We start from the raw sequence: 115343 nt of genomic DNA, 5'->3' as shown, positions 1-115343 counted from the left end.
GGACAGACCATGCGCCCAGGCTCAGGCCTTTGTACTCAGCCAGTGCTTCCGCGGTAAAGATGCCGCCTTCAGGAAGTTCGTTCCGGCCGTTTTCGACATATTTTGATTCCCATGTCGTCGTGACCTCATAAGTCCAGCTCTCTCCCATCGCGCCCTGGGTGAGAAGAAAATTTATCAAGCCCGGAATCAGGAGTCCTTTTCTTGGTATTTTGTCAAACATGGCAGCCTGTTTAGAGGCTAATTTTGTATGTTCAAGAAGTTTATTTTGATTAATCAAAATAAACCTTGGCTTGAGCCTGTGCCCCACCTGATTAGAGCTAACTTTCATGATCGAAGACGAAAAACGCACCAAGGCCTGGATCGGCGACGCCGTGCTGGCACTCTTCGCCCGTGGGTGGATCCTCAAGGCCCCGCAAATCAAAAAGGAGGACCGTCACGACGCCTTCATTCGGATGACCTCGAACAAGTTTCTCTCCGCCATCGGGGAACCCACGGCAATGGAAGCGGAGATCGGAGTGATCTATGAGAGCGACGGCCTACAGGCCGCCTTTGACCACATCGAGGAAACCTTCGTGCCACTCTTCAAAAAGCAGCTGGCCAAGCGACGCCAACCTGGCAGCTACCGGAGAAAAGGCTAGAAGGTCGACGCCCCGCTCCACTCCTGGAAACGGTAGAGCCATTTTTTCCAGGTCAGCGAAAAACCGCTTTCCGCCAGATCCTCGTAAGGCAGGCTTTCTGCGTAACCACGTTCATTGCCCCAGACCGATTCGAAGTATGCATCGAAGCTTTGATTGGCTGTCGCTACATTAGTCAGGAGCAGATTCGACTCCAGGTTGAGGTTGCCGATGTTGCGCCGCGTCCAGTTGGCCGACCCGAGGAAAAGGACCTCCTGCTGTGGGCCGCTGATACGCAGAACTTTACTGTGGAACTGCTCGCCATGAGTGGCGGCCCAGCGAACCTGTAGCTCGTGATCCTCGGTCAGCTCCATGAGCTCAGCGGCAATAATACGGTTGGGAATTCCGTTCTTTTCCCGACCGAAGGCGTCACGATTGGCATCGAGCAAAACCCTTAGCTTCGCGCCACGTTTGATCGCACTCTTGAGCGCTTGGATGACCTTGCGATCGGAAAAATAGAACATGCCGATATCGATACGTGTGCCGGCAACTGCCTTTTGAAGCTGGAGAATAATTTCATCCCGTATGGCGCCTTCACTACGATATGCGACGGCAGGTTCTCCAAGCCGGGCAAAGTCCGGACCAGGCATCACACTAAGATAATTCTGTATGCCGGAAATGGCTTCAGCTGCTTTCATCGTGAGACCGCCCTGAATATGATCCGCCTCGGCTCCGGACCAAGCGGCCACCTCGAGTTCGGACTCGGCGGCAAAGCGGGCAACCGGCCCGTCGACAAGCACACCTATATTGGAATGGTTCGCGCTGCCATCGGCTGGATTAAAGCTCGGCACCAAGAGGCGTGTCTCGCCGCCACTGCGCCCTGTTACGAGCACTTTGCGATGGTTGGCCTTAAAATAGAGCAAGCGTCCGAGCTGGGCGAGAGTCAGCTTCTTCCCCTCGGGATTAAAGGGATTCGGCACCCAACGAGCGTCGTCCTTTTTCTCGGATGGCAGAAAGCGGGACCAAAACCAGGCCTGCGGCGCGTACAGCCGACTTGAATCGGGCAGTTGGTCCAGTGCCGTAAAAACAATCGGGATACCGGCATCGGCAATTCGCTGGTAAAAGTCGGGCGCAAGTTCACCGTAGATCCGGTTAATCGGATCGGTAATGACGAGTATCGGCATATCCGGATTTTGGATACGCTTTTCGATCAGTGCGGTGGCCAGTTCCTCGGCCAGAGGACGAAGACTGCCCCCAGCCTCAATTGCGCCCTTCCAGGGATTCCACAAAAAGAAGTCGGCGATAATGAAGGTCTCAGCCGCTTGAACCTCCTTCAGAATCGTATCAAAAATCTGATGCTCCCGAAGGTATTGCTCGGTTTGCTCATCCCACGCCGTGCGGTCGATCAAGAGCTCGGCCGAGTCAAAAGAATATGCGGGACTGGCCAGATTCGTGCCCGGCGGCATCTCTTTTTGCCGGAACAGTAGATACGGCAGCAGAGAAATGCCCAACACTGCACCGATCAGAAGCAACAAGATAACCTTCATTTATTCTAAGGTGTCGACGAACTTATTATAAATCAAGCCCACGCGGCAGGCTTGACCCGATTGAGACTTATTTCAGTGTGGTCTGAATGTTCATTCGCTTCACATCCATTCTGCATGGGCTTGTTATTACCATCGCCTGCCTTTGCGTCAGTGGTTGTGGCGACAAACCCTCTTCCGGCTACGAAGCCACGCAGAAGAGCAAGGTTGAATCCCTGCACGGAACATTCCCCTTCACTTTTGATGGACCGAGGCTCGCCCGTAGCGGGCCCAGTTCCTGTGCCGAGTGCCATGCGGAAGAGTTTGAACAGTGGCAACAGAGCCATCACGCCAAAGCCAATCGCCCGGTCTCGGTGGAGTTGGATACGGCGGCATTCACCCCCACCCGCGAGATCAAGGAATCGGGTGTGACTTACCGCATGGAAAAGGAGGCGGACAAATTCTGGCTGGAGGTCATCGATGCTGAAGGCGGGTCGGAGCGGCATGAACTCGTTGGCGTGATTGGCTACACACCCATCCGGCAATATCTCACACGCTTCGAAGGCAACAAGTACCAAACCATCAGCGCCTCCTACGACGTGCTCAAAAACGAGTGGGTCGATGTTTTTGCCCACGAAGACCGGGTACCCGGCGAGTGGGGCCATTGGACCGGGCAAGGCATGAACTGGAACGCGAATTGTGCCTACTGCCACACCACGGAGTATAACAAGGGTTTCGATTTTGAGGCTGATCGCTATGAGTCGACCTGGATCCAACAAGGGATTGCCTGTGCCGAATGCCACACCGGACTGGAAGAGCACGTGCGCCTGGCACGCTCCGGAGGCAACACTTCCCTCCCTCCACTCGACCGCGAACAGATCGAGGATAATTGCGCCTCCTGCCACTCCCGCCGGGATCAGATTACCGCCGATGCCTTCAAGCCGGGCGACGCTTATCACAACCACTTCGGAGTGAGCTTACCCGATCAGCCGGGGCTTTACTATCCGGACGGCCAGATTCTGGATGAGGTCTTTGTCCATGGCTCCTTCCAAATGAGCCGGATGAATCACGCCGGAGTGAGCTGTTTGGACTGCCATAATCCTCACAGCAATGAGCTAATCCTACCCGTAAAGAACAACATGCTCTGCATGCGCTGCCACGACAGCGGTTACATGGAAGCGCCGGTCATCGAACCGCTGGCCCACAGTTTTCACGCCGAAGGCAGCACCGGGAATCAATGTGTAAGCTGTCACATGCCCAAAACCACTTACATGCAGGTCGACCCGCGAGCCGACCACGGCTTCCATTCGCCGGATCCGCTGATGACCAAAGAGCTTGGCATCCCCAATGCCTGCAGTTCCTGCCATACCGACGAGTCCGTGGACTGGGCCGTCAAACATGTCGAGGAGTGGTACGGCGAGAAACTGGCCAAGAGTCGTCAGCGGCAACGAGCCCGCGCCCTCCACGCCGCCTACAACTACGACCCAAGTGCACTTCAGCAACTTATCTCGCTCCTTGAAGAAGAGGACATTCCCGCATGGCGTGCGACTTACGCCGGCTTGATCAGCGCATACTTGCCCAACGAGCAAGCCGCTGGTGCGCTCCGACCATTGTTGAAGGACGAGAGCCCGTTGGTTCGGGAACGAGCCGTATCGGCGCTTCTGGTCTTTAACCCGGAAAGCCCCAACAAGATGGACGCCCTGTCCGACAGCTCGCGTTCGGTCCGCATTGCCGCTGCCCGGGCGCTGGAGAATACCAATCAAGCGATTCCGAACGAAAGCACCTTAGCCGAGTGGAACAACTATCTCGATTTTAACTCTGACCGCCCGCAGACCCTGCTTGTTCTGGCAAACCGCGCCGCTCAGGAGAAAAGGCTGCCCGATCTGCGGAAATACATTGATCGCGCCATACAACTCGATCGCGCCAACGCCCAGATGTATCATCAGGCGGCGATTCTGCTGAGCACTGCAGGCCTGCAAAAAGAAGCGCGCACCCGTCTCTTCAAGGGCTGGGAGCTTGCCCCGAAGGACGCAATCTTCCCCTACTCACTCGGCTTGCTGGCCGCGGAAACCGGCGACTTGAATACCGCTATCGGCTATCTGGAGGAAGCGGTCGCTCTGGAACCAAACTTCTCGCGGGCCTGGTACAACCTCTCACTCGCCTACTCTCGCAGTAATCAACCGGAAGCCGCACAACGCGCCATGCGCCGTGCGCAAGGGCAACCGTAGCCGAAGCGAGTTCGCTTATTAAAGCTCTTCGAAACTCACCAGTGAGGGCTCATAAGAACCCGACCAGGACGGACCGGACGAGTCCCCGACCTCCTCCAGACGAAGCAGCTTCATTTCCGGCATGGCTTTCATCGTCTGGATCCGTTGAAACAGCTCTGCCTGGCTGACACGCTGTTCCGGGGTATGGACAGCAGCCATGTTAACCTCTCTGAGCTGCTTATCCTCTGGAGTATGCTCCGGGCGTAAGCCCATCAACCGCATCTGAGCAATCAGACTGGCATGGCGCTTGGCTTCACGCTGCTCCTGAATACTGGCGTAACGCCGCAACTCGGATTTACCCAGAGCGGCCAGCGGATCCTCGTTGACCAAGTCCTGATCACTGACACCAACCCGAGCGGGCTGCGCCTGACGGTCTGTGGTATCCCGAAACACCGGGGGCAACAGCACCAACCCGAGCACAACCGAAGCGGCAGCTCCGGATGCGAGCAACCAGCGGGGGAAGTGAGTGACACTTGGGGCCCGCATCGATTCATCGAGCGCTGAAACCTTGGTCGGCAAACGAACGCCGGAACGGGAACGACCCGAAGCGGCCCGTCGGCCCGAGCGAGATCCCGAGCGCCGTCTAGAGCGCCTTCCGCTCGGCTTAAGGGCCATGCGCATCGCTTTGTCCAAACGGCAACGTTCGGTAAAGGCCCGCTTTCGATCCGGGCTGGCCGCAATTTCGGCTTTCAGCCGCTTGAGATCTTGCGCTGAGATTTCCTTATCGAAATATAAATTGACCAGTTCTGTAAATCTATCGTCAGTCATGCAAAATCACTACCCATTAGTTCACGAAGACTTTCGCGCGCCCGGGCGATACGACTTTTCACAGTGCCTACGCTGATCTCCAGTTGTTGGGCAATCTCGTCGTAGGACAGATTATTCACATTTCGCAAAATCAGCACCTCTTTGTGCTTCTCATTTAAATCGTGCATGCATTCGCCCACGCGATCCACAAATTCTTGCGTAACAGTCGCTTCTGCGGGATTCTCACCCTCGCTGGGCATCAAATTCTCCAGCGTAAGATCACCATCGTCGCCCAGCGGCTGATCCAGGGAAATCGACTGGTCGCGCTTGCGGCGGAACCAGTACCAGTAACGGTTGTGGGCCAAATTCGTCGCAATCTGGTAGAGCCAGGTGGAAAAGGAGGCATCACCGCGGAAATTTTCCAACCCCCGCTGAGCGCGGATGAAGGCATCCTGCGTCACTTCCTCCGCATCTTGCTTATTTTTAAGGAGTTGCGAAACACGGGCAAAAATCCGGTCATAATAGCGGGTGACAATGTCGTTGTAAGCGGCGACATCCCCTTTTTTCACGCGCTCGATCAAAAGGTCGTCAGGGTTCAGGGTCTCAGTTTTTGCGGGCATAGTAGAGTTCATGCAAGGTAGAGCGTTGGGGCATTAGATTTGTTCCAAGAAAATTTGTTCAAATTTAAATGCAAGAAGCGTTTTCCTGAACTTGACAAGCCACCCTCCGCTTCTTTCCATCCAGCGCTTCCAAATGGGGGTCGTTAGCTCAATCGGTAGAGCAGTTGACTTTTAATCAATTGGTTCGGGGTTCGAGTCCCCGACGGCCTACCAGTTCAAAGCCGCTCCAGCACTAGGCTGGGCGGCATTTTTTGTGCCTCCCACTCAGGTGTGTATAGCCACTTTTATAGCCACTTTTTTCAAAAAATTTCTCCATTTTCACCCACCCCTTCAAGTCGAGCTATTTCAGAAATGCAGCGTCGCCGGAAAGCTTCTGGGGGTATTTTTCGTAGAAATAGACCAGGGCAAGCGGTTTATCTTTGTCGATATAATGATCTTCGGTTGTCGTTCAGTTTTGTATATTTGTTCGTGGACGATGCGCCAATTCGGAAGCCGGAGCGTAAATGCGTGCTAGGCAGAGGTCACTCTTCTTTATATGGCCGGTTTTGTAGACTTCTCCATAAGCAAACATGAGCATATCGGAAACCACCGACCCACCCGCACCGAGAAAAACGATAAATTCATTCTCCTGCAGAATTGCGTTGAGAATGTCGTCCGAAGTGCCTGTGATATCCATCTCTATTCAGCCATGCGGACTTTGACTCGGTAGAAGCGTGTGGAGCCTGAAATTGTGTCATCGGTGTGGCTGTGGTTGCTGCCGGTGCCTTCAAATTCAGGGACGAGGGTATGCCAGCTATCCGGAGCAAGTGTATCGCTATATTGAATGAGATACATTCTTCCGGGTGAGGTGGGGAAATTGATTTTAAAGTTATCGTCAGCGCTATTCCTACTCAGGATGGTTGTAAACCTTGAGGTGGGATTCGTAGGATCGGTATCGAAAATGAATTCGTTGGCGGTTGTGACTCCGTCGCCATCATGGTCAATCAGATCCAAATCGTTCCAGTTTTGGCCATCTCCAGGTGCTAAATTATGTAGCTCATACCAGTTTAATGGCGTCTGGTTTAGCGTTTCAAATTGAGCGCTTACATTAAGATCCGCAGTCACGTTTTCATCTTGGCGTGGATTCTCAATGACACCGTCGCTCCACTTCCGGAAAGCAAGGCCGGTCTCAGGAACAGCAGATACCGGGCTCCCCAAGCCTCCAGATACAATATCCTGGCTTAGTTCTCCTGTAACATCCCCGCCGGTTTCGGCCGAATAGCGGAGTTTGTGGCCCAGAATGAAATGAGCGATCAAATCCCGGTGGGTCTCTACCTGAAAACTATAATCGGCTTCAGTCGAAACAGTTTCTCCTCGTTCCGTCCAGTGACTGAAGATATAGCCAACCGCCGCGACCGCAGAAACCGATTCAGTCCGCATGCAGTAGGTAGTGGTGTTTCCGCTCACACTGCCGTGTGCTGGTTTGTCAGCCATCACCCTTATTTGCAGCGGGATTGTAATTAGATAAGGTGAAGTTTCTCCTTCAACGATCCCCCAGATGTTATCGAAGTCATAGCCTGCTGACTCAAATGAAGATCTTCGGTTGAATTCCAAACCATCTAGTCCAACGCCATAACTAGAAGTGTATTCACCATTATCACTTAAGCGCCAAAATGCGCTAGTACCATAGATTCCGTTCCCACTCAAAAACGGATCGACGGTGTATGGAGCAATTGGCACAAAAGTGGAATAGACATTAGTGGTATATGCAGAAAAGATAAACAGACCACCAAATCCTCCCGAAAGGCTTTCTCCTACAACGTTCCCGATTGAGAATGAATCTATATATTCAACAGCATGAGAAAGACCCGAGAAGCCGCCTACATACTCATTCCCGTTAACAGCTCCAGTGGCATAGCATTGGATAATATCAATCTCGTAACCTTCACCCATTAGTCCCCCTACTCGGGCATTTCCTTCTACATTTCCCGTGCTGTAACAATTTTCAATCAGTTTATTCCAACCATCCCTCGCATAACCTACCAAACCACCGATCTGGGAGCCACTCCCCGAGACATCTCCAGTTGCATATGAACGCATTAAACAATTACCTGAAAATCTGCCGATCAGCCCACCTAGTTCACTTTGACCACTCACCGCTACATGAGAATAGCTGTCTTCGATCATTTGCTCGCCGTTTGCATACACGTGGCCGATAAGTCCTCCGCCACTTTTTTCTGCCTCAACAACACCTTCCGTGCCTGAATTATAGACGAAAGGATACAGATTCATACCAACCAAGCCACCAACAGATACGGATCCACTTACATAACCACTTGCAAAACAATTTCGTAATGTAGCCGCCACGACTTCTCCAGCAAGTGCACCAACCTTTTGTTTTCCATAGATTTGAGCGCCTGTTATTGATACATCTAAAAAATTAGCTCGATATGCCTGACCGAACACTCCGACATAATCTTCAGTGGGTCGATTTATAAAAACGTTTAGGATGCTATGCTCATCCCCGTCTAAACTTCCTCGAAACGATTCACTCCAAGTATCGATTCGGCTGTTACCAATCGGCTCCCATCCGGCCCCCTTATTCCACGGAGCCACGCCCAGATCAATGTCGGCTATTTGTTTAAAATGCTTATCAAGCAGGAACCTGATATCGTCCAGTTGCTCAGGCGTCGCGACAAGGTAGGGGTCCTCTTCCGACCCCGAACCACCAGCGTATTCATGCACAAAATCAGCGACCAACGTCCGGTCTCGCGCTTGTGTGAATTCGAAACTGTAAACCTCATCCGTGGAAAGCGTTGTATTACCCTCTCTCCAGCGAACAAACATAAAGCCTTCTGCAGGTGCCGCTGTGAGCACGACCGTCGAACCGTAATCATGCAGAGCTGTTACTGTAACAGAACCTCGACCTTCAACATTTACTTCAGGTGTGATGAGAAATTCATTGGCACTAAAATTTGCCACCAAGCTACGATTCACAGTCGCGGTAAAAGTGTAATTCGGGTCCGTTGAAACTTCGACTCCTCCTTCGGTCCAATTGACAAAATGATGAAACGCCGCGGTAGTTGTAGCCTCCAAAGTGACTGTATCACCATCCAGAAACTTGCCTCCGCCCGAGACTGAACCTACGCCCTCATCACTCGACGTGGCAGTCACAGCATGTTGGTAAAAATTCGCGGTCAGAGTCCGACCACCTGTCAAGGTCAACGCATAGTCCAGCTCGCTGGAGACAAACTCCCCGGCTTCGGTCCAGTTGAGGAAATGATAGCTTGGCGCGGGATCTACGCCCAGTGTCACTGACGTGCCGTGATCGTAGGTGCCCGCTCCCGTCAAAGTAGCCGCCCCTGGGGGAGCCGTATCCAAATCAAGCGTGTATTGGTTAAGGTCGAAATTGGCCACCAAGTCCCGATCGGCACTCGCACTAAACGTGTAAGTCGGATCCGTTGAAACTTCGACTCCTCCTTCGGTCCAATTGACAAAATGATGAAACGCCGCGGTAGTTGTAGCCTTCAATGTGACTGTATCACCATCCAGAAACTTGCCTCCACCAGTCACTGAACCCACGCTCTCATCGCTCGACGTGGTAGTCACAGCATGTTGGTAGAAATTCGCCTTTAGAGTTAGGTTACCAGTTAGATTGAAAGTGTAGTTCGGATCGTCGGATACAACCGCTCCATCTTTGGTCCAGTTGAGAAAATGGTAGCCCGCAGCCGGATCAACACCAAGAGTGACAGATGTGTTGTAATCGAAGGTGCCCGCCCCCGATAAAGTCGCAGCTCCGGATGGAACTGAAGCTAAATCCAGTGTATACTGATTTATTGCGAAGTTTGCCACCAAGTCTCGATCGGCACTCGCGGTGAAAGTGTAGCTGGCGCTTGTAGAAACTTCGACCCCGTCTTCGGTCCAGTTAACGAAAGAATAGCCCGCAGACATGTAACATTTAACAGTGACACGGTCACCATCGTTAAAATAACCAACCCAGCCCGGACTAAAATTAAAGTAAAAAGTGTCATAAGCACCCCCGTTAAAATTACTATTCCATCTGGCAAAAGCTTTAGAAGAATCATAATCAACAGTGATCGCATAATCATTGATGGCGAAATTTGCGACCAGGTGGCGACTTCCGGTCGCATTAAAACTAAAGACAGGATCTGCAGAAACCTCAACTCCACCTTCGGTCCAATTTATGAAATGATGAAACATTGAGGCAGGAACAGCCTCCAGGGTGACTGTGTCATCATATTCGAAAACACCCCCTCCGGAGACTGTGCCATACTCCGGAATATTCGCTTCCAAAGTAATTGCCCAAGCGTAATGGGCGGTCAAGGTCCGGTCACCATCGGCCACAATGCTTAGGCTGGATTCCGAGGAAAGAACGGCATCATCATCACTCCAATGCGAGAACACGTATCCGTTGAGATCGGGCGCATTGAGAATGACCGTGCTGCCATTCGGGTATATCCCAACACCTTGAATCAACGACCCCTCCACTGGAACTGTATCCACAAGAATCAGACTGGTCGTATCTGGCTCGAAATGTGCCTCTAGATTCAGGTTCCGGTAAGCCGGAAAGGTAAAAGTAGCTTCTTCTGAGAAAACGGCACCATCCGCCTCCCAATGTGAAAAGCGCTCACCGGCTATTGGGGTAGCGGTGATGGTAATCTCGTCAGCCTGGTAGAAGGTTCCTCCTCCAGTTACAGTGCCCTGCATGCCTGCACCAAGCGTTACAGTGACCGTATAGTCTCTGTCGCGGAAATAGGGATAAGAACTGCCTTCGTCGATGGTCCAGATATTCGTAAAGTCCCAGCCGGCGGCAGTATAAGTGCTGGCTGTTTGCATTTCGGCCACCGTCAAACTTGTCTCGACATTACCGCCAGAAGAAATCTCCAGCGCGAAGCAGTTATTCACGGTTCCGTAAAATTGACTATCAGTCTCGGTCTTCAGGAAACCTTCAATACTATTACCCTGTCCGGTTGAGAAAGAGTTGCCTATGATTCCGTAAACGCGAGTACCCTCCTCAACCGCGTAATTGTTGAAAGCAAAAGCTCCGGAACGGCCACCACCAGATGATAAGGAATAGCAGTCCTGAATCGAACCGGAATTTAATCCTGAAAAACCACCTCCCTGTAAAGCTCCAGCGTTGTCGACAATCGGGCCAGCACACCAGGATTCGCTTATATCTCCTCCCCAATTATAACCGACAAAGCCACCTAGAGGATACATAGCGTAACTCCCTCTGACGCTACCTGTCGCTGCAGACTTTTCCACAACTCCTTGAAGGTTACCACCGACTAAGCCTCCAACGTAATTGGTGTGTTGCTCGAAATCCAACTTAAGAAGATCTCCAGCAGAAACAGACTCAGTAACCGATCCAACATTGATTCCTATCAGTCCCCCTAGGTAATCTTTGCCTGAAATAGATGCAGCATGAGCAAAGCTAGCAACAACACTTGCATTTTCATGATTACGACCGGCCAGACCGCCAAGTTGATAAGAATTTGCAGGATCTCCTTCAACTAATGCAGTTGAGTATGACTGATTTATCAGACCATAATTTTCCCCGCATAAGCCTCCAAGCCAATTTCCACTTGCGAGAACTTTACCATTAGAAAAGCAAGATGTTATGCTCGATCCCTCATTGTTGAAGCCTACAGCCCCGCCCACGACATCCTTTCCTGAAACGGTTGCACTCGAAAAAGAAGAATGCAGGCTCCCCCCGTTCCCATTAAATCCGACAATGCCTCCTACATAGTCGTCCGTCCCGGAGACCAAGCCAGAACTTTTACAGTTTAAGACGTTTCCTTGATTTTCACCAATCAATCCTCCGATGCGATTAAATCCGCTAGTATTCGCGAAGGATTCGCTGTTTCGAACCGTCCCAGAAGGCCAATTAACCCCCACTAGTCCGCCACCGCTGTCAAAAATACCTTCTCCAGCAGCTGAGACAAAAACAAAGGATCTGATTCCATTAATATCGCCATAGTTCGATCCGGTTAAAGCACCGACCTTCCCCTTGCCAATGACTCTACCTGCACCGAGGTCACAGTCTCGTATCTGCCCATCGGTTTTAATCGTTTTGAATAAGCCAACATATTCTTCATCCGGTCGGTTGATCATCAGGTTCTCTATGCGGTGTCCATTACCGTCAAAATGACCTGAAAAATCACTAATCGGCTGCCAGCCAGCACCTTCGTTGAATGGAGCTTTATTTAGATCGATATCTTCAATAAGAATAAAATGAGCGTAGGGAAAGTAGCGAACTGCATCCAAGCCCTCGGGACTGCCGACTTGGTATGGATCAACAGCAGTTCCATCACCTGCGAACGACACATTGAGAATGTCCACACCGTAGAACCGAACAGTCGCATCCACGCCGGACCGTGTGCTGCGGAGCTGCCAATAGCTGGAATCGACAAGCTCTGGTAGGATTCGTCCCTCATTGTCGAAAGTCATCAACTTGATTTCATTGGCAGAGGCTGCGCCTGAGATGGCAGCGATGCGTTGCGCAAGAATCGAACCGTCAGCCTGATCCGAAATCGTCAATTCCACTTCTGTCGCCCGAATATTCAGTGTCAGGCGGACTCGCGTGCCCACAGGTATATTCGCGCCCGTTATGGTTTCGCTGACAGTATTTGCACCGTTCCTCAGAGTGATATCTCCGAAATTTCCATTCGTAGCGCCCGACTGCCGGTCGGCGCTGATTGATACGACGGCCAGATCTGCCCCGTCCTGACTCAAATGCAGTGAAAAATCCGCGCCAAAATCGGTGTCCAGTCCGCTGATAGCCGTCAGTTCCAGGTCGAAGGAAAATTGAGAAGGCAATGCTCCAGAAACATTTCCGGAAACAATAGGCCGCTCGGCGGTGGACGTATCTGAGAAGCTACTAACGCCCATCCAACTTTGCCAGCCATATGCTGGAGAGGTCGCCACGAGAGCAGAAAGCAGCACCGCAAGGAGTCCTAGTCTTTGTACTGCTGCTAATAAACACATGCGCTTCACGCTAGAACTGAGGCTAAACCAGTCAATCCTTCAGCTAACGGCATTATAACATTAGCGAAGCTTATTTGACCCACAAGAGTAGCTCAGGCACAGGCAATCCGAACTTCTTCGGGCATACTTTTGACCACCGCCAGAATCGGGCTATTTCAAAAACGCAGCGCCCCCGAATAGCTCCTGTGCGTATTTTTCGTAGATATCGACTAGTTCCTGCGGCGCGTCTTTGTCGATGTAGTGCTTCTCAGTTGTAGAAGGGTTATTGTGTCCCATTCGTTGATGAGTGATGGCTAGACCTACAGCCAGCTTTGAGGAAGACGCATAGAATTTCCGCAACTCGTAGGAGGGTCGCCTCTGCTCTGGCAGAAATTTCTCACGCAGGTGTGAGTTGAATGGCCTGAAGAGTTCCAACCTGTTGTCACCCGAAATAACATAATCCGACCCATTGTCTCGGCATATATCCAAGATGTGCTCCGCCAGCCCCGCAGATATCTTAATCGACCTTTCATGGTAGTGTTTGGGTTTAAAGTCACCTCGAACTCGGATCTCAACCCTCCAATAACCAGAATACTTGATTTGGTCTTTCCTCAGGTGGATGATCTCTTTCGGTCGTAGATTCACATATAGAGCAATCAGACGGGCCAAATAGTGACTTGGATCTGTTTTTAGCAAGACGCGGAGTTCCTCAAAGATGCCTTCAATCCGATCTAATTCAGGCAAAGTGTAGATGCCATGGGTGACGGGGAGAAACCCGACAGATAGGAATCCCGCAGGTAAATCGAAAGCGAGACCCGCCCTTCGAAAAATCCTGCGCCCTTTCTCCGAAAAGATGGATTTAGCCTGCCGGAAAGTTGAGTTCGCACTCTCAGACCGCTCAAGAATCTCAACTTCATCAATATCATCAAAATCGTCCCCCACACCAAGCATGGTGTCCATAAACACATCGACGATTCCAGGGCTAAGATCTGAGACGGGGCGCTCAAACGCCCTCTTTTCTGCGGCCTCGACTTCTTTCTTCGTCTTGTCTTTTGGAGGCTTTAGGTTGAGTCCAAGTGTGATCACCTTTCTGAGCTGGTTGACACAGCGTCTAGCATTTTTCTCGTTGAGTCCGTTCGTCCGGTTTTTTGCGCCTTCCTGGTAGGCCAGTATCAGGTCCATTATCGTCACCTCTGAATGTGATTTGCCCGTCTTTGGGGCGCATGCATTCTGCCTCCTGGTGGCATCTTTTCGCTCAAACTCCATTTCCAAGCGGTGCAAAAACGACGAGTCCGGCGCGACCTCTTTTAAAACGTTCTCCAACGGGAATCCGGCAGCTACCTTTTTCTTGATTTTGACCGCTTTAGCATGCGCTTTGGATCGGCTATAATCCAAGTCGATCCATGGCCTACCTAAAGTCTTCGTTTGAATTCTCAAATACCACTTTTTGCCGTATCTTCCCTTGCTCTGTATTTTTTGAATAGTGACCTTGTCCTTCGTGTAGCGCACATCTGATTTGATTTGAGGCGCATATTTTTGGCTCACGCGTAGTAGTTCTTTATGGTTGGCTCCGAGCTGAATGGATGCATTGACGGCTCGGAACTGTTTAAAATTGATATGGAAGGTGTCCCCGACCTCTGTCACGGGGACGTAGGGAAGAAGCCGCTCCACAAAGGTGGACCCCGAGCATATTCCTCTGATGGCCGCTATCGGCATTAGCGGCGACTCTGCAAATACGGGGCTCATAAGAAGAGCAGCCGCCATCGCGGGATCCGCAGAGTCCACGATAGCCCGAATCCGATCCTTCAAGATTTCAGGATCGGACTCCCTTGGGCAGCTCTTTTCAAGTGGGTGCACCCAAAGTTTACTGAAAAAAACGCCTAAGAAAAAAAGAACTTTTTAACTTTTTTCGGTTTCTTGCTCAAAATGATGCAGAGAAAGCGATTAATTCTTCGAATGAAGCGACATTTTGTCCCGAAAACTATCAAAGAGGGCCTAGCGCTTTCTACCCGTGCGGCGAGTCAGGGATGGCACAAGGTTACTTTCCCGCAGCGATGCTCGAAAACGACGAAATCGCAAAATTCGCCGGAGACGTAGATCGCGTTCCGTTCATCGGTGCATCCTGATGAACGCTTTTTGACCCGGAGAAAGTCCTCCCACATTCGGAGAAGAACCGCTTCAACACCTATACCATTAAAATGAGGTTCCAATTGATTTCGGAGCCCCCCGGAAATTTCAAGAAAATCGAACGGGTACACGTGGGGTAAATTCCAAATATCCCGCACCGAAGTGACCTTACGGTTCTCGATGTATTCCCGGTAGGAGGTAGCAACCATAACCCGAACTTCGTCGTTGTGGTTGATGGAAACAATTTCCTTTTCCCCACTAAGGTGAAGGCGGATTTCAAAACCGGGCTGTAGAGCGTCACGCACTCTTTCAGGTTCTGCATATTCGATGAGCGTCACATCTTCGACGCCTCCACCGAGGTCGTTTAGTACGGCCGTTACTACTTTGGACTGGAATTTGAACAATCTGTTTCCGCGGTCCAGCAGTGCGAGCGCATATTGATCGCCGCCCAGTCGATAAAGTTGGCGGGGACTTTCAAGAGAACTCACGAGCTCAAATTCTTCTTCATTTATGTCTACATTTTTAAGTCGTTTCATAATTTTTGTTTATTCAAGAGGTTCTTAACAATGCGCCTTTTTGTGCGGCCTTTGGAAGCGGGCCGCGGCGCAAAATGGGATTCTTAGGCGTGGTCGAATACAAATAGCTCACCCGTAAAACGTTTGACGGAAAAGGCCATAAATTCGCCTTCCACACTGATGCGCTCTGCCTCGCTACAACCTGAAATTTCAAGCGCCAGACGATATTCCTGCCAGAGAACATGAATTAAATACGAGTGTTGACCCTCGTCGGCAATATCTTCGACCGTCTGAATCATCCGTCGCGTGAGAAGCATTAGGCCCGCCACACTTTCGGCGGGCAATCCCCACTGTTTATGCGCGGACGTGAGAATCCCATCACCTTCTTCGAGGATGATGGGCTCATACTCATAGATATGATCGTATTTATTCAGCATGACGACCTTGCCCCTATCAAGTTTCAAGCGGAGGATTAGGGTCTCGTCCTCTTCATAGCCGACTACAGGATGCTGCCGAAGTAGCTTCACGTCCGTGATATTCGGATTCTGCTGACGTTCGAGGTACTTTGCCAGCTCGGCTGACGCAAACGCGAAGCGTAAACCATAGCTTTTCTCGGTTATTGCGAAGGTGATCGCACCAACTTTGTGCAAAGCGATATCAAGCAACGGTGATGTGAAAATTGTCGATTCGCTGAGGCGATCTTCGGAGATATTTATTTCATTCATAATTATTTTCTCGTTTGTATATAAAGAAGGAGGCGACCTTTATGGGTCGCCTCCTTATAGTTATTTCTTTTTTTAATTTATCGTGGAGTGTCGAACTTCACGAGTTTTGAGTTGATGTACTTCGCGCGAAAAGAGCCGAACTCCCCTCGAATTTTTACGCTTCGCTTCGGATGCGATGATTTCGAGAGTTTCCAGTCATACCAATACGTCCTGAGCACATGCTCGACTTGATCCTCGGTCGCATGGGCTTCAATCGCATCAACCATGGAGCCAGTCAGCAGCATATGGACGACTGGTTCTTCGGGGACGAGTCCCCAAAGACCGCATGGAGAGTGAAGACGATTCGGATTGGTCACTTCATCAAGGGCGAAGATCCGATCGCGTTCGTCCAAAATAAACGTCCTACCATCGCAAAACTCATAGCGGAATTCGCTGAGGCGTTTCGCTCCGGTTCCGTGCTGCGTTGACCTTTCGTGCAAACGGACACACCGAATCTTCTTCCGTCCCTCGAGGGCAAGATGCCGGGATAAAGATGGTGATTCGAAGACGTACAAGAGTTGATATCCCTTGGTGATTGCAAATTCATCCCCCGAACAACGATTCAGTTTCAGCATCGCCCCAGGCTTTGTGAGCACTCGGATCTTCGATGGATGCATTTTGCTTAATTTAGTTTCGCGCATGGTAATCTTTGTAAAGCTGCTCAATAGACATACAGATTTCCACGTTATCGTCCTCGCGGACATGATAGACATAGCCGTCGGATTCGATTAGCCGGATGACGATATCACCCTCCTCATTGCAACAGAGGCATTTCGGACGGAAGACATCATAATGAACTACGCGCCTCTCAAGACGTTGCATCAGTAGTGCAAAAATAGCTGATTTGACGACTAGGTGCGGATGCCTCTCATCCTCCCCGCAGAAAGCGAACGTATCTTCGCTGATTTTTAAAATTGATGACTTACAGGCTGGCGTGAGGTCGGCAGCATTATCGAGGTTTAGATCTTTGTTTAGTAATATTTCCATTTTTATCTTTCTTTTAAAACGCAACAGGGCCGCCAAAATGGCAGCCCTGTTGTGAATTGATTTATGAATTTTTGATTGGCTTTAGGCAGCGCGGAATCCCTTCCGAGCAGTCGGAATCCTTCCAAGGTGTTCAACTTCGGCAATCATCCGACAAACCACTGGGAGGTGTCGGATAATTAAGGTGCTCTGGATCAAGACTTGGACATTAAAAGCCGTCAGCTTCGGGAATGCCTGGGCGGGAAGCCGAAGCTGCCTCGCCAAAGTGCTGATCTGAGCTGGACTGGCAGGCTTCATCATCCAACCTTCACCATCACGGAACCGAGACGGGAGAACATTCTCGACCTCCGACTCCGGCGTCAGGGACTCAAGAGACCATTCACTGTATAGCTTCTCCATCTTCAGTACGGATCTCCAGCGTGGAAGTAGAACATGCACCAACATTTCATTTCCGTGATCGTAGGTCTCGATAATGTGCAGATACGGCATATCTTGATGCTGCAGATACCACCGAATGACTGCGTCTTCCTTATGTGGAAATGCCACCGAAAGCGTATCCACCTGGTCTCGATATTTCTCCTGACTTTTGATAAGTTTGAGCCGCGTCAGCAACTCTTGTGGCAAGGCTTGGTTCGGGCGCCTTAGAGCCCGTCTTTGTAATGTTTTCATAGCATTTAGATGTATTAAGAACACGCGCCAGCGGCGCGGTTGAGTCAGAAAAAACTCAACACCTAAAAACATTAAAAAGGTGGAGAAGCCCGGGAACCGGGCGGCGGAGCCTTCACAGGCAGCCTGCTAATTTTACCTCAAAGGCAGGCTGTCGCCCCGCCTACTGTTTTACGGTCACCCTCATTTTCAACCGACCCTTTCGGGGCCAATCCGCAGAAGCTGCGGATTTTTCGTAATGAAGCAGTCCTTCAACTCCGACTGATATCAGACGCCGGATGATCGTAGTCCGGTCTACCTCCATACTATAAGCGAGGCGGTCGATCTCCTCGATTTCTGTTTTTTCAATACGAACCGATACTGCTTCCATTGCCATGATAGAACTTTAAAAGAATAGAGTTGATTTTGTCTACAATAATTACAGCGTATACGCATGACCGTCACTCAATTCTCAAAAACTCTCGGTGTACCCGACTGTGCGCATTGGCCCTCAGAGCTACCGGACGGGGTCTTCGGATTTCGAATTGATAGGTCGGATTTCGAAACACCACTTCAAGCAGGCGACAATTTCCATTCCGCCTTCAACCGTCACATTGCAGGTGAAAATATCGAACCGCCTTATAATACTGCATGCTTGGCTGTGGAGAATGCGCTCAGCGATTTCGGTGTCGTCGAGGTCGACTCTGAAATTCCGGTTCGCGGGAGTGGCCTATCTGGACAGATAGATATCGTCGGACGCGATGATTCCGGTCGGCCAGTCCTCGTAGAACTCAAATCGACATTGGGGTCATACGGGCTAAAGCCACGCCCCAGCGAGGTCATCCAGCTTGGGACTTATGCCTTTATTCAGGGATCCCTCAACCCAAGGTTGATGTGGCTCCGAGTTGGCCTGCGATCTTCGTGTGTCAGCGTTTTCGCCATGCGCAATTCCGCCGAGTTGATTGAGGCTATCGCACACTCAATACCGAGCCTATCAGCAGCGTAGGTTGGTTATGGTCTCGGTCTTCGACCAGAAAATGGTGCGTTCAACAACTTCAAAATTTTTAGCGTGGTAATTTTTCGGCAAGGGCCTCTAGCACTGCCCTTGCCTCGTCGGTATCACCTGCACAGAGCTGTTGAATGGCTTGTTGGACTTGTTTAGAAATTTGTTTGAGACTCAACTTTTCGAGTTTGGCGGATGCCTTCTTCTTCGGCAAATGAGACGCAACTGCTTCCTGCAGGACCGGCGCAGTCACGGCGCGCCTACCTGCATCGCACTTTTTAACAACGTCTTTCCAGACGGCCATACGCTTATGAGGGTCCTTGATCCGGGCCAGTTCGGCGATGTGTGACTCCCGTGTCGGCATTGGGAGATTCGTTTTGGAAATGTCTAAAATTTTTGACATTTCAGTGTAGACTTCGGAGTTGGCAATCAACTGATAGGCGCGGGCGCGGGTAATGAGCACCACCTCGGCAACAAAGGCCTCAAATGTTTTGTGAGTAGAACGGTAAAGCTTTTCATCGCGAATTGTGGCGAGGGCTTCACCCATTTGGACAAACGCTTCTAATCCGCGATCGATGCACTCCAAGCACGCCTTGAGCCTCGACTTTTCGTCGGGTGAAAGGGGATCGTCGTCCTCAACCACTTCCGTTTGAGCGTCTGTATTGATGCGGACTTCCGAGTCTGTCTGATCTTCCGCCGCCGGGGAGCCTGAAGGTTGGTCCAGCAGCTCCTTCTCTATGGCCTTTTTAACACGATAGTCGATCGCCTGGGATGACACTTCCATCTTATACTTCTCCGCCAGTAATTCGGCGATTTGGGTGTGTTTCAGCCCGTCGCGTTTTAGTTCGATGATCTCTTTAACATGGTCTTTGAGTTGGTGTGGTTGTGACATTTTATTTCCTCTTTTGAATTTTCTATTAGTGACTGGGTGTGCTTGGTATGCTTTAGGGCTCACCCATCATTTGTATGGATCAGACCTAAGGGCATCGCTGCGTGAGTATTTTTTCATGTAAAAATTCAGTTCGACCCTAGTTGTATAGCTCCCGCCACTCCACTCAGCTGAGCAAATCAGAGAAGGTCGTTTTATTTACCTCAGCTTGTAGGCCTTTAGTTTTAAATAAATTACCAAGCTCCGTAGGGCGGCTCGATTTTATGGCTTCAATGATTGCAAACCATCTCTCTTGATACTCTCGGCTAACTTTCTCAAAGCTTGGGTTGTCGAAGGTGAGTTTTACTTCGATCAGGGCCGTTTCGGTGGTAAATACGAGCAAGCACTTTTCGTGATCGTATTCGCAGAAATCGCACGATCCGCTTGGGATTTGCCAATGTTTTTTCGTCCTGTGATCGACGACGAGAAAGAAGTCTTTTTTGGATGGCGGCGAGTTGGATTCTGATAAGATTGAAATAACTGACTCCACCTCTTGTTTCAGGGACTTCATGCTTTCGACAATCAACTCCAGATTGATCACTCTCGCCTCTAGCCCCGGATCGCTGTGTTGTTTTTCTAATTTCAATTGGTCGACCTCCCTCTTGAGCGGTTCGATCAACCCCTTCAAGGCTCCCTCGTAGAGATTCTCTATTTCCTTCGGCACTTTCATGATGTATTGAATCTGTATTTATATTATCTCGATTAAGTATTTTTGAGTTTTGTCGTTTTCGATAAGTCAGGTTTTCATTGAGTAGTTTGGTTAGTTCTTCCTGCCGTTGTTTAATATCCAAATGTCTTTCTTTTCTGTCTTTGAATCCCTTCAGGAATTCGTCGTAGTTAAATCCTGGTCGGTATTTTCGACCTTTCAGGCGCAGAAACTTTCTAGATGATCCAGAAGGCCTTACCCCGATGTCAGACTGATGCGGCCTGACTTCAAAGCCCTCGCGCCTGAGTAATTCTACGATATCTTCGCGGGTGTTTTCAGTGCGTGAGAGCAAAGCGCTACACACTTTTGCGTCGATTTCAGCATATTCGGCCTTTCGGTCATGGGGCAGTTTATTACTCGGCGTGCTTTCAAGTCGCTCTCGCTCGGGGTCGTCGACAGAACTAAACCCGTAGAGGAGATTGACTAATTCTTGCCAGTTTTTGAATAGAAATTGATCCTTTCAATGGAGGTAGTGTTGCCATCTTCGTCCTGACCTGTGTTGATTTGAAACAACGCAGTGGAGTTCCGTTCGCGCCTTGTCGCGGTGTTCGATCCAAATCCTCATTATATCCGAATCGTCGATTCCGGCGTACGCGATTTCCTCGTAACTCTTGATGATTTCGAGCTTGGAAACTTCACTGACTTCTTCTTCGAATGATAAGACTAATGATGTGTATTTTCTCGAATGAGGGCAGGTATTGATCGACTCCTGCACCATCGCCTCATCGCCGAGAATAACTCTCGCGGGAACAGCACGTTCTTGGTTAATCAAGTAATCGAAAGGGTTGGTATTTATACCATGGCAAATAATTTTATGCAGCATCGTCGCCCCCTTTCAGGCTTTGAAGCTCGACATAGATCGCGTGTAATTCTGATACCAATTCTAAAGCACGCTCTGGGTCGCCGGGTAATCCTTCAGTATTTATCTTTTTTGCGATCTGATTGAGATTATTACCAATCCGCCCAAGCTCTCCAATGAGCCTTCTTCGGTGAGCCTTTTCGGATTTCGTTTTTGCATTCTTCCCGATTAATACGGTTCTTGCCCAATCAGAGAATTCTAACCCGTCAGGTATATTGTCGATGATCTCATCTCGCTCACATGGAGTCGCCCGAAACTTCAGTGTTTCGGTCCGCTTCTCTTTTCTGGGCATGGACCTCCGAGGCTTCTTTTCCTGAGGTTTTGATTCAACACCATCATCGGGACCAGTTTCTGGCGTTGACTCTTTTTCATCAGGAGTCGGCGTGGTTTTTGCTTCCACCTCATCAACTTCTCCAGAAGAACTCTTTTGTGGCTTCCCCTGTGACTCGTGACCTTCTCCTTTTACTTCTTGCTGAACTTCAGTTTTTGAAGCCGCCGAAACCTTTGTGTGTTCGAAAGGGTCCCTCGATTGCACCCTAGGAGAAGTCTCCGGCTTTGACTTTTCACCGCCAGAGACTTCTGACTTCTCTTTAGCGCCGGGGCCACCTGGTGAACCGGATATTGGACCACCTTGTGAAGGCCCGTCTTTGGGTTCCTCTCCTCCAGCTTGCAGAATAGCAGCGCTTTGTGGCTTCACCGGCGACTCCGTCCGTGGCCCATGTTGCTCACTTTTGGTTTCCTCAGTTTTTGGTGTATCCAAAACCTTTGTGGCCTCGGCAGGGCTCCTCGATGATGCCCCGGGAGTGGCCTCCGACTTTGATGCCTCACTTCCAGAACCTTCTGATTTGGCTGTAGCGTTGGGGCCAGCTGGTGGACCGGACTGTATGCCACTTGAGGCCGACTTGTCTTTGGGTTCCCCCTCCCCATCCTTTAGAGGAGCGGCACTTTGTGCCTTCACCGGCGTACCCTTTTGTGGCTCCGGGCGCTCTTCCTTGGTTTTCTCAGCTTTTGATGCAGTCGGAACGTTTGTGGGCTCGCTCGGAGCCACAGATGTGGAGCCGGGAGTCGACTCCGACTTTGGCCGCTCACCCGAAGCGGCTTCTGTTTTGGCTGCGGTGCTGGGCCCACTTGGTGGCCCCGACCGTGTGCCGCCATGGGCCGACGCGTCTTTGGGTTTCTCCTCTCCAGCTTTTGAAAGAGGGGAACTTTGTGGCTTCCCGGCTGACTCTGCCCGTGGCTCACTTTGCGGACCGGACTGTGTTCCTAGTGGAGCCTCCTTTGGGGATGCCGCCGCAGGCGAATTAGGCAACGTTTGTTGCCCCGGGGTGGAGTCTGAGGAGGGGGCGCCCCCCTCCCCAGCCAGCACACGAGTAAGGACACCTTGTGGTCCTTCCGTGTTTGCTGGCTTTTGGTTTTCGTTAAGCGCAGCGTTCGCTGCTGTTTTAGAAAAAGAAGCTGATGCTTCTTTGTTATTATTTTGGATTCGGGACTTTGAGTCCTCGTTGTATTTGATTTCTGTCATAGCTCCCACATTGGAGCAGAATTGAAATCACCTTCATATCTTAACAAACGTGCACACGTTTATTAAGAAACGCATTTCGCGTTGACGCGGAATGGACCTGGGCCTTTAGGCAGTCCGAGTTGATGGATGGCCGTATTTACGGATTCAGTCGTCACCGATAATTGATGCTTGGGAAATGAATCCGCAATTTGGTCTCTGGAATCCATGTGAGAATAATAGCCGTCCCACATCGCACAGAGCATATATCGCATTGTATGCTGGGGAAGCTCGTTATTTTCAACATTCCTACTCAACATATCCTTTTCACGTTTTTCCTTAGCACGGTAAGCCTTTTGCAATAAATTCAAATCTAGATCAGGCCAAATTGTCCGACCTGTCTGAACCGTACATTCGATCTTAAAAGCAGTGACCGCATCTTCTCCTTTCAACGGCCACACCCTTGGCATGTAGTGCTTCCTAGCAAAGGCTTCTCGGGCCTGCACGGTCTCATCCCGAACTAAAGGATTCAGCTTCTCTATTTCAGGAGGCGGAATCTCCTTTGGGAAAAATCCGGCCAACTGGGGTAGTTGGATAAAAATCCAAGCTCGCTGATCTCCCTCCCCATCAATTCCGATTTGCGCTTGCACAAAAAAATCCATGGCTCGGTGGAACACCACTAGCCGAAAAACATCGGGATCTATTTTTATCGCATAGTTATTATTATAAAATTTCTCCCAGTCTTTATTCATTTCATCCCCTTTTTTTCTCAAAAGTATGGACGCACGCCCGACCGACCATCTTTCCAAGATATGTGCAGGGATTCACCAAAACTCTATACTGCTACGCTTCAAGCTTCTTCGGGGTATCAACGAATACAAAATCAGTAGCGGAAGAACCCTCGACCCGCCCAATTTGTAACGATGACAGAGTTGAGCTTCCGGAGACAACCACAGGCCAAATGGAACTCACGAATCCTTCTATTGTACCTCACCTGAGAAGCCCGAACTGAAGAAATTCCGCCTCAACCCGAAATTCCTAAAGGTCACCCAGAATCCCAAGTGCCACTGACACTGACAGATCCGCTTTTCGCTGAGTGGATGAAGCATTATAAACCGACGCCAATTGAACGCGACCTCATAAGCAGAGATGATGGCTTCGAGCAGTACCTATCCATACGGGTGAAAGACTTTGAATCTCGAAAATCAGAGATCGCTGCAGAACTCGATAAAAGTAAGCGCTCCAGGCCTAACAATGAACCGGAGATATAAACTCCCCTGAGAACCGGCAACTTTGCAAGTACGCCTTCCAAGGGGGATGTCTCACCCATTGTTACAACCCTGAGGAGTTGCCTGTTGCTGGTTTGAAGTCGCGAAGAGGCTGGAGGTTCGGGGCAATGGTTGTGGGACAAACCCTGAACAATCTGCAGTGTCTTCTGATACGCCTCATTCATCGCTGATGAAGGTAGATGATAGCCTCCGCTGGAAGCACCTTATATTTTACTCCCGGGCAGCCTTAAAGAGAGGCGCTTCAAATATTTCAGGCAACTAACGCTTGCAGACTATATAACATCCGCTATATGTGATGATACTTTGCCTACTGAACACACATTTTCTGATCTGCTTAAATCTGTGAGACTACGACTCGCCTTGAGCCAGGAGGATATCGCACGCGAATTAGGCGTCAGTTTCGCCACTGTAAACAGGTGGGAGAACGGAAAAGCATCTCCGTCACGGCTCGCACTTGCCCAATTCAACCGGTTTTGCGAGCAGAAGGTGAAAGAAGGAAAGCTTGCAGAAAGCGACCTGGAGGAGGGAGAGCGTGGTGACTGATACCCTGTCAAGAGCTCGCCGTTCATGGAATATGAGGCGAATCCGATCAAAAAACACACGCCCCGAGCAGGCCGTACGTTCCCTGCTTCATCGCGCAGGTTTCAGATTTACTGTGAATGGTCCCCTGAATCGCTCTCTCCCGGGCAAACCAGACCTTGTTCTGCCACGATTCAAAATCGCCGTCCTTGTACATGGCTGCTTCTGGCACAGGCATGAGGACTGCAAATATGCCTATATGCCAAAATCGCGTGTCGAATTCTGGAAGGAGAAATTCAGAAAGAACGTTCAGCGCGACAGAGAGGTCGTTACCCTGCTGAAAGAAGCAGGCTGGCAGCCGTTCGTAGTTTGGGAATGTCAACTGAAAAGAGACACAGAGCACGTTTTAGAGCGCTTTAAAGATATGGCGCAGAAACACACGAATGAATGCGTTGAAAGCGGGAGGGCTCTCTAGCACCATGGCAAAGAAGACCTCAACTATTCCGGTGATCGACCTGTTTGCTGGCCCAGGAGGCTTGGGGGAAGGATTTTCGCGTTATCCCCTGGAGGGGGGCAAGCGTTTCAAGATTGGACTTTCCATCGAAAAAGACCCCAGCGCTCACAAGACACTGACCCTCAGGGCATTTTTCAGGCAATTCGAAGAAGGAAAAGCACCGGACGAATATTATCAGTATCTCAGAGGTGAAATTTTGAAAGATGAACTCTATGGGGCATTTCCTGCTCAAGCAAAAGCCGCAGAAGAGGAGGCACAACTTCTCACCTTAGGTAAGCAGGACCCGAATAAACTGATACAAAGAAAGCTTCGCTGCACGGACCACTGGGTTTTAATCGGCGGGCCACCCTGCCAGGCATACTCTCTGGTGGGGCGTTCCAAGATCCTCGGGGGCATCAAGCGCGAACCAGACGAGACCGAAGAGGTGTTCAACCGGCGTCGCTTGGCCACGTTTGATGGAGATCCCCGACATCAGCTTTACAGAGAATATTTGGCAATCATAGGAAAACATTGGCCAAGTGTGTTTGTCATGGAGAATGTCCGTGGCATCCTGTCAGCAAAACACAACGGAGAGCGGATCTTCCCAAAAATCCTTAAAGACCTGAGCAATCCCGCCGAAGTTTTTCCGGGTAAGAGACGCAGATACAAGTATCGCATCTATTCTCTGACAGTACCGTCAGATGGGAATCCACTCGAACAGGAGCCCAGTGATTTCATCATACACTCGGAACAATACGGAATACCGCAAGCAAGACACAGGGTTATCTTGCTCGGCATACGTGATGATCTCGATTGTGGAAAAATCCCTCTCCTTAAACCGTGCGGGCAGAGAACTGTTGAGGAAACCATCTCCGACCTGCCAAAATTAACGCCCGGGGTCACCAAGCAGAACGGCATGCGAGCCTACGATGCCCTTGCGGAATTACTTGATGTATCACTCTCCAGAGGAGCCAGTGGTGATTTCTTCGACTTTGAAGTTATTCACCGGCTAGAACGTGCGATCAAAAATGCACGACGCAGAGAGGATCGTGGTAGCCGCTATAAGTCCCTTGAGGAGCCTCTGGATGACTGGTGGTTTGGAGACCCAAAGCTGAATGGGGTCTGCAACCACGAAACCCGCAGCCACATCAAGGAAGATCTCTGGCGATATGCATTCGCCTCCTGTTATGCCGAACAAACTGGTGCATCTCCGCAGCTCCGAGACTTTCCTAAGGCACTCTTACCCAACCATGCCAATGTCAAAGAAGCAATTAGAGGTCAGAAATTTGGCGACCGCTTTCGCGTCCAGGTCGCAAATCGGCCCTCCTCTACCATAACATCGCACATCTCCAAAGACGGGCATTACTTTATCCATTATGACCCAAGGCAGTACCGAAGCCTGACTGTTCGTGAAGCAGCGCGGCTCCAAACCTTCCCGGACAACTATTTTTTTGAGGGGACCAGAACCTCGCAGTATCATCAGGTCGGCAATGCAGTGCCTCCTCTCCTCGCATATAAGATTGCAGGGGTCGTCTCAAAACTGATTGATTCCATAACGTAAATTTAATCATGGACTCTACCGCCCCCAGCATCGGAAAAACAAAGGTGATCTCGTTATCACCCTCCCCTGCAGCGCTGGTCGAGTCACTGAGAAGCATTGGTTATACCGTAGAAACGGCACTAGCCGATATTATCGACAACAGCATCAGCGCAGGAGCTTCAAATGTTTCCGTCCGCTTTCTGTGGTCTGATGGTAAGCCTTGGGTCGCCGTGATGGACAATGGCTGCGGCATGAGTGAGGAAAGGCTGAGAGAGGCCATGCGCTTCGGAACCCAGTCGCCGCTCCTTGAGCGGGAGAAGCACGACCTTGGCCGGTTCGGTTTAGGCCTGAAGACCGCTTCCATATCTCAATGCCGTCGACTGACAGTCTGCTCTAAATACGATTCTTCCATCTCTGCATGCGAATGGGACCTCGATTATCTGGCAGCCGCTGAATCTGACGACTGGATGTTGAAAGTATTGAGTGCCCAAGAACAACGGGACGACAAGCTGCTTTCACAACTTTGCGCTGACTTCCTCGAAGACCTAAGCTCTGGCACTGCTGTTATCTGGCGGAGTATGGATGCAATGCTGGCAGGCACGGAGCGCATCGACAGCGAGAGAAAATTCAGTGAAATGATGAATCAGACCCGAGAGCACCTTGAAACCGTATTCCACCGGTTCATTTCCCCTGCCCCGGGACAGAAGCCAGTGCGTATCGACTTCAACAACTCCCAACTGACCGCTTTCAATCCATTTGGTCCAAACATCCCTGCTCGTCAGGAATTACCAGTCGAGAAAGTTACTGTAAACGGTCAACCGATCGAAGTGCAGCCTTATGTTCTTCCCCATCAGAACAAGGTCAGCCGAGCAGAATACGACCGATATGCCGGCGAAGGCGGTTATCTACAGAATCAAGGGTTTTACGTTTACCGCAATCGTCGACTCATCGTGAAGGCAACATGGTTTCGCCTCATGAAGAAGGAAGAACTGAACAAGCTGATTCGCGTGCGCATCGACATTCCGAACAGCCTCGACCACATCTGGGCAATCAATGTGGACAAGTCGCAGGTTACTCCTCCCGAGATTGTCAGGAAGCAGTTGAAGAACATCATCCAACGAATCTCCGGCGCAGGGAAGCAGGTCTACAAAAGAAAGGCCGCCAAGATCATCAATCGCAATGTGGTTCCTATCTGGAACCGTGAGATCAGCGAGGGAAAAATCAGCTATTCGATAAACCTGAATCATCCCCTCCTGAACGATCCACTCGAAGCACTTCCACCAAATACGAGAAGTCGAATCGAAAGGGTATTTAATGTTATCGCTCAGAGTTTTCCAACGGATGTCTTTTACACGGATAAGGCCAATGACGAATTAGAAATTTCACTCGGCGAACTGGAGGAATCTGCGGCAGTGGAACTATGTCGGGAGCTGATACAGGCATTTCGAAACTGCGGACTCCCCGTCGAAGAAATAAGGGCCAAATTGCTGGCTACAGAGATTCCCGGAGCCTCCGCGTCGATTATAGAAGGATTAGTAACAGAGGAATTCCAAGATGAATAAAGCGTCCATGCTCATCGACCGGGTCATGCTCGACCTGCAGAAACACGCCTCCCCCGACGAGGAAGCGATCGTCAAATACACGAAAGCAAACGCCTTGCATCTTCAAATTGTCGATGGGATTGAATATACCGAAGCCGAGCTCGAAGAAGTTCTGCGTCACATAAAGTCGCAGTTTGTCTACCGAATGGAGATCGGCGCACTCTTTGAGTCTGAAGACTATAAGCCATGGCTTGAGCAACGTCAGGGCGATATTGAATGGTATTACTGGGAGCGCTATCGCAAGCATCTCCTCACAACGAAAAGCTTTCCACCGAAGGTCGTCAGAAGTCTTGATGAAATCACGGATAAAATTTTAGATCGGCTGGAGGATCCCGCAAAAGAGGGGGGCTGGGCACGCAGGGGTCTCGTTGTCGGTCATGTCCAGTCAGGTAAGACGGCGAACTATGCGGGAGTAGTCTGCAAAGCTGCGGATGCCGGTTATCAGGTTATTATCGTGCTGGCGGGCCTTCTCAATTCTCTCCGCAACCAAACCCAGGAACGATTGGACACCGACTTTATGGGGTATTGTACACGGCTAAAGGACCACGTCGGGGCATCTCGTTTTGATAAATCCCGCACGCCCATTTACTTCACGACCAGCGTCGAGGACTTTAAAAAGCAGACTGCAAACAGCTTTGGCATGAAGCTTGATGCCGTAAATGAACCCGTGCTTTTTGTCCTGAAAAAAAACAAATCGACCCTGGAGAATCTGCATAAGTGGCTGCTGGAGCATAATCGGCACAACCTGCGGGACAAGTCGATGCTACTGATTGATGACGAAGCTGATCATGCCTCGATCAACACCAATAAAGACGACAAAAGTCCAACCGCCATCAACCGGGCGATCCGCGACCTGCTCTCGATATTCGATAAAAGTTCATTTGTCGGCTACACTGCGACACCCTTCGCAAATATCTTCATCGACCCCGACAGCGAAGATGAAATGAAGAATGGTGATCTTTACAAAGATCTGTTTCCTCGCGATTTCATCCTCAGCCTCGACCCTCCCGACAACTACGTGGGGCCTCATCGAATTTTCAGAAGCGAGGGAGATCTGGATTGCATTCGTGAAATCGACGACAACGAGGATGTCCTTCATATAAAGCATAAGATAGATTTCACGCCTGAGATCCTTCCAGATTCTCTTCATAGAGCGATCGAATGCTTTTTTATCGCCAAAGCAGTCCGTCTCCTCCGGGGCCAACACGGGAAGCACCACTCCATGATGGTAAACGCCAGCCGTTTCACCCGAGTACAAGACGAACTGAAGGGATTAATACTCGAACGAGTCAAAGCCCTCCGCAGTGCAATCGGCAACTACGCCTCACTACCAACAGAAGAAGCAATCAGAAACGAGGAAATCCGACATCTTCACCAGACATGGGAGTTGGAATTCGAAGACTCCGGTTTTTCCTGGGAGGACATCCAGGGCGCACTGAAAGATTCAATTGATCCAGCCAGAGTGATCAGTGTGAACAGTGCTTCGCAGGACGTCCTGGACTACAGCTCGACTGACTATCCTGATGGCAGAACTGTAATCGCGGTTGGCGGACTCGGGCTGTCCCGGGGTCTTACCCTCGAGGGACTGCTTGTCAGCTATTTCCTGAGAAATTCCGTCATGTATGACACCTTGATGCAGATGGGGCGCTGGTTTGGCTATCGGGATGGATACGCCGACCTCTGCCGCATCTTCATGACAGGTCAGGCCGAATCCTGGTATAGCCATATCGCAGAGGCTACCGAAGAGCTCCGAGAAGACTTCCGGGCGATGGAGAAGCTCAAACTTACACCCGTGGACTTCGGCCTTCGAGTCAGGAGCCATCCGACGGCACTCATAGTTACCGCCCGTAACAAGATGAGGAAAGGCATTCAAGTCCCTCATAAGATTTCATTGGATGGCCGTTTGATTGAAACAACCGCCCTCGCCTCGAATGAAGAGATAATAGAGGAAAACATTAAACTCACAGATTCGTTCATCACCTCGATGCAGGGAGATGGCGACATCACATACGAACGCACCCCGATCGGACACTTATGGTCTGGGGTCAATCTGGATCAACTAGCCAGCTACATTGAAAACTTCAACAACCACCCGGAATCGTTCTATACCTTCTACCCCAAACCATTGATCGAGCAGTTGAATTCCTTGCAGAGCGAATATCCGCATGGCTATGTTTTGCTCAGAACCCTCGCTCCTAAACCGGATGATGGCAAACTGCCCTTTGGAAATGGCCTGACCGGAACTGGAGCTTATCGTTCAGAAAAAATGGCTCAACTAGAAAAGACTTTCGTGTCATTCAAAAAGAAGGCGCGAATGGGTGAATCCATCGACGAGACTGCAGGTCTGCCCGCGGAAGAGATCGAAGCGATCAAGAACGCCAATAAGGGAAAAACGATCAATCCGCGCCTATACCGCGAAGCTCCGGGAAAGAAGCCACTGCTGATTATTCACCCCCTGCGGGTCGAAGGTATTGAGAAGGATTTTGTTGTTGGCTACGGTTTGAGCTTTCCCGGATCAGCGGACTCACGTCGCCCCCAGAAACTGGTGGAGTATATCGTTAACATTCCCTACTGGAAGAACGCCTACGGAGACACTCTTGATGAGGAGGAAGAAAATTCGCTATGAAGAACCCCTGGCACGAAATCGAGAAACCCGACATCGACTTTAATGTCAGACTTGTCGGCGAATCCCACCCTCTCCGCCTCTACTGGGGGCGTGATACACAGGGCAGATACCTGTTTATTTACGAAAGTCCACCCGGTATGATTCCTGACCGAAAGTCGCTGCCAAAGCTCGCTGGAATATCAGTCGTAGTGGCTTTCAGCGCGTCCGACACCAAACTCGTTCTCATCCTGAACGACACGGTTAACTGGGAACTTTTCCACTCACTCTGTGAAGACCTTGTGCGGGCCACTTCCAGTATAGACAAGGATGAGCACGGCAGCGTGATCTTCCTTCGGCGTCTTTCACGCTGGCAGGAATTCCTCAAGCGCGAGCGCTCGGGCATACTTTCGAATGAAGCTATTAAAGGGCTCATCGGTGAGCTGCTTTTCCTGACAGACAAGGTCGCCAAGTCTTTTTCCTGGTCGGATGCGGTCAGCTTCTGGAAAGGCCCGGAGGATGCCCCTCAGGATTTTGCTGTGCATGACACAGCGGTAGAGGTGAAATGCCAGTCGGGAGGCTCCAAGCCCTCAGTGAGAGTTACTTCAGCAGAACAACTGGTCCCGCAATTGCCTAGAGGATTTCTCGCAGTTTATACCATTGCCAGTGCTGATCCGGGCGATCCCGAAGCTTTTACTTTGAATGGACTCGTGGCAGTAATCCGTTCCAACCTCCAGGCCGAATCGGAAAATACACGCGAGCGCTTCGAAGATCTTCTGTTTATGGCAGGTTACACGACACGCGAAGAGTATGATGAGCAGTTTTTCATGCGGATCGCACTCAAATGCTATGAAATCGTTGATGGCTTCCCCAGAATCGAAATGGCTTCGATCCCGGATGGTATCGAGCGCCTTTCGTTCACTCTGAGACTAGAAAGCTGCTCTTCGTTCGCAGCCACACCCGACTGGTGGGAGGAAAATAATGAAAGCTGAAGATTTTTTTGCAGACTTCACCCAAGATATCCATGCCCGTGCCGGCGCGGAAACGAATTTTACGCGCTCAATATTTCTTGAACACATGTGCAGCCTGCTTGAAGACGAGGGAATCATCTCCGGTTATGATCTGACCGAGCACAAAATCACCTCCAGAGGACAGGCTGTCGATGCATGGTCTTACGACGACGAGTTATCCTGCCTGACGCTTATTCTTCGAGACTTTCGGGACGGCAACAAGCTGGAGTCGTTGACGAACACCGATTTGGGGAATGCCTTCAAGAGATTGCGAAATTTTTTCGACGCCGCTCTCAAACCCAAATTCAGTGCTTCGTTGGAAGAATCCGATCCCGTTGCATCGCTGGCATGGATGATCCAGGAGTCAAAAGCGGAAATAGAGAAGATAAACCTCATCGTGGTCTCCAACGCTCAACTGAGCACCAGGGTCGCTGAACTGCCAACAGATAAAGCCGGTGGAATCAATACGTCCTATGAGGTCTGGGACTTTGGACGGATTTTCCGGAGCGAAACCTCGGGCAAGTCTCGCGAGGACATCGAAATCGACTTTACGGCAGTGAACGGGGAAGGCGTGCCCTGTCTTCCTGCTTACACGGGTGAAGACTCCCTGAAGTCTTACCTTCTGGTCATGCCGGGGCAGATTCTTTCAGACCTCTACCGTGACTATGGAGAACGCCTTCTTGAGCAGAATGTTCGGACATTCCTCCAATTCCGTGGCAAGATCAACAAGGGCATTCGTAACACGATTGTGAACGAACCCAGCATGTTCTTCTCCTATAACAACGGACTCTCCGCCACAGCCGAAGCGGTCGAAACCGATCCAGAGAATACCCGACTACTGAAAGTGAAGAACTTGCAGGTGGTCAATGGCGGCCAGACCACCGCCTCAATTTTTACAGCAAACAAGAAAGAGAAGGCCGACCTGAGTAAAGTCTATGTCCAGATTAAGCTGTCGGTCATTGAACCAGAGCTTGTTGAGGATGTGGTTCCGAGGATATCCGAGTATTCCAATACACAGAACCGGGTGAATGCTGCTGACTTCTTCTCGAACCACCCCTTCCACCTTCGCATTGAGGAGTTTTCACGCCGCCTCTGGGCCCCCTCGCCTGAAGGAGCCGTGCAGCAAACTCATTGGTTCTACGAACGTGCAAGAGGTCAATACGCCAACCAGCAGGCGAACATGACCCCGGCGGAGAAGAAAAAATTTCTGGCCCAGAATCCTCGCAAGCAGATGTTCACCAAAACCGACCTGGCCAAATTTATCGTGTCCTTCGACGAAGCACCCCATGAAGTCAGTTTGGGTGCACAAAAGGCCTTCTCAGGCACGCCCAGAACGAAAGGGCTGGTGGGGCGAATCTCGAAGGTCTGGGATAAGCATGATGGTCGTGAATTCAACGAGATCTGGTTCAAGCAGGCGATTGCCAAAGCCATCTTCTTTAAAGACCTCGACCGACTAGTGTTCCGCATGCCTTGGTATGGGGGATACAAGGCCAATATTGTCACCTACACCCTTGCAAAGTTTGCCTCTATGGTAAGGGAAACAGGGCTTCACATCGATTTCCTTGCCGTCTGGGAGAAACAAAAACTCCCGGATGCCATTCAGAATCAACTTGGGGATATTGCCGAGACAGTGAATGAAATGCTCAACAACCCGCCTGAAGGCACCACCTCTAATGTCAGTGAGTGGGCGAAAAAGGAACTGTGCTGGGACAAGATCAGAGAAACCTCCATTACTCTGTATCCTGAGGTCAAAGCTTTCTTGATCGGCCACGAACAAAGCAAAGAGCGGGAAAAAGAAGGCACCCGCACTCAGGTCATCCAGGATTCCATTCACGCCCAGACCTACGTCGTCGAAAAAGGCGCGGCACACTGGGAGCAACTCCGTGAATGGAATCATGCCAACCGGAAGCTGAGCCCCAAAGAGATGGGTATTCTGAACACAGCCTGCTCGATTCCCCGTAAAATTCCATCTGACAAGCAGGCCGCCATTTTAGTCAAAGCAGAGGAACGGGCGAAAAGTGAAGGGTTCTATGTGGGATAAGAGTAGAGATAGAAAGTATATGCATCATGTGGTCAGATAATGAAACAGCAGAAGATCTCTTCGGATTCCGCATTCACTCGGATTTGATTCGTGAATTAATCCTCGATTCCACTGTCCTTCCAGTGACGATAGGTGTCTTTGGTGATTGGGGCGGAGGAAAATCAAGCATCATGCAAATGCTGAATGCTGATTTAGAAGCGCAAGAAAAGGAAAATGGGATAGCTACTTTATATTTCAACGGCTGGCTCTTTGAAGGCTATGACGATGCAAAAGCAGCATTGCTTAGCTCTATTCTGACTTCGCTTCGGGACCATGAAACATTCGGATCTCAGCTTAAAGAGAGTGCAGTGAAGCTTCTCAAGCGCGTGGATTACATGCGAGGGGCGAAGATTCTGCTTTCGGGTGCTGTCGCAGGCGGAGTTGCCGCTGCGACTGGCGGGTTTGGTTTAGCAGCAGCTCCTGCTATTATGAGTGGTGCATTCAGAGGAGCAGGTGATAAAGCTTTGGACGCTGCTAAAGAATCCACCTCCGGCGAGGGAGAGCCTGAGGCAGACGAGGTTCTATCCGATATTAGGCAGTTTCGGGATGATTTTTCCGAGATGCTTGAATCAAGTGATATTCAAACATTGGTTGTTATCATTGATGATCTGGATCGTTGCTCACCCGAGCGCATCATTGAAAACCTTGAAGCCATTAAACTGTTTTTAAATGTACCGAATACTGCATTCGTGATAGGAGCAGATCGCCGTATTATTAGTCAAGCCGTGGCATGGCGATATCGTGAGACACTGCCAAAATTGGATTTTGATTCGACCGATGGAAGTGAACGCCTCGTCGAAGATTACCTAGAGAAACTTATACAGATTCCATATAGTCTGCCCAAGCTGTCCCCATCAGAGATTGAGACTTACTTAACGCTTCTTTTTTGTAAGAGGCACATGCCTGAGAAGCGGTTTTCACAGGTATTGGAGGCTTCAGAAAATCAACGAGCCACAGATAGGCATCAGGCTTTCGCACAGACTCAAGTCTTGGAAATTATGGGAGGTGATTGCTCGCCGGAGCTCGCAGAATCCATGCAAATTGGCTCACGAATCGCGGAACAGATTACAGACGTTTTACAAGGGAACCCTCGCCAAGTTAAGCGATTTTTGAATGCGTTCTTCCTAAGAAGAAAGTTGGCTGAGGTAGCGAAGCTTGAAGATGTTGTGGATGAAGTTTTGGTAAAGCTAATGCTTCTTGAATATGCCGCTCCGAAGTTATTTCAATCACTCTTCAAAGGCATGAATGGCGAGAGTGGAACTGTGCCGTTTGTCGCTGACTATGAAGAGATAGTAACAAAGAGCGGAAAAATGGAAGACCTTCCTCCAGAATGGAAACCGTATGTTGGGTGGCTATCATACGAACCGAAGCTTAAGGACGTAGATCTTAGGAATTACATGTGGGTGTCTCGAGACCGCCTCCGGTCAACAATGAGTTCAACTGTAATGGTTCCGACGGTCGTCAGGAGCACCCTTAAGTTGCTACTTAGTAAACTTGGTGACACTGAAGGCCGGAAGCAAATTGCTAAACTGCAATCTGATGAGCTGGAAATATTGTTTAACCTCCTGGTAAATCATGCTCAGCAACGGCCAGGAGAGATGCAAGCATTCAAGGCATTGATCGGCATCGTTGAGACAAACCCGGATTATACTCCATCTTTTGCTGCACTCATCGAGCGTCTTCCAAAGAACGATTTATCTCCAGCCTTAGGGGTTACGCTTGCAACTGAATCAAAGAAAAGAACGCCTCTGGGGAAGTGGGCTAAAACATTCGCTGCTCAATGCCATTCAGATAAGAGCAAATTCGAACAATCCTTCGCTAAAGCTATTAAGTAATTATGGGAACCTCAACCAACTATAGCGCATCACCTAATTGGAAAGACGCGAAGAAGCAGGTAACACAGGCAGGCGGTGAAGGCTTTGTTACGCCCGAAAAGGCTGCATCATTAATCTCCACCTTGGTCAGCCAGATGGCGAAAGAGTCTTCTTTGGGCTTTGGTAGCCCATCAGGTGGTGGTGGATCCGGTGGTGCCGGTGGATCTGGCGGCGGCGGGTCAAGAGGTGGAACCGGTGTAGGACGATCGACCCGTGCTTCAGGTGGATCCATTCGCAATGTTGCGCGAGGTGTCGGAAGCTTCCTTTCCGAGGTCCAACAGAAGGGCTTTGAACAAGCGTTAGCGGATCACGGACTTACGGATCTATCAGATAAAAGCCCATACGAGATAGCGCTAGAACTGGCGGATATTCTTTACGAACCAGCTAGCTTAATTGACGACAACATCCTGCGGGATGCTTTGATCGACATGATGATGGAGTGGTCCGAAGGCCAGGATTCCTTTGAGGACTTAAGTGCGAATTTTGAAGAGGCGTCCTCTGACATCAATGGAGTGCTTCATGAGCTAATGGGGCACTATATCTACCAAGTGTTTAAGTCGGTAGGCTATCAGGGTGTCCTTAATACTCACGGGTTTGAGGCAGCCGAAAGTATGTGTGGGCAAATACGTGACTATATTGATGCGAGAGTTTCCGATTTTGAATCTACGCGTAACCTATCATCCGTCGCTTGGAACGGCCAAGAAGGAGCGGACGTAGTCGATGGTATCGTTTCCGATACGTTGGATCTATTTGGAGGGGATGAGTGATGCGAACCGAGATTACAGTAAAAGTGGATGCAAATCCCAACCGTAAGAAAGAATGCGCCGGGATGTTCCTGGATATCAATGGAGGAGCGAAAACAGCTGTCATGGATGTCGATGGAACATCTATATTAAAAGTTTCTCGGTCTACCCCCGACCTTGCTCAAGACTTCCTTACTATTGCTTCCTGTATCTATGCTGCTGATAAAGCTGTTTCCAGAAAACTTCAGGATGATCGGTGGTCTAGGGATATTTCAATTGAGATTCCCATACATAACCTTGTTCATTGGTCGTCTGCCTCGAAACTACTGGAAGAATGTGTGGAATTTCTGACCGGGGACAAATGGGATATTTCTTTTTCACAGACTCCGATGCGATTGATTCAAAGGAAGCCTCGGCGCCGTCGGACTCGATTTACACTTCCAACGGGAGATGCCGTTTGTCTCTTTTCCGGAGGATTGGATTCCCTTATTGGAGCAATTGATTGGTTGGAAACGAATGGAGATGGAAGAGTCATGCTCTCCGGGCATTACGACAAAGATGTCGGTGGTCCTAAAAAAGATCAGAATTCCTTAAAGGAGCTGCTACAGTCTGAGTATCCCAACCGGTTCCAACTGGCACAAAATCGACTGGGATTATCAAGTGGCAGTTCAGACACAAATTTCCGTAGTCGATCCCTAGTATTCTTAGCACTGGGCTGCTATTATGCAGAAATCTTGGGAGCCAATACACCAGTATTGATCCCTGAGAACGGTCCAATTGCGTTGAACTTTCCTTTAACGCCTGCTCGACGTGGATCTTGTAGCACACGGACGGTGCATCCATACTTCATAGGTAAACTAAATGAAGTGTTTGCCGCCGTCGGTATAACTACGCCTGTCTCGAATCCCTACGAACTTAAGACAAAAGGAGAGATGGTAGCAGGATGCCTGAACCAGCCACTTCTCCAATCTGCATATCCCGTAAGTCGGTCTTGTTCGAAGTTTGGGCATACGAGTTCATGGGACAACCGATCTGCGGGATCGTGCGGAATATGTGTACCATGTTTATTCCGACGTGCCTCGCTCCACGTCAATGGCTGGGATAACCAAAACTATGGCCGGCGTTTTGAGCGCTTCAACAATCCTTTAGAGCTTCCAGATGATCCGCTAGCTCTTATTGCTTTTGCCAAAAAGCCTCTAAGTGACCGTGAGATCGCCGCAAGGCTACTTGGGAATGGCCGATTGCCATTTGAGAAGCTTCCTGAATACGTGGATCTGGTAAAGAGAATGAGACAAGAGGTACTAGCTTGGATGCATGCAGTTGGAACTCCACAAATCCTGAGAGGAGTCCCCCGATGTTGATTGATACCCATTGTCATATCGACCGCTTCCCGGCCCCTGAAGCCCTTGTCAATGAGTGTGAGTCAGCCAACATTAAAGTTATCGCTGTGACAAACCTTCCAAGTCATTATGAAATGGCTCTTCCGCACCTTGCGAATTCTGAGCATGTGTTTCCTGCCCTTGGCTTTCATCCGCTCAGTGCCACTTCGAATCCTACAGAGTTGAGAACCTTTAGGAAATATGCAGGCCAGACTAAATATATTGGGGAGATAGGATTGGACTTTTCGAAAGCAGGATCGCCCACGCATCAACAGCAGGAAGAGGTCTTTGACTATGTATTGAGCGCGTTACGGGAATCACCCTCGTTCATTACGCTGCACAGTCGAGGGGCGGAGAAAGAAGTTTTGGAAGGGCTACAACATCATGATATAAGCAGGGCTTGCTTCCACTGGTATTCAGGTGGCATCCGAGTTTTGGAAGATATAGTGTCTGCTGGGCATTTCATTTCGATCAACCCTGCAATGTTAGACACCCAAAAGGGCAAAAGAATACTAGAAATTGTTCCACTCCCCCATCTACTAGCTGAGTCGGATGGCCCATATGCGAAGCGTAACCGTAAGCCATGCGCTCCACTTGGGGTAATGGACGTTTATCAAGCGATTGCAGTCAAGCACCAGCTAGGCTTGGGCGAGGTTGATTACATACTAGAAGAAAACTTTAAGAGGGCTTCAAAGAACTAAAGCATTAGATGTCTATGTCTAAACAGTTGGCCTTCTTCAGACTATTCAAAGTCATCTAACCTCCGACGTTTCTCCCATGAGTTTGCAGTGCTTAGGTAATCTTCCGCTATATCTTTAAGTAATTTAGAGACGTAAGGGTGTTCAAAAGCAATTTCATGAGACCACTGCATAAACTTTTCTGACTCTTCACAATCCTCCTTCATCCCAGCAACGACTTCACGAACACCCTTTGAGTTCATAAATCCAAGTTTAATGCCAGCCGCGATTTCCTTGGCAGCTACCTCTTCCAGTACTTCTCGAACCGGTTCACACGGCCAAACTCCGTCAGAGCCATGCGGAGCATGAGTTAGCAATCGTCCGATATGATGATCGGCTACAACAAGTCGTCCGTAATCAGAACAGATTTTTCGAGTTTCCGTAATCCACTCAAGTAAACGTTCTTGATGAATTTCCCCTGATGGCATCGTGCCTGGAACTTTCTTTATATTGCCAAGCAATGTGTATGCTGCGTGAGCTAAGTCCTCGCGGTTATCTAGCTTATGCAGAAAGAAGCCATCTGGATCTGCCTTACCCTCTGCTCGCTTGTATTGTAAAGCTATAACCTGTGAAAAGAATTCAGGCGACCGACTGATATGTTCACCTAGATTAGGGAATTCGTATTCACTATACCTGAGGGCTCCTAAAAACTGGAATTCAAGAGCCGCAAGGTCATCTAAGCTTAGATCTGCCCTAGAGTGAAGTAGCTTTAATGCGCTAAGAATTTCATACTCTTGAGGCTTGTAGGAGGCTTCCTCATTCGTCGAGGCATATGATTTGAGTGTCTTCTGGATGTTTCTAGAACTCAAATGCTCCCAGCGATGATGGACAACTTGGATTATGGCACTTGGTCGACCAACATTAAGTAGTTCTTTGACTAGTTTATCCACGACCTTTTTATCATCGCCAACCCAGCACGGGCTAACTCTCTTCCAATATTTGCATTTTGTTTCATCGCCTAAATCCTCAATAATTCCCCAAGCTTTTGGATTGAATGGGCATAGCCCTATTAACGTTTCGATTAGTGAATCATCAAAATGCAACTCTCTCATCCGGTTGATTGCTGCTGGCATGAAATCTTCCCAATCCAAATACAGAGCAGTCTCTAGAATGCCTTGTATGCACTGCTTATAATCAGGGTCGGTCTCCAGCTTCTGGATTAACTCAACAAGCAGGGATAGACTAGTAGGTTGATCAAGAATAGCCCCCGGCAATAATCTACCAACCAGATAAGTGGCCCCGCTATCTGAAATAAGCTTAGTTAGACCATCTTGCCCTAATTCAAGATACACCTCTTTAAGAGCTTCAACTCTAAGGGCCCTAACCCGCTTTTCTCGCTCATCGTAATCAATTTCTTCCTCGATCTCCTCAATACTTTCAACCAACCAATGATCTTTAAACAGCCAGCTATGTTTAATAAGCAAATCCCTAGGTTCTAGAGCTTTATATGCATGTTTAGCCTCATTTCTGAGCTCTTTCTGTAAATGTTTAACTCCCCGTCGTGTAAGCGCGTATCTCCGGATTCTCTCTCTAAGTTCTGCCTTTCCTTCTTCGCTTGGAGAAGAGCTAATCCAAGCAGTAACTTTCTCCCAGACTCTTGTTCTGTAATCATCCCCTAAAACTTGAAGTCTTTCAATCAGATCACCCAGTGTTTGCGCTGAGTGAACAGGCCAGTTTAATGCTAGCTCAACGGCAGCAATTTCAAACTCTATACGTTCTCTTCCATCCTTCAGTGGTTCACCAACACCCTTAGCATCCTCTCTCCAGTGAGGGCGATAGGAATAATCACCCATTCGAGTGCCGGGGGTAAACTGCTCGATGCATAGCTCCCAACCAATAAGTGGATACTTTTTGCATAAGTATTTTAGAACCTTTGTTCGTTCTTCCAGTTTGGCAGCAGTTTGGGGCATCCAAGAACATAGTATTCCTTTGAGTGAATTAATCGGCTTATTCAACCAGTTATCATCAAGTTCGATCTTAGATAGCTCAGCCAAGACCTTTGTGACGTGAATCAAGCGATCGGGTCTCCATGCTATTGCTTCCAGACCCCACAGCAAGCCAGTCCGGTAGCATCTTCCTCCTGTGATACCTCCATTGACCGGTTGCATGATCGAAAATAATTTTGGGTTATCACTCTTTAAGTCCTCATCAAGAATTTCTAAGAACATGTCCGGTGCGGCTTCGGCAAACTCGGGTAAATGGTCATTGTGATTTAACCATTTGGCTTCATCGAAAGGTTCTAATAGCCGTGATATTAAATGATTAATTTGGCCCTGAACATTTAGGCTAAGCCTTTCTCCAAAAAACTCCTCTCCGACTACAGATAATAAAACTAATGTGTCACATATGCTCTTTCTGATGGGATCTGAATGCTGCCTTACTTTTTTATATACTGCAGCCATCCATCTGTCCTCTTCGGGCAAATCTAATGAGGGGTCTTCCTCTGATAGAACAAGCTCTGCGATAAAGAAAAAATTCTTAATCTGGCCTTCTGTGACTGAATCTCTTACCGCAAATAGAGCGTCAATTTTTGAAACTACACCACAACTACTCGACACTCTCCACAAAGGACTGTCGGGTAATGATAATATCTGGTTGAACGTTTGCTCTATGGTGTCGTAGTCATCCGCCTGATATAGATAGCGTAAGATTTCTCTGTCGGCATCACATGATGCATTCCATTTTCCAATCAAGGCAAACATAGGAAGGTTGGAGCTTACTGATTTAGAATCTTCCCAGCTTGGGACTTTGATTGCAGGATTTTCAGTTAGCAATCTGCGCAAAATTGTAGGTGAACGGCCTGATTTGCGTATGAGATCATCTGCATCAAGGCTATCTATGCCTGCGGTTACTAGGGCCTTCTTTAGTGGCTCGTGCGTGGGACGCTTTAAAGAGAAAGAAGATACTGCAGAGGTGGTTCCAGTTTGTCCTATAACAAAAGTGTGCTGCTTAGTGCTCAGGTCGCTGATAACCTTTTCCGCTGAGCTGCATAGAACTGGAATGAAGTTCGCCAAAGTTCGAGGTTTAAGCTTACTGACAGCTTCAGGTGAGCGAGCCACAATACCTTTTTGATTATATCCATCGCCCATAGATTCGAGTAAGGCGTATAAAAATGATAACCCCTCTTCTATTGACCTTGCTTCAATTCTAAACGGCTTGTCTGGTGATTCTTCCAACCACTCACTAAGCTTACCCGAACACATCTCTACAGCTTCTGAGTATAAGTCGGTGGAAAGTTTTGTGTCGCAAACCCACTTTCGCCACTCGTCCTCTAATGTAGAGATATCGGGCAAATGAGTTCCCATTTGCTCACCAATCCAAGCCTGTGTTGCAATGGATTGCTCAAGCCACTGCTCTAATGCGTTTGCATCATAAACGCGCACATCTTTCCATTGTTTAGTTTTGCGTTTCGATTCGGCCCATTTCTTAGCTCCTGCCCATCGAAACGGAGTAACAAAAACAAACGTGATGTTTTTCCTCTCCTTGGCCGTTAATTTGAGCCTGTTATTGTAGTCGTCATTAACCTTCTTTTCGTAATCCTCGGTCGTGCCGAATTCCCATCCTGAATAACCTTCAGGAATCCAGGGATTGGCTTTACCAGCTTCAATTTCTCCATCCCACCCATGCCTCTGGGATTCATCGTAAGCCGGAAAATCAACTTTAATAAGTTGGATACCCGTTGTGTAGACTAGATGCCTCAAAAATGCCGGGAATTTACTCCGTCTATCAACGCTAGCCCGAAACCAGTCCTCAAGATGCGTAGCTCGAATTAAGGATGGACTCTCTACGTACGCCCTAACCCCGGTAAAAGAGCTGATATCTTCTATTTGTCCTTGGTCGAACTCACTCTGCATTTTTAATAACTGCTGATGCGTTACCACGTTGCGCCCAAGTAATATTTCCAGGCGAACGGCCATTTCTAATGACAGCGATGAATTGCCATTTAGAAGATTGGATAGGGCTGGTCGGCCTACCTGCATACGTTCAGCTGCGTCAGTCACTGTCAGATTCTCAGGCCAAAGAGACTCTTTTATGTAAATTCCGGGGTGCAAATTTTCTGATTTCGTAGGCATTTTGTTATTGTCGCGCTACACAATACATTTTTCAATTTTATTTGTATTTTAATGAAATACATAAAGCAATACGGTAATTTGGCAGCAATTAATGATTATACATAGGGAAAGGTAAAAATATGACTAAACCACAAGATAGATCAGTATATAAAGGAGATGACGGCAGGTGGAGGAACAAGCGGAACGATTCAGATCGAGCGTCTTCGGTCCACAAAACTCAACGAGAAGCGGAGCAAGCTGCTCGCCAAAACCTTAAAAACCAAGGAGGCGGTGAGTTGACAACTATGGGACTAGACGGACGTATTCGCAGTAAGGACACAATTGCTCCCGGCAACGACCCCTCCTCCATCAAAGATACAGAACATTAAATCATCACTGGCAAAAAATTAAACAGATGCTTTAGCAATTTTTCGCATCAGCACCTCATCATCCAAGAACTTCTGGCTCATCATGATACTACGATAGGATCTTTGAAAGAGCTGGGATTCAACCAACTGAAGTGGCTTAACGAATCCTTGAATTTAGAGATTAAAAAGAAGCGAAAATCAACACCTAAAATACGTTAGGTACATCAAATTTTGTATAGCCACTTTTATAGCCACTTTTTTTGAAAAATTGGATTTTCCGAAAGATCGAGCCGTTGTATATCAACACTTTATGAATCCGTAAAATGGCCTACGTTGACTTTTAATCAATTGGTTCGGGGTTCGAGTCCCCGACGGCCTACTTTCTTCCCAGCCCGCAAGTTTTCGACTCGAGGGCTTCTTTTTGGGTTATTGCACATTCGGGGGACCCTCACCTTCGGTGGTCCGGTTTGCTCCGCACCCGGTCTTGTCGCTCCGCTCGGAACGAGTCCCCGACGGCTCACTTTCTTTCCCGCCCGCTAGTAATTCACTCGTGGGCTTTTTTGTGGCGGGTGCTCTCGCCCTGATTGCAGGGCTACGCCATCTACGTGCTGTCGCACTTCGCCACCTCCTGTGGTCCGGTTCAAGCCGGCCAGAGAAGGTAAAGGTAGACCCCGTAGATTGAGAGGAAGACGACGCCCTCTGTCCGCGAGATGGTGCGCTGGCTAAAGGCGAAGGGCAGCATGAGCACGGCGAAGCCCAGCATAAACCCGGCGTCCCTCAGGCCGATGCCCGCAACCTCCATCGGAAGCATTGCCGAAGTGAGTCCGAGAATCCCGAGCACGTTGAAGATATTGGACCCGACGATATTCCCGATCGCGACATCGGACTCTTTCCTGATCGCCGCCACCACGCTCGTGGCCAGCTCAGGAAGGCTGGTGCCGGCAGCCACGATGGTGAGGCCGATGACAGCCTCGGAAAAGCCGAAATCCCGCGCCAGCTTCACCGCACCGGTCAGGAATAACTGCGCCCCGAAGACCAAAACCGAGAGACCGGCCACAATCAAAATCGCGCAGAGCCACACCGGCATCCGTGGACTGAGAGGAAGATCGAATTCAGCGGCCTTCGTCTCCTTTCTCGCTGTCCGAATGGACAGCCAGAGATAAACGACCAGGCCCGCACAAAGGCTGAGACCGGCCAGGCGCGAGACATAGCCCAATCCGACTAAGCCCAGAGTCAGCAGGGAAACCAGTATCATCACCGGAATCTCCCGCCGGATCAGGTCAATATGGACGCTCGGCGGCTTGATCAGGGCGGTCACCCCCAGGATAACAGCGATATTAAAGATATTGGAGCCCACCACGTTGCCGACAGCCACGTCGTTGGCCCCCTGAACCACGGCGGAAATGCTGACCAAAAGCTCTGGGGAGCTGGTCCCAAAGGCCACGACGGTCAGTCCGATGATCAGAGGCGGTATTCCGAACCGTGTGGCCAGCCGCGAACTCCCCCGTACCAGGCACTCCGCGCCCAGGTAGAGGAATAAAATTCCTAAAATCATGATAATCATTTAATACCTGCTCAGAATGTCTTGCTCTGCCAAGCCGCAGTCAAGGGCGAGAGGAGTCCTCTTCCGCGCTCCAATTGCCCGTGCGTCGCCCTTCAGGCTATGCAGGGCATGCTTCCGCTAGCTTCGACCTGTTGCCTGGCTCCGCCATGCGTAGCTCGAAGAGCGAAGCATGGTGCTCCCGCCGGGAGTCGAACCCGGATTTGCGGCTTCGGAGACCGCTGCTCTATCCATTGAACTACAGGAGCGTTAAGCGGTCGAAGCTTCGTCAGCACCCCGAACAGGTCAACGCGAAAAGCGCGGATTTGCCTTGCACCCGTTCAAGTGTCGAGCAGTGTGCCCTGCCCTAGCGCCCTGCTAACGAATTCCCAGGGCACGCCGTCCGGCCAACCACTGAATTCATGAAAACTCTCGTCATCTATTCCGGCGGTCTCGATTCGACCGTTTTGCTGTACGACCTGCATCAGGCAGGCCTCGACTTAGGAGCGCTCTCCGTCAACTACGGCCAGCGTCATGGCTGTGAGCTGAAGTCTGCGGCAACGATCTGCAACGAACTCGGCATATCGCACAAAATTGCCGATCTGTCTTCGATCCAATCGCTCCTCTCAGGAAGCAGCCTGACCTCCCCGGATATCGCAGTAGCCGAAGGACACTACACGGAGGAGAACATGAAAACCACGGTGGTGCCGAACCGGAATATGATCCTGCTCGCGCTGGCCACCGGACATGCTCTCTCCATCGGCGCGCAGCAAGTGGCCTATGCCGCCCACAGCGGCGATCACGCCATCTACCCGGATTGTCGCAATGAATTTGCCGACGCCATGGCCCAGGCCATGGCCCTGTGCGACTGGAAACAGGTCGAGCTCAGCCGCCCCTTTGTCGACTGGACCAAGGCCGACATCGTACGGCGCGGCGCTGCACTGGGCGTGCCCTTCGAGCAGACCTGGTCCTGCTACAAAGGCGGCGAAAAACACTGCGGGCGCTGCGGTACCTGTATCGAACGGCGCGAGGCCTTCGACTTGGCGGGGATCGACGATCCGACAATCTACGAAGCCCACGCACCGACGGTTGAGGAACTTCGCGCCAACAATTGGCGACTCATTTCAATCTAATTTCTATCTCCTGACTTCTAACTTCTTTCCGATGATCACCTGTAAGAAAAGTTACCGGGATATTCCCTTCGCCCATCGTCAGCATTTGCACGACGGACACTGCGCCTTCATCCACGGCCATAACTGGACGATTACGCTGACCTTTGCCTGCGAGGCATTGGATACGAACGGCTTCGTCGTGGATTTCGGCAAGCTTGGTTATATCAAAAAGTGGATTGCCAAGCATCTCGACCACGCCTGCCTCTTCAACGAAAACGACCCGGAGAGAGAGAAGCTGCTCAAGAACTACGGGAACCTGTTTCAAGCCTACGTGCTCCCGAACTGTTCCTGCGAAGGCATCGCCCAACATCTTTACGAAGTGTTCAACCCGATGGTGCAGGAAGCGACCAATGGCCGCGCATGGATTACCTCGGTCGAGGTCGAAGAAGACTCCAAGAATTCGGCGAAGTATTCAGCAGGAGAATAATTATTCTGCTATTATACACATTCGCATGCTACCGGTTCACGAACAGTTCTATAGCTTTCAAGGAGAAGGCACTCATGCGGGGAGAGCTGCTTATTTCATTCGCACCTTCGGTTGCCCGGTGCATTGCCCCTGGTGCGACTCGGCGGGCACCTGGCACCCGGACTACATTCCGGACAGAATAAACCGTATCGCGGAGGAGGAACTCGCCGCGGCGGCGGCCGCGAGCAAAGCAGAGTTCGTCATTGTGACGGGCGGCGAACCCTCGATTCACAACCTCCAGCCTCTGGTTGCTGCCTTGCATCAGGCCGGCCTCAAAGCCCACCTCGAAACGAGCGGTGCTTTCCCCATTCAGGGCGAGTTCGACTGGGTGACCCTCAGTCCAAAACGATGGAAACTGCCGCTTTCGGAAAATCTTAGCAAAGCCGACGAATTCAAGATCATCGTCGATTCACCCGGGGTGATTGAAGAATATACACAGCCACTGAACGCGAAAGAACGACCGGTCTGGCTCCACCCCGAATGGTCACAGCGAGAGAACGGCGAGGTATTGAATGCGATCACCGATTGGGTGAAGGCACACGGCGCACCCTACCGTGCCGGCTGGCAGATGCACAAACCCTACAAGGCGGATTTCCTGGATCCAAATAGCGCACAAGTGGCACCACTTGGTGGTGACCCGAATAAGGGCTATTAAAAAAGGGTGAAGCCCGCAGACTTCACCCTTTCGCAAAATTTTTTCAGCGGACGCTACTCTTTAACGTAAGCCTGAACAATCTTCTGATCCTCAACCGGCTTGTCCTGTGCGCCGGTTTCGGTCTTTTCGATTTTCTCCACGTTATCGTAACCTTCGACCACCTTACCGAAAATGGTATGCTTGTCGTTCAACCAGTTCGGCTTACTGGTGGTGATAAAAAACTGGCTTCCATTCGTCATCGGCCCGGAGTTGGCCATCGCAAGAAGACCCTTCTCATCAAAGCGCAGCGTATCGCTAAACTCGTCGGGGAAAGGCTTGCCCCAGATCGACTCCCCACCGGTGCCCTTACCCAGAGGGTCGCCACCTTGAATCATGAATCCATCAATGACCCGGTGGAAAATAAGACCGTCGTAGTAGTCGTTCTCAATATGACCGACGAAATTGGCCACCGCTAGCGGTGCTTCTTTGGGGTAAAGTTCGATTTCAACATCACCTTGCGTGGTTTCGAGGACGACATTGATGTTGTCCTTTTGACTCCACTCGTCAGCGACGTTCTTAAATTCTGCCATCGCGGCCTCACGGGCTTTCTCTTCCTGAGCCGCTACGGCAGCCTGGGCTTTTTCCATCCGGCTTTGGATAAATGCCTGGAAAGCGGGCATCTTGGCCTCGATTTCCGGATCCATCTCCTTCGCGCTGGCGCCCTCGATGAAACCATCCCGGATCGCGTCAGCCTCGTCCGCTCCGAAACCAAGCTGCTGAACGCCCGATTGCATCGAAACAACCACACCAATTTTTTCGAGTGAGCCTTCCGAAAATCCGGGGAGTTTTTCGCTCGATTGTTGAACCGCCTCGGCACGCGCCTGAGCCTCACCCAGCGCCGCCTGAACTTCAGGCTGCGAGAGCGAAGCCATGCTAATCTCGCCGGACAGTGCTTTGTGCAAGCCGCGAGCCAGTTCAGTAATAGCGGCCTCGTCCAACTGAAGCGAACTGACACCGCCACTCAACGCGGTCAGATAGCCCAGCATTTCGTGGAGCTCCTGCTCAGAAAGCTGCGGTACGGATTTCTCCGCGGAATTTTCTACAGATTTATCTGCGGCTGGTGCTTCTTCTGCATAAAGAAACGGCGCCGTCGCAAAAAGCGCGCAGAGGATGATTCGATTGGTTTTGGGATTTTTCATAAATAAGATAAGTTTAAATGAGAAGCATACTGCGCACACGCAAAGGTCAAGGTGTTGCGCAACTGGAGGAGACATGCCGAAGGTCAAAGTGTTCAATTGGCCGCATGATATCTCTTCGCCCAACGCTCATTTTTTGATAGCCGGCTGAATGATTTCGACGAAATTCTCCTAGCCCAGGTCGTATTGGTCGATTCGCTTTCGAAGGGTCGACCGGGTCATGCCCAGTATTTCAGCAGCTTTTACCTGCTTCCCGCCAACCTCTTCGAGGGCGCGCCGAATCAGCTCCCGTTCAGCATGCTCGAGAATATTATTCCCCTGCTCGCTGCGCAGAAGGCGATAAGCGCCATCGAAGGCATTCTCTTCCGGCGCCCCAAGCAGCACTTCTTCCCCGGCGGTTTTGCTTTCAAGCTCTGCCTCTTTTGCCGCTTCCTTTTTTGGAGTGGGCATTTTTGGCGATGACATATCGGCACCGACAGCAGAGAGAATCTCCCTGGGCAGATCCTTCATCAAGATCGTATCGCTTTGAGCCATCACCGCGCTCCGGTAGATAATGTTCTCTAACTCACGAACATTGCCGGGCCAGGTGTACTTCATCAAGCTAGCCAACGCCTCCGGAGAGACTGCACTGACGTGTGCCTTACGATCCTGCTTGAGCCGCTTGAGTGCAAAATCGATCAGCAGGGGCACGTCCTCCATGCGCTCCCGTAACGGCGGCAACTGGATGCGCACCACATTCAGGCGGTAATAAAGGTCTTCGCGGAAGGTTTTCTCCTCCACCATTTCTTCGAGCGGTTTATTGGTCGCCGCGAGCATGCGGACATCCACCTTGATCGTCTCGCTGCTCCCAACCCTCTGGATTTCACCTTCCTGCAGGGCCCGCAGAATCTTCGTCTGAGTGGTCAGCGCCATATCCCCGATCTCATCGAGGAAAATCGTGCCGCCATCGCATAGTTCGAATTTACCGATGCGCTGACTGGTCGCCCCGGTAAAAGAACCCTTCTCATGGCCAAAAAGCTCACTTTCGATGAGGTTTTCCGGTATCGCCGCACAGTTGACGGCTATGTAGGGCTTCTGGGAACGAAGACTGTTCTGAAAGATCGAACGTGCGATCAGTTCTTTGCCCGTGCCGCTCTCGCCGGTGATCATGACCGTCACTTCGCTGGCGGCCACCTGCCCGATCATCTTGAACACGTCCTGCATGGCGGCGGAGCTGCCGATAATCCCACCATCGACATCTTCCTGGCTGATGCCCCCGCTCGACTCGTCTTTGTTGGCACGATCCAAATCACTCGATGTCGCCAGCGCCGCTTCCGTAATCGAAAGGATCTTCTTTAGATCAAAGGGCTTCATGATGTAGTCGAACGCACCGAACTTCATCGCTTCAATCGTCGTCTGGGTCGTCCCGTAAGCCGTCATTAATATGATCATGGCATTGGGATTAATCCCGCGAAGATGTTGCAGCGCCTCGATCCCACTCATGCCCTCCATGCGATTATCAAGAAGGATCACATCAGGCTTCTCCTTCTCCGCGACCTCGAGGCCTTTCTCAGCGCTATTCGCCTCAACGACTTCGTATTGCCTACCTGAAAAGACGCGTTTCAAGGAATAGCGAAGGTCATCGTCGTCGTCGATTACCAGGATCTTGGGTTTGGATGGCGCTGCTGACATATTGTGTAATAAGGGCCGGTAGGTTGGCGGGCTGTTGCAATAAGGCAAGAGTGATGCTGACACCAAGATTGTCGCCGAATGTAAAAAATTCAAGAATGCGCCCATCGGAAAGGCTATCTTTGAGAAAGTACTAGTCATTGGAGGCTCGATTTGGCATCTTTTGCTAATCTCATTTTGGTTTACTTTCCCGAAAAGAGCCCACAAGCAGGCACGAAGCAGGGGTTTTCCCTCATCGTGGCAATCTTCCTGACGGCTTTCCTCGTGGTGCTGATCGTCTCAATGACGCTGATACTGCAGATGGAGAAGCAAGCCGGCATGACCGCATTATCCAAACTCAGAGCTCGGGAAGCGGCCCGCCTTGCCCTCATGATGGCGCTGGGTGACCTGCAAAGGCACGCCGGCCCCGACCAACGCGTCACGGCCAGAGCGGAGATCACAGGCGCGAGCAATCAGAATCGTTATTGGACGGGCGTATGGGACACAAGCAATGAATCCGCAGAGGCGCATTGGCTCGTTTCCGGCGATACGCCCGATCCATCGGCGAATTCACCTTCAGTCCAACTGCAGGCTGAATACGACCACCGAAGTGACGGCACTTACCATACTCCTTACGACGTGCCAGCTGTACGGGCGCCAACAACCTCGCTCGAATCAAATGAGACAGAGATCGCCTGGTGGGTCGCCGACGAGGGCGTCAAGGCCGCAATAAAGCCCGTGAATGACGTATCCCAGGAGCTGCCAACACTGGAAGGCAAGGCCACACCACCAGAGTATTATGGCTATAGCGAAAAGACGCTGCGCAGCGCAGCCTTTTTGAACGACCCGGTTTTTGATTTTAAGGCGTTGTATGATATCACCGAATCCTCCGACTCAATCCTGCACGAGCTCGAAAAGATCAATTCGAAAAGTCAGATAGCACCTCTCGTCGAAGACTTCGCCTTACCGCTCAAGAAAAAAGTCGCTTCCCAGTTCCTGCACGCCGTGACTCTGGAAAATTACTTCGTGCTTTCGAACAGCAAAGAAGGCGGGCTCAAGAAAGACCTCAGCTACTTAAAAACGATCCATCCGCATACGATCACGGCGGCAGATTTAAATACCTTATACGCCGACGCCGATAGTTTACTGACTCCGGATTTTGCCCGGGCCTTATACGTGAATGCAAATCCCACTGCTGGCGACAAAGACAGTATGATGGGGATGCAAATCCCGCGCGACACTGTAAGCGCTGTCGAGTCGGCCGAGCAGGACTTTTCGATTCTGCCGGTTATCACTGAATTTCAAGTCAGCGCCGGGCTTGCCGCCGACGACCAGACCGAGGCCGGAGAGCTCTACCTCGTGCACAAGCTTTATATCGAACTATGGAACCCCTACACCGTACCCTTCGTCCTGGGAAAGGATGACCTCGCTGCTGAGTTGGGGTATTCCGACCTGCGGTTTGAAATCTCCAACCTCCCGAACTATTCAATCACAAACAATAGCTCCGGTGAAACCACGACAGGCAGCCTACCTGACCTGAGCTATCTTCTGAGCCGGGATACAGGAGATCAAACCATGCGGCCCGGCATGGTCTTTTACACCACCCTTCCGCGTGATAATGGAGGAACCGGCGATACCGGAACATTTCACCTGCCTTTGGGAACAGCCCTGGCTGGGAAAAACAGTGATGAATACAGTGGTGAATTTACGATGTCCGGCCCCGTTGATATTCGTGTGATTGCAATCAACTCGACTGGAGCGGAAAAGGAAATCTATGCCTTTGAACTCGATGGTTACCCCGATTTCGAGATTGAATATGAGTCCGGCCAAAGAGCGACGTGGTTCAACCGGAGGAAGAGTTCCAAAGACGGCCAATTCGGGATGAACAATGAATCATTAGAGCGTATCGGCTATGCCTTCGGCTTTCGCTTCAAATTCCTCGACAGTCAAAACTCGGAAACCATGGTAGCCGACCTTTCCAACTGGCTCAGCCTGCAGGACCCACGCCGCCGCAGTTTCTCCATCGACCTTAACCACTGGAACATCAATGCCGTATGGACCGATCCCGACACCCCGCCCTACGATTTCCGTCTTAGCAGCAACGACTTTGATCCGGGGTTTTTCGACCCGGGAGAGAGCTTCAAAAGTGACGACTTCTTTTACTACCAGACATCCGGCACCGGTCGGAAAGACCGGGTGGCCCGCGTCTTCAATATCGCCACGGTTGAGCCGACAAATCCCGACCTTCTCAATGCGATTCACTACCCCGGCGAGCGCCCGAACCCCATCGGCAACCCCTGGGGCGAAGAACTCAATGCCGTGTATGATCGATACTTCTTCTCCACCTTGCCCGCCCCGTCAGGATCAGATCAAGACCTTGGCTCGAAACCATTGCTCAACTGCCGCCTGCATGTGCTGGATGAGAATCTTACCTTGAGCGGAGTCGATGCCGCTGAAGGTCTGATTCTAGAGAACGGGTTTAATCTCAACTCCACTTCTGCACTCGCCTGGGAAAAAGTGCTGAGCGGGCACCGCATAGCAGCGGAGGACGCACGGATGCGATACGAACAAGGCAGCTTCGCGAATCCCCCGGAGTGGTTTCGCGTTCCGAAGAAACTGAACAATGGGTTTTTCAAATTTCCGGAAGCTGCCGCATTCAATGCCACGGAGAGAGAATTCGGCCCCCGCTATGAGGTCTTGCTGAGAAAAGAGGTAGGCGACTACGACAATGCCTTTCGGATCGATTCAGTCCAGCTACACACGGACCGCCAACACCCGGCCTTTGTTCAGTCGTTTCGGGAGTTGCAAAAGGACATTCCGATAAAACTCGGCCAGGCCATCGTCGAAGAACTGCGCGAGTTCTATAATGAAGAAGGCCACCCACCCTTCAGTCTTGCTGAATACATCTCCAGCGGCCTGCTGCAGGACGCCATCAATGCGACCCCGGAGGTCAACCAACGCAGCGGCGACTTTGACGAGATTCCCGCCTACGGCCCCAGCAGTATCGATCAGCGGGCTTTACTGAATGCGATCGGCAGCTTAGCCAGCGTGCGCTCTGATAGCTTCGAAATCACCGCCCGTGCCGACATCAATGATCCAAGCACAGGCAGGGTCTTAGAAAGCGCAATGTGTCGGGCCACCGTTCAACGCCTGGCTGAAGCACATACAAACCCTGAATTCGGACGTAAATTTCAAATACTACAATTCGAATGGCTGACGCCGAAGTTTGATTAAAGCTATGAAGCAACGGGCTACAGCAATCATCCTTGCTTTGTTTTTTTGCCTGCAAGCCATACCGGCTCAGCAAAATGAGCTGACATCGATCAGTTTCACCGTTTACGGACTAAGACCGGGCAACTACTCAAATATTTACTTTCAAGGCGCCAGCGACAAACCAACGGCATTGACGTTTCATCGCAAGAGACGCTCGGGAACATATACAGCACAAGTTCCAGTCGAAGCACTGACCCTGAAGTTTTTACAAAAGGGTAGTCATCGCGAAGAACATGAAGAAGGCGTCCTGGTTGAACTTGGTTCGGTGCCGCTTCCACCTGATGCGGATAAGATACTCTTTGTCTTCGTGCCCCAAACGGATTCCGGTGCGAAGAACCCCTTCAAAATTCTCTCGATAGAGGATGGAGGCTCTTCAGGGCAGAGCGGTACGGTCCGCATCATTAATCTTACCGCCCTACCCTTGATCGGAATGGCAGAAGGAGAAAAGTTTGAGTTACAAAGTCTCTCATGCAGCCAGCCTTTTGAGTTATCCCGCAACAGCCAAACCGACTTATCAATTTTGGCAAAAGGATCGTCGCGTCATCATCTGGTTTACCGAAACAGCTTTCGCATCGACCCCGAAAGCCGGGCAATCCTGTTCCTGACACCACCGTATAGAAAGGCCTCACTTAAACTCGGTGGCCACATGCTCTATGAAGAACTCTAGTATCGAGACGGATAATTCCCGCCTTCCTGGCTTCAGTTAGCGCTCTACCAGCTTTCGGTATTTCGCCCATAAATGAGTAAAGGACCAGGCAAAATCACGGGGGCGTTCTTCGATCCAGCCATTGACCGCATCCAGTCCGATCCACTGCCCGTCGCTAACCTCGTCCGGATCAAGTATGAAAGGGCCTTCAGAGTGACAGTCATAGACCCAGACAAACTCATTTCCAGTTGGACGGCAGGCCGCTTCCTTAAAAACCGGCTTCATATTGATCGGATCATAGAGGCCGATTTCCTCACCCAATTCACGGCGTGCGGCGGCATCATAATTCTCACCGCTGTCGACATGGCCCGAGCAGGAGCTTACCCATTTGCCTGGCGCACTGTCTTTATTCATCGAACGGCGTTGCAGATAGAGTTCACCGCTTGAGTTAAAAACAAAGATGTGCACGGCCCGGTGCAGGAGACCATCACGGTGAACTACCGAACGGGCCTCGGAGCGGAGCACACGGTCCTGCTCATCGACAACGTCAAAGAGTTCTTCTGTGGTCATGGTCGGACAGGTAGGGTTCAGGAGAGAAGCAGGCATAGCAAAATGAAATGACTATCGTCACATGAACGTCACTACGACACGGCAACTTACAAAAAGATCAATTTGCCGCGAAATAATTTCGCCAAATCAGTTCAAACCGGGAACTGAGCTGGCTTCTTTCCTCAAGCTGATTGGCCGCCCCAATACTTCACCGTAGATAAAGGCAACACGAGCGGCTCGGGGATCTTTTAGGCTATCACGGACCGTACCGGTAAAATAGCCTCCGGTTTGCTGCTTGCCCTGCTTATCCTCCTGATCCGGAGTATTATTTCGCTTAGCGGCCTGTTTCTGTAACTTTTCTGCCTGCCGTTTGGTTTCCTCAATACGTTTCAGACGCGCCTCCATGGTACTATCGTAGGCATTATCCGAATCGTCCCAGGTAAACGTAGGAGACTCGGGGTCCGATTCCATTTCGTGCGATGGAATGGAATAAGCAGACGGCTCCTTCTGCACTTCCTCCACGACTTCACGGCGGACCTCTTCCTCCTCACGAGCCTGGCGCCGGGCTTCCACCTGTTGCCGACGCTCCCGCAATTCACGCCCGCTGGGTGCCGTGGATGTGGTCTGCCCACTTCCTGAAGCGCGGCGGCGCTCCATGATCTTTCGGCGAATCTCCTCCTGAATGCGCCTTTGCCGCTCGGCGGCGTCCGGGCCGTCAGAATCGCGACGAGGGTTCAAGGTCGGTGGTGCCTCTTTGTCCTCCTGCGACTTTCCCGAAAACATATTCCCGAAGAAGTAGATCGCCGCAAAAATCAGCGGGACGAGTATTTCCAGAAGGTTGTCCATATCGGGCTGCGATTTTTGAAATTAGCGGTTGCGCAGCGGCGGTGCGAGACAAGCCCGCCCCGCCATGGCGCAAGGCGCATTACTTATCCTCTTCCCCTTTGGAGATGGAGTCGCGCATGTCGGTATCCGCCTTAATATTGTTCAAGCGATAGTAGTCCATTACACCGAGATTGCCGGAGCGGAAGGCTTCTGCCAGTGCCAGCGGCACCTGTGCCTCGGCTTCGACCACCTTGGCCTGCATTTCTTCGACGCGGGCCTTCATTTCCTGCTCTTGGGCAACAGCAGCGGCACGACGCATTTCTGCCTTGGCTTGGGCGACATTCTTGTCGGCCTCGGCCTGGGACTCCTGCAGTTTCGCACCAATGTTCTCACCAACGTCAACATCGGCAATATCGATGGAAAGAATTTCGAAGGCGGTGCCAACATCGAGTCCGCGTTCCAGAACGACCTTGGAAATTTTATCGGGTGATTCGAGGACGTCCTTGTAGGTATCCGCCGAACCAATGGTGGTCACAATACCCTCGCCGACACGGGCAATGACAGTCTCTTCCAAAGCACTGCCTACGTAATTATCAAGATTGGAACGAACCGTCACCCGGGCGCGGGCTTTCACCTGAATCCCATCCTTGGCGACGCCGTCGATCGTGCCGCGTCCGCCATTAGGGTCAGGGCAATTGATTACCTTCGGATTAATTGAAGTACGAACCGCTTCGAGCACGGACTTTCCGGTGCCCTTGGTCGCGAGGTCAATGGCGCAGGCACGTTGCCAATCCAACTCGATATTGGCTTTATCCGCCGCAACCAGTGCCTGTACCGTCTGGATAACATTACCCTCGGCCAGATAATGGGCTTCGAGATCATTGACCGGCATTTCCAATCCGGCCTTCACCGCGGCAATTCGGGCATCGACGATAACAGAGGCCGGCACGCCGCGAAGGCGCATCGCCACCAACGTCGGGAAACCGACTGGAGCACCTGAAAGCAAGGCACGCAGCCAGATGCTGAAAAACGTAATAATGATAAAAAAGGCAATGACCAGGATCAGGCCGAGAATCGCGGCCAAGCCTAGTTGCCAACTGGTGAGAGCGAGTGGGAGTGGTGTTGAGGTCATGGTTTTTTGATGATGAGTTTAAAATTTTCTCGTTTGGTCACGATCACCGTCTCTCCGGAATCGATATAACCATCTTGTGAATAAGCTTCGTAGGATCGTCCGTCGATTGCAATCTTTCCACTGGGATTTAAACGAGTCATCGCCGTGGCTTCCTGACCAATCATACTGTCCTCCCCCTGGGCAACATTCGAGTGCCCCGAGACAGAAGAGCCCAGGAAGAAGCCTTTGCCCCACTTGGAATTGGCCATCAGCTTGAATTCGACAAAGACCAAGAGTCCGACTGCAATTAACGATCCAAGAAAAGTCAGCGCGCCACCGGCCACACCATAATCCGCGAAACCCAGCCAGGTGGCACCGACAATACAGGCCAGGGCCAGCAGCCCGAGTATGCCTCCGGGCAGGATCACCTCAAAAAAGATGAGAACCAGAGCGGCCAGGATCAGTCCCAAGATCAACATCATGACTCCACCTCCTCGACAATCAGGCTGAAGTCATTGTGCGCTTTGACCCGGATCCGGCTGTCATGCTCGATCGGGCCGAGTGCACTTCGTGCCTCATAGCGCTTCCCATCGACCTCGACCCGACCACTGGGGAAAAGGTCTGAAACGGCGACCCCTTCGCTGCCGGGCTTGGGCAGGGAAGATTCGCGCTTTTCGCGGATCTCCTGACTGCTGCCCCCGGCCGCATCCTCCAGGACAAGCATGCGCTCGAAAAAGGACCCCTTAAAAAAGCGGCCAAAAATAACCGCTCCGAGCACGGCAACCGTCATTCCGAAAACGAGATTCACTACGGGCTCCGCCAGAAATTCCGGCGACAGGCTGATCGGTTCTTCGGGCCAGATATCGACCATCGCCCAGAGCAGTGAACCAAAGATCAGGGCCAGCCCGCTCAGGGCAAAGATGAGCACTCCGGGGAAAAAGAAAATCTCGACCAATACCAGAATGATGCCCAGCGCAAAGAAGAGGATGGCCTCGTTGCCCGCCAAACCAGCGATGTGCTGACTGATAAAAAAGATCGCAATGAGCACGATGCCGCCGATCCCGAAGATACCGAAGCCCGGGGTTTTGAATTCGAGGAAGAGCAATAGCATGCCGATACCCAGGAGAGCCGGCGCGAAGGTATCCATCCACTTGGCGATCCGCTCCGAGTAAGTGACCTTAAAGTCCTTTATTTCGTAGTTCCCGGGACCAAAGCGGTCGTCGAGCAATTCCTCCACCGAATCGTAAATCCCTTTCCCAAGCAGCGGTTGTGGCGGATCCCCGTATTCCTTGAGTGCTTCGCTGGCGGTCAGGGTCAGTAATTCACCCGCGGGCTTGATCACTTCCTCGTCGATGACCAACTCATACTCGGCATCGAGCATGGCTCGTATTACATCGGAGCGGTAGGGATAGTCCGCCGTAATTGCGCGGATATTGGCCCTCAAGTAACTTTCGATTTTCATCTTGGCCGTTTCCGGGACTTCCTGCCCCGCCCCCATAATGACAGCAGAAGCACCGATCTTACCGGTCGGCGCGAAATAAATCTCCTGCGTCGATGCAGTGATAAACGAACCGGCCGAGATGGCCTCGTCATTGACGTAGGTCGCCGTAATCCCGTCAAACCTGGCCAGCATCTCCATCATTTCAATGGTGACATCAACTCGCCCCCCCGGGGTATCCATTTCCAGTAGCACCATATCGACGTCATTCTCGATGGCTTCCTTCAGGCCCCGCCGAAGAATAAAGAGGTTGGGCTTACCGATCGCTTCGGTAATCGGAATCACATAGACATCTACGCCCCCATCCGCCTCCGGATCGGATACAGTGTTTTCAGCAGGTGCCACTTCCTCCTCAGCGGTGGAGGGCAAACAGAGGAGGCAGCAAGCCAGCAGAGCGAGAGTGATCCGGTAGATCGACATGGTTACCTGCACAATGAAACGTCCTCAGGCTAAGGCAAGCACTCTCGGTCGATTGTTCCCGGTGAAGGCGGGATAAAATCCGGACGCGTGCAGGCGACGCCCAAGTCCTGGTACTTTTCTGGCAGGGGTGCGGCTTGTCTGCCACCCGCGAGCACTGTGGGAGGCTTTACCACGTCCAAGCGGCTTCGCCACTTTGCGGGCATCCACGAGGAAAGCCCCTGCAATCGGCCCGTATCCCATCAGGGGATAGCTAGCCCCCGCTAGATGTGGATCGCTTCGCCGAAGACTGCGGCCGCAGCTTCCATCATTGCTTCACTCATGGTGGGGTGCGCGTGAATGGTGTTGTGGATTTCCTCGGCGGTGGCTTCGAGCTTCATGCCGAGGCCGTATTCCGCGATCATTTCGGTAGCATCGGCACCGACAATGTGAGCCCCCAGAATCTCCCCATACTTCTTGTCGACAAGCAGCTTGACGAAACCTTCCGACTGGTTGGAAGCGACAGCCTTACCGGAAGCCTGGAAGGGGAATTTACCGACCTTGAAGTCGACGCCCTCTTCCTTGAGCTTTTTCTCCGTCTTCCCGATGGAGGCGACCTGAGGCAGGCAATACGTGCAGCCGGGGAAATCCGTCACGCGTTGGGGCTTACCTTCGCCGAACATGCCGTTAACTGCCTGAATCGCCTCGTAGGTCGCGACGTGAGCAAGCCAGGGCGGCCCGATAATATCACCGGCAGCGTAAATGCCTTTGACGGACGATTCGTAATTGTCGTCCACCGAAATGTAGCCGCGGTCGAGCTTGAGCTTCACACGCGGCGAGAGCAGATTCTCCGTATTGGCAACCACACCGATCGCGAGAAGAATCGATTCGGCGGTGATCGACTCTTTCTTGCCGTCCTTGACCAAGTCCATCTTCACGCTCTTCGGATTGACCTTGATATTCTCGACAGCGGTGGAGGTGCGACAGTCAATGCCATCTTTTTTGAATGATTTCTCGACCACAGCCGCAGCTTCATGGTCCTCGACCGGAAGAACCTGATCGAGCATTTCAACGAGGGTCACCTTCGTCCCGAAGGCATTGAGGAAGTATGCGAACTCAGCGCCAATCGCGCCGGCACCCACAATAACGACGGACTTGGGCTGCTTCTTCATGGCGAGCGCCTGACGGGAGGTCATCACACGTTCGCCATCCACATCGAGATCCGGGAGGCGGCGCGGCTTACAGCCGGTAGCAATGAGGATCTTCTCCGCGGCAAGAATCTTACCCTTATCCTTGCCGTCGGTGATTTCAACCATGCCCGGCACGGAGACAGTTCCGGTACCGATCACGTGGTCGACCTTGTTCTTTTTAAAGAGGAAGCCAATCCCCTTGGCCATGGTATCGGCGACATCGCGCGAGCGACCGATGATCTTGGAAAAGTCGTAGTCCACCCCTTTAACGGTGATGCCCAAGTCTTCACTGTGCTTGAGCTTGTTGTAAAACTCGGCGCTTTTCAGCAGGGCCTTTGACGGGATGCAGCCCCAGTTCAAACAAGTACCGCCGGGTCGCTCCTGCTCGACACAGGCCACTTTTTTGCCGAGTTGCCCGGCACGGATGGCTGCGGCATAACCTGCAGGACCGCCGCCGATGACAACGAGATCGTATTTTGTAGATGAGGACATGATTAAAAAAGGAGGAGGATGAAAGGACTTCGAGAGTGAGAGGTAAAGCCGCGAATCGAGCTTTTGCAAATACAGGGTCGATTAAATATCAATCACGTCATCATCATCTTTGAGGGGTTTGCGGGACTGTGATGATGAACGGCTGCCCGCTTGACTACCGCCCGTCCCCGTCTGGACGTTGACGCGACTGGTGCCAAAAAGCAGGTTGGCTGCCGCACCGGTCAGGCTGACGACCAGAGCGCCCCAAAGCGCATTCCAAAAGCTCAGCACGTGAAAGCCTTCGACCAGAGCGCCTACCAGCATGAAAAGCAGGGCGTTGATCAGCCAGATGCCGATACCAAAAGTCAGTATGATAAAAGGCAGCGAGAAGAGCATGAGCAGCGGCTTGAGCACGACATTGCAAAAGCTCAACAGCAGCACGGCGACGACGAGCGCTCCACCGCTGTCGTAGTGAATGCCGCTCGCAGTATGCGCAGCTATGGTGACACCAAGTGCCAGCAGAAGCCAGGTTTTCAAAAGTAGTTTAAAATCCATCGATACGTTTCGCGTAGACTAATCGGTTTCAGCGGGCGCCACTTCATCCATGGCAGGAAGATAACGGAATCGGTAACTTTCCAATTCTTCCGAGCCTGAAGGCTTGATCAGAAGCGTGACGTAATAGCGGTGGGGCACGATAAGCAGGTAAGGTGAGCCGAGTGCGGTATCGTCGGACAAGCGCTTCAGGCGGTGATACGAACGAACCGTATCGCGTATGCTTCTTTCGTCAAAGCGCAGGCTTACCTCGGAAACTTCCGGCTCCATGATGAGGCCGTTCTCATCTATCCAGTAGAGACGCATCCGGTTGTTCACGATCCGGAAATTCAGATCCGGAGCATCTTCCCGTTTAATGATGTAACCACTTTTCAGCGGCAGGTCACCTACTTCGTAGGGCGGCTCACTGGGTTCCGGAAGTTCGACAGGCACTTCCTGTGCATGGATCAAAGAAACCAGAGAAAGAAAGAGGACAGGGACACAGGTGAGGGCTTTCATAATCGTTACGATACTCAAAGACCGAGAGAGTTCAATCCTCGGCTTTGCTCTGCTGACTTTGAATACGCGCCTTGATCTGGCGTATTTTCTCCAACCGATCCGCGGTGGCTGCTTCCGCGCCAGCATGCCCGGGCTCGTAGTATTTTTCCGGATCGAGCATGTATTCCTGGCCGGATATCGCCTGCGGAAAATCGTGACTGTAGAGATAGCCTTTTCCGTGGCCGAGAGCCTTGTTTGTCTTGGTATGTGCATCGCGGAGCCAGAGAGGAACAGATTGCACCGGCTTGTCCCGAAGCGATTTTTTCACCGCTGCCATAGCGAGGGTGGTTGAATTGCTTTTGGGCGAAGTGGCGAGATAGAGAACCGCATGAGCCAAATTATACTCACATTCGGGCAGTCCGATCTTCTCACAGGCCTCGAAGGCAGCCAACGCGATCGTCAGTGCATGCGAATTGGCCAGGCCGATATCTTCGGAAGCGAGAATAACCAGACGGCGGGCCAGAAAGCGCGGATCCTCCCCACCCTGCAGCATCTTGAAGGTCCAGTAGAGCGCCGCGTCCGGATCCGAGCCGCGAATGCTCTTTATCATGGCCGAAGCATGATCGTAGTGCTCGTCCTCGTCGCGGTCGTAGCGAATCTGCCGCTCGCGGGCAAACACCTCGACCGCATCCGCATCAATATGCGCTCCCACCGGCTGGCTGAGCACGAGAGTCTCCAGAGCATTCAGGGCCCGCCGAAGATCGCCCCCCGAAAAGTCGGCTACGGCGTGGTAGACCTCTTCATCCGCCGTGCAGCGCTGGTTGCCGAGACCGCGCTCGCTATCCTGCAGCGCAATCTCCAGGACGGACGCCACTGCCTCAGGGGCAACCGGTTCAAGCCGGAAAAGATGACTCCGGCTCAGTAATGGCGCATTGATGTAAAATCCCGGGTTGTGCGTGGTGGCCCCGATCAGTCGGATATTGCCCGCCTCGACATCTGGTAGCAGGAGATCCTGCTGCGATTTATTGAAGCGGTGGATTTCGTCAATGAACAGAATCGTTCGCTTTTCTGCTTCGTAGCGAGCGAGTCGCAAAATCTCGCGGAGCTCGGCCACGTTGGATAACACCGCATTAATCCGAACGAATTTACTTTTGGTTTCCATGGCGATAACCTCTGCCAACGAGGTCTTTCCGCAGCCTGGGGGGCCGTAAAAAACCAGGCTGCCAAAATTGTCCGCCTCAATGAGCCGGGGCAATAGGCAGCCTTCGCCAACGATATGGTTCTGGCCAATGACCTCACTAAGGCGGCGCGGGCGCATACGCACCGCAAGCGGGCGAACTTTTTCTGCGACACCTTCCGATTTTGCCTGGCCGAAGATATCTGCCTGTTCCGGGTCGTTCGACATCACTCAAGACTCAGATGCCTCCAAATACCTTGCAAGAACGAAGGCGCGGCAGCTAGCTTGAACTCTAACGTTCTTCAACGTGGATTTAAGGTATCAATTTTCGCAGCGTGCCCCCGCCCTTTATTTCCTGCCGGGGATGATTTCGGGCCTCCTGTTCGCTCGGGCGATGCCCGCCGGATCATGGGTCGCCTTTTGCGCAGTAGTCCTAGCGGCAATATCCGCACTTCTGGCACTGAAGAAAAAAACCGGGCTCTGGCTGGCAACCTTTGCCGCGAGCACGGTGCTTGGCTTCTGGTTCTACGGGACGGCACGCCTGCCGACTCAGCCGACTTCGGACCAGCTGGCGCTACCGCCCAGGGAAGCACTGGTTGAATTTGAAATCCAGCGCGTCATGCAGGCGGAAAACACGTACGGCAACTCCACCGGGGTGGCTCGCGTCATCGATGCCTCCCCAACGAGCCGACTGAAAAAAGGGAGCCTGATATACTTTCGGCTCTCTCGCGACGATACGACGAGACTAAATATCATACGGGGGCTCGCGATACAGGTGATCGGTGTGCTCCACCCGATTCCAGAGGAGGCGGTGCCCGACTCATTCGATGCTTATCTTCAGGAAACCGGCATACACTACCGCTTCGAACAAACTGGTGGCGTCAGACTGCTACGCGAGCCCACTGCATTCCAAAAGTTTTGCCACCATACCAATAAGAAATTCCAGGATCACCTTCGCCTGGGCGAACCGGACGCAAGCCAACTCAGCCAAATTTACATTGCCATGCTACTGGGCGAGAAGACCGAGCTATCCGATGAACAAACAGACCGCTTCCGCATGACCGGCACCATGCACCTGTTTGCGATCAGCGGACTCCACATCGGGGTGATTGCGACCGTCATCTGGCAGGTCCTCTTACTCTTTCGTCTGCCCTCAAAAGTGAGACCACTTATTGGGCTGCCCCTACTTTATTTTTATGTCGAAATTACCGGCGGAGCTCCCTCGGCCGTTCGCGCTTTCCTGATGGTGACCTTTTTCTGGGTGAGCATGGCGGTGCAGCGCCAGCGCTCTCCCCTGTCCGCTCTGGCCGCCTCTGCCGTATTGGTTCTGATCATCCAACCATTGCAGCTCTGGCAGATGGGCTTCCAATTGTCTTATCTTGTGGTGATCAGCATCCTGCTTTTCGGACTACCTTTGCGCGAGGTGCTCTGGCCTGTCTTACGTCCGAATAAATTCGTGCCTGAATCAAATTGGTCCACTTATGCCAAAATCAAATTCTGGGTCATGGATAAGTTATTGCTGCTGGTCGTGATCAGCTTCGCCGCTTGGCTGGCCAGCGCACCGCTCAGCGCCGGCTTCTTTGGCTTTATTGCACCATACTCAGTCATCGTGAACATCCTGCTCGTGAATTTAGCCGCACTGGTCATCAGCGGTGGTGTGATCTCACTGACCGTGGCCAGCCTTGGGCTCGGAGGGCTGGCCGGATTTTTGAATCATTCCGCCTGGGTCGGCATCAGCATAATGGACGGCCTGGTACGAATGAACCTCACACTACCATGGGCGATCATTCACTGCCCCGAATTTCCGACCATAGTAAGCTATCTCTGCGTGCTTTGCTTTATGGCATCGATCATCCTAATCGGGAATAAACATAGTCCACTCCTCCGTTTCGCAGTGCCACCCCTCGTCGTGATATTCGCATTAACACTGGGCCTGCTTTGGGGCAGTGCATAAAAAAGGCCCGCTCGGATGAGCAGGCCTCTCGGAAAGTGTTAACTTGCTGCAGCCTAGCGGCGGCGGCGGAACTTCGACTGGAACTTCTCGACGCGACCTGCGGTGTCGACGAAACGCTTTTCACCGGTGTAAGCCGGATGGGAATCAGCAGTGATATCGCAGATGACGACCTGGTGCTCGACACCGTCGATCTCTTCGGTCTTGCTGCCGCGCATCGTTGAACGGGTGAGAAACTTGTGCCCAGTGGAAACGTCGACAAACGCGACTGGATTGAGCTTGGGATGGATTTCAGCTTTCACGGATATTCCTGTTCGTTAATTAGCCCTGGCGCGCTTTGAAACGCGGGTTGGACTTGCAAATGACATAGACACGACCTTTCCGGCGCACGACTTGGCAGTCCGGGTGGCGGTCCTTGAGAGACTTAAGTGATGAAACAACTTTCATAGCGGGAAATTAGAGGAATTGGAGAAAAAAGGGGGCACTCTACCGGCTGTCAATGGCAAAGCCCGAAATATTTTAGCCTGATTAGACGCCTCCCGATCAGTTCCGCGAAGGGTCATCCGGAGCGTCGATCAACAGGCGCATGGCCGGATTCTTATGCAAAAGCATATTTCGCCAGATCTGCTCGCCCTCCTCCTCCATTAGTTCAGGGGACCAACTCGCAACCAGCCACGACTGCTGCTCCATTTCAAAATCCAATTGCCCCTCGGTCCAACCGGCATGCCCCATGAAGCCCCGAACCTGATAGCCCGTCTCGTTCTTGAGCAGATGCTCGGCCTTACTACTATCGATGCCAAAGTAGAGTTGCAGGGAACCTTGCTCGGGCACCCATCTCCAGGCCGCCAAAATCAATTTGTCCGAAGCCACTGGCCCACCCTCGTAAAGCGGAATTGCCGCGAGGGTCGGATTCGAGAGTTCGGTTTCCAACTCGCCAAGTGTTTTGTTCATCGCACGGTTCATGACGAGCCCCAGCGTACCCTCAGCCGAATCGTGCGAAGCCAGAAAGATCACTGTCCGGCGGAAGTGGGGGTCCTGTAGCATGGGGTGGGCAATCAGCAGCGAGCCCGTTGCGGGCGCATCTCCCTCTGCCGATGTATTTTGCTGATAAAAGCGCATCTCCTACTACAACTGCTCCACCCTGACCTGACTCTCTGTCAGTATTTCTTTGACTAGGTCGTCATTACGATAGTCACGGTGATATTTTATGCAATGAATCCCCGCTGCCGCCAGAATCTTGGCACAATTGATACAGGGAAAGTGTGTGATGTAGACCGTACCGCCTTCCAGGGAAACCCCACGTCTGGCTGCATCACTGACCGCGTTCTGCTCCGCGTGAACAGTCGCCTGTTCGTGTCCGTCACGAACTCTTGAAACATGCGGCGAACCGGGCAAAAAGCCATTGTAACCGGCAGCGATAATCCGGTTTTTGTGCTCTCCACCGGAGACGATAACGCAGCCGACATGGAGGCGCTCGCAGCTTGACCGGGTCGCCATGAGCATGGCAGTTGCCATAAAGTAGACGTCCCATGACGGACGGTCCGGCCAGGATTGCGTCATTTTCTCCAAATCGCCCAGAGCGGACTGCCAATGACTCTCGTTGTGATCCATAAGTGATGAGGAAGTCAGAACTAAACCGCTGCCGCAACCGTGAACACGATTAAGGGAAAATACGCAGTTCCACGAAGCCGGCTGGCAACTGAGCCAAGATTTTGGCCTGTTTCAACCACGCCACGGCCTCGGCGTCCAAATCGGCGGAACCCGAGGATTGGCGAAGCACAGGAGCTCCCGTCAGAAGGCCTGGAGCGGTCATATTGACATAGAAAACGACCGGTCGTTCAGCAAATTCACCCGAAGGCAAATCAGCCTTAATTCGTAAATTGAAGTCCTGCGGGTAGGCGCTGTTCCCGCTAATAATCGTCGCCACGGCGACAGAGGCCCAGCGCTCAGGGGCTTCAGCCTCGATTCCGCCCTGCCCGAAATAGCTGAACATGTCCCAGAAGCGAAGGGCCAGTAGGTCCATAGGCTCCCGCACTTCGGTAGCCTGCTGGAGCGAAAGACGGTCCGGCTTCACTTCAGCCATGAGCTCAATATCCGGCTCATAGTCCGGAAAAACCTGCCAGTTACGTAGAATCTTCGAAGAAAAAACACCCGATGCCGAGCTCCACTCCCCGGGGACAAACAAAGGTGCGGAGTCAAAAAGGCTGGCCTGCTCGACCAACTCCGCCTCGTCCCCTTCCACTTCAGTCGGGACCAGTGAGATGAACGCGGTGCTTTCTTCGCGCGAGGGCAAGGGGCTGGAGATGACCCGGAACATAAAAAAACCCGCCAAATGAACCAGAACGCCCAGTAGTAGCGCGGTTTTCAGCAAAGGCGAAATATGCCGCGAGTTCCGAACTTCGCCTGTCTGTTCGAATTGATGACTCATTGAATTACCTCAGGGCTTAACTCTCTCCGGGGCTTCGCATCGTATCCGGAAGCATTTCCTCAACGGCGGTTTCTTTCTTTCCGGCGAGTTGCACCTGTACAAAACCCGCCTCCTTTGCCAATTCGCATAGACGCAGGAAATCCTGCATCTCCATGGCGAAATCGGCTTTGACCAGTAACACCGGTTCCACGCCATCGCTGGATTCGATATATCGCTCAAATCCACGTTGAATCGTGGCCGACTCAAAAACCGCGCCGTCAAAGAAAAGCATTCCGTTATTGCCAATCGTCAGCACCGCCACCGCTTGCTGGGAATGTTGCATTCTCATTTCTGTAACGGGCAGATCCACGCGCACCCCCGGCAATGTGACAAATCTGGTAAAGAGCAGGCTGAAAAGCATCGCGATTACAATCATATCGAGCACCGGAATAAAATCGATGCGTGTATCGGCACGGCGCAGCCGCCCCCTGAAGCCAAATGGCTCAGCGAAAGAACGACTCTGCAGGTTAGCGTATTCCTGGTTCTCCTCGGTCATGACTCTTTCGTGGATTCCTCCGCGCCGGCTTTGGCCAGTAATTCCCGGTCGGTGGTGAGAAATTCGAATATCTCATGCCCAACCCATTCAAAATCATGCACCAGCGCGCGAACACGGCCGATCAGAAAGTGATGGGCCAAGACCGCCATGACCCCGATCGCCAATCCGCTGGCGGAAGTGATCAAGGCCTCCGCCAGCAAGCGGCTGAATTCGCCACTGTCCGCATTGGCGGCCTCCAGATAGTAGAGTGCTTGCAAAGCGGAGATCAACGTACCGAGGAACCCCAGCAACGGAGCTACGCGCGCGAGCGTAGCGAGCGTGCCGATCCGCCTCTCCAGCACAGGGATTTCAACAATGCCCGCACCTTGAATCGCAGACCGTATTGCATCCTTCGATTCCCCGTAGTGCAAAAGAGCGGACTTCACAATTCTCGCGAGGGGACCGGGAGTATCTTCGCACAGGGCCAGCGCTTCGACCAAACGCTTCTTGCGGACAAGGTTTTTAATACCGCCAAGAAAGTCCTCCGTCCCGATCTGCCCCTTGTGGAGGAAGAGCGTACGCTCGATAAAAATCACAAATCCGATAATACTCACAATCAGGAGCGGATACATAACCACGCCGCCCTGTAAGATAAAATTGTGTTCGATGAACTCCATAGTTTTGAATTTTAACTGTTTTTAGGGGCTTTCGGCTAGTTGTAATTGACTGATACGCGACAGTGCCAGACTGCGGCCGGGCAGGTTGAAGGCGACCAGCTTACGATACAACTTCACGGCTTCAGCGGCCTCCCCACCCTCTTCCAACAAATCGCCGAGCGAGAAAATCGTTCTCGACAACCAGTAGCGCCCGACGGAAGTCAACGCCGCGGCATTTTCCGAATCGAAAAGATAACGACTGGCCACCAGCCCGTAAACCGTCTTGGCCGAAGCAAAGTCTTCATTGCGCAGTAAAATGCTGCCCCACTTGTAGCCTGCCTCAATCTGGACTTCAACCGGCAGGTCGGGTCGATCAACCAAACGCTCGAGAATGGCCGTCGCTTCCACCAGTTGATCGCCACTATCCTGAGCAAGGGCTGCGATACAGTCAGCCCTGGACAATTCAGCCGCATAGCGCAGTCGATGCGTGGGGAAGCTGTTGATCAGATTTTCGTAAACCAATTGTGCCCCGGCAAAATCGTTCATTAAACGCAATAAGTCTCCCTGCTTCAGCCCGGAATAATAGACCAGGTCGCTATCCGGATGCTCCTGAACCAGACGATCGAGCAAGACCACGGCTTCCCCGTAGCTATCCGGCCCCTGCCTCTGGCAATGCAATGCCGCTTCGAACAAAGCTTGTGGCACAAGATCACTATCCGGATAGTCCGCGGCAAAGTCTTTAAGAATTTGCTGTGCGGCACGGAAATCGCCCACGGAAGCATGGTAGGCCGACTCGGTGAAATAAGTTCGTTTGGCGGCGATCAGATCGCTGAAGTCCGCCCGAATCACCGCAATCACATCAAAAGCAGACTCCGCATCTTCGAGGGCAATCAGGGTTTTTGCCTGCAAGAGCAATAACTCGGATTTCAGGCGCGAGCTTTCCACAGGACCGAGCGCATCTTCCGGCAGCGAATCAATCCGGGCCAGAAGCACCTCAAGCTTTTCGGCAATGCCGGAACTATCGCCCAATTGTAAACTGAGATGCGCCTCCAACCAGCGGAGACGCAAATCCAATGCCACCGGGACCGAGGAGGTATCACGACCGACCAAGGAACGAAGACGTTCCAGCGCCTGATCGGCCTGACCATTCGACTGCAGGGCCAGGGCAAGGCTCCATTCGGCCCGCCAACGATCCGCATCACTCATCTGGCCGGCAAAATCCGCTTGGTCAATATTCTCCAGTGCCGCTTCAACCCGGCCGGATTTGATTTGAGAGATCACCAGGCGTAAAAGCACGTTGCCCACTTCGGAAAGCGGCTTCGCACTGGAATGAGCGGATACATAAAAATCGACGGCATTGGCGTAGTCGCGGTTCAGGAAGTAGCAATCCCCGATCAAACGATTCAGCTGGGCGACTTTTTGGGGATCGGTCGACTGTTCACGAAGTCCGAGCAAGTAATCCGCAGCCACCCGGTATCTGGGCGGATTACGCTGCAATGCGGCATAAGCGAGCAAGCGGTAAACACTGTTAATCTCAGACAAGCCGGGGAACTGCTCTAAGAGATAGCGTGCATCCGCTTCGGCCAATGCTGTCATTTCAGGATTGGCCAGAGCGAGTTGGCAGCGCATATAATACAGCTGGGCAATCAGGGGATGAGGCTCCGGCCTGGAAATAATCTCGTTCAGCATTGCCATCAGATCCGCCTCGCGCTCCGGCACGGAACCCAGCAATTGCAGCGCTATCACCGTAGCTTCCGAATCAATGCCCGCACGGACTAGTTCTTTCAAGGAAGCCCAGCCTGCGCTGGAATCCAGCCCCAGAATCAAGCCCTTCAAGAGTAGCAGGCTGGCCCGTTCATCGATCGAATACCCCGCACCGACATTGGCCAATTCCGACTCCAGCACGCGAATCGCTTCGGCATCTTTCCCCATGCCGTGCAGAAGCACGACATATTCCCGCAGAAAAGGAAAGGCGGCCGACTGCCCGGACAGCGACTCAAACTTCTCACGGATCTCAACCAGCAAATTTTCATCGGTGGGGGAATGCAACAGCTTCTGACGCATGACCAAGCTGGAAAACAAGGCCGACTGAAAAGAACTGGCAGCAGATTTTTCCGCTTGTTGAAAGAAGCTTTCCGCCTCTTTCGGCTTGTCCCCGGCGTCCGCCAATACGCCTTTTAACAGATAATACCAAGGCAAGTCGAGGGGACTCAGCGCATCCGGATCGACTCCTGCGAGCTCAGCGCGGATTGTGTCATAACCCCTGTCAGGGGCCTTCCCGTAGGCAATACTGGCCTGATAAAGCCCACGCCTGGCGGGCGCCTCAAGGTTCGGAGAATTACTGAGAATTTCTGAAGCCCGGTCGTATTCTGACTGGGCGATCAGCGCGGCAACATAATGCAGGGTTATGTCCGCACGATCACCGTTCGGAAGGCTGGGGTCTTCGTACAAGGAGCTGAAAATATCCGTTGCCGTCGCAGACAAACCGGATCGGAGGGCGGCCCGCCCGGCCTCAATTTTCCAATCATATTTCAACGCGGCGACTTCGTCGGTGACGTAAGCCGCATCGCTCGTCAAAGGAGCTGCCACCGCAGACTGGGAGCTGGCAAACGTCCACAAACCAGACAGGAGAGCTAAAAGAAAAGTCCCAGTTGAAGTCGACCTGTTCACTCGATACGAAATAAGAATTATTGGATAAGAATCGGATGGCTGCGTGGATGCAACGGCTTATTGATCGACACGAACGAATTTAGGCACGTTCCCGCATGCGAATAACTAAACTTTAGTGTCGCCCGGGAACCAGCTCTTGTTTCGCCGATCTAGAAATAAGTCCGTGCCTCGCCTTTCAGGCTATGCCGGGTATGCTTCGCTCCTTTTAAAGCTGGCCTGCCAAGCCGCAGCCAGGAGCGAAACCGACCTGCCATACGGTCCGCCTCCGCTTCACGGGGTGAAGGCTACGGCGTGACAGCCTTCGCCGATCGCTTCGCTCCTGCGAAGGCTGGTGCCCCCACTGGGAATCGAACCCAGATTAACTGTTTAGGAAACAGCGGTTCTGTCCATTGAACTATGGGGACCCATGCCCTTCATAGCTAAGCGTAAGCCGCTCCGCTTCAAGATTTGATTACCGTGCGGCACGAAAACGGCAAAGAAGCGTAAGAAATTGCCTGAAATTAAGACTTGCACGAAGCATACAGCTCCCTACTTTACGCCGCTCCATGAGTGCAGAAAACAAGACACCCAACCGTTCCCGTAATCCGATGGACTACACGTTTAACGACGTGGACCAGCTGTCGCGTTTCGTTACGGAAACCGGTAAAATACTACCACGCAAGGTAACAGGACTTTCCGCGAAACACCAGCGACGCGTCACCAATCGCATCAAGCAAGCGCGTAATATGCTGACGATGCAGTAGTTTCGTTTGCGGATAGCTTATTTCACGATCCTTCTCTCTAGTAGAGAAGGATTTTTTATTTCCATTCACGACGATGCCACCCAGAGAGCCTATTCTAAAGGATGAGCCCGGCACACTTGAGGCGTGTGCCGACTTGCTGCGCAAGGACCAGCTCGTCGCCGTGCCCACCGAAACGGTTTACGGGCTGGCCGGAAACGCCCTCTCGGAAAAGGCCGTCCGGCGGATTTTCAATGTCAAGGGCAGGCCTCTTATCGATCCGCTGATTACGCACTTCAAAAGTGCCGCGGCAGCTTTTACCCATGTTCACGCCACGGAATTTGCCGAAACTCTCGCAGAGGAGTTCTGGCCAGGTCCGCTGACACTGGTTCTCGAAAAGATGCCGACCATCCCCGACCTGGTCACGGCCGGGCTAACTAGTGCCGCGGTTCGAGTGCCCAACCAGCCTCTAATGCAGGCACTCCTGCAGCAATTGGATTTCCCGCTGGCCGCTCCCAGCGCAAATCCTTTCGGTTACGTGAGCCCGACCCGTCCGGAACATGTCGCGCACACATTGGGCCCCAAAATAGGAGCTATTTTGGATGGAGGTATCTGTCGGCACGGGATTGAATCAACAGTGCTCGACCTTCGAAACAGCGACAATATTCGCATTCTCCGCCCCGGGCCCATCTGCGCTCAAGAGATTGAGGGCCTACTCGGACGGAAAGTTCAGCAAGCTAAAGTGTCCAAATCCGGCAAAGAGGCCCAAACCTCCCCCGGACAGCTCACAAAACATTACAGTCCAAATACAAAAATTGAAATCGTCGAGAATGGACAGCTCAAGTTCCCGCTCGATAGTGGAGCTGCCGTTGTCGCCAACAAGCGTCCGCTAGGCATCGAACGGGATGATCTTTACTGGCTGTCTGAGGACGGTGATTTGGCGGAAGTCGCCCAGAACTTTTTCGACACCATCCAAAAGCTGGACCGTATGGGATACGAAGCACTCATCATTGAGGCCGCCCCGGAGGAGGGCCTTGGCGTGGCATTGAATGACCGCTTGCGACGGGCCGCTACCCGCTGAAAAGCGAGGCGGCCGGGGACTGACTTCAGGAGCAAGCTATTCGCTTATGACTTGGTCTGAAGCTCTTCCGGCTCCACTTCTCCCTCCAGCTCGTGCTCAAACTCTTCTTCCTGTTGGATGTAGTAATCCTGATAGGACTTATCCGAGTATTGAGAGTAGTAGTAGCTGGATAGTGTGCTCGTAATGTTATTCAGCACGGCGCCAAACACCGGAGTATTCGACTCCCAGAGGCGTCGCACATTCACTACCGCCGTCTTGCGCTTAACCGTGTTAAATTTGATCACATAGAGAATGCCATCAACCAGCGGCAGCAAATTAAGGGCATCACTGACCGCAGCCAGTGGCGGCGTATCAATGATGATACGGTCGTAGCGATCACGCAACTCAGCCAGCATCGACTCAAATGAAGCGCTATTTAGAATTTGTGTCGGATTCTTGGATTTGCCGCCTGAAGGCAGGACATCCAGGTTCGGATAGACTTCCTTTACGATAACGTCGTCCAGGTCCTTGCCTTGCTCGACATGGTCGAGAAGCCCCTTTTCATTCTCCAGCTGAAGCGAACGGGCTACATTCGGCAATCGGAGGTCACCATCAAGCAATAGCGTCTTTTCACCGTGATTGGCAAAAGTCAGCGCCATGTTGGAACTGATAAAGGACTTACCTTCACCCGGGACCGTGCTGGTGGTGATGATGACTTTGGCATTCTTACTCTCGTCATTGAGCTTTAATGCCGAATGAATCGTACGGAAAGTCTCCGTGACATGCCGGTCCACATTCGAAGCCACCGCCTGCGCTTTGGTGTTCGTATCCAGCTTCTTAATGCGGGGAATGACACCGAGCATTGGCAGACCGATCGTACCCTCAATATCGAAAGCACTTTTCACACGGTCATCCAGGAAAGCCACGGCAAACACCAGCGCCGTTCCTACGGCCAGACCGCCAAAGAAACCTGCGGCAAGATTCATCACGACATTGGGTGACGAAGGATTGTCATCGGCTGGCGGATAAGCTTCGTCCACGATTCGCGCATTCGGGTTTTTGAGATTCACCTGCGCTTTCTCTGTGGTCATGCGTGAGTTAAGGGCCTGATAGAAGTTCTGCTCCACTTCCAGGTCCCGTAAGAGCGAGTTGTATTCAACCCGGGTCCGGCTGAGTTCGATGAGCTCTTTTTCTTTCTCAACCAGACGCTTAGTTGCGATCTCGTAGTTCTTTTGGGCCTCGATATAGCCGGCGTAAATTTTATCGACTGCATTTTTAACAGCTGATTCCAGTTCCATTTCCGCTTCCTGCAGCGTCTGGATCTGTTGAATCATCACCGGATGTTTTTCCCGGTATCTTTTGGACAAAGAAGAAATACTGATACGTGCACCGGAAATCCGCTCCAACAAGGACGCGACCCGCTCCTGTTCCGCGATAAAGGAAAGCTCCCAGAGATCCTTACCCTCGCGTTTATAATTCTCAATCAGGTTCCACTTCGTTTCCAGGTTATCGAGAATATTCTTATTGTTCAGCTTCATTGTGTTGAGGCTGCCAAGCTGCTCCCGTGCGATATTTTCCTGGCTGTCGAGTGATACCGCGTTCTTTTGCTCACGGTAATCCGCCAGCTTAAACTCCAATTCCTCAACACGATCCTTCTGCTGGTCCGCGCGAATACGAAGGTCTTCGACCGCCTTCATCGAGCTGTCGATATTGAGCTTGAGGTTGTAATCGATAAACTCTTTGGCGAAAAGGTTTGCGACTTCAGCCGCCACAATCGGATCCGGATGAGAGTAAGCGATGTTAATCATCAAACTCATTCGCCGGGGAATGATTTTCCGGTTGCGCCCGAGAACTTCCGTCGGCGTGAGCGGTCCCCGCAAGCTAAGTGCATCCGTGTAGGGCGCCATAAACCGCTTACGCATATCGTCCTGCAAACGTTGCTCCACGCCCTGGATAATTGTTCCACTCTCCAGTAAGCTGATCTGGGTATTCAAATCTTCCGCTGAACGGATTTGATTCTGCTCCATTTCAACCGTATCCCCCAATGCCGAGGGGTCGTCGCGCAGCAGCTGAACAGTCGCTGCAGAAGTGTACACCTTGGTCTTGTTAAAAGTGTAGAGAATCGAACCGGAAAAAATAATAAAAAAGGCGACAATGAGGTACCAAATCCTTTCACGGAACATCAGGAAGTAGTCCTTGAAAGAGCGTTGTGGCCCGCCGCCACCGCCACCGTAGCCACCACCGTAGCCATAGCCTGCACCGCCATAACCGTAGCCGCCACCGTAGCCGTAGCTACCGTAGCCATAGCCACCTGCATAACCTCCGGCATTCGGATCCGGCGCGCCTCTTACGTATTCATTCTTCATTCAGACAAATTTGAGTGGGTTTTAGTCGCAGTTTAGATGATTCGCTCCGGCACCCACACGGTGTCCCCTTCTTTCAGAACAATATCTCTGGAGTCGGGGTCGGTAACGATTCGGCTAAAGTTCACCTCCATCTGGCGGGAACGGCCATCTTCATCCACACGCTTGATAGTGATAGATTTGGGATTTCCCAAACGGGTAACGCCACGCACGGCAGCGATCGCCTCAGTCAAAGTCAGGTCGCGGTCAGGCGGAATCTGGACCCTCCCGGGGCTGTTGACAGATCCGAGCACATGTACGATTTTCGGCGAGAAAGATGTGACCAGTACAGACACTTGTGGATCAACCAGGTAGTCCCGATTGTAGAGGTCTGTTATGAGCGATTGAGCTTCCGCTACGGTCATTCCGGCGATTTTGACCTTACCAATGAGCGCAAGAGCAACAGAGCCATCGCCTTCAATCCGAACACTTTTGTTGAGGTCTTCCTCTTGATAAACCTCGACAGAAATCACATCGGAGGGCTTCAAAACATAGTTTTCACCCACAATAATTCCGACACCCTGCGAGCTTCCTCCCGATGCACCAGTAGATCCGCCGGAGGATCCGCTGCTGTTGCCGGAAGACGAAGAGGACGAACCACCACCAAAACCAGAGTCCTGCGCAGCACCGGTTAGAACAAAAGCCAGTAGGATGATAAAGTGTAAGAAAACTGATTTTACGGTGTCCATAGATAGAAAAATGCCTCGTGTAGAGGCATTGAGAAAGCACTTAGATAATTTTGTTCAAATACTCTTAATAACGCAGTGACGCCGTGAAGTCGACCGAGTGGTCTTCGTACGTACGGTTAACCGCATCGGAATCGTTTTCCGAATATGTGTAACCTGCTCCAAAGCTCCAGTACTGGTTCGGCGTATAAGTCAGCCGTGCGCCCAGACGATACTGGTTTTCTTCGCGATCCACATTGATATACTCACGCAAGGTATAATCTGCGAACACCGATGCAGCAAAGTAGCTGTTCAAGGAGTAGTTGGAAGTAAGCGATACGGATGTATTCTCAGACGAGACACCTTCGCCGCTCACACCAAAATCGCGGGACAAAGCAATACGATTTGTCAACTTTGGTGTAGTCGCCCATGTCAGATCCGAGTCGATACCCAATGTCCCTCTCTGGGAACTGCCGGGGCGATCGGTGTCTCTCAGGCGATAACCCACCTTAAAGAAACCGGTCAGTTTAGGCAGCAAATTACCGCGTGCGCCGATATTGAAGAAATGGTCTTCAGTGGTGTAGGGGTTGGCTGCCGGTACGAGAATAAAGTTGAACGGGGGGCCGGTGGTGATTGCCGGACGGCCGCTGACATCAGTTTCGCCATAGGAGTAGCCGATACTCAAATCCACCTTGGGAGTGAGTTCGTAAAAAATGTCCACCGGAACTGTGAAACGCTCACGATCGGAGAAGTTAGCATCGTAAGGATCCTTGTACTCGGTCTCACTGTAGCTAATCCCGCTACCGAGGCTGAATTTGGGCGAGAAGCGGTACTCGGCATTCAACCGACCGCCCAAACGGTCTGACTCGACTAGATCGTTGTTCAGATTGATGTCGCCGGTCGAAGATTTTTGCTCACGGAAATAAGCCGAACCGCTAAGATCCAGGCGGCTGGTTCGGTAGGAACCGTTCAACTGGATATTAAACAACTCCGTATCCAATTCGTCCAAATCCGCATAGCGGCGTATTTCGTAGCGTGTGATCAGGCTGAGGTCTGCATTAGTCACACCGCGTCCGAGGTTAACTTCAAAGCCAGGAGTAAGTGACCAGATGATGTCGTCCACTTCATCGTCTTCGTCCCGGAAGATGTTTGATGACCAGCGGACACTCGACGAGCCGTTAAAGAAAACGTCCACATTGTCGCCGATCGAAACCAGTGGTGCGGCAGCAGTCGGCTGCGCCAAAGTTGCAAAGGCTAAACAAAGGAGGGCAGGGCTAAGGGAGTTAAGTGGTTTCATAATAAATTTTGGTATTCCGGTTGGGCGGATGTTAGTAGAATTTGTTACATAAGGGGTAATGAATACAAGACCAAAATGAGCATCGACATTAGCACGGTTGCCTTTTGGATCAAACTAATTCATACAGTTTATTTAAGCTTGGCGTAAATGCTTTTTACGTCTTTTTGATTATACCCCTAAACTCCTCAAATCCCCACTACCAGCGATGAAAAGAGAGAAGTCCAACAGTTCTTCCCAACGGGAAAAGCCGATCCTGCTTGGCTATGCGGTACAGAGCAAAGCACTGGACGGGCGGATCAGTATACGCTTTCGATGGGCACGGCTCTTTGTGACATTTTTGTTACTGGCACTGGTCGGGTGGTTCAGCCTCGGAGGTGCCCTCTATTTCTACTTCAAGTACAACAAGGAATTCGACGACGTCTCCTATGTAAAAATGCTCACCCTCCTCCCATTCGGGATGGAGGAGCATCGAAAAGAGATGGGGGACTACCACATTGAAAAAGGCCTGAACGAGATGCGGGAAGGGAATTACCGCGATGGGTTCCGCCTCCTGCGACTAGGGGTCGCTCGCTCCCCGGGCAACCTGGAAGGACGCCAGGTCATGGCCGAATTCTACGAATTTGCCCTGAAACGCCCCGACATTGCCGCGCAACAGCTTATCCAGGGACTGGAAGAGGGAGGCATGGAAGACCTGGACTACCTCAAACAAACTTTACGCGTGCTGTTGCGCCACCAGATGGACGAAGAGATTCAAACGCTGGCAGACCAGCACCTTCCGGATGAGCCTGAACTTACGGACAGAAATCGCGTCCTGGCATTTGGGGCGGCCAATGCGAACTATTTGCGCGGCAACTTTGATAATGCCGAAAACTACCTGATGAGCTACGGGTTGATCGAATCACTCGAAGGACTGCTTTTGTCCTCTCAGATCAGTTGGGAACGCGGCAACAAGATAGCTGCGATCACGAAAATGGAGGCTTCATTGAGCAGGTTCCCAAAGTCTGAGCCGCTGCTCATGCAGCTCAGTCGCTACAACCGCGAACTCGGGAATCTGGATGAGGCCAGACGCTATGCGATTTTACGCAACGTCAGCGACCCGCTGAGTGCCGCGCCGCGACTCGAACTTCTGTACATTTACAACAAGACCGGGGACGTGGAAAGCGAGAAGCGGGAAACGCAGCGCATGCTCAAGCAATTCCGCGAAGATGAACCCGCTCTGCAGGCTCTGGCAAACTTTGCTGCTGAAACCGGAAACATCGATCTCGCGCGTCGGACCTACGAAGAAGCTCTTGAAAACGAATTTGCTATCGATGCCTTTGCCTTGCTCTTGATTGAGGCACACTTGGCTAGCGATGACTACGAGGGGGCACTATACTTTGCAGAGGAATTGCTTAAAGAAAAACCGCAGTGGTTGAGCAACCGCTGGGCGACGTTCAACAGTCTCCGCGCTGTTGCCTCATACGGCGTTAATCAGGCCGACTTAGGTGAGATCTATCTTCAGGACTTCCTGGACGGGAAAAACAACCAGCCGGAAACTTTCCTGGCTGTCGCCCGTTATTTTTCTGAAATCGGACGCTATCCCCAAGCCCGCAAGGTTCTGTTGAATGCCTACCAAGCCAACCCGAGCAACCAGAAAGTTCTGACGGAATTAATCCGAACAGAGCTTGAGCTGGGCTATACGGAAAATCTGAACCGTTTGTTGCCCAGACTTCTCCAAATGCGCCGCCCCCAGGAAGAGCTGCTGGTCGAGGCCTACCGGAAGCTTGGCAGCGACCGCTTTATTTTCACACCGAACCGCCAGGGTCTGCTTCTTGAACTCAATGCGATTTTGCGGAAGAATTCGAATTTGCCGCTCTTCGACTCTTGATACGGGACTTTACGATTCCGGGGTGGCGATCACCTCGACACGAGTCGAGATAACACGACGCTCGTCAACCTGCTCGATCGTCACGCGCATATTGTATAAATCCAAAATTTCACCCTGATCCGGAATGCGGCCCAGTTCTCCGGTGATCAGGCCCCCGAAAGTTGAGACATCGTCATTCTCAATCTCCAAATCCAGCGCCTGTTCGACGTCGTGTACCGGAGTCAGCGCCGATATTCGGTAGCTGCCCTCCTTTGGCAAAGCGATGATTTGCTCTTCTTCGCTGTCAAACTCGTCCTGAATTTCGCCGACCAGTTCCTCGAGAATGGACTCCAGTGTGATGACTCCGACGACCCCACCGAACTGATCCATGGCCAATGCCATATGAAAACGTGCCCGCAGCATTCGCTGCAGGGCCTCTTCCAAAGGAGTATTGAGGGGAAATACAGCCACATTCCGCTTCAGGTTGATGAGGTCAATTTGTGAGACCGGCTCACGCCAGCGGAAGATATCCTTGATATGGATGAGGCCGACGCAGTCATCCAAACTGCCTTTGCACAAGGGGTAGCGTGTATGCCCCGCCTCTTTCATCCTATCCAGATTTGTGCGAATATCTTCTTCCAGGTCGCAGATGACGACCTGACTGCGCGGGAGCAGAACGTCGTGAACCACAAGCCCGCGCATATTCATGGTACGATCCATGATACGCCGCACCAGGCTGGAAATCGACTGACTGTCCTCGCCCATGGCCCGGATCTGTACATCCAGATCAAGCGGGTTGAACTCATCCTTAACCTCGACTCCGATAATCCGATACAAGCCACGCTTTAGGACACGGAAAAACTGCATCAGCGGATAGGTAGCCACCTGAAAGGCCAAGAGGACACGGTAAGACCTTTTGAGCCCGAGGACGGGGTCCCGCATGGCAAGCCCACGGGGAAGGATCTCCGCAAAAACAAAATGAACCGAAACCGCACAAGTGAAGGCAACCAGAATAACGACCCACCGATTAGGTTCCAGTGACAGGTCAATTAAAACAAACAAGTCTGCCACCCAGGGAATGAGCAACAGCCCAACCGCAACCGTACACAGTGTTTTACTAAAGCGCAGTACTCTGCCACTGAGGTCACTGTTCTCAATCAGCCGTGAAATCCCCTTGTTTTTCTTTAACGCCTCAAACTGCTCGTCGTCGACCTCGCCGTAACGAAGCTTCATCAAGCTGATTTCACACATCACGATAAAACCGTGCAGCACCAGCATGATGCTGACCGTTAAGGAGGAGATTAAGAAACTGGACCAACTCGCACTCATGCAGTTTCCAGCAATCCGGACATCGTCTCCAGCAAGCGCGTATTTTCTTCGGGGCGTCCGATGGTAATACGCACGTAATCAGGCATCCCGTAAGGTGCAAGCGGACGCACGATAATGCCCCGTTCCTGCAACTGGCGGAATACTTTTACCCCGTCACCGACGCGGCATAAAACAAAATTGGCACTACCTCCAAAAGTCTCAAAGCCCATCTTCTCGAGACCGGCAGACAAAATCTCGCGCCCTGTCTCATTCTCACGGCGGCACATTTCCATGAAATCATGATCTCCGAGGGCCGCCTTCGCCGCGGCTTGGGCGACGGAGTTGACATTAAACGGTTGGCGAACCCGCTGCAAAAGCGCCACGAGTTCGGGATCTGCATAACCGTAGCCGACGCGCAGACCGCCCAATCCGTAAACTTTGGAAAACGTGCGCATGCAGATCACTTTTCTTCCCGCCTCGATCTGGCGGCGCAGATCCGGCGCCGAGTCCAGATATTCGGCGTAAGCTTCATCGAAACAAAAAACCACGTGATCCGGCAAGCCCTCCGCCAAATCGATCAGCTCGGCCTCCGAATTGGCGGCTCCGGTCGGATTGTTCGGACTCGCAACAAAAAGCAGACGTGTCTTCTCCGTAACAGCATTTCGCATAGCCTTCAGGTCATGAGCAAAGCCGTCCATGGGGACTTCGACGGGCGTCGCACCGAAGAGCTTAGCCACAAGCTTATAGACGATAAAAGCCTGCGAGCCCATGACTGCTTCCACTCCCGGGCGTAGAAAGGCATGCCCCAGCAACTCGATAATCTCGTTCGAGCCATTGCCGATTAAAATTGAATTTTCGGACACACCACGCGCGCAAGCGATCGCTTCGCGCAAATCATGGCAGCCGCCATCCGGATAGAGGTGGACCTGTTGCATGGCGAGCCGACCAGCCTCGATTGCCTTCGGGGAAGGACCGAAGGGGTTTTCGTTCGAGGCGAGCTTCGCGATTTTGGCAGGGTCCAAGCCATATTCGCGCGCAACGTATTCGATAGGTTTGCCCGGTTCATAGACCGGTTGCTCCAGTACACCGGGATTCGCAAGTTCAGCGTAGTTCATTGAGTTTTGCTTTGAACTTGCGTCGCCTATGCCCGATTGCAACAAAAACTCCCACTCCACATTATGAAGATTCTTCTCACCGGAGCCTCAGGTCTCCTCGGAAATGCTTATGCCAGCGCTGCGGTCCGCCGCGGCCACGAGGTCATAGCGCTTGCTAACCAACATACCCCGGTCGCCGGCGGAATTTCCCGCAGTTTACAAATCGATCTGCGCGCCCCCGACCCACTAACCAGCCTGTGCCTCGAAATCTGGCCGGATGCCATCGTCAACTGCGCCGCGATTTCCAACCCCGCTTCCGTCGAGGCCGATCCAAAACTGGCCGAAAAGATCAACGTCGCCCTGCCCCGGCATCTCGCCCAACTCTCCAATCATCTGGGGGCGCGCCTGATTCACATTTCGACCGACATGGTCTTCGACGGGCGCGCGGAGGAGCCATACCGCTCCACGGATATGCCGGCACCGACCAATCTTTACGGGCAGACCAAACTGATGGCCGAGCGCGAAGTCCTGGAGCACAATCCGGAGGATCCTGTTGTTTTGCGCATCCCGATCCTCATGGGCAACAGCCCAGGCGGCCGCCGAAGCGTCCATGAAAAGCTCATCTCGGCAATCCAAGCCGGCGAGCGCCCCAGACTTTTCTGCGACGAAATCCGCCAGCCGACCTCGGCGGAAAATGTTGCCGAAGTCATGCTGGAGCTTTCAGAACGCCGCGACCTCCACGGCATCTTTCATTGGGCCGGCAGCGAGACGGTCAGCCGCTACGAGATGGGGCAGCGCATCCTCCGCCACTTCGGACTGGATCTCGATACCATTGAAAGCGTCAGCCAAAAAGATACCCCCGGACAAGCCGACCGCCCCAGTCATCTCACGTTCAACCTCCACCCGCTCATCTCCAAAATAAAGACCCAACCCCTCAACTTTGAGGAACAACTTGAAGAACTGACCCGGGTCGATCCCCTGCAGGCTTAATGTTTGTCGTTCTTCCAAATGCTTTCGGCGATGCCGCCACCAACATGGCGATCGACACCGCCCTGCTGGAAACACTCCCCGAAGGCACAGCCGTCTTCCGGCACTACGGTTGGGCCGAGCCCTCTTTTACATTCGGTTACAGTCAGCGGTGCAGCGAGGTTTTGTCCCACACCCCTCCTGACGTCACGCTCTGCCGGCGGCTCACCGGAGGTGGCATCGTCGACCACCGAAACGACTGGACCTACGCCCTGGTCATCGCGCGAAAGGCACCTCCGGCAGAGATCTCGTCGACCGTTCTTTACGCCGCTGTCCATAAGTCGCTGTCCGGTGCGCTCAACGCCCAGTCTATTGAAACACAACTCGCACCCTGCCCGAGAAAATGCGACGAGACGACCACCCGGGCTGAGGGCCCGGACCAGTGTTTCATCCAGCCCGTAATGAATGACGTGCTCAACTGGGAGGGACGTAAAATCGCCGGTGCCGCCATGAAAAAAACGCGGCAAGGCTTATTGATTCAAGGCTCCATGGATCGGAGTGCCCTTTCCGGCCCGGTTGATTTGAACGCGTTTTCGGAAGAATTTATCAAAAACTTGTCTCAGTCGCTGGAGATCCCCCGGCAGCAACCGGATGATTTGCGCCCCTTCTTTCAGTCGAGTCTCATCGAGCGCGAAAAAGAGAAGTTTGCCAGTCAGGAGTGGACGCACCGGCGCTAAGCCTCGCAGTAATTCTTTCAGGTAGAGAACTGCAAGGGGCGGCAATTAGCGGCCGCCCATTTGCAGGGCCTCTTCCAGGGAAACCAGTTCGCTGGGGGATGGATCCTCCTCAATCGCCGTGACCATGTTTCGCCACATGCGGCCGAAACGCCCCTCCTCAATGTTTTCGAGACGTGGGTCTTTCTTGATCTCTGCCAAAGCGTCTTGGGCGTTGGCGCCATATTTCGGCAACGCGGCACAAAGCATCCGCACCTTGAAGCCCCACTTACCGCCCTCGCGGTCAATCACACCCGCCGCATAGGGCAGACCCTCCTTGATATTGAGCCCGGCCAAAACTTCGATAGCAGGCCCGATGGTGTGCTGCCACCCGTGGTAGGAATGATAGGTACGGTCTTTGTCCTTGATGATATACATCACGTCATCCGCAACGTGGTGCAGGTCCTCGAGCGGCATATCCGAAAGCATCTTAATGCCGGCCGAACGGGCCTGCTGCCGTTTGTGATCAATCAGTTTTTGGGATGCCGCGAAGAATAGTTCCTTGTCGGTCACGAGGCCGGAATCAAAAGGCGTGGCGCACATCCGGTTAAGACTCTCTCCCACCGACTGGTCGATCTCCCGAAAATGATCTTCCGGCTCTTCATCGAGCACCAACTGAAGCATATCTTTGTAATAGCGGTAGGCCGGTTCACCGTGGAAAGATAACGTCTTGGCTGCCTTTTCCCGCAATTCGGGATCTGCCTGCCCATCCCGGAGGATTCTGCCGATCGTATCAATCTGTGGATGCGCCTGCTCTGGCGGACACTTGTAGCCGAAGTATTCCATCGCACTGGTTTTTTGAAGCTTGTTGCCGTCATTCAGCATCGCAGCGACCCTGGGGACGAAGCTACTGTCCCGGTCGCGCAGACTCCAGACGGCGCGTATGCGCACCATGGGCATGGGATGGTCAAACATCTCCAGCAGCTCTTCGACGGTCTTGGAATTGTAATCAATCTGGCTCATCCGCACCGCCGCCGTCGCTTCGTCGCCTTTCAGCCAAAGCGACGGGTCGGCTTCTCTCCCGGTTATGAGCAGGGCCTTCCTTGGGAGGCAGTGGGTCAACAAGGCGGCGCCTGTTTGTGAGCCCTCCTTGTGGAACTCTTTGCCTTTTCGGTGAAAACTTCCGTCCCAATGCCGGTAGGTCGTGTGGAACCAGAGCGAGTTATCAAAGAACTGCTGCGTGACGTCAGGACCGGCGTAATTGGCCCCTAGCGGTGTCCAGAGAGGGTTGAAGAAGTTGCTGGCATGCCCGCGCTCGAGGGTATCGTAGGAGGTCGAGCACATTCTAGAAAAGAACTTCACCCCTTCCTTGTTATCGCGCAAATCCATGCACACGGCCGCCAGGCCGCTCATGCCATTATTATTGAATTCCTTGGGATTGGGCCCGTGTACCCCGTATTTGAAAGTGCCTCTGCCCACGTGGGACGCGAAGTAAGGCGAGGTTTTTTTAATCCCTTTTTTCAGCGCGGGATCATCGATACCGCATTTCCAGGCAACGAGCATTCCCAGATAAGAGGAAAGGCTGCTTTGATTCATCTGCGCGTAGCCGGGCAGACGACCGTTCGTCGCCAAACGATGCCCCCATAAGCCGCCGGCGTCCTGCCCGCGCGCCAGACCGACCGCGTAGGCTTTCAATGCCGGCAGAACCGATTCATCCCCGGTGAGAAGGTAATACTCCCCCAACAGGATGCAGTTATACCCCCAATACCATCCGACGTAACCGAGGTCGCGGCCGGTGCCGTCCAATAGCGCTTCGATGGCCTCGTAATCAGGGTTGGCGACTTTTGATTTCGCAATCGCCCGACCCACCAGATCAATATAAGGCTTCTCACCGGTCGCCATGAGCCCCAGCAGGGCCGTGTGCGTCGCGCCGGAATTAAATTGTCCGCGGGATTTCCGGTTCTCCGGATCGAGCGCCGTCTCGATTTCCGCGGCCAGATAATCCGCCGCCCGCCGGATGATTTTTTCCGTTTTAGGACAATTGTACGGGGCACTTTCGCTGTAAGCTCCCAGCACCTCCAACTGGAGGTCGGCTTGTCGACCGCCATTCAACATCAAATTTAATTTCCCACCCGCCTGGTCAGTTTCCGCCTGATCGATTGCGGCCGCTAAAGCACGCCGCACATCACCGGAAAACTTCGCCGAGCCCAGACCGATGATCTCATCGCCTTTTTCAATGAAACCGTCCGCAGGTGAGCCTTCGGCCACCCGGGTCACTTTGATGCTCTTTTTCGTATATGTGCCCGTCATTCCTGTGGGGCCGAGCAGAAACTCAGCCGGCGCTCTGGCAGCGAGGCCATGAGCGGCGACGACGAAAAATGCCGCTAAAACGGCCGTATAAATATATTTAATTGTCATCTGGTAAAAGTCTCACATGCGAGCAATCCGCGTCACCCTAGCCAGACTCTTTCCCCGTGAAAGAGAAAAACACACGATTACCATGGGAAAATGGAAGCTGATTGGGACTTGTGAATAGCTTCTCCTTGCATCCGCTTCAGCGGATCACAATCTGAACCACCTGATGCCTGCCAAAGATACCGAATTCGTCCATCTCCACGTCCATACCGACCACAGTCTTTTGGATGGATGCAGCCGGACGGACCGCCTCTGCCAGCGGGCGGCGGAACTCGGGATGAAGGCCCTCTCGATCACCGACCACGGCGTCCTTTACGGGCTGACCAGCTTCTTCAAGCAGGCGGAAAAGCACGGCATCAAACCGCTCCTGGGCTGTGAGATTTATCTCGTCTACGAGGAGGAACTGGCCACCACCAACGAGGAGCGCGCCAAGCAGAAGTCCCGGCACATGGGCCTGCTCGCCCGCAACTTCAAGGGCTACCAAAACCTCTGCAAGATCGTCTCCAAGGCCCACACCCAAGGCTTCTACCGCAATCCGCGGACCGACCTGAAAACCCTCGTCGAGCACTCCGAAGGCCTGATCGGGTTTTCCGGCTGCCTGGCCGCGGTCATCCCGCAGTATTTGCTGGAGGGCGAATATGAGAAGGCCCGCGACGCCTGTGCAAAGTTCGTCGATATTTTCGGCAAGGAATTCTTTATCATCGAGATCATGGATCACGGGATTGAGGAGCAGCGCCGCATCATTCCCGACCTGATCAAGCTGGCCACGGAATTTGACCTCAAGATTGTCGCCACCAACGACGTGCACTACGTCAACAACAGTGACTGGGAACCGCACGACTCGCTGCTTTGCATTCAAACCGGGGCAAAAGTCCGGGACGAGAAGCGCATGCGCTATGACGCCCAGCAGTTCTATCTGAAGTCCCGCGACGAAATGGAGCTCGCTTTCAAAGAGGTGCCCGAGTCGATCATCAACACCTCCGCCGTGGCTGAGATGTGCGAGGTGAAGCTTCCTTTCGGCGAAGACCACTACCCGGTCTATGAGCGCCCCATCGAGATCAGCTTTAATAACGACGAGGCCAATTTTGACCGCGTGCTCGACATTTACGTGGATAAGAAAAACGCCCTGCTGAAGCGCGACGGCAAGGAGCTGATCGAGCTCACGGACGAGGAGCGGGCGAAGCACAAGTCCAACGGACTTTACCTTTTTGAGCTCTGCAAAGAGGGACTCAAAGACCGCTACGGCACCGACTACGATGCCTGCCGCGCGGACTGGGAAAACACATCCGGCAGCGATAAGCGCTACTGCGAGCAACTGGAATACGAGCTCGCCATCATTACCGGCACCGGCTTCGTCGACTACTTCCTCATCGTCTGGGACTTCATCAACTGGGCCCGAAAGCAGGGCATCCCCGTCGGCCCGGGCCGCGGTTCGGGCGCGGGCTGTATCGTCGCATACGTCCTCAAGATCACTGACATCGACCCCCTCAGCTTCGGACTACTCTTCGAACGGATGCTCAACCTCGAACGGGTCTCGCCACCGGACTTCGACGTGGACTTCTGCATGCGCCGGCGCGATGAAGTCGTGAATTACGTACGGGACAAGTACGGAAAAGACCGCGTCGCCAACATCATCACCTTCGGCACCTTCGGCGCGAAGATGATCGTGCGCGACCTCGCTCGGGTGAATGACATCGAATTCTCCGAAGCCAACAAGCTGGCCAAGATGATCCCGGACGAGCTCAACATCACGTTGGAGGATTCGGTCAAAAAATCCCCCGAACTCGCCACCGAAGTCCGCAGCAACGGAGTCGCCAAAACCATTTACGACCAGGGCCGCGTCATCGAGGGCATGATTCGGAATACGGGTAAACACGCCTGCGGCGTCATCATCGCCGACCAGGACATCACCAACCTGATTCCGGTCACCTTGCAGGAAGGCGACCTGACCACGCAGTATCCCAAGGGTCCCTCCGAGGACCTCGGCCTGCTCAAGATGGACTTTCTCGGCCTCAAGACCCTGACCGTGATCTCCGACGCCCAAGCCAACGTCCGGGCCGCGCGGGACCTGCCGGACTTCGACATTGAGCGGGTCACGCTGGATGACCAGGCTACCTACGACCTGCTCAATTCGGGGCGCACCACCGGCGTTTTCCAGTTGGAGTCCGGCGGGATGCAGCAGCTCTGCCGGCAGATCGGACTGAGCAGCTTTGAGGAAATCATCGCGCTCATCGCCCTTTACCGGCCGGGCCCGATGCAGTTCATCCCGCAATTTATTGAGGGAAAGAAAGACCCATCGACTGTAGTGGTCCCCCACCCGCTTCTCAAGGAACTGGTAGAGGAAACCTACGGCGTGCTCGTCTACCAGGAGCAGGTCATGCAGGCTGCCCAGATCATCGCCGGCTACACGCTGGGTGATGCGGATATCCTGCGGCGGGCGATGGGTAAGAAGATCAAAGAGGTCATGGACGCCCAGAAGGATGTCTTTATCAAGGGGGCCAAGGAGACCAACGACATCGACCGCAGCACCGCTGAGTCGATCTTCGCCCTGCTGGAAAAGTTCGCCCAGTACGGCTTCAATAAGTCGCACTCCGCCGCCTACGCGATGCTCAGTTACCGGACGGCCTATCTCAAAGCCAACTACCCGGTCGAGTTCATGGCCGCCGTGCTGACCTCGGAACAGGGCAATGCCGATAAAATTTCCCACTTCCTCGAAGAGTGTAATGCCATGGGCGTCCCGGTGCTCAGCCCCGATGTCAATGAGTCCGGCTCTAATTTCACGCCTGTGATCGAAGACGGCACAGGAGGCAGCATCCGCTTCGGCATGGCATCAATCAAAGGCGTGGGCGAAGGTGCCGCACAGGTCATCATCGAAGAGCGAGAGAAAGAAGGGCCTTATGAATCCTTTCGCGACTTCATCACCCGTCAGTCCGACAAGAATGTTAACCGCCGCGTGATGGAAGCGCTGATCAAGACAGGGGCATTCGACTCTCTCGGCACCGACCGGGCCACGCTGCTTCACGACCTCGACGCCGAACTGGCCGAGGCGGAAAGCCTGCGCCGCGACCGCGAGGCGGGGCAGGCCAACCTCTTCGGCACCCTGCTCGAGCCCGACTCCGGCGTGATCGACGAAGACAAACCAGAGAACCACCCGAGTCACGTGCCTGCCATGCCCATGACGGAAAAGCTGGGCTACGAGAAAGAATTGCTCGGCTTTTATATTTCCGGGCACCCCATGGATGCTTACACCGGGCTGGATCTTGCGATCGACTCGTTCCAAAGTCCCGACGAGCTTTCCAACTTCGACGACCGCACCAGCTTTCGACTCGCCGGCATCGTCAGCGGTCTCGCGATCAAGTATACCCGCAAAGACAGCCGCCAGATGGCGGTCTTCCATCTCGCGACCCGCACCCAGAGCTACGAGATGATCATGTTCCCCGATCCTTACGAGAAAAACGGCGCGCGTTTGGAAGACGGCAAGCTCTGCCTCATTCATGGTTTGATCGGTCGCCGCAATGGGGAGATGAGCCTGGCCGCACACGAAGTCTATGAGCTCGAAAGTTCGATTCCGAAAATCATTCAGCGGATCAATTTCATTCTCTATCCGCACAAACAGGCCGCCGACTTCATCGAACTCCTCCGTGAGACCATTGACGGCGAATACGGCTCCACCCGGGTCAATTTGAGTTTTCTCATCGATGATCAAGTCGTCGAAGCGCAGACCGCCCAGTCCCTTACTTTTACGATTAACAGCAGTAATTATAAGATGCTGCGGAAACACCCGGCACTTGCCGGTGTCCGTATCGAGTCAGTTGCCACTCCCACCATCGACGACCGCCGGCCCTGGCAGAAAGCCAAGCGTGCCAGCTAACGCCGACTGATTTTTACGACATCCCAAAGCCCACAAATAACATGAAGCAGGACAAAACCAACCACATGATGCCACGGCTGCGCCAAACCCTTTCCCTCCTCTCGATAGTCTTAACATCCCTTGCTAGCCAACAAGCTCAGGCAGCAAACATGGCTCTCGAAGGCGGCGAGAGCATCGCCTTCATGGGGGACTCTATTACGCAGGCAGGGCACAACCGGAAGAACGGCTACGTCAACCTCGTGATCGAAGCCCTCAACCATGAAGGGCTGAACGTGACCAAAATCGCCGCCGGAAAATCGGGCAACAAATCCAGCAACATGCTCAATCGCCTCGATCAGGCGGTGATTTCCAAAAACCCCGACTGGATGACCCTGAGTTGCGGCGTTAACGATGTCTGGCACTTTAAACTTGTCCTGGGCGACCGCACCTTCGAGGGCATCCCGCTGCCGGAGTATAAAGAGAATATTACCGAGATCATCGACCGCGCTCAGTCAGCGGGGATCAAGGTCATGATTCTGACCTCCACCATGATCGGAGAAGACCAAAGCAAGGAGCTCAACCAGATGCTCATCCCTTATAATGAATTCCTGCGTGAAATAGCCGAAGAGAAGGACTGCCTCCTTGCCGACCTCAACGCCGACATGCAGGCCGCGCTCAAGGAGCTCCCGGACGTGCCGGGCAAGCCACGCAATTTCGGCAAGTATTTCTACGGTGGCGACCTCAAGAACAAGCTCACCACCGACGGTTGCCACATGAATAAGCTCGGCAACATCATGATGGCCAAAGGCGTGCTGAGGGCATTCGGCATGAGTGAGTTGAAGATCAAAAAGGCCGAGGAGCGCTGGCTGAAATAAACCCGGGACCAGATTATACCTCCTCAAGGTATTTTCCCAAGACCTCGTAAACATCGGTCGGGGTCACCGGTTTGACCAGAAGGCCGTCAGCTCCGTATTCGTGAGAATCCTGCTTTGCCTTTGTTGAAGCATCTGCGGTCAATACCCAAACTGGCAGATTTCGTGTACGACTTCGCTCAGAGGACCTGATCCGCTTGAGGGTTTCCAGCCCGCCGATACCGGGCATATGCAGGTCCAAAAGAACCAAATCAAAAGATCGCTCACGCAGTTCTTCCAGAGCCGCCTCACCTTGCGTGGCTAATTCGACATCTGCTCCACGTGCACCCACCAGAGCCTTGATGTAAAAAGCATTCGATTCATTATCCTCAACCAGAAGGATACTTCCTTTAAATTTTTTGTCGTTTGTATTGCTTGTGGAGGAGGTCTTTTTTTTCGCGTCAGCAACAGGATCTTTGTTGTAGCGCAGGACCAAGGGGAGCGTGAAAGTAAAAGTCGAGCCGACCCCTTCTTCACTCTCAACGGAGATAGAACCGTCCATCAAGTCCACAAGCCTTTTGCAGATTGCCAGGCCTAAGCCCGTCCCGCCGTATTCCCGAGTCGTGCCCGACTGCACTTGTGTAAATGGTTTGAAAAGCTTGGAGAGGTCACTTTTCGCGATACCAATTCCGGTGTCGCTAACATCAAATCGTACATAAGCCAACTCTCCCTCCAGTCGCTGAACAGCAACATTCAAGTTCACCTTCCCCTTCGGAGTAAACTTAATCGCATTAGAAACCAGGTTGCGGCAAATTTGCCTGAGCATACTGATATCACCGATAAAGCTTGGTACTCTGGAAGCGTCGACAGGCCCCCAATCGATTGAGTGCGTCAACTCTATCGACTCATCCTTGATTTGCCCCGACATCAGGCTCACCTTCTGCGCAACAAAATCCTCCAGCGAGAATTCCACGGGGTCCAGGGTCGATTTGCCGGCATCAATCTTACTGTAGTCCAGTATTTCGTTAATCAACGAAAGCATGTGGGTCCCGCTACTTACAATCGTCTGCAGGATTTCTTTCTGCTCATCCGTCTCGGCCTCCTCGATCAACATGTCGGTGAAACCAAGAATCGGGTTTAGTGGCGTGCGCAACTCGTGACTCATCACGGCGAGAAAATCGCTCTTGGCACGGTTGGCTTCCTCTGCCCTTACGCGTGCTTCCTGCAGGGCCTGCTGCGCCTCCTTCTGCTCAGTGACACATCGCGCAGAAACAAAAATAAGCGAAAGATCCGGCGCGGAGGAAAAGCTCCATGACATCCAGGCCTCTTTAGCATCATTGACACAAACGGAGTCACCCTTGATCCGGACGCGTGTCTCGTAGCTTGTAATGAGTGAACCACGGACAGCCGATTCCAATACCTTGATGAAGGCTTCCCGATCTGCATCTACAACCATTTCACTAAGATGCATACTAGAGAGTTCGCCCGGGGAGTAGCCCAACTTTGTCTCCCAAGGCGGATTCCAAATTTTAAATGTTCCATCCATGGCAAGGGTTGCCTGGAAGTCCGGCGATAGATCAAAAAAGGCCTCGAGCTCTTCCTCAATCATGGTCAGTTCCGTAATGTCCTGAAAAATGCCGACGACGCGGACAATCCTACCGTTGTCATCAAAACGGGCGCGCCCGGCCGAGCGGCAGAGCAGCTCACGGCCCTTCGCCGACTTAAAGTGGAGTTGCAAGTCATACGGAGTGCCGTCCCGGGTGATTCTCTCGAATGCTCCTACGAGCAATTCCCGATCAGCAGGGCGCACCATGTTATAAGTCTTTTCTGCAGACGGCACGAAGTCGTCGCCAACCTCCAGAATTTTACGTATCTCCTGCGACCAGATGACTTCCTCTGTTTCCGGGTTGTAGTCCCACGCACCCACCTTGGAAATCTCATCGGTCGCTTCTAGGATCGCCTGCTGGTTACGCGCCTCCATCAGAGCTCTTTTGTAGGAATCCACGTTCGCCGTTGTTCCCATCATTTCAACGACGCGACCTCCCCGATCCCACTGCGTCACGATCCCCTGGTTGTGCACCCAGAGCCAACCACTGGCATCGGTTCCAAAACGGTGCTCACAGCTCCACTCCTTCGTACGGCCTTCAAGGCAGTCGTCCAGCGCTTGGGTAACGAGATCCCGGTCATCGGGGTGCACAAGTTTCATCCAACCTTCCCGGTCCCGCGGTTGGCGCAAACAGTCATTACCGAGGATGCATTTCCCGCCCGAAGTAACACTTACCTGACCTGTTTTCAGATTCCAATCCCACCAGGAGAGCTTTGCTGACTCCAGCGCAAATTCAAAACGCTTTTCCAACCGTCTGAGTTCTGTCACGTCGGTAAAAGTCAATAACACCCCGTCGACAGCACCTCCTTCCGCACGAAAGGGATACATGCGCTTCAGATATAGACGTCCGTTGATATAGTCTGTTTCCCTCTCCACCCGCTTACCGGCTTCAAGGACCGACTTCACGTCCTCAAGTAGTGGATGGGCATCCTCCATTTGGTACGCGATATCGCGCAATGGGCGACCCACATCCGCCGGGACCAGAGAGAACGCTGTTTTGATCGCTCGATTAAACTGTCGGATGCGCATCTCACGATCCACGTAGAGCACGCCGTCCTCCGTGCTTTGCAGCAAATTCTCATGTGAGGTATTCACCTCCACCAGTTCCTGGTTCTTGCGCTGATATTCGGCGTTGAGCGTGGTCAGCTCCTCGTTCAGCGAATGGAGTTCTTCATTCGTGCTTTGCAACTCCTCATTGGAAACATGGAGTTCTTCATTAACTGCCTGTAACTCCTCATTGGAAACCTGCAATTCTTCGTTAGCCGCTTCCAGGTTCTCACGTGTCGCCTTCAGTTCATCCTCAAGCAGTTTTATTTGTTGCTCGGCATTGGGCGGAAGGCTTTCCAATCCGGCATCCGCGCTTGTCTCCCGGGCAGCACCTTCTTCCACTTGCTCATCCTGATTGCGTTGAATCTCAATCAGGAAGTTCCGAACCTCGCCTTTTTGGTCCCGCAACGGCTCGATCGCGATATCCACGACACAGCTTCCCAGCCGATCCCGGCAACGAATCGATCTCGATGCCGCTCGTCGCTTTCTTTTCTGTACGAGATTCAGCAAAGCGGACACAGAGAGCTTCAAATCTTTATCCAACTGTTCCAAAAGGCCCAGAGTGGCCCGGCCGGCCACGTTGACACAGAAATCCGAGGCATCCCCGAAATAGTGCAGCACTTCCTGGTCGGAATTAATTAGAAAACCACAGGGAGCAAAGCGCTCCAAAAGCGAATCATATGCGCCCAGCAAGTCACGGTTGATCGTGACGGATGCTCCGATCGTGTTGGTCAGCGGTTGCCTGACTTTCCTTACTGCGGGGACTTTGTTTTTCGGCCAGCGGTTGGCATCCAGTTGGCTGCCGTATTTTTGAAAAACCTTCGCTTTGTTGGAGACCGGCTTAAAGGACCCTTCGAACTTGCCCAAACTCTCGCTACCGCCGAGAAACAGATAACCATTATCGCGCAGCGAATACACGAATGCGCTCAACGCGGCTTCCTGAGTCTCCGGGTTCAGGTAAATGAGCACGTTCCGGCAACTAACCACATCCATATTCGTAAAGGGAGGGTCCGTGAGGAAGTTATGTTCAGCGAAAACAATATTTTCCCGGACGAAGGATCTTATTTTGTAATGTCCGGAATCAAAAATTTGAAAGTAGTGTTCTAGTTGCTCATGACTCAATCCGCCCAGTTGGCTTCTGGAATACAAGCCCTTGGCCGCAAAATCGACTGATGGCTTGAATACATCAGTGGCAAAGACTGTAACCCTGCCGACGAAACCGACTTCCCGCCTAGCCTCGTCCGCGAGGATAAAGAGCGAATAGGCTTCCTGCCCAGTGGCACAGCCTGCAGACCAGATCCGCAGTTCGCGTTCCGGCTCGGCTTTCATGGCATGTTTAATCGCTTCCAGGCTTAAGGTCGCGAAGCTCTCTGAATCGCGGAAAAATTCGGTGACACCGATCAGAAGATCTTTGTATAAACAATCGGCCTCGTTGTCGTTACTTTTCAAATACTTGAGGTATTCTTGTATATCCGGCACCGACAACAGGTCCATGCGTCGATTCAGACGACGGCTGACGCTGTTGATTCGATAATACGAAAAATTCAAACCAAAGCGATTTTCCAGGTAATTGAAAACATCGGCGTAATCAGCAGCATCAAAAGGTGTCGGTTGATCATCACTGGTTAATCTCGCCGGCGGCACGGTACTTGCGGACGCCCCACCTTCCGCATACCTGCTCACTTCCGTCCACAGATCGCGCGCTTTCGCGATAAGATGGGGCCGGCCGGTCGATATCGCACTCTGGGGCATCCCGGTAAATTCCGCTGTTTCCGGCGACTGGACCGCAACGATCCCACCGCTTTGCTCGATGCTGCAAATACCTTCGGAGCCGTCTGAGCCGGTACCGGAAAGCACCACCGCAGCCGCAGCCCCTCCAAGCGTCCTGGCCATACTTTCAAAAAGAACGTTAATCGGCAGGACGACCGATTTGTCCCTGGGGCGCGCTTCCAGACTGAGAGCCAGCCCGTTGACCCTTGGAATCACACCCGGAGGACAGAGATAGATCGCGCCCCCATCGAGCTGCATGCCATCAATTGCTTCGACCAGGGGTAGCTTTGCATGAGGCGCCAACAACTCGTCCATGCTGCTTTCATGATCGGGGGAGAGATGCTGGATGACAAGAAATGCCGCCTCACAATTACTGGGCACGCCCTTGAAAAAATCTGTCAGAGCATCCAAGCCTCCAGCCGAGGCACCTACACCGATCAATGTGAGCCTTTGATTCATTAATAATACGGTACTTCTGTCTAGCGTGTAGGTGTTCTTTGAGGAAATGTATCCCTGATATTTACCCGTCACCGTACACTGAGGCCTGATTATTATCACGCCGATAATAGCGCACCGCATTTAGTTTTACATTAATTTCACACCCTTTGAAACTTTGTTATAACGCCTTACAACAGAGCGACCGAAACGCCCGGCGGCTTTGAACAAGACTCTCATCATTTTGGATATGATTGAACGGTAGATTTGAAACCGCGCAGTTAGCGTTGGTTCACTCGCTCAGCTTAAGGTCGACCATCAGATCCATGGCGATATCCGACAAAGCGGCTTGCAGGGCTTGTTGGTCCAAGTCCGACTGCGGCGCAAGGCGGGCATTCGCACGGAAGAGCATGCCACCGGAATCCGGGGCAGCTTCAGTGGAGGTGTGTAGTTCTTCAACGTTCACATTGGCCTTGGCCAGGGCGGCAAATACATCGCGGACGATACCGGGGTGGTCACTGCCCAGAAGCTCCAGACGCAACCCCGGCTGCGCGGCGGTTAGTTCTTCGGCTTCCCCCTTGGTCGCAGCGAGCATCACGTCCAGCCCGTCAATCATCCGCAGGGCCGACTCAAGATCTTGCTGGTTCACCCCGCTGACACGAATTTGCAGTAGGCCGACAAAACGGTCTGCCAGGTGAGCCATACGACAGTGCTCCCAATTTCCGGAGTGTTCAGCGATAACACTCGCCAGTCGCTCGACCAGACCCGCACGATCCGCTCCGCTGATCGTCACTACCAATATTGAGTCCATGCTTGAATATTAGAAAAAAAGACCTCGGCAGAGCAAGGCTGGACTCATGTGCCTTCATAGACACCATCCGAGCGCTTGCATACGAGACGTTTGATTTCCAGGCCCATCAATATTGCCGCAACTTCGGGATAGGCCCATTGCAAGCGATCCGCGATCTGGTCCGGCGCAAGCACTTCTCCGCCTGCGAAGAGCTCCATCAAAGTGCTTTCCCGTTCGTCCAAATCTGGCGCAGCCGGCTCAAAGGAGGCTTCCATCTGTTCCGGACGGCGGTAGCGTAGTTCCTCGAGCACATGGTCGACCGAGGTCACCATGGTCGCACCATCACGAATCAGTTGATGGCAGCCCTCGCTGCTTGACTGGTCGATACGTCCCGGCACGGCCATGACCTGGCGCCCCTGCTCACCAGCAAAACGAGCTGTTATCATGCTGCCACCGGCGACGGCACTCTCCACCACAATGACTGCCTCGCACATGCCGGCCACCACCCGGTTCCGCATGGGAAACGTCTGGCGGTCCGCCCGACGGCCAAAAGGGAACTCACTCAAAAGTGCGCCTTTCGCCATGATCTCGCGCGACAATTCCAAATTCTCCGGCGGATAGATAATATCCATACCACAGCCAAATACCGCGACCGTCGGTCCCCCGGCCTCAAGAGCACCTTCGTGGGCGGCGGTGTCCGTGCCACGGGCCATGCCACTGACCACACAAAATCCCATTCGGGCCAGCTCGGCGCCGAAGCGCTTGGCCACTTTCCGCCCGTAAAGCGTGGCACGCCTTGTACCGACGATGGCCACGCAAGGACGATCGACGGTGTATTCCCCTTTCACATACAGGCCGATTGGCGGATCGTAGAGCTCGCCAAGCGAATCGGGATAGTCCGGATGCCATCGGTCGACGAACCGAATACCCGAGGTCGCCATTTTTTGTTTCTCTTTCTCCAGATCGAAATACGTCGGCCAGTTGATGAGAACATCGGCGGCTTTCTCCCCCACACCCTTCACCCGGAGCAGCTTCGACTTGTCCCCCGTGAGCACCGCAACCGGATCGTTGGCAAACTCATCCATCAAATGGCGGAGCATGACCGGACCGACATGCGGCAGCCCGTTGAGTATAATTAGAGCATCGTTACTAGAAAGGTCACCCGACACCCTGCCAGCCTCAACGATTTGGACGTTAGCTCAACCCTAATCCTCGTGTGCGGGAATTCACGTCGAGTGACCGCAAGACATCCGGAAGATAGTCGAGCAACTGGGTCGTATTGACCATAATCTGACCTCTTGCCCGCGCCAAGCGCTGGGCTGCCAGTCCGTGCAACATGGCCCCACGTGCCACTGCCGTCATTTCATCGCTGTTATTCTGTGCGATCATGCCGGCGATTAGTCCCGACAACAAATCTCCGCTCCCACCCCTTGAGAGCACAGGCCCGCCGGTCGTATTATAGAGTATGGTTTCGCCATCACAGATTCTGGTGTTTGCACCTTTGAGCAGCGTGATGACGTTATAAATTCTGGAAAAGGAAAGCAGCGTCTCAGGATCGTAATCCGGTTCCGTAATCTTGGCGATGCGCATGAATTCACCCATATGCGGCGTGACCACGATTTTCCCATAACTACTCTTACGCTTTTGAGCGATTTCAACCACCCTTGAGCGCAGACCATCTGCATCAAAAACCACAGGCAGCTCCACTTTAGTTGCCATGTCCTGGGCCAAAAGTTCGGTATTACGATCATGCCCCAATCCGGGCCCCACCAAAACGGCACTGGCCATGCTGATACGATCCATCAAAAGAGGAATCGCGCGGGGATTGAGCGTACCATTACTCGTCTCCGGCCAGGGCACCCACATCGCCTCCGGCACCTGTGCGGAAAGAGCCGCCGCAACTGATTCTGGCGCAAAGGCGGTGACCAGGCCCACACCGGAGCGCACAGCAGCTTGAACCGACATCAGCAGCGCTCCGGGCATGTAGGCGGAACCTCCGACAATAAAGAGATGCCCGAACTTGCGTTTGTCCACGGAAGCAGGACGCAGTTTATTGAGAGGCTTCAAGATCCGGGGCGTGAGAACATATTCAGCACCATCGAGCGCTTCTGCTTCCGGATGGTTATAAAACCCCAGGTCGAGGTAGCGAACGCGCCCGCAATTTGCAATCCCTTCAAATAGCGGCTTTTTTGCAATCCCTGTGGCGTAGCTGAAGTCGGCCTCAAATTTTAACTCCGATGCTTCATCACCTGCCCCGGAAGGCAAGTCCACCGCAGCACGTAGATCGATGGCATCGTAATCGTTCACCGCCTGAATCAATACATCGAGCGGACTTCGCAGCGGTGGCCGGAAATCCATCCCAAGCAAGCCGTCGAGGCAGATATGAAAACCACGCCCCTCCGAAATCGAATCCAACAAATCATGGCCTTGCTCGACGGATTCTACCTCGAAGCGGTGGCGTTTGACGCGACCTTCAAGTCCTTTGAGCGCACGAGCGCATAAGGGCTTAAGGTCATCCGGGGATGCAGTCAGAATCAAGTCCACCCGGGCACGGGGAAAGTGGGCCAAAAGCTCGCCACAGGCCAACAAGGCATCGCCTCCGTTGTGCCCTTTCCCCACAAGAGCCAATATCCGCATATGATCGGGCAGCGGGCGCAGCTCCTGGTAATCCCGCATGATACACCTCGAGATGCCCGCCCCTGCCTTTTGCATAGCCGCCCATTCCGCGGCATCGTCCGTCATGAGTTTCGACTCATACTGCTTGGCATCAGCACAGCTTAAAACGGGATGAGCAAAGGACGGAATGTTCATGACTTGGGGTATGGTGAGAGAGTGCCGCTTTTACAATAAAAAGGCCTTCATTTCCTTGGTCGCCTGCTCGATGCCAACGAAGAGCGCACGACTGATAATGGAATGTCCAATATTCAACTCGTGTAGATGGGGGAGCGTGACCACTTCGGAAATATTTATGTAGTTGATCCCATGCCCGGCATTGACGATCAGGCCAAGGTCATGAGCCAGTTCCGCGCCGGACCGCAGAATTTCCAATTCGCGGGCACGACCTTCATGGTAGTAGGCGTTGGCGTAGGCCCCGGTATGCAGTTCCACCCAGGGGCTCTTTAATTCAGCCGCCGCTTCAATTTGCGCCGGATCGGGATCGATAAACAGGCTCGTTGTGATACCGGCCTGAGTCATCGCCGCGACCACTTCACCGACACGCCCCTTTTGCCCGATGACGTCCAGCCCTCCTTCGGTCGTGATCTCCTCGCGGCTCTCCGGCACCAGGCAGACCGAGTCCGGCTTCAGCTGGAGGGCATATTCGATCATCTCCGGTGTGCAGGCCATTTCCAAATTCAGACGGGTTCCGATCTGCTCCCGGACCCGTTGCACATCCGAATCCTGCACATGGCGCCGGTCCTCACGGAGATGCATGGTAATTCCATCGGCGCCTGCTGCCTCACAGGCCAGCGCGAACGCTACCGGGTCAGGCTCGACCTCGTCGCCGTGATCAAGGGCGTGACTGCGATAGCGCGCCTGCCGGACGGTCGCGCAGTGGTCGACGTTGACACCGAGTAAAATCGAGCGGGATGAGTCTGTCATAAGGTAAATTTAGACTAAGAATTCTTCCAGTCAATCAGGGTCACCTGCGGATAGCGTTTTCCACGCCAGTGGTTCCAGGCAAATCGCAGGGCCATGTTAATCGGCTGGCCGGCTTCGGGCGGTTCGCCCAGGTTCCAGGCGATCCCGGCGATGCCCCGGGACGAGCCGTCCGGCAAGCGAAAGCGGAAATTATTTTGCCCGAAAGTAATGGGCGCCTCATCCAGACACACCCCCTGGAGGCCAAACACCGGCTCCGGATTCCCCTGCCCGAATGGATGCAGGCGGGCCAGCTCCTCAAGTAGTGCAATGTTGAGATCATCCGGATCCAACCAGGCGGAGACCGCCAGCGATGCCTCGGGCAAGCCATCCGGGTGCAACGCCAGCAGACTATCGTTGAAACAACGGGTAAAGTCCTCGACGTTTTCCGCTTTAAGAGAGACACCGGCGGCCATCGGGTGGCCGCCCCAATGGTCGAGCAAATGCGAGCAACGGTGGAAGACTTCGACCAGATCGACATTGGCCACACTACGCCCGGAGCCCTTGGCCATATCGCCTTCGGCACCCAGAATAACACAGGGTTTGTGCAGGTGGCGGCTCACGCGGCTGGCCACAATCCCGACGACTCCCGGGTGCCAATCCTTGTCGTAAAGAATAACACCGGGCAGGTCGGCAAATTCCTCGCCGGCCCGAGCCTCGGCGACCTGCGTAATCCCACGCTCGATACTCTGCCGCTCCTTGTTCAAAGCATCCAGTTCCTTCGCAACTTCACGGCAGGTATCCGCATTTTTACCCAGGAGTAATTCAATCGGCCGCGAAGCATCGGCCAGGCGTCCGCAGGCGTTAATTCGCGGGCCGAGCTTAAAGGAAATATCGGCACTGCTCATTTCCTGAGCCCCGTCGATACCGCTCACTTCCGCCAGCGCACGAACACCGACGCGGCCGTTGGCCCGCAGGTGGTGCAGCCCATACCAGGAAAGAATACGATTCTCGCGGTGCAGCGGAACCAGGTCGGCGATGGTGCCGAGCGCCACCAAATCAAGCGTGTCTTTCAGCTGGATGGTTTCGACCCGTGGGTCGTCCGCCTCGCGCAATTTACGCAGCAGTCCGTGCAGGAGCTTAAAAACCAGACCGGCAGTACAGAGGTGCCGCCAGGGCGCATCTTCCGTATCGTGGACATGAGGGTTGACCATGGTGCATGCGCCAGCGGGTTCCTCCTTCGCCTGGTGATGGTCGATCACGATCACATCGATCCCCTGATCCGCAAGGTAGGCAATCGGCTCGTGCGCATTCGTGCCGCAATCAAGGGCGATAAAGAGTTGCGGGAATCGACCGTCAAACACGCGCTCCATCGCTTCGCGGCTGAGACCGTAGCCTTCCTCCAAACGACGGGGCACACAAAAGCGCGGTTCCAGGCCGAGCCTGCGAAGCATCCCGACTAGCTGTACCGTGCTGGTGATCCCATCCACATCGTAGTCGCCGAAAACCACCACATCCTCGGCGCGGTTGACAGCCGCGACAATCCGGTCGGCAGCCGCTTCAAGATTCGTCAAAGCGAAAGGGTCATCCAGATGGGCCAGGCGTGGGCGAAGAAAATCCTCGGCCGATTCCTTGGAACGAAAGCCCAACTGCGCCAGCAACTGCCCGCAGGTCTTCGACACTCTAAGACCCTGCGCCAATTCTTCAGCGAGAGCTTCGTCCGTATCGGGGGTCGTCCATTGCATATTTGAGAAGCAGAATTCAGCAGCCGATCCAGCTGCCGTTAAACAAGAATGACGGTTCGTTCCCGAACCGTCATCCCGAAAATCCAATAAATCAGGGTTAGGCCTCCTTCTGGCTTTCCCACTCGTAGCGCTTCGGTGTGAGTTCCCGCTCTTCCACGTGGCGGCGATCCCCTTTATGCCACCAGTAGAAGACCGGGCTGGCGATAAAGATGGAGGAGAAAGTACCGGTCAGGATACCGACGATAAAGACAAAGGAGAAATCGATGATGATACCGGCCCCGAAAACGTAGAGTGACGTCGCTGCCAGAAGCGTGGTGATACTCGTCAGCAAGGAGCGGGAGAAGACCCGACTGATCGCAATGTTGATAATATTGCGCAAATTGCTTCCCGGATTGAGTTCAAGTTCCTCGCGAATGCGGTCGAAGACCACAATAGTATCATTAATCGAATAACCCACGATCATTAGAATCGCGGCAAGCATGGGGGCCGTAAATTGACCACTGACAAAAATGCCAAGCGCCCCGCAGATCACGAAAATACCGATCGTCATGAGCACGTCGTGGATGGTCGCGACCACCGCGCCGATACCGTAGCCCACTTCGAAGCGCAGAGCAACGTAGAGAAGGATCCCGCCGAGCGCGCAGATCACGGAGAAGAGCGCATTCCATTGAATGCTCTTTGAGACCGAGGCACCGATTTGGTTGATGCCCGACTCTTGCAATCCAGCTTCCGGGAAAGCGTTTTGCAGGACCTCTAGAACAGGGCGCGCCTGATCGAAAGGAGTCTGAATCTTAAGCACTTCGCGGTCCTGTCCGATCAGACTTTGGTAAAGCGCGGTCACATCGCCGAGATTTTCATCCTTAACGACCTTCATGATCTCACCGGTATCCAGCCGCTCGGTGTAGCTGACGGTCATTTCATCACCCCCGGTAAAGTCTTTGCCCAGAATATTGTCGTGATGCAGCACTACACTGACAACACCGGCAAGCACGAGCAACCATGACGCCGCGAAGGCGGGTTTACGGAATTTAAAGAAATCAATTTTCTTCTCCGGGAAGAGCGAAAGGCCGAGCACCTTCGAGACCCCGAGTCGATAAACGAGAAAATCCACGAGAAAACGTGTCACCACAAGTGCACAGAAAATCGAGGCACAGATACCAATTGCCAGCGTGATACCGAAGCCCTTGACCGGACCGGTACCGAGCCAGACCAGAATGGTTGCTGTAATCAAGGTGGTCACGTTCGCGTCCACAATTGTGGATGTCACCTTTTGGAATGCGTTTGCCGTGGCATTCTTGATACTCTTACCGGACCGCAGCTCTTCGCGGATACGCTCGAAGATCAAAATATTGGCGTCGACCCCCATACCGAGCGTCAGTACGAGCGCGGCGACACCGGGCAAGGTGAGGGTCGCCCCGAGACTGGCGAGTACCCCGAGCACAATCACCACGTTAATGAGTGCCGAGATCACAGCCACAAGACCTCCTAGGAAGTAGTAAAGAATCATGAACAACACGACGAGGGCGGCGCCCCACTGTGCCGCACTCACGGAGCTCTCACGAGCCCCTTCCGCCATGGTCGGCCCGACTTCATACATCTGGTCGACGCGCAATTCGACGGAGAGCGGATTGTTCAGAACATTGGCCAACTCGATTGCTTCACGCTGGGAAAAGTTACCGGTAATCTGGGCATTTTTACTCAGAGGCTCATTAATATTGGGTGCTGAATAGAGCTTTCCGTCCAGAACGATCGCCAGCGGTTTATCGACCATCCGTTCCGTGACCTGGCGGAATATCTTCGCACCGTCACTGGTCATTACCAGGTTGACCACAAATCCACCGGACGGATTTTGTGAAGCCCGGGCATCTTCAATAATTTCGCCGGTGGCTTCAGGAATCTTCTTAACAAAGTGGAATACTTCGAAGGCTTCACCGTCGCGCGTCTGCTGCTCTTCGGCCAATACTTCGTAGCCAACCGGCGCTTTGTCGTTACGCGAATCGGGCACAAGGTCCGGGTGGATCGCTCTGAACTCAAGGCGGGCCGGCTTCTTGATCGCGTCAATCACTTCGGGGTTGTCCTTGGTGGAAAGCCCGGCGAGCTGAATTTCAATCGCGTCGTCACCACGTGCGCGGATGACCGGCTCAGCCACGCCCATCCCGTCGAGACGTTCACTCATGATCTCGATCGCATCCTTAAGCTGCTGTTCCTGCTCGAACTGGTTCAGGCCGGCCTGTGACGATTCATCAATTTTAAGGGTCACACCCACACCGCCCTTAAGGTCGAGGCCGAGGCTCAACTGGCTCTGCGCGGTCTTGAGTATATGCTTCAGCAGGATGTCGTTGCGCTTGTTCTGGTTCGCGATGTCCGCGACGTTGATCTGCGGAAAGAATTTAGCGTAGTCGATCTCCTGCTCCACGCCAAGGTCGCGCAGGGCGATGAACAGTGTTGGCGACTCTTCGGCTTCCACACGTGCTTCAGCCTGCTCCATGAGGTCGGTAAACTCGCCCTGGTTCGCGGTAACTTGCGCGACAATGTAATCCTCAAAAGGTCGATCCTTGAGAGGGGTGACACTCATCGCACACCAGAAAATGATGATGGCGGTGAGTAGGAATTTCCAAAGAATATTTCCGGACATAGCGAAAGCTTTCAGATGTTAATACAGGCTACTTATCCGCGTCGGCGCCGATTTTGTTGGCCACGAAGCTTTTGCCCAGCTCGATTTTGGTGTTGTCAGCGATGCGCACGACGAGACGGTCGTCCTTAACATTGGTAATGGTGCCGTAAATGCCCCCGCTGGTGACGATCTCGTCGCCGGTCTTCAGCTCAGACAGCATCTTATCGTGAGCCTTCTGGCGCTTGCGCTGCGGCGCGATGATAAGAAACCACATCCCGACGAAGAGAAGAATAATAGGGAGAAACTGGCTGAGTCCGCCGCCCGGAGGCGCGGCTTGTGCCAGCGGCAGATGCGTGAGAAATTCAATTTGAGTCATGACGATGTCTTGTGAAAAACCGGAGAAGGAAAGGGAGCCGCCATCAAATAGCAAGTTCCTATTCCAAGGGTTGGCACCCCGGGCCGAAAGTTATGCGCTCAGCCCCAGCCGCTTCAACAGGAGCGCGAAGGGTTTTGGCAGTGGCGATTCAACCAGGTGAGCGTCATTGCCGGACGAGAATTCAGCCCGTAAGAGATGCACGGCAAGCCCTGAAAAGACCGCTGAATCCAAGTCCGACCGTCGCGCGCGGGGTTGAAGCTGGCGCACCGTGGGCGCTTCCGGACCGCCGTAAACCGAATCACCCAGCACTGAAATTCCGTGAGTCCCGGCGTGGGCGCGGACCTGATGCGGTCGGAAGAAATCGACCTGCGCCTCCCAAAGCACCCATCCGAGATCGGATTCGACCAAACGATTGAATTCGGTGCGGCACTTTTTGCCTTTGGCCGTCGAAGGAATCATCTTCGGCTTCACCCGGTGCGGGAGAAGCGGGGCATCCGCCTGAAAATTACCTTCCGCCGCTTCATTGCGGGCCGACACAAAACGAAAGGTGAATCGACACTCGCCCGAGCCGAAACGATTACGCAAGTCAGCCAAGCCATGGCGGTTTTTGGCAAAGAGTGCCACTCCACTGACTTCCGGATCCAGATAATAAACCGAACCAAACACGTCGGCCCCGGTGCGCTGCAATTCCGGCTTCCCCGCTTCAAGCTGCTGGTTCAAGGCACTATCGAGATCTGGCGTCTCGTCCCATGGGTGGGCACGCGTACCCACACCTGACGGTTTTTCCAGGGCCAGCCAATCCCCGGCCGAAGCCAGCACATCCAGCCGATACGGCTGCTCACCCAGCAGGGGCGGCGGGAAGCCAATGGCATTTTTCTTTTTCGGTTTGTCGGGCACTATGGAAAGATGGATACAAAGTGCCCCCGGTTCGACAAGCGAATCCGGGGGCACAAAAGGGTGAAGCAAGATTGTGCTTATGCGGCCGCAAGGGCGGCACAGCGCGCCTTCTGGCGTGCAATCTTGTTGGCGTGCACCAGGCCTGTCTTACCGGCCTTATCCAGGGCGGAGATATATTGGCGGGATGCCGTGGCCAAGGCGTCCTTGTCACCGGATGCGGCGGCAGCCTCGACCTTCTTGGAAAGGGTCTTCAAGCGGCTTTTGACCTGACGGTTGCGCAGGGTGCGGCCTTCGGTCTTACGGACGTATTTGAGTGCTGATTTGGTATTTGCCATGTGTCTGAAAAAGTTAAGAGGCGGGAAAGTGCGTTTCCGCCCGCGGCATGTCAAGCGGGAAAAAGAGACAAAAGAAAGGCAAATTCAGCCGTCCGGAGAGGTTCTCGGGCTCTTATACTTCATCGAAATCTTACTCTACTCGTTTTGGATCAAGAGTGAGATTACAATTAAGAGTAAGATGAAGTATTCATTCAGGGTGTCGATTTCGGAGTGCTGTAAGCCGGATTTTGTCCGTCGCCCCTTGAGAGCGACTGGGCATTCATTTATCTATCCCGCCGGAGCGGGATCTCCGCCGGAGCGAAGTGCGACATACCCGGAATCGTTGGACGGGCCGCCCGATTCCCTATTTTGCCTTGCACCGGATTGGGTTTATCCTGCCTTCATTGTTACCTCTGAAGCGGTGAGCTCTTACCTCACCTTTTCACCCTTACCCTTCGCGAACCAGAAGTTTGCTCAGGGCGGTTTGTTTTCTGTGACACTGTCCGTCCCGGCAGGTTGCCCCGCCGGTCCCCCGCTTTCACAGGGAATCCTGCCCTACGGTGTCCGGACTTTCCTCTCAAGCCAAAGCTCAAGCGAATGCCCACACTCCGAAATCGACCCAAGAATGCTGCCCTGGCCTCACTTGAAGAGCAAGCGGGAAGTTTTCCTTGGTTCGGCTACTCTGCAGCGCTCCCGCGGCGCAGCTAAGAGAAACCATCGCGCCGGGTGATCGGCTAGTGGAGCTTTAAATAAGTTTTTTCACGGAGCCGCAGCCCTTCGGCTTTGGCGGGACGTTACGAAATGCTCGGACCAAAGGCTAAGGCCTCCGGCTACAGTTGGAGTTCTATGTGAAAAACTTGTTTGAACGAATACTAGCTAGCAGAACTCGCTGCGGAACTGGGTGGGGGCCAACCCGGTGATCCGCTTGAAGGAGCGATTGAACTGCGAAATGGAATCAAAGCCGGTTTCGAAAGCGATTTCACTCACGCGCAGATGCGGATTCTGCAGAAGGTTCTTGGCCTTCTCTACCCGAATGCGGGCGAGATAATCCGTAAAGGTTAGTCCCGTGGCTTGTTTAAAGACCTTGCAGAAGTGCCGCGTACTGGCGTTGACGGCCCGTGCGGCCTCGTCGAGTGAGATCTTTTCCTGGAAGCGCTCCTGAATGTAGCGTTTGGCATTGCCGACCAGTGCGGGCTCCGACTCACCGGCCTCCGGCTCGATACTATTGCTGATGGTAGCCAAGTGCTCAGCGAAGGTGGCAAGCAGGCGGAGCATGGCATTATATTGCTCGGAATCGAAGACTTTCGTCTGGAAATAGGCTTCTTCGAGCGCCTTGAGGTTCACGTCCGCGCCCCAGGCGAGCAACTGTTTCGTGGTGCGGGAAAATTCCTCTTCGTTCGGCTGGTGCAGGAGAATCTGGCCGGTTTGTAAAAAAGCGATCAGTTCGTCACCCACTCGAATCGGGACCGCACTGTCACAGAGACCGGCGAAGCAATGCAGGGACTTGGGCTCGAGGCCGGCCTTTTCCTCAAGCGCCTGCTGCATCTTCAGGCAATTCGCACAGCCCTCGTTCGTTTGCGCCATCAAAGCGCAGAAAGGGTTTTCCTCCTCCGTCTTGCGCAGGGCGTTGGTATAAGCTCTAGCTGGTCGAATCGCCAAGGGCAGGCCAGTGGCCCCGCGAAAGGCCTTTTCATAGTCTTTATAAAGCTGGGAGCTGGAAAGTTTCTCCACTACGGACTGGCTCCGACTCGCCGCACGCTCTCGCACATCGGCTTGGTTTGGACTGGAGCAAGTATCGAATGCCATGACTAAGATCGGGATTATGCAGAAAATGCGCAGCTTTGTGCGCGATATGCTGAGACAAGCTAGGGCACCTAATGTAATAATCAACCCTGCTTCGCCCAAGAGCTTCGCAGGGCAAGCCCGACTAATTCCAACTTCCCGCATCTCACATCCCGAATCTCTCTCCTCATGCACCACAGGCTCGTCAACTACCTGCGCGACAACCGGGATCAGATTATTGAAAACTGGTTAACGGAGGTTGAAATCCCCGCTGCGATCGGATCGGGGAACGGGGATGGCGGCGTGGTGCCTTACGAATTCTTCACCAGCGCTTTTGATACGGTATTGGAAATATTGGAACACGGCTCCGCTGCCAAGAGCAGCACGGACGTGTTTCACCTCAACCGTTTTCTCGGCATTACCTGCGACTGCAAGGAGCGCTGCTTCGGCGGGCGGGCCTGCATGGAACTCCACGATTCAGGGTTGAAAGCCTTCATGAGTGTTTTTGAGGATAGTTGGGATGCCGAACATGAGTTCAACGAACTCGACCGCGAGTGTAACAAAGACCTCATCAACCACGCGCTCTCCGGTTTCTTCGGCAGGGAAATCGACCTCTGCCATCATAAAACTTTCCGCAGCGACTGCCCCTTTGTCGCGCACCACCCCACTCGACCATGAACGTCCTCATACTGACTGTATTTCTTAGCCTGCTGCTGGCTTGCCTCTTTTTGCTCTTCTTTGTGCGCGAACGTCGCTCGGAGGACCTCAGCTCACCCGAACAGGATGCGCTCCGTCCCTTCGATGCGGAGACTCCAAAAAGCGCCCTCCGCCGATAGACGAAAATCATAATTTACGCAGATGAATACGAATCCAACGAACAACACCACGACCATCGAATTCGATGACGCCATCGTTAGAAAGTTTATGATCGCCTCCATCTTTTGGGGGCTGGTCGGCCTGGGCGTCGGCGTCCTTATCGCCACCCAGCTCAACTACTGGCAAATGAACGGCAAGTTCCTCGAATGGATCACCTTCGGCTGGCTTAAAAGCGAGGGGGTCGAGTTCCTCACCTTCGGGCGTCTCCGGCCGCTCCATACCAACGCCGCCATTTTCGCCTTCGTGGGCAACATGATGTTTGCCGGGGTGTACTATTCGACCCAGCGACTTTGCCGTGCACGCATGGCTTCGGACCTGCTGAGTAAGATCAATTTCTGGGGCTGGCAGTTCATTATCGTCTGCGCAGCCATCTCCCTGCCCGCTGGCTACACCCGGGGCAAGGAATACGCCGAACTGATCTGGCCGATCAACATCCTGGTCGCCGTCATTTGGCTGGTCTTTGCGGCCAACTTCTTCTGGACGCTGGCCATCCGCCGCGAGCGCTCCCTTTACGTCGGCCTTTGGTTCTATATCGCGACGATCGTCACCATCACCCTGCTCTACGTGGTCAACCACCTGTCCATCCCGACTAGCTTCACCCACAGCTACCCGATCTTCGGCGGGGTGCAGGACGCGCTCGTACAATGGTGGTACGGGCACAACGCCGTCGCCTTCTTCCTGACCACGCCGATGCTCGGCATCATGTATTACTTCGTGCCGAAGTCGGTCAACCGGCCGGTTTATTCCTACCGGCTGTCGATCATTCACTTCTGGTCGCTCGTCTTCATTTACATTTGGGCCGGCCCGCATCACCTGCTCAACACCTCCCTGCCCGAATGGCTGCAATCCCTCGGCATGATCTTCTCGCTCATGCTTTGGGCCCCTTCCTGGGCCGGCATGCTCAACGGCCTGCTTACCCTGCGCGGTGCATGGGACAAGTTACTGACCGATCCTGTGGTCAAGTTCTTCGCTGCCGCCGTCACCTTCTACGGGATGGCGACCTTCGAAGGCCCGCTCCTTTCCATCAAATCCGTGAATGCCCTCTCCCACTACACCGACTGGACGGTGGGGCACGTGCACAGCGGCACCCTCGGCTGGAACGGCTTCCTCGCGGCCGGCATGTTCTACTGGCTGGCCCCGCGGCTCTGGAATACGAAGCTTCACTCGACCGCAATGGCCAACGCCCACTTCTGGATGGGCATGGTCGGGATTCTTCTCTACGTCGCCTCCATGTGGGTCTCCGGCATCACCCAGGGGCTGATGCTCAACGCCACCACCGACAACGGCACACTTCTGAAATACCCAGACTTTCTCGAAACCCTGCAGGCCATCAAACCGGTCATGCTCTTCCGCGCCATCGGGGGCGGGCTTTATCTCTTCGGCTTCGGCTTGATGGCCTACAATATCTGGAAGACCGCCCGTAACGGAGAACCGGCCAACGGCACCATCGAAGTGCCGCAACCCGAGCCCGAGGGTTCCGATGAGCCGCGCAAGCTGGGTATCTTCGCCTACCTGAACGCACCGGTCATCTACTCCCTGCTCATCGTCTTCTTCGTCTGCCTGACCATATTCGGCGACGGCGGACTCTTTCTCTTCGGGCTGTTGATGACGATCTTCCTCGTCATCGCCGCCATGGCCCACTTTGAAGCCTGCAAAGTACAATGGACAAAATGGTACGAGAGACTGCTCGACCATAGCTTTGCCTTCACCGTGCTGACGCTCATCGCCGCTGCCATCGGGGGTGCGATCCAGATCATACCCACCGTCACCGTGCAGCGTGCCGATAACATTGAGGGCCGTATCCAGGTCCCTTACACTCCCCTGGAGCTGGCCGGTCGCGATATCTACGTCAGCGAGGGCTGCTACAACTGCCACTCGCAAATGATCCGAACCATGGTCCCGGAGGTACTGCGCTACGGCGACTACTCCCATCTTGGGGAATTCGTCTACGACTTCCCCTACCAGTGGGGCTCGAAGCGCACCGGCCCGGACCTCGCCCGCGAGGGCGGTAAGCGTTCCGACGACTGGCATTTCTATCACATGCTGGATCCGCGCAGCGTTTCCCCGGGCTCAAATATGCCCAGCTACCCCTGGCTCTTCGAAAAAGAGATCAAGGTCAGCCAGCTGCCAAATAAGATCAACGCCATGCGGATGCTCGGTGTCCCTTACCCGATCGACCTGTCCGAAGAAGACATTCAAGCCCAGGTGGATGAACAGGCCGAGACGATCGTGAAAGGCCTGGCCGAAAAAGGCGCCTTCACCGAACCCGACAGGGAAATCGTCGCACTGATTGCCTACCTGCAAAAACTCGGCGCCTACCGGGAAGCCGGCGAAAAAGTTGATCCTGCCGAGGCCCAGCAAGAATCCGAACTGACATCGATTAATTAACCTGCGCACTTTCCCACCTTCAACCTTCGCACCTGCATATGTTCAAACGCATCATCTACGACGACTGGACGACTTTCGTCCCGCTCATCTCCTTCTGGTTCACCTTCGGCGTTTTCCTCGCCATCAGCCTGCGCGCTTTTCTCCTCAAGAAAAGCACCGTGCAACACATGGAAAACCTGCCCCTCGAGGAAGACGCCTCCAGTAACCCCAGCAAGCACGACTCATGAAACACGGACTCGAACACGATACACCCGAAGACGTCACTGAAGAGGATCTTCCGGAAGGCGTCATCCTCCGCGATCATGTGGTCGACGGTATCCGCGAATACGACCAGCGCCTGCCCATGTGGTGGCTCATTATCCTGTTCGGGGTCATCGGCTTCTCCATCATCTATTGGATCGTGCTCGACGACCGCCGCTTTGAAGGAGGCACTCATCCGGCACTTGAGGCCAAGCTCGAGAAAGTTGCCACCGCACGGCTGGCCAATTCGATCGATGTGACCAATGACGGGCTCTTTTTCGAAATGGCGACCAATTCCAGCTTCGTTCAAGCGGGCCAGGCCACCTTCGAAGCCAACTGCATCGCCTGCCACGGTAAAAACCTTGAAGGCGGTATCGGCTTCAATCTGGTGGACGACGAATGGGTACACGGTGCCAAGCCGTCCGAAATCTATGTCAGCGTAGCCAACGGTTTCCCTGAAAAAGGCATGCAGCCCTGGGAGACACTCCTTGGTCAGAAACGCATTGCCGAGGTCGTCGCTTACGTACTGAGCAAGAATCCGGAACTTCTACCTTAGCTTTTATGGGGATCGGTCGGATCCGACCGATCCGTCCAATCCGACCAGTCCGCCGCATGAAGCCCTCCCGCCCATCAAAAGAAACCCCCACCACCATCAACCAGGATGGCTCGCGTTTCTTTATCCACCCGGCGGATGTCACCGGTTTCTTCACGCGCTGGCGGCGGGTCTTCGCGCTTTTACTGATCGGGGTTTACGTCCTGCTTCCCTGGATTCCGATCGGGGGCCACCCGGCAATCTTTCTCGATGTCATTAACCGCCGCTTCCATTTGTTCGGCCTGACTTTTGCGGCCCAGGACCTTTGGATGGCTTTCTTTTTCATCACCGGGCTGGGCTTTTCCCTCTTTTTTGTCACGGCCCTCTTCGGGCGAATCTGGTGTGGCTGGGCCTGCCCGCAGACCGTCTTTCTCGAACACGTCTACCGACGCATCGAGCGCTGGATCGACGGCGATGCCACCGCCCGTCGCAAGCTCGACGCCGCACCCTGGAATGGCGCCAAAATCGGCAAGCGTCTGCTCAAAAACGGCATCTTTCTTTTTATCTCGGCAGCCATCGCCCACCTCTTTCTCGCCTATTTTATTTCGATCCCGCAGCTCTACAGCTGGATGACAAACAGCCCGACCGAGCATTGGGGCGCCTTCGTTTTCATGGCGGTGGCCACGCTCTTGATCTTCGGCAACTTCGCCTGGTTCCGCGAACAGCTCTGCCTGATCATCTGTCCGTACGGTCGATTACAATCGGCCCTGATCGACGACGACTCCCTTATCATTGGCTACGATGAAGGGCGTGGTGAGCCAAGGGGCCCCGCAAAACAGGAAGGCTTCGGCGACTGCATCAACTGTTACCGCTGTGTGCAGGTCTGCCCCACCGGGATCGACATCCGCCAAGGACTACAGATGGAGTGTATCGGCTGCGCCAACTGCATCGATGCCTGCGACAACATCATGTCGAAACTAAATCGCCCGAAGGGCCTGATTCGCTACGACTCGCAGGCGGGGCTCGCCGGACAAAAGCGTAAATTCATCCGCCCGCGAATCTTCATATACGCCGCCCTTATGCTGGCGGGGGCCACCGCCTTTACCTTGTCCGCCATGCAGCTGCGCAGTGCCAATATGAATGTCGTCCGCATGACCGGTCGCCCCTATTACGTGACGGAAGAGGTCGTGCGCAATCAATACATGGTGCGGGTGATCAACAAGATGAATGAACCGCGCACCTTCGAACTAAGAAGCAGCGCCGAAGGCCAGACTTACACCATGGAAGGCAACGAGGAGGGTATTATCGTGCCTCCGCTCGGCGAAGAAGTCAGGCCCGTCATCATCAGTATTGCGCGTAAAAACTATCTTGGCCGCTTCCCCCTCGAGTTCACCCTGATCAGCCCGGAGGGTGAAAACATACTCAGCCGCGAGGCTGAATTTCTCGGCCCGAAGCCCGAACTGCTGAAAGAGCTATGAGCAAAAAACCCGAGAAAAAGAAGATCGCCTGGTCGCTTTGGGTTCCCGTCATCCTCGCCTTTATTCTGGTGATCGCCGCCTGGGCGACGCTGATCAAAATTGCGAAAGACAACCCGGTGGAACAACTTGAGATTGAAACGAACGCCAACATCGAACGCTGAACATTGAATAGAATTAAGGAAATATTCGGCGTTGAACGTTCAATGTTCGATGTTCGACGTTCAAGCGGAGCGCAATGCGCGCACTGCGGCACACCCTTCACACCACGGGCTGGTGAAGCCTATTGCTGCCATGGCTGCCACTACGTCGCCCAGATGCTTGAGGAAAACGACCTGACACGATTTTATGAACTCAAGGGCAATTCCGCCGTGCCACCTGTGGGCTCCAAGGCTTTCCGCAAAGTGGAAACCGAAGCATTGGAGGCTGTCCTCAAGGAAACCGAGGCCAGTTCTGAAAAACCGGTTGTCATAGCCAAGTTCGGAATCGAGGGCATCAGCTGCATCGGCTGCGTCTGGCTGATTGAAGCGATGTTCAAACGACAGGAGGGCGCTGCAGCCGCGCGGATTGATGCCCGCAGCTGTGCCGTGGAACTGGCCTGGCAAAGAGGGCATTTCGATCTCTCCAAGTTTGCCGGAGCCGTCCAACAAATCGGCTACAAGCTCACTCTTTACCAGAGCGACGGAAACTCGAAACAGGAATCCCGCCGGATCACCTACCGTATCGGTCTCTGCGGTTTCTTTTTGCTCAATACCATGCTCTTCACCCTACCCGGCTATCTCGGGATGGGCGGCGACTTTTTTCTCTCACCTCTCTTTCAACTACTGGGTGCGCTCTTTGCCACCCTTAGCCTCGCCGTCGGAGGCAGCTTTTTTATTCAGCGAGCCTGGCAGGCGGCCCGCAACCGGGTGCTGCATATCGACCTGCCGATTGCCCTTGGACTGGTAGTCGCTTACCTCGGCTCTCTTATTGGTTGGGCGACGGGCTACACCAAGCTGATCTACTTCGACTTCGTCGCCACCTTTGTCTTCCTCATGCTGGTCGGGCGCTGGCTACAGGAAGTCGCGCTGGAAAAGAACCGCAGCCACTTGCAGCGCCAGCAAGCGGGTCCGCGCGAGGTCACCGTACTCGGCGGAGCACAGGACGGCGAGCGCGTCGCACCCGATCAAGTCACCGCCGGTCTCGAATACAGCGTCGCCCCCGGCGAGATCAACCCGGTCGCAGCCGACCTTCTCGACCCATCCGGCACGCTGAGTCTGGAATGGATTAACGGCGAGGCCGAGCCGGTGGTCTGGCCGGGAGAACGTACAGCCCCGGCCGGTGCCATCAATGTCGGCCTCCAGGGCATCCGGTTTCGTGCCCGGGAGGCCTGGGCGGACAGTCTACTGGCCAAGCTACTCGAACGACCGGAGGACCGGTTCCGCGAGACCCGCCTGCAGAATGTCCTCAAATATTACATCGCCATCGTCATCGCCACCGGCCTCCTCGGCGGCATGGCCTGGCTGGCCGCCACGGGGAATCCGCTTGTCTCGGCCCAGGTATTGATCTCCGTGCTCATCGTTTCCTGCCCCTGCGCACTGGGGGTCGCCCTACCCATGTGCGATGAGTTTGCCACGGCACGGCTCAGACGCGCCGGCTTGTTCATCAAGAACGCGCAAATCTGGGAGCGGCTCCGCCGGGTCAAGACCGTCGTTTTCGATAAGACCGGCACCCTCACAATGGACGTGCCACGGCTGAAAAATCCGGACACGGTTCGCGAACTCGACCCGCTGGCCGCACAGGCACTCCATCAACTCGTCGACCACAACCCGCACCCCGTGGCCCGCTCTCTGAGGGAGGCCCTGCTTGCCACCCACCCCGAGCTCACGAACCACAACACCAATAGCCCGATCGAAGAGCACATCGGCCAAGGCGTAAGCTGGATCGACCCCGGCGGCAACGAGTGGGCGCTGGGGAAACCCGAATTCAAGCAACTGAAAACTGAACAACCGGCCGCAGGCCCCCACACCCTGCTCTGCCAGAACGGACTTATCGTCGCCGAATTCGATTTCGCTGAAGACGTCCGCGACGATGCATTGGAAGCAATTCAGAATTTTCGTATCCATAATCTGGATACTTCTATTCTAAGTGGTGACGCCGAACCACGGGTCGGGCCTATCGCGCGGCAACTCGGATTAGCGAAAGAGAAGACCAAAGCCGCTTGCAGCCCATCCGACAAAGCCGAGTGGATCGCGCGCCATGCCAATGGTCAGGCACTCATGATTGGCGACGGGGCCAACGACAGCCTGGCTTTCGATGCCGCCGTCTGCCGCGGCACTCCTGTGGTGGACAAAAGTATCCTGGAAGCGAGCGCGGACTTCTTCTTTTTCGGACGAAGCCTGCGCTGCCTGCCCGAGCTTTTCCGGACCGCCCGGCGCCGCAGGCAGACAGTGGCTGCGATATTCATAACGGCCGTGACTTACAATATGGTCGCTGTCAGCCTCTGCCTGGTCGGAATGATGCATCCACTGCTGGCGGCTATCCTTATGCCGTTGAGCTCGGTGGCCACGCTAGCGATTGCCTGGCTGGGATTGAGTAAGTAGCAGAAAAACCAAAGATAACACGCCAATCCACTCTGATCTTTATCAGCTTTAAGGCAAAGGGCGGTTTGGTGATTTTGATAATCCGCAAAAACTTGCGAAACTTTTGCTTTCTGATTGGCTATTCATGTCATCATGAAGCCTAAAATATTTCTGCTCGGCCTTTTCGTGTGGCTCGCGAGTGTGGGAACAGCCTACTATCTCGGCCTCAAATTCAACGCTTGGGAACCCGATGGTGCTGAACAAGCCGAAGTGACGAGCGTCGAGGCTCAGGCCGTCAAGGATGCGGCGAGCATAGAAGAGAGGGAAGCCCCTTCGAAGTCGATCGGCTCCATTCTGGAGATGAGCCAAGAAGACTTAAACGAAGCGTTGCGACAGGCAAGTGAGCTCAACGAATCCGATCAACGGGCCCTGCTTGCCGAAGCCTTTGCCCTGCCTAATAGCGATTTTCGCCGTGCACGGATGATTCGCAGCCTGCTCAGCGATTTAGCCGAGACTTCGCCAACGGAAGCGCTGGCCTTGGCGGAGGAGATCGGCTCCCTGCGTGAAACCGAGCGCGCCCGCGAGGCCATCCTCGAAATTTGGGCCCAAAAAGATCCGGTGGCTGCGCTCTCCTGGGCGAATTTCAATCTGGCAAACGAACCACTGCGCACGCAAAGCAGTCAGCTCATTGCCATCTATCGCGGCTACGCGCAAACCAACCCGAAAGCCGCCTTTGCCTCCGCCCTGGACATGCCGACTGAAAACCGAGGGCAGGAACGCATCCAAAATTACGCCCTCGAAGAAATCATCGAACAACAGATAGAGAACGGTGGCTTGCTGGAGGCCAAACTTCAGGTCGAACTCATGGAGGACGGGGCCATCAAGGACAGCCTCATTTCCGAGCTTGTCGACGAGTGGGCCTCTTTCGACCCCGAAGGCGCCGCAGCATACGTTGATTCCTTGGGGGATAAGGTGCACGGATCCGTCAAAGCCCGCCTCCTCGGAGAATGGGCGGAAAACGACCCGGCAGCGGCGGCCGCA

At 53.0% G+C, this 115343-nt stretch carries 90 protein-coding genes, 3 tRNA genes and 1 other RNA gene (2 of these 94 cut by a window edge); 37 read left to right on the top strand and 57 right to left on the bottom strand.

All coding sequences use genetic code 11. From position 1 onward, the window contains the following. Positions 1-220: the 5' end (the start) of a hypothetical protein gene (locus DDZ13_RS02435; RefSeq protein WP_110129823.1), read on the bottom strand. The gene continues 485 nt to the left of window position 1, outside the view; only the first 220 of its 705 coding nucleotides appear in the window; its start codon is at positions 218-220; its stop codon lies off the left edge, out of view. Between the two features lie 106 nt (positions 221-326). Here DDZ13_RS02435 and DDZ13_RS02430 point away from each other — a divergent pair, with 106 nt between their 5' ends. Then, on the top strand, positions 327-638 hold the full coding sequence (locus DDZ13_RS02430; RefSeq protein ID WP_110129822.1) for a ribonuclease III domain-containing protein: 312 nt from the start codon (positions 327-329) through the stop codon (positions 636-638). On the opposite strand, the gene DDZ13_RS02425 is transcribed toward DDZ13_RS02430, so the two are convergent. Next, entirely contained in the window at positions 635-2161 is a 1527-nt protein-coding gene (locus tag DDZ13_RS02425) for a phospholipase D-like domain-containing protein (protein WP_110129821.1), read from the bottom strand. The two genes, DDZ13_RS02430 and DDZ13_RS02425, sit on opposite strands and share 4 nt — an antisense overlap. 86 nt (positions 2162-2247) lie before the next feature. Here DDZ13_RS02425 and DDZ13_RS02420 point away from each other — a divergent pair, with 86 nt between their 5' ends. Then, on the top strand, positions 2248-4365 hold the full coding sequence (locus DDZ13_RS02420) for a cytochrome c3 family protein (RefSeq protein ID WP_110129820.1): 2118 nt from the start codon (positions 2248-2250) through the stop codon (positions 4363-4365). Positions 4366-4383: 18 nt separating this feature from the next. Here the strand turns inward: DDZ13_RS02420 and DDZ13_RS02415 are convergent, their stop codons facing one another. Then, a complete protein-coding gene (locus DDZ13_RS02415) occupies positions 4384-5172 on the bottom strand; it encodes a hypothetical protein (RefSeq protein ID WP_110129819.1) in 789 nt (262 codons plus the stop codon). Beyond that, on the bottom strand, positions 5169-5771 hold the full coding sequence (locus DDZ13_RS02410; RefSeq protein WP_110129818.1) for an RNA polymerase sigma factor: 603 nt from the start codon (positions 5769-5771) through the stop codon (positions 5169-5171). Before DDZ13_RS02410 ends, DDZ13_RS02415 begins: the two co-directional genes overlap by 4 nt. A gap of 137 nt (positions 5772-5908) precedes the next feature. On the opposite strand from DDZ13_RS02410, the gene DDZ13_RS02405 reads away from it, so the two are divergent. Next, positions 5909-5984 (top strand) — tRNA-Lys (locus tag DDZ13_RS02405). Between the two features lie 235 nt (positions 5985-6219). On the opposite strand, the gene DDZ13_RS02400 is transcribed toward DDZ13_RS02405, so the two are convergent. The 12 genes from DDZ13_RS02400 to DDZ13_RS02325 form a co-directional block, all read right to left on the bottom strand. Next, positions 6220-6447: a hypothetical protein gene (locus DDZ13_RS02400; protein ID WP_110129817.1), complete on the bottom strand. Its 228-nt coding sequence runs from the start codon at positions 6445-6447 to the stop codon at positions 6220-6222. 2 nt (positions 6448-6449) lie between these two features. Then, positions 6450-12758 (bottom strand): InlB B-repeat-containing protein, encoded by a 6309-nt coding sequence (locus tag DDZ13_RS02395; RefSeq protein WP_110129816.1) that lies wholly within the window; start codon positions 12756-12758, stop codon positions 6450-6452. Between the two features lie 150 nt (positions 12759-12908). Beyond that, entirely contained in the window at positions 12909-14594 is a 1686-nt protein-coding gene (locus DDZ13_RS02390; protein WP_110129815.1) for a site-specific integrase, read from the bottom strand. A gap of 164 nt (positions 14595-14758) precedes the next feature. After that, the gene (locus DDZ13_RS02385; RefSeq protein WP_110129814.1) at positions 14759-15400 is read right to left on the bottom strand and encodes a hypothetical protein; all 642 of its coding nucleotides are present in this window, start codon (positions 15398-15400) and stop codon (positions 14759-14761) included. A gap of 83 nt (positions 15401-15483) precedes the next feature. Beyond that, positions 15484-16104: a hypothetical protein gene (locus DDZ13_RS02380; RefSeq protein WP_110129813.1), complete on the bottom strand. Its 621-nt coding sequence runs from the start codon at positions 16102-16104 to the stop codon at positions 15484-15486. Positions 16105-16181: 77 nt separating this feature from the next. Then, entirely contained in the window at positions 16182-16784 is a 603-nt protein-coding gene (locus DDZ13_RS15305) for a hypothetical protein (RefSeq protein ID WP_146209206.1), read from the bottom strand. Further along, the gene (locus DDZ13_RS02365; protein ID WP_110129810.1) at positions 16771-17130 is read right to left on the bottom strand and encodes a hypothetical protein; all 360 of its coding nucleotides are present in this window, start codon (positions 17128-17130) and stop codon (positions 16771-16773) included. Before DDZ13_RS02365 ends, DDZ13_RS15305 begins: the two co-directional genes overlap by 14 nt. An 81-nt stretch (positions 17131-17211) precedes the next feature. Continuing rightward, positions 17212-17796 (bottom strand): hypothetical protein, encoded by a 585-nt coding sequence (locus DDZ13_RS02360; RefSeq protein ID WP_146209205.1) that lies wholly within the window; start codon positions 17794-17796, stop codon positions 17212-17214. 1040 nt (positions 17797-18836) lie between these two features. After that, the gene (locus tag DDZ13_RS02345) at positions 18837-19730 is read right to left on the bottom strand and encodes a hypothetical protein (RefSeq protein ID WP_146209204.1); all 894 of its coding nucleotides are present in this window, start codon (positions 19728-19730) and stop codon (positions 18837-18839) included. Positions 19731-19830: 100 nt separating this feature from the next. Next, the gene (locus tag DDZ13_RS02340) at positions 19831-20373 is read right to left on the bottom strand and encodes a hypothetical protein (RefSeq protein ID WP_110129805.1); all 543 of its coding nucleotides are present in this window, start codon (positions 20371-20373) and stop codon (positions 19831-19833) included. An 848-nt stretch (positions 20374-21221) separates the two neighbouring features. Next, on the bottom strand, positions 21222-22028 hold the full coding sequence (locus tag DDZ13_RS15425) for a MobC family plasmid mobilization relaxosome protein (RefSeq protein ID WP_158279752.1): 807 nt from the start codon (positions 22026-22028) through the stop codon (positions 21222-21224). 824 nt (positions 22029-22852) lie between these two features. Next, a complete protein-coding gene (locus DDZ13_RS02325; RefSeq protein WP_110129802.1) occupies positions 22853-23518 on the bottom strand; it encodes a hypothetical protein in 666 nt (221 codons plus the stop codon). Positions 23519-24358: 840 nt separating this feature from the next. On the opposite strand from DDZ13_RS02325, the gene DDZ13_RS02320 reads away from it, so the two are divergent. Genes DDZ13_RS02320 through DDZ13_RS02275 form a run of 11 tightly spaced genes read left to right on the top strand, consistent with a single transcriptional unit; the run spans position 24359 to position 38597 of the window. After that, positions 24359-24598, top strand: coding sequence for a helix-turn-helix domain-containing protein (locus DDZ13_RS02320; protein WP_110129801.1), 240 nt, complete (start codon positions 24359-24361; stop codon positions 24596-24598). A 31-nt stretch (positions 24599-24629) separates the two neighbouring features. After that, entirely contained in the window at positions 24630-25049 is a 420-nt protein-coding gene (locus DDZ13_RS02315; protein ID WP_233246057.1) for a very short patch repair endonuclease, read from the top strand. Between the two features lie 4 nt (positions 25050-25053). Continuing rightward, a complete protein-coding gene (locus tag DDZ13_RS02310) occupies positions 25054-26628 on the top strand; it encodes a DNA cytosine methyltransferase (protein ID WP_110129857.1) in 1575 nt (524 codons plus the stop codon). An 8-nt stretch (positions 26629-26636) separates the two neighbouring features. Further along, positions 26637-28169 (top strand): ATP-binding protein, encoded by a 1533-nt coding sequence (locus tag DDZ13_RS02305; RefSeq protein ID WP_110129800.1) that lies wholly within the window; start codon positions 26637-26639, stop codon positions 28167-28169. Continuing rightward, positions 28162-30834, top strand: a complete 2673-nt coding sequence (locus DDZ13_RS02300; RefSeq protein ID WP_110129799.1) for a Z1 domain-containing protein — start codon at positions 28162-28164, stop codon at positions 30832-30834. The genes DDZ13_RS02305 and DDZ13_RS02300 overlap by 8 nt, the downstream gene beginning before the upstream one ends. Further along, positions 30831-31802 (top strand): PD-(D/E)XK motif protein, encoded by a 972-nt coding sequence (locus DDZ13_RS02295; protein ID WP_110129798.1) that lies wholly within the window; start codon positions 30831-30833, stop codon positions 31800-31802. The genes DDZ13_RS02300 and DDZ13_RS02295 overlap by 4 nt, the downstream gene beginning before the upstream one ends. Beyond that, on the top strand, positions 31792-33861 hold the full coding sequence (locus DDZ13_RS02290; RefSeq protein WP_110129797.1) for an AIPR family protein: 2070 nt from the start codon (positions 31792-31794) through the stop codon (positions 33859-33861). The genes DDZ13_RS02295 and DDZ13_RS02290 overlap by 11 nt, the downstream gene beginning before the upstream one ends. 26 nt (positions 33862-33887) lie before the next feature. Next, entirely contained in the window at positions 33888-35735 is a 1848-nt protein-coding gene (locus tag DDZ13_RS02285) for a KAP family P-loop NTPase fold protein (RefSeq protein WP_110129796.1), read from the top strand. A gap of 2 nt (positions 35736-35737) precedes the next feature. Beyond that, complete coding sequence (locus DDZ13_RS02280) at positions 35738-36541, top strand: hypothetical protein (protein WP_110129795.1); 804 nt, start codon at positions 35738-35740, stop codon at positions 36539-36541. Continuing rightward, positions 36541-37878 carry a Qat anti-phage system QueC-like protein QatC gene (gene qatC, locus DDZ13_RS15300; RefSeq protein ID WP_146209203.1) on the top strand — a complete coding sequence of 446 codons (1338 nt, stop codon included), beginning with the start codon at positions 36541-36543 and terminating at the stop codon, positions 37876-37878. Before DDZ13_RS02280 ends, qatC begins: the two co-directional genes overlap by 1 nt. After that, entirely contained in the window at positions 37872-38597 is a 726-nt protein-coding gene (locus tag DDZ13_RS02275; RefSeq protein ID WP_110129794.1) for a TatD family hydrolase, read from the top strand. The genes qatC and DDZ13_RS02275 overlap by 7 nt, the downstream gene beginning before the upstream one ends. A gap of 41 nt (positions 38598-38638) precedes the next feature. Here the strand turns inward: DDZ13_RS02275 and DDZ13_RS02270 are convergent, their stop codons facing one another. Next, positions 38639-42706 carry a HigA family addiction module antitoxin gene (locus DDZ13_RS02270; RefSeq protein ID WP_110129793.1) on the bottom strand — a complete coding sequence of 1356 codons (4068 nt, stop codon included), beginning with the start codon at positions 42704-42706 and terminating at the stop codon, positions 38639-38641. Positions 42707-42825: 119 nt separating this feature from the next. On the opposite strand from DDZ13_RS02270, the gene DDZ13_RS15890 reads away from it, so the two are divergent. Further along, complete coding sequence (locus DDZ13_RS15890; protein WP_110129792.1) at positions 42826-43074, top strand: DUF2188 domain-containing protein; 249 nt, start codon at positions 42826-42828, stop codon at positions 43072-43074. Positions 43075-43693: 619 nt separating this feature from the next. Here the strand turns inward: DDZ13_RS15890 and DDZ13_RS02260 are convergent. Further along, positions 43694-44608: a calcium/sodium antiporter gene (locus DDZ13_RS02260; RefSeq protein ID WP_199221027.1), complete on the bottom strand. Its 915-nt coding sequence runs from the start codon at positions 44606-44608 to the stop codon at positions 43694-43696. 179 nt (positions 44609-44787) lie between these two features. Beyond that, positions 44788-44862: transfer RNA gene (locus tag DDZ13_RS02255), tRNA-Arg, on the bottom strand. A 153-nt stretch (positions 44863-45015) separates the two neighbouring features. Here DDZ13_RS02255 and queC point away from each other — a divergent pair. The 3 genes from queC to DDZ13_RS02240 are packed head-to-tail and all read left to right on the top strand — an operon-like array spanning position 45016 to position 46886. Then, positions 45016-45726, top strand: a complete 711-nt coding sequence (queC, locus tag DDZ13_RS02250; RefSeq protein ID WP_110129790.1) for a 7-cyano-7-deazaguanine synthase QueC — start codon at positions 45016-45018, stop codon at positions 45724-45726. Between the two features lie 31 nt (positions 45727-45757). Then, complete coding sequence (locus DDZ13_RS02245; RefSeq protein WP_110129789.1) at positions 45758-46192, top strand: 6-pyruvoyl trahydropterin synthase family protein; 435 nt, start codon at positions 45758-45760, stop codon at positions 46190-46192. Positions 46193-46217: 25 nt separating this feature from the next. Next, positions 46218-46886, top strand: a complete 669-nt coding sequence (locus DDZ13_RS02240; RefSeq protein WP_110129788.1) for a 7-carboxy-7-deazaguanine synthase QueE — start codon at positions 46218-46220, stop codon at positions 46884-46886. Positions 46887-46939: 53 nt separating this feature from the next. On the opposite strand, the gene DDZ13_RS15665 is transcribed toward DDZ13_RS02240, so the two are convergent. Next, entirely contained in the window at positions 46940-48064 is a 1125-nt protein-coding gene (locus DDZ13_RS15665; RefSeq protein WP_233246056.1) for a peptidylprolyl isomerase, read from the bottom strand. 168 nt (positions 48065-48232) lie between these two features. Next, positions 48233-49732 carry a sigma-54-dependent transcriptional regulator gene (locus DDZ13_RS02230; protein WP_110129855.1) on the bottom strand — a complete coding sequence of 500 codons (1500 nt, stop codon included), beginning with the start codon at positions 49730-49732 and terminating at the stop codon, positions 48233-48235. A gap of 174 nt (positions 49733-49906) precedes the next feature. On the opposite strand from DDZ13_RS02230, the gene DDZ13_RS02225 reads away from it, so the two are divergent. Next, positions 49907-52942, top strand: a complete 3036-nt coding sequence (locus DDZ13_RS02225) for a hypothetical protein (RefSeq protein ID WP_110129787.1) — start codon at positions 49907-49909, stop codon at positions 52940-52942. A 4-nt stretch (positions 52943-52946) separates the two neighbouring features. After that, the gene (locus DDZ13_RS02220; RefSeq protein WP_110129786.1) at positions 52947-53648 is read left to right on the top strand and encodes a hypothetical protein; all 702 of its coding nucleotides are present in this window, start codon (positions 52947-52949) and stop codon (positions 53646-53648) included. 36 nt (positions 53649-53684) lie between these two features. On the opposite strand, the gene DDZ13_RS02215 is transcribed toward DDZ13_RS02220, so the two are convergent. The 9 genes from DDZ13_RS02215 to DDZ13_RS02175 form a co-directional block, all read right to left on the bottom strand. Further along, positions 53685-54197 (bottom strand): NUDIX hydrolase, encoded by a 513-nt coding sequence (locus tag DDZ13_RS02215; RefSeq protein ID WP_233246055.1) that lies wholly within the window; start codon positions 54195-54197, stop codon positions 53685-53687. A 126-nt stretch (positions 54198-54323) separates the two neighbouring features. After that, on the bottom strand, positions 54324-55022 hold the full coding sequence (locus tag DDZ13_RS02210; protein ID WP_110129784.1) for a hypothetical protein: 699 nt from the start codon (positions 55020-55022) through the stop codon (positions 54324-54326). A 79-nt stretch (positions 55023-55101) separates the two neighbouring features. Then, positions 55102-56133 carry a flotillin-like protein FloA gene (floA, locus tag DDZ13_RS02205; RefSeq protein ID WP_110129783.1) on the bottom strand — a complete coding sequence of 344 codons (1032 nt, stop codon included), beginning with the start codon at positions 56131-56133 and terminating at the stop codon, positions 55102-55104. Next, positions 56130-56594 carry an NfeD family protein gene (locus DDZ13_RS02200; protein WP_110129782.1) on the bottom strand — a complete coding sequence of 155 codons (465 nt, stop codon included), beginning with the start codon at positions 56592-56594 and terminating at the stop codon, positions 56130-56132. Before DDZ13_RS02200 ends, floA begins: the two co-directional genes overlap by 4 nt. Further along, positions 56591-58030, bottom strand: a complete 1440-nt coding sequence (locus DDZ13_RS02195; RefSeq protein WP_110129781.1) for an NfeD family protein — start codon at positions 58028-58030, stop codon at positions 56591-56593. Before DDZ13_RS02195 ends, DDZ13_RS02200 begins: the two co-directional genes overlap by 4 nt. A 260-nt stretch (positions 58031-58290) precedes the next feature. Further along, positions 58291-59688, bottom strand: a complete 1398-nt coding sequence (lpdA, locus tag DDZ13_RS02190) for a dihydrolipoyl dehydrogenase (protein WP_110129854.1) — start codon at positions 59686-59688, stop codon at positions 58291-58293. Positions 59689-59769: 81 nt separating this feature from the next. Further along, positions 59770-60222 (bottom strand): phage holin family protein, encoded by a 453-nt coding sequence (locus DDZ13_RS02185; protein ID WP_110129780.1) that lies wholly within the window; start codon positions 60220-60222, stop codon positions 59770-59772. A gap of 18 nt (positions 60223-60240) precedes the next feature. After that, a complete protein-coding gene (locus tag DDZ13_RS02180) occupies positions 60241-60717 on the bottom strand; it encodes a hypothetical protein (RefSeq protein ID WP_110129779.1) in 477 nt (158 codons plus the stop codon). Between the two features lie 31 nt (positions 60718-60748). After that, the gene (locus DDZ13_RS02175; protein WP_110129778.1) at positions 60749-62101 is read right to left on the bottom strand and encodes a replication-associated recombination protein A; all 1353 of its coding nucleotides are present in this window, start codon (positions 62099-62101) and stop codon (positions 60749-60751) included. Positions 62102-62267: 166 nt separating this feature from the next. On the opposite strand from DDZ13_RS02175, the gene DDZ13_RS02170 reads away from it, so the two are divergent. Next, a complete protein-coding gene (locus DDZ13_RS02170; protein ID WP_158279750.1) occupies positions 62268-63827 on the top strand; it encodes a ComEC/Rec2 family competence protein in 1560 nt (519 codons plus the stop codon). Between the two features lie 53 nt (positions 63828-63880). On the opposite strand, the gene DDZ13_RS02165 is transcribed toward DDZ13_RS02170, so the two are convergent. The 9 genes from DDZ13_RS02165 to DDZ13_RS02125 form a co-directional block, all read right to left on the bottom strand. Then, the gene (locus DDZ13_RS02165) at positions 63881-64126 is read right to left on the bottom strand and encodes a type B 50S ribosomal protein L31 (protein ID WP_110129776.1); all 246 of its coding nucleotides are present in this window, start codon (positions 64124-64126) and stop codon (positions 63881-63883) included. 19 nt (positions 64127-64145) lie between these two features. Beyond that, positions 64146-64271 (bottom strand): type B 50S ribosomal protein L36, encoded by a 126-nt coding sequence (gene ykgO, locus DDZ13_RS02160; protein WP_110129775.1) that lies wholly within the window; start codon positions 64269-64271, stop codon positions 64146-64148. 96 nt (positions 64272-64367) lie between these two features. Continuing rightward, the gene (locus tag DDZ13_RS02155) at positions 64368-64943 is read right to left on the bottom strand and encodes a YqgE/AlgH family protein (RefSeq protein ID WP_110129774.1); all 576 of its coding nucleotides are present in this window, start codon (positions 64941-64943) and stop codon (positions 64368-64370) included. Between the two features lie 6 nt (positions 64944-64949). Further along, positions 64950-65384 (bottom strand): deoxycytidylate deaminase, encoded by a 435-nt coding sequence (locus tag DDZ13_RS02150; protein WP_110129853.1) that lies wholly within the window; start codon positions 65382-65384, stop codon positions 64950-64952. A gap of 100 nt (positions 65385-65484) precedes the next feature. Continuing rightward, complete coding sequence (locus tag DDZ13_RS02145) at positions 65485-66252, bottom strand: energy transducer TonB (RefSeq protein ID WP_110129773.1); 768 nt, start codon at positions 66250-66252, stop codon at positions 65485-65487. 16 nt (positions 66253-66268) lie between these two features. Continuing rightward, positions 66269-66787 (bottom strand): ExbD/TolR family protein, encoded by a 519-nt coding sequence (locus tag DDZ13_RS02140; protein ID WP_110129772.1) that lies wholly within the window; start codon positions 66785-66787, stop codon positions 66269-66271. Continuing rightward, complete coding sequence (locus tag DDZ13_RS02135) at positions 66784-67443, bottom strand: MotA/TolQ/ExbB proton channel family protein (RefSeq protein WP_110129771.1); 660 nt, start codon at positions 67441-67443, stop codon at positions 66784-66786. The genes DDZ13_RS02140 and DDZ13_RS02135 overlap by 4 nt, the downstream gene beginning before the upstream one ends. Positions 67444-67464: 21 nt before the next feature. After that, on the bottom strand, positions 67465-70011 hold the full coding sequence (locus DDZ13_RS02130; RefSeq protein WP_146209200.1) for a tetratricopeptide repeat protein: 2547 nt from the start codon (positions 70009-70011) through the stop codon (positions 67465-67467). A 410-nt stretch (positions 70012-70421) separates the two neighbouring features. Next, positions 70422-70496, bottom strand: a tRNA-Arg gene (locus DDZ13_RS02125). 141 nt (positions 70497-70637) lie between these two features. Here DDZ13_RS02125 and rpsR point away from each other — a divergent pair. Both rpsR and DDZ13_RS02115 read left to right on the top strand, forming a co-directional pair. Then, positions 70638-70835 (top strand): 30S ribosomal protein S18, encoded by a 198-nt coding sequence (gene rpsR / locus DDZ13_RS02120; protein WP_110129769.1) that lies wholly within the window; start codon positions 70638-70640, stop codon positions 70833-70835. A 73-nt stretch (positions 70836-70908) separates the two neighbouring features. Then, positions 70909-71892, top strand: a complete 984-nt coding sequence (locus DDZ13_RS02115) for an L-threonylcarbamoyladenylate synthase (RefSeq protein ID WP_110129768.1) — start codon at positions 70909-70911, stop codon at positions 71890-71892. 44 nt (positions 71893-71936) lie between these two features. Here DDZ13_RS02115 and DDZ13_RS02110 read toward each other — a convergent pair whose 3' ends face one another. The 3 genes from DDZ13_RS02110 to DDZ13_RS02100 form a co-directional block, all read right to left on the bottom strand. Continuing rightward, complete coding sequence (locus DDZ13_RS02110; protein WP_110129767.1) at positions 71937-74237, bottom strand: GumC family protein; 2301 nt, start codon at positions 74235-74237, stop codon at positions 71937-71939. 32 nt (positions 74238-74269) lie between these two features. Continuing rightward, positions 74270-74962 carry a polysaccharide biosynthesis/export family protein gene (locus DDZ13_RS02105; protein WP_110129766.1) on the bottom strand — a complete coding sequence of 231 codons (693 nt, stop codon included), beginning with the start codon at positions 74960-74962 and terminating at the stop codon, positions 74270-74272. Between the two features lie 64 nt (positions 74963-75026). Next, a complete protein-coding gene (locus DDZ13_RS02100; RefSeq protein WP_233246054.1) occupies positions 75027-76181 on the bottom strand; it encodes an outer membrane beta-barrel protein in 1155 nt (384 codons plus the stop codon). A gap of 259 nt (positions 76182-76440) precedes the next feature. On the opposite strand from DDZ13_RS02100, the gene DDZ13_RS02095 reads away from it, so the two are divergent. Continuing rightward, positions 76441-78102: a tetratricopeptide repeat protein gene (locus DDZ13_RS02095; RefSeq protein WP_110129764.1), complete on the top strand. Its 1662-nt coding sequence runs from the start codon at positions 76441-76443 to the stop codon at positions 78100-78102. A gap of 9 nt (positions 78103-78111) precedes the next feature. Here DDZ13_RS02095 and DDZ13_RS02090 read toward each other — a convergent pair whose 3' ends face one another. After that, a complete protein-coding gene (locus DDZ13_RS02090) occupies positions 78112-79410 on the bottom strand; it encodes a hemolysin family protein (protein ID WP_110129763.1) in 1299 nt (432 codons plus the stop codon). Next, positions 79407-80504, bottom strand: coding sequence for a histidinol-phosphate transaminase (hisC, locus tag DDZ13_RS02085; RefSeq protein ID WP_110129762.1), 1098 nt, complete (start codon positions 80502-80504; stop codon positions 79407-79409). Before hisC ends, DDZ13_RS02090 begins: the two co-directional genes overlap by 4 nt. Before the next feature lie 63 nt (positions 80505-80567). On the opposite strand from hisC, the gene DDZ13_RS02080 reads away from it, so the two are divergent. Together DDZ13_RS02080 and DDZ13_RS02075 are read left to right on the top strand one after the other, a co-directional pair. Continuing rightward, positions 80568-81473 carry an SDR family oxidoreductase gene (locus tag DDZ13_RS02080; protein WP_110129761.1) on the top strand — a complete coding sequence of 302 codons (906 nt, stop codon included), beginning with the start codon at positions 80568-80570 and terminating at the stop codon, positions 81471-81473. Further along, complete coding sequence (locus tag DDZ13_RS02075) at positions 81473-82186, top strand: lipoate--protein ligase family protein (protein ID WP_110129760.1); 714 nt, start codon at positions 81473-81475, stop codon at positions 82184-82186. The genes DDZ13_RS02080 and DDZ13_RS02075 overlap by 1 nt, the downstream gene beginning before the upstream one ends. Positions 82187-82231: 45 nt before the next feature. On the opposite strand, the gene DDZ13_RS02070 is transcribed toward DDZ13_RS02075, so the two are convergent. Then, entirely contained in the window at positions 82232-84580 is a 2349-nt protein-coding gene (locus DDZ13_RS02070) for a DUF6288 domain-containing protein (protein ID WP_110129759.1), read from the bottom strand. 163 nt (positions 84581-84743) lie between these two features. Here DDZ13_RS02070 and dnaE point away from each other — a divergent pair, with 163 nt between their 5' ends. Both dnaE and DDZ13_RS02060 read left to right on the top strand, forming a co-directional pair. Then, entirely contained in the window at positions 84744-88448 is a 3705-nt protein-coding gene (gene dnaE, locus DDZ13_RS02065; protein WP_110129758.1) for a DNA polymerase III subunit alpha, read from the top strand. Between the two features lie 41 nt (positions 88449-88489). Then, complete coding sequence (locus tag DDZ13_RS02060; protein WP_110129757.1) at positions 88490-89302, top strand: SGNH/GDSL hydrolase family protein; 813 nt, start codon at positions 88490-88492, stop codon at positions 89300-89302. 13 nt (positions 89303-89315) lie between these two features. Here the strand turns inward: DDZ13_RS02060 and DDZ13_RS02055 are convergent, their stop codons facing one another. The 12 genes from DDZ13_RS02055 to DDZ13_RS02000 form a co-directional block, all read right to left on the bottom strand. Beyond that, positions 89316-94160, bottom strand: a complete 4845-nt coding sequence (locus tag DDZ13_RS02055; RefSeq protein WP_158279748.1) for a CheR family methyltransferase — start codon at positions 94158-94160, stop codon at positions 89316-89318. 268 nt (positions 94161-94428) lie between these two features. Further along, positions 94429-94947, bottom strand: a complete 519-nt coding sequence (locus tag DDZ13_RS02050) for a glycine cleavage system transcriptional repressor (protein WP_110129755.1) — start codon at positions 94945-94947, stop codon at positions 94429-94431. Between the two features lie 44 nt (positions 94948-94991). Beyond that, positions 94992-96095: a DNA-processing protein DprA gene (gene dprA, locus DDZ13_RS02045; RefSeq protein ID WP_110129754.1), complete on the bottom strand. Its 1104-nt coding sequence runs from the start codon at positions 96093-96095 to the stop codon at positions 94992-94994. A 25-nt stretch (positions 96096-96120) separates the two neighbouring features. After that, entirely contained in the window at positions 96121-97737 is a 1617-nt protein-coding gene (locus tag DDZ13_RS02040; RefSeq protein ID WP_110129753.1) for an NAD(P)H-hydrate dehydratase, read from the bottom strand. A gap of 30 nt (positions 97738-97767) precedes the next feature. Continuing rightward, the gene (locus DDZ13_RS02035; protein WP_110129752.1) at positions 97768-98526 is read right to left on the bottom strand and encodes a pyridoxine 5'-phosphate synthase; all 759 of its coding nucleotides are present in this window, start codon (positions 98524-98526) and stop codon (positions 97768-97770) included. Between the two features lie 14 nt (positions 98527-98540). After that, on the bottom strand, positions 98541-100247 hold the full coding sequence (gene recJ, locus DDZ13_RS02030; RefSeq protein ID WP_110129751.1) for a single-stranded-DNA-specific exonuclease RecJ: 1707 nt from the start codon (positions 100245-100247) through the stop codon (positions 98541-98543). Between the two features lie 97 nt (positions 100248-100344). Next, positions 100345-102882 carry a protein translocase subunit SecD gene (gene secD / locus DDZ13_RS02025; RefSeq protein WP_110129750.1) on the bottom strand — a complete coding sequence of 846 codons (2538 nt, stop codon included), beginning with the start codon at positions 102880-102882 and terminating at the stop codon, positions 100345-100347. 28 nt (positions 102883-102910) lie between these two features. After that, on the bottom strand, positions 102911-103237 hold the full coding sequence (yajC, locus tag DDZ13_RS02020; protein WP_110129852.1) for a preprotein translocase subunit YajC: 327 nt from the start codon (positions 103235-103237) through the stop codon (positions 102911-102913). A gap of 90 nt (positions 103238-103327) precedes the next feature. After that, the gene (locus DDZ13_RS02015; RefSeq protein WP_158279747.1) at positions 103328-104203 is read right to left on the bottom strand and encodes a pseudouridine synthase; all 876 of its coding nucleotides are present in this window, start codon (positions 104201-104203) and stop codon (positions 103328-103330) included. A gap of 8 nt (positions 104204-104211) precedes the next feature. Continuing rightward, positions 104212-104469, bottom strand: coding sequence for a 30S ribosomal protein S20 (gene rpsT, locus DDZ13_RS02010; RefSeq protein WP_110129748.1), 258 nt, complete (start codon positions 104467-104469; stop codon positions 104212-104214). 200 nt (positions 104470-104669) lie between these two features. After that, an RNA gene (gene rnpB / locus DDZ13_RS02005) (RNase P RNA component class A) lies at positions 104670-105061 on the bottom strand. A 263-nt stretch (positions 105062-105324) separates the two neighbouring features. Further along, entirely contained in the window at positions 105325-106254 is a 930-nt protein-coding gene (locus DDZ13_RS02000; RefSeq protein WP_110129747.1) for a PocR ligand-binding domain-containing protein, read from the bottom strand. A 165-nt stretch (positions 106255-106419) separates the two neighbouring features. Here DDZ13_RS02000 and DDZ13_RS01995 point away from each other — a divergent pair, with 165 nt between their 5' ends. From DDZ13_RS01995 to DDZ13_RS01965, 9 genes are all read left to right on the top strand, one after another. After that, positions 106420-106908: a hypothetical protein gene (locus DDZ13_RS01995; protein ID WP_110129746.1), complete on the top strand. Its 489-nt coding sequence runs from the start codon at positions 106420-106422 to the stop codon at positions 106906-106908. Then, on the top strand, positions 106905-107066 hold the full coding sequence (locus DDZ13_RS15420) for a hypothetical protein (protein ID WP_158279746.1): 162 nt from the start codon (positions 106905-106907) through the stop codon (positions 107064-107066). Before DDZ13_RS01995 ends, DDZ13_RS15420 begins: the two co-directional genes overlap by 4 nt. Before the next feature lie 22 nt (positions 107067-107088). Continuing rightward, on the top strand, positions 107089-109494 hold the full coding sequence (gene ccoN, locus DDZ13_RS01990) for a cytochrome-c oxidase, cbb3-type subunit I (RefSeq protein ID WP_110129745.1): 2406 nt from the start codon (positions 107089-107091) through the stop codon (positions 109492-109494). 38 nt (positions 109495-109532) lie between these two features. Beyond that, positions 109533-109721, top strand: coding sequence for a hypothetical protein (locus tag DDZ13_RS01985; RefSeq protein ID WP_110129744.1), 189 nt, complete (start codon positions 109533-109535; stop codon positions 109719-109721). Further along, the gene (locus DDZ13_RS01980) at positions 109718-110290 is read left to right on the top strand and encodes a c-type cytochrome (RefSeq protein WP_110129743.1); all 573 of its coding nucleotides are present in this window, start codon (positions 109718-109720) and stop codon (positions 110288-110290) included. The genes DDZ13_RS01985 and DDZ13_RS01980 overlap by 4 nt, the downstream gene beginning before the upstream one ends. Before the next feature lie 56 nt (positions 110291-110346). Next, positions 110347-111744, top strand: coding sequence for a cytochrome c oxidase accessory protein CcoG (gene ccoG / locus DDZ13_RS01975; RefSeq protein WP_110129851.1), 1398 nt, complete (start codon positions 110347-110349; stop codon positions 111742-111744). Next, positions 111741-111905 carry a hypothetical protein gene (locus tag DDZ13_RS15415; RefSeq protein WP_158279745.1) on the top strand — a complete coding sequence of 55 codons (165 nt, stop codon included), beginning with the start codon at positions 111741-111743 and terminating at the stop codon, positions 111903-111905. The genes ccoG and DDZ13_RS15415 overlap by 4 nt, the downstream gene beginning before the upstream one ends. Positions 111906-111947: 42 nt before the next feature. Then, positions 111948-114323, top strand: coding sequence for a heavy metal translocating P-type ATPase (locus DDZ13_RS01970; protein WP_110129742.1), 2376 nt, complete (start codon positions 111948-111950; stop codon positions 114321-114323). A gap of 132 nt (positions 114324-114455) precedes the next feature. Next, on the top strand, positions 114456-115343 hold the 5' portion of the coding sequence (locus tag DDZ13_RS01965) for a hypothetical protein (RefSeq protein ID WP_110129741.1). The gene runs 381 nt beyond the window's last position; only the first 888 of its 1269 coding nucleotides appear in the window; it begins with the start codon at positions 114456-114458; its stop codon lies off the right edge, out of view.

Source organism: Coraliomargarita sinensis, assembly GCF_003185655.1.
GTDB lineage: Bacteria > Verrucomicrobiota > Verrucomicrobiia > Opitutales > Coraliomargaritaceae > Coraliomargarita_B > Coraliomargarita_B sinensis.
The sequence above is the reverse complement of the archived record's forward strand: the minus strand, read 5'-3'. Positions and strand labels throughout refer to the sequence as shown.

Excerpts from the sequence above, each read along its gene's own strand:
- DDZ13_RS02155 (WP_110129774.1), bottom strand. The coding sequence starts at position 64,943 with ATGCGCTTTTATCAGCAAAATACATCGGCAGAGGGAGATGCGCCCGCA.
- DDZ13_RS02215 (WP_233246055.1), bottom strand. The coding sequence starts at position 54,197 with ATGACCACAGAAGAACTCTTTGACGTTGTCGATGAGCAGGACCGTGTG.
- ccoN (WP_110129745.1), top strand. The coding sequence starts at position 107,089 with ATGAATACGAATCCAACGAACAACACCACGACCATCGAATTCGATGAC.
- floA (WP_110129783.1), bottom strand. The coding sequence starts at position 56,133 with ATGACCTCAACACCACTCCCACTCGCTCTCACCAGTTGGCAACTAGGC.
- rpsR (WP_110129769.1), top strand. The coding sequence starts at position 70,638 with ATGAGTGCAGAAAACAAGACACCCAACCGTTCCCGTAATCCGATGGAC.
- yajC (WP_110129852.1), bottom strand. The coding sequence starts at position 103,237 with ATGACTCAAATTGAATTTCTCACGCATCTGCCGCTGGCACAAGCCGCG.
- DDZ13_RS02175 (WP_110129778.1), bottom strand. The coding sequence starts at position 62,101 with ATGTCGAACGACCCGGAACAGGCAGATATCTTCGGCCAGGCAAAATCG.
- dnaE (WP_110129758.1), top strand. The coding sequence starts at position 84,744 with ATGCCTGCCAAAGATACCGAATTCGTCCATCTCCACGTCCATACCGAC.
- DDZ13_RS02135 (WP_110129771.1), bottom strand. The coding sequence starts at position 67,443 with ATGGAGTTCATCGAACACAATTTTATCTTACAGGGCGGCGTGGTTATG.
- DDZ13_RS02380 (WP_110129813.1), bottom strand. The coding sequence starts at position 16,104 with ATGAATGAAATAAATATCTCCGAAGATCGCCTCAGCGAATCGACAATT.
- DDZ13_RS15890 (WP_110129792.1), top strand. The coding sequence starts at position 42,826 with ATGACTAAACCACAAGATAGATCAGTATATAAAGGAGATGACGGCAGG.
- DDZ13_RS02060 (WP_110129757.1), top strand. The coding sequence starts at position 88,490 with ATGAAGCAGGACAAAACCAACCACATGATGCCACGGCTGCGCCAAACC.
- rpsT (WP_110129748.1), bottom strand. The coding sequence starts at position 104,469 with ATGGCAAATACCAAATCAGCACTCAAATACGTCCGTAAGACCGAAGGC.
- DDZ13_RS02050 (WP_110129755.1), bottom strand. The coding sequence starts at position 94,947 with ATGGACTCAATATTGGTAGTGACGATCAGCGGAGCGGATCGTGCGGGT.
- DDZ13_RS15420 (WP_158279746.1), top strand. The coding sequence starts at position 106,905 with ATGAACGTCCTCATACTGACTGTATTTCTTAGCCTGCTGCTGGCTTGC.
- recJ (WP_110129751.1), bottom strand. The coding sequence starts at position 100,247 with ATGCAATGGACGACCCCCGATACGGACGAAGCTCTCGCTGAAGAATTG.
- DDZ13_RS02230 (WP_110129855.1), bottom strand. The coding sequence starts at position 49,732 with ATGTCAGCAGCGCCATCCAAACCCAAGATCCTGGTAATCGACGACGAC.
- DDZ13_RS01985 (WP_110129744.1), top strand. The coding sequence starts at position 109,533 with ATGTTCAAACGCATCATCTACGACGACTGGACGACTTTCGTCCCGCTC.
- DDZ13_RS02180 (WP_110129779.1), bottom strand. The coding sequence starts at position 60,717 with ATGAAAGCCCTCACCTGTGTCCCTGTCCTCTTTCTTTCTCTGGTTTCT.
- DDZ13_RS02280 (WP_110129795.1), top strand. The coding sequence starts at position 35,738 with ATGGGAACCTCAACCAACTATAGCGCATCACCTAATTGGAAAGACGCG.
- DDZ13_RS02195 (WP_110129781.1), bottom strand. The coding sequence starts at position 58,030 with ATGTCGATCTACCGGATCACTCTCGCTCTGCTGGCTTGCTGCCTCCTC.
- DDZ13_RS02315 (WP_233246057.1), top strand. The coding sequence starts at position 24,630 with ATGAGGCGAATCCGATCAAAAAACACACGCCCCGAGCAGGCCGTACGT.
- DDZ13_RS02415 (WP_110129819.1), bottom strand. The coding sequence starts at position 5,172 with ATGACTGACGATAGATTTACAGAACTGGTCAATTTATATTTCGATAAG.
- DDZ13_RS02210 (WP_110129784.1), bottom strand. The coding sequence starts at position 55,022 with ATGGACAACCTTCTGGAAATACTCGTCCCGCTGATTTTTGCGGCGATC.
- DDZ13_RS01980 (WP_110129743.1), top strand. The coding sequence starts at position 109,718 with ATGAAACACGGACTCGAACACGATACACCCGAAGACGTCACTGAAGAG.
- DDZ13_RS02110 (WP_110129767.1), bottom strand. The coding sequence starts at position 74,237 with ATGAAGAATGAATACGTAAGAGGCGCGCCGGATCCGAATGCCGGAGGT.
- DDZ13_RS02395 (WP_110129816.1), bottom strand. The coding sequence starts at position 12,758 with ATGTGTTTATTAGCAGCAGTACAAAGACTAGGACTCCTTGCGGTGCTG.
- DDZ13_RS01970 (WP_110129742.1), top strand. The coding sequence starts at position 111,948 with ATGTTCGATGTTCGACGTTCAAGCGGAGCGCAATGCGCGCACTGCGGC.
- DDZ13_RS15305 (WP_146209206.1), bottom strand. The coding sequence starts at position 16,784 with ATGCGCGAAACTAAATTAAGCAAAATGCATCCATCGAAGATCCGAGTG.
- DDZ13_RS02075 (WP_110129760.1), top strand. The coding sequence starts at position 81,473 with ATGTTTGTCGTTCTTCCAAATGCTTTCGGCGATGCCGCCACCAACATG.
- DDZ13_RS02360 (WP_146209205.1), bottom strand. The coding sequence starts at position 17,796 with ATGAAAACATTACAAAGACGGGCTCTAAGGCGCCCGAACCAAGCCTTG.
- DDZ13_RS02035 (WP_110129752.1), bottom strand. The coding sequence starts at position 98,526 with ATGACAGACTCATCCCGCTCGATTTTACTCGGTGTCAACGTCGACCAC.
- DDZ13_RS02340 (WP_110129805.1), bottom strand. The coding sequence starts at position 20,373 with ATGAAAGTGCCGAAGGAAATAGAGAATCTCTACGAGGGAGCCTTGAAG.
- DDZ13_RS02275 (WP_110129794.1), top strand. The coding sequence starts at position 37,872 with ATGTTGATTGATACCCATTGTCATATCGACCGCTTCCCGGCCCCTGAA.
- DDZ13_RS02430 (WP_110129822.1), top strand. The coding sequence starts at position 327 with ATGATCGAAGACGAAAAACGCACCAAGGCCTGGATCGGCGACGCCGTG.
- DDZ13_RS02305 (WP_110129800.1), top strand. The coding sequence starts at position 26,637 with ATGGACTCTACCGCCCCCAGCATCGGAAAAACAAAGGTGATCTCGTTA.
- DDZ13_RS02115 (WP_110129768.1), top strand. The coding sequence starts at position 70,909 with ATGCCACCCAGAGAGCCTATTCTAAAGGATGAGCCCGGCACACTTGAG.
- DDZ13_RS02365 (WP_110129810.1), bottom strand. The coding sequence starts at position 17,130 with ATGGAAATATTACTAAACAAAGATCTAAACCTCGATAATGCTGCCGAC.
- DDZ13_RS02150 (WP_110129853.1), bottom strand. The coding sequence starts at position 65,384 with ATGACGCAATCCTGGCCGGACCGTCCGTCATGGGACGTCTACTTTATG.
- DDZ13_RS02000 (WP_110129747.1), bottom strand. The coding sequence starts at position 106,254 with ATGGCATTCGATACTTGCTCCAGTCCAAACCAAGCCGATGTGCGAGAG.
- DDZ13_RS02410 (WP_110129818.1), bottom strand. The coding sequence starts at position 5,771 with ATGCCCGCAAAAACTGAGACCCTGAACCCTGACGACCTTTTGATCGAG.
- DDZ13_RS02105 (WP_110129766.1), bottom strand. The coding sequence starts at position 74,962 with ATGGACACCGTAAAATCAGTTTTCTTACACTTTATCATCCTACTGGCT.
- DDZ13_RS02245 (WP_110129789.1), top strand. The coding sequence starts at position 45,758 with ATGATCACCTGTAAGAAAAGTTACCGGGATATTCCCTTCGCCCATCGT.
- DDZ13_RS02240 (WP_110129788.1), top strand. The coding sequence starts at position 46,218 with ATGCTACCGGTTCACGAACAGTTCTATAGCTTTCAAGGAGAAGGCACT.
- DDZ13_RS02325 (WP_110129802.1), bottom strand. The coding sequence starts at position 23,518 with ATGAATAAAGACTGGGAGAAATTTTATAATAATAACTATGCGATAAAA.
- DDZ13_RS02095 (WP_110129764.1), top strand. The coding sequence starts at position 76,441 with ATGAAAAGAGAGAAGTCCAACAGTTCTTCCCAACGGGAAAAGCCGATC.
- DDZ13_RS02090 (WP_110129763.1), bottom strand. The coding sequence starts at position 79,410 with ATGAGTGCGAGTTGGTCCAGTTTCTTAATCTCCTCCTTAACGGTCAGC.
- DDZ13_RS02170 (WP_158279750.1), top strand. The coding sequence starts at position 62,268 with ATGCCCGCCGGATCATGGGTCGCCTTTTGCGCAGTAGTCCTAGCGGCA.
- DDZ13_RS02400 (WP_110129817.1), bottom strand. The coding sequence starts at position 6,447 with ATGGATATCACAGGCACTTCGGACGACATTCTCAACGCAATTCTGCAG.
- ykgO (WP_110129775.1), bottom strand. The coding sequence starts at position 64,271 with ATGAAAGTTGTTTCATCACTTAAGTCTCTCAAGGACCGCCACCCGGAC.
- DDZ13_RS02295 (WP_110129798.1), top strand. The coding sequence starts at position 30,831 with ATGAAGAACCCCTGGCACGAAATCGAGAAACCCGACATCGACTTTAAT.
- DDZ13_RS02220 (WP_110129786.1), top strand. The coding sequence starts at position 52,947 with ATGAAGCAACGGGCTACAGCAATCATCCTTGCTTTGTTTTTTTGCCTG.
- DDZ13_RS02420 (WP_110129820.1), top strand. The coding sequence starts at position 2,248 with ATGTTCATTCGCTTCACATCCATTCTGCATGGGCTTGTTATTACCATC.
- DDZ13_RS02055 (WP_158279748.1), bottom strand. The coding sequence starts at position 94,160 with ATGAATCAAAGGCTCACATTGATCGGTGTAGGTGCCTCGGCTGGAGGC.
- secD (WP_110129750.1), bottom strand. The coding sequence starts at position 102,882 with ATGTCCGGAAATATTCTTTGGAAATTCCTACTCACCGCCATCATCATT.
- DDZ13_RS15415 (WP_158279745.1), top strand. The coding sequence starts at position 111,741 with ATGAGCAAAAAACCCGAGAAAAAGAAGATCGCCTGGTCGCTTTGGGTT.
- qatC (WP_146209203.1), top strand. The coding sequence starts at position 36,541 with ATGCGAACCGAGATTACAGTAAAAGTGGATGCAAATCCCAACCGTAAG.
- DDZ13_RS02425 (WP_110129821.1), bottom strand. The coding sequence starts at position 2,161 with ATGAAGGTTATCTTGTTGCTTCTGATCGGTGCAGTGTTGGGCATTTCT.
- ccoG (WP_110129851.1), top strand. The coding sequence starts at position 110,347 with ATGAAGCCCTCCCGCCCATCAAAAGAAACCCCCACCACCATCAACCAG.
- DDZ13_RS02040 (WP_110129753.1), bottom strand. The coding sequence starts at position 97,737 with ATGAACATTCCGTCCTTTGCTCATCCCGTTTTAAGCTGTGCTGATGCC.
- DDZ13_RS02260 (WP_199221027.1), bottom strand. The coding sequence starts at position 44,608 with ATGATTTTAGGAATTTTATTCCTCTACCTGGGCGCGGAGTGCCTGGTA.
- DDZ13_RS02200 (WP_110129782.1), bottom strand. The coding sequence starts at position 56,594 with ATGATGTTGATCTTGGGACTGATCCTGGCCGCTCTGGTTCTCATCTTT.
- DDZ13_RS02285 (WP_110129796.1), top strand. The coding sequence starts at position 33,888 with ATGTGGTCAGATAATGAAACAGCAGAAGATCTCTTCGGATTCCGCATT.
- DDZ13_RS02145 (WP_110129773.1), bottom strand. The coding sequence starts at position 66,252 with ATGAGTCATCAATTCGAACAGACAGGCGAAGTTCGGAACTCGCGGCAT.
- queC (WP_110129790.1), top strand. The coding sequence starts at position 45,016 with ATGAAAACTCTCGTCATCTATTCCGGCGGTCTCGATTCGACCGTTTTG.
- DDZ13_RS02080 (WP_110129761.1), top strand. The coding sequence starts at position 80,568 with ATGAAGATTCTTCTCACCGGAGCCTCAGGTCTCCTCGGAAATGCTTAT.
- DDZ13_RS02385 (WP_110129814.1), bottom strand. The coding sequence starts at position 15,400 with ATGAAACGACTTAAAAATGTAGACATAAATGAAGAAGAATTTGAGCTC.
- lpdA (WP_110129854.1), bottom strand. The coding sequence starts at position 59,688 with ATGTCCTCATCTACAAAATACGATCTCGTTGTCATCGGCGGCGGTCCT.
- DDZ13_RS02300 (WP_110129799.1), top strand. The coding sequence starts at position 28,162 with ATGAATAAAGCGTCCATGCTCATCGACCGGGTCATGCTCGACCTGCAG.
- DDZ13_RS15665 (WP_233246056.1), bottom strand. The coding sequence starts at position 48,064 with ATGAAAAATCCCAAAACCAATCGAATCATCCTCTGCGCGCTTTTTGCG.
- DDZ13_RS02270 (WP_110129793.1), bottom strand. The coding sequence starts at position 42,706 with ATGCCTACGAAATCAGAAAATTTGCACCCCGGAATTTACATAAAAGAG.
- DDZ13_RS02290 (WP_110129797.1), top strand. The coding sequence starts at position 31,792 with ATGAAAGCTGAAGATTTTTTTGCAGACTTCACCCAAGATATCCATGCC.
- DDZ13_RS02310 (WP_110129857.1), top strand. The coding sequence starts at position 25,054 with ATGGCAAAGAAGACCTCAACTATTCCGGTGATCGACCTGTTTGCTGGC.
- DDZ13_RS02070 (WP_110129759.1), bottom strand. The coding sequence starts at position 84,580 with ATGACAATTAAATATATTTATACGGCCGTTTTAGCGGCATTTTTCGTC.
- DDZ13_RS02140 (WP_110129772.1), bottom strand. The coding sequence starts at position 66,787 with ATGACCGAGGAGAACCAGGAATACGCTAACCTGCAGAGTCGTTCTTTC.
- DDZ13_RS02185 (WP_110129780.1), bottom strand. The coding sequence starts at position 60,222 with ATGGATTTTAAACTACTTTTGAAAACCTGGCTTCTGCTGGCACTTGGT.
- hisC (WP_110129762.1), bottom strand. The coding sequence starts at position 80,504 with ATGAACTACGCTGAACTTGCGAATCCCGGTGTACTGGAGCAACCGGTC.
- DDZ13_RS01995 (WP_110129746.1), top strand. The coding sequence starts at position 106,420 with ATGCACCACAGGCTCGTCAACTACCTGCGCGACAACCGGGATCAGATT.